We start from the raw sequence: 115,343 nt of genomic DNA, 5'->3' as shown, positions 1-115,343 counted from the left end.
GAAAATCCCGCGAAGGAGGCCATGTATCTGCAACTGATGCATGAGGAGCGCGTCTCAGGCGTGATCCTGGCCCCCACCCGCGCCGGGCTGGAGCATGTCGCGCGCGCCACCCCCGATTTCCCCATGGTGCTGATCGACCGCACCGCCCCCGACATGGCGCATGACAGCGTGGTGCTGGACAATGAAGCGATGGCGGCAAGGCTGGTCGAGCATCTCCATGAGCGCGGCTTCACCCGCATCACCGGCCTGTTCGGCGCGGACAGCACCACCGGCCCCCAGCGCCGCGCCGGTTTCGAGCAGGCCGCGCGCCGTCTCGGGCTGGAGGCCGAAGCCATCTCGGTACCCCATGGCGTGGGCGAGGCCGAGCAGACCGTCACCACCCTGCTCAACCGCGCGCAGCGGCCTCAGGCGCTGATGGTCAGCAATGGCGTGATGATGATGGCGGTGCTGCGCGCAGTTCGCGCCGCCGGGCTGGAGGTGCCGCGCGATCTGGCGCTGACAGGCTTCGACCGCGAGGACTGGATGGAGCTTGTCGGCAGCGGCCTGTCGGTGATCCAGCAGCCGGTCGAGGAGATCGGGCGCATGGCGATGACCATGCTGCTCGACCGGCTTGACCATCCCGAGATTTCCGCCCGCAAGGTGGTGCTGGCCGGGCGGCTGATCGCCGGCGGATCGAGCACATTCCCCCCTCAGAAGGACCTTCCCGCATGAAACCACCCATCGGCCGCGATACGCAGCTCTGCATGTCGCTCTCGGCCCGTCCCGGTAATGCCGGATCGCGGCTGCACAATGCGCTCTATGAGGCGCTGGGGCTCGATTTCGTCTACAAGTCCTTTTCAACCAAAGATCTGCCTGCGGCCATCGGCGGCATTCGGGCGCTCTCCATTCGCGGCTGCGCGATCTCCATGCCCTTCAAGGAGGATGTGATCCCGCTGATCGACGCGCTGGAGCCCTCCGCTGCCGTGATCGAGAGCGTGAACACCATCGTCAACGATGATGGCGTGCTGACCGGCTACAACACCGATTACATCGCGGTGCGCGACCTGCTGGAGCGCCGCGCCATCGATCCTTCGACGCCTTTCGTGCTGCGCGGCAGCGGCGGCATGGCCAAGGCGGTGGCCGCCGCGCTGCATGGGCTGGGCTTTGCGCAGGGCACCATCGTCGCGCGCAATCAGCCGCGCGGCGAGGCGCTGGCCAAGGCCTATGGCTATCGCTGGAGCGCCGATCTGCCCGAAAGCCCCGCCCCCTTGCTGATCAATGTCACGCCGCTGGGCATGGAAGGCGCCAACAGCGCCGATCTGGCCTTCCCGCAGGACTGGATCGAGGCCTGCCAGACCGCCTTCGATGTGGTCGCCCAGCCCGCCGACACGCCTTTCCTGAAAGCCGCGGAGGCTCTGGGCAAGACCATCATCTCGGGCGCGGAGGTGATCGTGCTTCAGGCGGTGGAGCAATTCGTACTCTACACCGGCACGCGCCCTTGGCCCCAACAAATTCGCGCCGCTGCGGCTCTGGCTCATGGCGAAGCGGTTGCCGCCAAGCTGGCATTGTGAAACATTAGGCCGTTATAACCGTAAGCCAACCCGCCCCTCTCCCCGACAAAAGGCTTCCGCATGTCCCTTTCCCCAGCGCCCCGACATCCGACACTGACACGCTTCCTGATCGAGCAGCAGCGCGAGCAGAACGTGCTCCCCGGCGAGCTGCGCCTGCTGATCGAAACCGTGGCGCGTGCCTGCAAGACCATCAGCCACGCCATTTCCAAGGGCGCGCTGGGCGAGGTGCTCGGCAGTCTGGGGCAGGAAAACGTGCAGGGCGAGGTGCAGAAGAAGCTGGACGTCATCGCCAACGAGCTGCTGCTCGACGCCAATGAGTGGGGTGGCCATCTGGCGGCGATGGCCTCGGAAGAGATGGAGACGATCCACCTCATCCCCAACCGCTATCCCAAGGGCGAATATCTGCTGATGTTCGATCCGATCGACGGGTCGAGCAACATCGATGTCGATCTCTCGGTGGGCACGATCTTCTCGGTGCTGAAGGCTCCGCAAGAGGTCGCCGGGCGGCAGGTGACCGAAGAGGACTTCCTGCAGCCGGGCACCACGCAGGTTGCAGCGGGCTATGCGATCTATGGCCCGCAGGCGCTGCTGGTGCTGACTCTGGGCACAGGCGTCTATGAGTTCACGCTCGATCGCGAAGTGGGCGCCTGGCGCATGACCGACGGGCCGATGCAGATGCCGCAGGGCAAGCGCGAATTTGCCATCAACGCCTCCAACCGCCGCCAGTGGTCGCCCCATGTGGCGCAATATATCGAGGATCGCGTGGCCGGATCGCAAGGGCCGCTGGGCGAGGATTACAACATGCGCTGGACCGGGTCGATGGTGGCCGATGTGCACCGCATCCTCAAGCGCGGCGGGGTGTTCCTCTATCCGGCGGATGCGCGGCAGGCGGGCAAGGCGCGGCTGCGGTTGATGTATGAGGCCAATCCGATGGCCATGCTGATCGAGCAGGCAGGCGGCGCGGCGACCGATGGCGTGACGCGCATTCTCGATCTGGTGCCCAACGGCCTGCATCAGCGCGTGGGCGTGGTGCTGGGTGACCGCGAGGAGGTCGCGCTGGCCACGGAGAAGCAGCCGGATCTTGCTCTGGGCTGACAATGTTGAGAGAAAGACGGGGCCTTCATCGCGGGATGAGGGCCCCTTTTTTTTGGGCAGCTTCAGGCGCCGCCGATCAGGGATGTGATCACGTCCATGCTGAAAAGCCCCGTGGCGACGAGAGCCGCTGTCGCCCAGAAGCGATTGCCGGCCAGACTGTCCGGGATCAGGTGGAACGCGCCGATATAAAGGAAAATGCCCGCCATCGCGGCGAGAAGAAGCGAGAGGATCGGAGCCGGAATGTTGAGGGCGCCTCCCAGCAGGGCGCCGATCACAGGCGCCAGGGCATTGACCAACAGCCAAAGGCTCGCGCTGCGACGGCTTGGGGAGAGGCTGGCGATGTTCACGCCATCCGCCAGATCATGGGCAAGGATCGCCAGAGCGACAAGCCAGCCCGTCCCCACCGTGAGTTGAAAGGCCAGTCCGATGCTGGCGCCGTCCATCAGGCTGTGAAGCACCAGAAAGCCCGGAATGATCGAGGCACGGTGGCCGGATGCGCGGGTCAGCTTCTGCGAATGACAGGCGGTAAACAGGCAAGCAAGGCAGACGATCATGGTTATCAGAAGTGGTAAAGGCACGTGCTCGCCACGCAAGGCGATGGCTTCGGGCAGCAGATCGAAAAGCGCCGCTCCCATCATCATGCCCGAGGCCAGCGCCTGAAACAGCGCCGCTTTCTGAGGCATGCGGAGCACCAAATGCCCTCCGGCAAAGCTGGCGCAGCCTGCGAGCGCGCCAAAGATCAGCGCCCAGTTCGTCATGATACTGTCCACCCCCTCAGCCTGCGGGGGATGCCCTGATTGTGCTGGCCGCGTGGCCTGAAACGTAAACTCGACACACGCGCCGCCCGTGATTAATGATACACTGTATCATATTGGGCGTTTTTACGCGGATTCAAGAGCTTGTTACAATTTTCTGATCCGGCGCTGGCCATGCGGCGCGCCCTGACTTTGGATTGCCCAGAGCCTTTGCCCACCTGATCGGTCGCTTCGCCGCGCGCAGGAGTGGCGCTCAACCGTTATCCAAACGCGGTTAACGGTTGGAGCATAACTTCTCGATAAGAAAATAATGATATATTGTCACATGTAAATCGGGTCGTTTCAGGAGGCATCAAGGTGCTTGGTTTTCGCGCGGTGCACAAGCGCCGCTCTGTTGGTGTGCGTGGACGTTCCAGCCCCAAGCGCTCATTCCTCCTCCCATGTTTCGTGCAGATTGCGATGATGATCGCGGCCATCTCCGGGTCCACCCCGGCAGCGGCAACCGGCGTGCTGCAATGCGTACCCTTCGCCCGCGCCATGTCGGGCATCAACATCCATGGCGACGCCGATAGCTGGTGGGGCCAGGCCGCCCACCAGTTCGATCGCGGGTTGAGGCCCAAGGTGGGCGCCGTGCTCGCCTTCAAGGCGACGGCCGTGATGCCGCGCGGCCATGTCGCGGTGGTGGAGTCCATCATCGATGAGCGGCATATCCTTCTCGACCACGCCAATTGGTCGCAGCCCGGAATGATCGAGCAGGGCGTGCTGGCTGTCGACACCTCCACCGCAGGCGACTGGAGCGAAGTGCGCGTCTGGTATGCCCCCGTCCATGGTTTGGGATCACGCGAGAGCCCGGCCTATGGCTTCATCTACACGCCAGCCCCCGCAGGCCAGAGCGGTGCAGGCATGACCGCCTTCGAACGCGCCTTCGCCACGCTGGATACGCCCCCGGAAACGCAATCAGAAACCCAGCTTGCCCAATCCGACTATGCGCCCGCCGAAACCATCGGCCGCTTCGGGGCCATGGACGAACGCCCCGTTCTCCAAAACATCCTTGCAAGTCAGCATTCGCCCGGCTGACGCGGGCCATGCCATGAGGACCCAGTGCGCCGTCATGACAACGCCTTGATAAGGGCTGAGAAAGGGTTAGCGCTCGGCATATCCGGAGAGGAAATCCTTCGGAAAAGCCGAAGCGCTGGACAGCTCTTTCGCTCCTGCAGCATGAAAAAAGCGTGAACGTCGGCGTGATTTTTTCCGCAAGCTTGCGGAGGCCTTGATATTCAACGCTTATACCATAACCGCCAATCCACGTCACGAAACTGTCACGCTCACATGTGACAGGATCGGCCCGATTATGGGCGCAATCAGGGTTCTTGTGGTCGAGGACGACCCCGCCATTGCCGGGCAGATTTGCCACGGCCTGACGGCGCGCGGCTATTATACCGATCTGGCCGCCACCGGCCGCGCCGCTTTCGACGCCTGCCGCGCGGGCACATTCGACGCTATCGTGCTGGACCGCATGCTGCCCGACACCCATGGCGTGGCGCTGCTCAGCGATCTGCGTGAGGCCGGACCGGTGCCTGCCGTGCTGATGCTCTCGGCATTGGGCTCGGTGGAGGACAGGGTCGAAGGTCTGGTCGCCGGGGCCGACGATTACCTCGCCAAGCCTTTCGACATGAGCGAACTGAGCGCCAGGCTGGATGCCATCTGCCGCCGTGGCGCGCGCTCGGCCGCCAAAAGCGAAACCGGCGAGGAGGGCGATATTGCCGTGGGCCGCCTGCGCCTCGACACCGCCAGCCACCGCGTCGGCTTTGGCGGCGAGGCGATCGAGCTGAACCGCAAGCAATTCTCGCTGATGGCCTATCTGATGCGCCATGCCGACAAGGTCGTCACCCGCAGCATGCTGATCGAGAACGTCTGGGCCTATACCTTCGATCCGGCGACCAACATCGTGGAGAGCAATCTCTCGCGTCTGCGCACACGGCTGCAGGTCTTGGGATGCGACCCCATCGAGACGCGGCGCGGCGAAGGCTATGTGCTGCGCGCCGATCTGTGCCGCTAGGCGCCGCCGCTTTTCCCGCCCCGCCGCCGCGCATCGGGCGTCTGGCGGTGCAGGTGGGGCTGGCTTTCGCCCTGGCGATGAGCGTGGCGGGCGGCATCGCCTTTCTCGCCGCGCGCTATCAGTTGATGAACGAGGCCGATGAGGCGCTGGCCCATGAAAGCCGCAAGCTGATCCTCAAGGGCTATCCCAACGACAGCGCCACGCTGGCACAGCGCGTCATCGCCCGGCGCGCCCAGAAGATCCTCGCGAGCCGGGGGCATATTGTCTACGGCCCCGATGGGCGGCTGTTGGCCGATGGGCTCGATATCCCGCCCCTGCCCGATGGCTATGCCGAGACCATCTATCGCGACCATTCGCACAAATGGCATCAGGGCCGCGCGCTCAGCCAGCGGTTGCCCGATGGCGGGCGGCTGGTGATCGTCGAGCACAGCGAGGTCGATGCGACCATGCGCGAGATGATGCTGATCGGTCTGATTGCGCTGGTCGTGGCGGGCGGATTGGGCGGCATTGGCGCGGCATGGCTGCTGACGCGGCAGATCGCCCGGCGACTGGATCTGAGCGTGAGCACCGCCGATGCCATCGCTCAGGGCGATCTGTCCCGCCGTGTCTCGCTTGAGGGGCTCGATGGCATCTTTGCCACGCAGGCGGCCAGCCTCAACCATATGCTCGATCGCATGGAGCAGATGATGCGCAGCCAGCGCCAGTTCGCCAGCCATCTGGCCCATGATCTGCGCACCCCGCTGACACGGCTGCGCGGGCTGCTTCAGGCCGATGCCTCGCACACCGATGCCGCCGGCCGCCAGCTTCTCGACAAGGCCGAGCGCGAATGCCGCTCGATCATTTCCATTTTCGATGCGCTGCTAAGGCTGTCGGAGATCGAGGCCGGGCGCCACCCCACCGCCATGGCTCCGCTGGCGCTCGATGAGGTGATCCTCGATGTGGCCGAAACCATGGAGCCCGTGATCGCCGACGCGGGCAGCCATCTGGCGCTCGCCCCCCTGCCCCCAGCCATGGTGATGGCTGATCCGGGGCTGGTGCAGCAATTGCTGGTCAATCTGCTCGACAACATCGCGCTGCATACCCCCGCCGGAACGCGGGCCAGCGTGGCTCTGGCGGTGGAGCATGAGCAGGCCACCATCACCATCGCCGACAATGGCCCCGGCATCGTCCCGCCCGACCGCGAGCGCGTCGTCCGCCCCTTCGAGCGCGGCCATGATACGCTCAGGCGCGACAACACCATGGGCAGCGGGCTGGGGCTGGCCATCGCTCAGGCCATCATGCGTTTTCACAATGGTGCGCTGGAATTGGCGGACAATCGCCCTGGGCTGATGGTGCGGCTGCGTTTTCCGGTCAGCGGCTGAACAGGCAGAAAAACAAGTGCGAGGGTGTTACACCCTCGCGCTCCCATGACGTCTCCCGGCGATAGGGTGGCGGCACAGAGACGGCGCGCCCTGTCTCTCCGCCTGTGGCGGAACATGGCCAACATTCTAAACTTGCAATGTTGGGTTCTTCTGGGGCCATCGTAACACAGCCGTCACACGCGCTTCCTACCCGCCGCTCAACGTTCCGCAGGCCATAAAGGCCCGGAAAGCCGAATGGGGTTTTCACCAAGATGCGTGCCAAATTGCTGGCGGCGGCTGCTTTTGCGGCCTGTGCCCTTGTATCCACCGTATCCGCGCCGCTCTCCGCCAAGACGGAGGCCGATCATCTCTCTTATCTCGATCCGGCGCTGTTTGCCCCCGCGCTCAACGTGCCCGCCCCGCCGCCGCGCGGATCGGCCGAGGAAGCGCGCGAACTCGACGCGCTGCACCGCCTGATCGCCGGCGCCACCCCGGAACGTCTCGCCCGCGCCAAGGCCGATGGGCACAATGAGACGCCGGCGTTGTTCAACGATGCCGTCGGCGTCGATCTGAAAACCCTGCCCGCCACCTGGGACCTGCTGACCACGGTGCAGAGCGAAGGCGAAGTGCTGACCGATGAAGGCAAGACCTTCTTCCACCGCACCCGCCCCTACCGCATCGATGCAACCCTCGCCGTCTGCGGCCAGAAGACCGACAGCGACAAGCCCGCCGACCGTGCCTATCCCTCGGGCCATTCGATGCTTGGCTATTCGGTCGGCTGGATGCTGGCCCGGCTGATGCCGAAAAAGGCCGAAGCCATTCTGGCCCGCGCCCATGATTACGCGCTGAGCCGCCAATATTGCGGCGCCCATTTCGCCAGCGACACCGAAGCCAGCCATGCCATCGGCACGCTGGCCGCCGCCCAACTGTTCAACGACCCGCGTCTGGCCAGCAAGATCGCTGCCGCGCGGGCCGAACTTGCCAAGCTCTGATCTCATCCATCCATCACGGGGATACCATCATGAACGCCTCCTATCGCCGCGCCCTGCTGCTGAGCGCCTGTGCCTTCACGCTGAGCCTGACCGGCACGTCCTATGCCGCGACCGCGCCCGCTGCTCCGGTGGCCAATGATCCGGCCGGTGACCCGGCCGACGGCCCGATCCGCAACACCGACGACATTCTCGTCACCGCCACCAGGGTGAACACCAGCACCCCGATCACCGCCTCGGTCCACACCTTCGAGCCGCAGGCGATCGTTTCGCGCTCGATCATCGAGAACTCGGTGGCGCCCACCGCGGATATCTCGCAGGTGGTGATGCTGACGCCCGGCGCCTCGATCACGCCCAGCAGCGGCAATGGCGTGGGCCTGGCCGACACCAAGATCGTGCTGCGCGGCTTCCAGGACGGCCAGTACAACATCACCTTCGACGGCGTGCCCTTCGGCGACTCCAACGACCCCACCCACCACTCGACCTCCTATTTCCCCAACGGCACCTATGAGCGCATCATCGTCGATCGCGGTCCGGGCGGGGCGACCGATCTGGGGCAGGCCAGCTATGGCGGTCAGGTCCATATCGTCAGCCGCGAGCTGAGCGACAAGTTCTTCATCGAGGACCAGTTTGTCTATGGCAGCTTCAACACCTTCATGGACCGCTTCACCATCAACTCGGGCAAGATCGACAAGCTGGGCGGTCTGAAGATCATCGGCATTGGCGAATACAAGCAGACCGACGGCGCGCTGACCAACCAGGGCGGCTGGTGGGTCAACGGCTTCGTGAAGGCCGAGCTGCCCATCGGCAACAATGCGAAGTTCTCGGTGCTCTCCAGCTTCAACAAGAGCCCCTTCCACTCGGCCGACGCCGCCGGTGGCGCCACGGCGGCGCAGATCGCCGCCTATGGCAAGACTTACGGCGCGATCAGCCCCGCTCAGGCAGCCGGCTCGGGCTATACCAATGCCCGTTCAGACTGGAACTGGGCGATCAAGACCACCGATTTCGAAATCGCGCGCCTGCAGTGGGATGTTTCGCCGAGCATCACCATCGACAACAAGGCCTACACCTATTTCTACAAGAACTTCACCCTTTCCACCGAGGACGCCAGCACGCCCTGCACCACGCTCTCCTCGCTGGATCAGTGCACCGGCACGGGCTATTCCAATGTGAAGGCCCTCGGCACCGGCAATGGCGGCGGCGGCGGCAAGACCATCGCGGGCGACATCCCCGGCTATACGAAGGTCAACCAGTACCGCAACACGGGCGATATCTTCACCGTGAGCTGGAAGAACGCGCTGGGCATCCTGAAGGGCGGCTTCTGGTACGAACATTCGCAGTCGCACCGCTATCGCTATGACTATGACTTCACGACCGCCAGCCGCGCGGGCGGGATCAGCGATTACACCTTCAACTTCGACATCATGAACAACGGCTCCAACTGGAATTACAAGGAGACCGACAAGGCCGCCAACACCATGCTGAACGGTCAGTATGTCCCGGCCTATATCAAATATGACGAGAACACGAGCTGGGACCAGATCCAGGGCTTTGCCGAATATGCCTTCAAGCTGTTCGACGACCGCCTGACCCTGACCCCCGGCGTGAAGGCGATGGACTTCACCCGCAAGATCAACACCCCCATCGCCGCGCAGAGCAGCCGTCAGGGCATCGCCACCCAGCAGAGTTACAAGCCGGTGCTGCCCTATGCGACGGCCAACTTCCTGATCAAGCCTGACTTCTCGGTCTATTTCCAGTACGCCAAGGGCTTTATCATCCCCTCGCTCTCGGCCAGCCTTGAGACTGCCGGCTCCAGCAACGCCGCCGTGCCTCTGAACCCGCAGCCGACCAAGACCACCAACTATCAGACCGGCTTCGTCTTCGCGCGCGACCGCCTGAACATCGATGCCGACGGCTATTACATCCAGGCCAGCAACTCGACGACGATGGACCCCACCACCAATCTGGTGACCATCAGCGCCAATCCGGCCACCTACAAGGGCCTTGAGGGTCAGGTCAGCTATGTGCTGGCCAAGGGGCTGACCGGCATCGTCAACGGCACGATCATGTCCTCGCTCGACGATGTGACGCATCTGTGGCTGACCAAGGCGCCCAACTACACCGCCATGGCCGGCATGATCTTCGGCAATGGCCCCTTCAAGCTGAGCTATCTGCACAAGTTCACCGGCCGCCAGTGGGCCGATGCCGCCAACACGTCGCGCATCGCTCCCTACAGCTTCGGTGTGCTGTCGGGCAGCTTCACCCATGGCAATCTGACCGCGGGCATCACCATCAACAACCTGCTCAACAACACGCCGGTCGTGGCGCAGTCGGGCAGCGGAGCCTCGACGCTCTATATCTTCCAGACGCGGCGCAGCTATCAGGCTTCGCTCAAGGTCCGTATCTGACGGTTCCTTCCACGCCTTGCCCATGAGGTGAACGCGAAGGGCCGGGAGCAATCCCGGCCCTTTTGCCTGCGGCTGTTGGCCTAGGCGTTGGCTTATGCGGCACATCCGGCTAGTCCCGGCCTATGGACACTCCAGCCATCCTTGAGCAGGCCCTGCAAAGGGCGGATATCGAAGCCCTTGCCGCGCGCGGCGGCCCTGCCCATCTGCGCGACTGCCAGCTTGCCGAGGTCGACCTCGCCGGGCTGGATCTGAGCGACTGGCAGTTCGAACGCTGCGATATGCGGCACACCAATTTCACCGGCGCAAGGCTGGAACGGACACGGTGGCAGTCCTGCCGGGGGGCCTTCGCAAGCTTTGTCGGGGCCGATCTGGCCGATGCGCGCTTTGCCTCTTCCGATTTCAACAATGCGGGTTTTCGCAAAGCCTCGCTGACGGGCGCGCGTTTCACCAGTTGCAAGCTGACCGGCGCCGATCTGACCGAGGCCGCAACGATGGACGCAAGCTTCGAGGAAACACTGTGCATCGGCGCGCGGCTGGCCGGGCAGTCTTTTCGCAGGCAGACGCTGGAGCGGGTGGACTTCAGCCAGGCCGATCTGCGCAAATGTGATTTCCGCGAGACGGTCTTTGCCCAATGCAGCCTGCGCGACGCGATGCTGACCGGCGCCCGTTTCGACAGGGCGGATCTGCGCGGCGCCGATCTTGGCGGGCTGCGGCTGGTGGATGCCCAATTGTTTCGCGGCGCGATGATCTCGCGCGAGCAGGCCGCGCTGCTTCTGGCCGAACTCGGGCTCCGGCTGGGCTGAGTGACCCGCAGTTATCGCCTCAATGCGCCGGCCCATGCCATCGCGGCGGCGCTGGGCGCCGATGCGGGCGGCGATGTGTGGCAGGGCGGCGATGTGGCTTTCGGCACCTACGCCCCGGTGGTGATCCGCGTGCCGGATCGCGGCAGGATGATGGTGCCGCGCCTGTGGGGTGTGCCGCCGCCTCCGGGCCGTGAGCATCCCCTTGCCAGTTTGCGCAATCTGGAAAGCCCCTTCTGGGTCGGCACCTTGCGGCATACCCAGTTCCGTTGCCTGATACCCGTCACCGCCTATCGCGGAGCGGCGGCGAGCCCTGACGCCAAGGGCTGGTACTCCGTGCCTTCCTCGCCGATCTTCGCGCTGGCGGGGATCTGGCGCGATTCCGAAATCCCCAGCTTTGCCATCGTCTCCACCGAGCCCAATGCGCTGGCCCAGGCGAACCGGGCGACCGTCATGCCGCTGATCCTGCACCCGCAAGACTATGGCCTGTGGCTGACCGGCGACTGGAAACAGGCCCAGAGGCTGGTTTCGCCCTTCCCTTCGCAATTGATGCGGATGGAATGATATCATGCATTGCTATTCGTGACTTCTCCATTGCCAATCGCGCTCTATACACAGGGCGAAGAACAAAGATGTTCGATGACAGGGGAGAGCGTCACGATGGGCAAGGCAAGCTTCGGATTCAAGGGCATCATGGCTCTGGCGATGGGGGCGACCGCCCTTGTGCCGATCATGGCGCAAAGTGCGGCCGCGCAGCAGCAGGTTGCAGTCGAAGGCCGCTCCAAGGCCATTCTTTCGGTCAACGGACTGAAGTTCCGCGATCTGGACGGCGATGGCAAGCTGACCCCCTATGAGGACTGGCGCCTCTCACCCCAGCAGCGCGCCGACGATCTGATCACCCGCATGACGCTGGAGGAAAAGGTCGGACAGATGCTGCATGGCACGCTGCCCGCATTGGGCGCGGCGATCGGCAATTCGACGCTTGGCTATGACATGGCCGCGCTGGCGCCCTTGCTGCGCGAAAGGCATATTTCCAGCTTCATCACCCGCCTCGCCGTTCCGCCCGCCCAGATGGCCGAGCAGGCCAATGCCGTGCAGGCGCTGGCCGAGCAGGACCGCCTGGGCATCCCCGTCACCATCAGCGCCGATCCGCGCAACCATTTCCAGCATGTGCTGGGCGCGGCGGAAAACGGCAAGGGCATGACGCAATGGCCCGAGCCGCTGGGCTTTGCCGCGCTGGGCGATGCCGCGCTGGTCAAGCATTTCGGCAGGATCGCGGGCGCGGAGTATCGCGCGCTGGGCATTCATCAGGCGCTCAGCCCGCAGGTCGATCTGGCCAGCGAGCCACGCTGGGGCCGCATCACCGGCACCTTCGGTTCCGATCCGGCGCTGACCAGCGTGCTGGGCGGGGCCTATGTCAGCGGCTTTCAGGGCAGCGACACGGGCCTTACCCGCGATGGCGTGATGACGGTTGTGAAGCATTGGGTGGGCTATGGCGCCCTGCCCGAAGGCTTTGACAGCCATAACTATTACGGTCGCACCGCGAAGCTGACCACCGCCCAGCTCGACCGCCATATCGAGGCCTTCAAGGGTGCGCTGGCGGCGAAATCGGGCGGGATCATGCCGACCTATCCGATCATCTCGGGGCCCGTGATCGATGGCAAGCCGGTCGAGCCAGTTGGGGCCGGTTACAGCAAGGTGCTGCTCACCGACCTGCTGCGTGGGAAGCTGGGCTATCAGGGCATCATCCTGTCGGACTGGGCGATCACGCTCGATTGCGACAGCCGCTGCAGCGCCCCCACCAAGGATGCGCCACAGCGCCCGCAGGATATCTCAACCGCCTGGGGCGTGATGGATCTGACGGTGCAGCAGCGTTATGTGCTGGGCGTTCAGGCGGGCATCGACCAGTTCGGCGGCACGCAGGACACCGCGCCCCTGCTGGCGGCGGTGAAGGAAGGGCAGATCAGCACGGCACGCCTCGACGCCTCGGTGCGGCGGGTGCTGATCGCCAAGTTCGAGCAGGGGCTTTTCGACGATCCCTATGTCGATCCCGCCAAGGCCGAGGGCGTGCTGGCCACGCCTGCCAACCATGCTCTGGCCGACCGGACCCAGCGTGAGGCGCAGGTGTTGCTCACCAACAATGGCCTGCTGCCGGCGGGAGCCAAGGGCAAGAAAGTCTGGCTGCTCGATGTCGACCCCAAGGCTGCGCAAGCTGCTGGTCTGACCGTGGTGGACAGCCCCGCCAAGGCCGATTTCGCCATCATCCGCGCCGAAACGCCTTCGGAAAAGCTGCATCCCGACCACTTCTTCGGCAGCCGCCAGAAGGAAGGTCGCCTCGATTTCCGTGACGGCGATCCGGCCTATGAGGCTCTGAAGCAGGCCAAGGCGGCGCATGTGCCCGCCGTGCTGGCGATCTTCCTCGACCGGCCCGCGGTGCTCACCAATGTGCAGGACAAGGCCGCCGCGATCCTCGGCAATTTCGGCGCGAGCGATGCGGCGGTGATCGATGTCGTGCTGGGCCGAGCCAAGGCGAAGGGCCATCTGCCCTTCGAACTGCCCTCCAGCATGGAAGAGGTCGCAAAGCAGGACCCGGCCGTGCCCGACGACACGGCCCATCCCTTGTTCAAGCGTGGCGCAGGGCTTTAAGCCTCGCCCAGCGTCAACATGGTTAAAGCGGCGGCAAGCAGGGTTGCCGCCGCAAAGCCCATGGTCCAGATCGGCTGACCGGGGAAGAAGGCCTCCATCACGCTGCGCATCACCGTGGCGACCAGCAATTGCGGCACCACGACAAAGACGTTGAACAGGCCCATCGACACGCCCAGCTTGCTCTGCGGCAGGCTGGAGGCGAGAATGGCATAGGGCATCGCCAGGATCGAGGCCCAGCAGATGCCGATCCCCACCTCGGCCAGTTGCAGCCCTTGGGGCGAGCGGATCACCAGATAGGCCGCAAAACCCGCCGCCCCGACCGTCAGGCTGAGCGCATGGGTGCGCACCTTGCCGATCCGCGCAGACAGCCATGGCAGCAGCACCAGCGCCGCCAGCGCGGCCACACCATTGTAGATCGAGAACAGGCGCCCGACCCAATTGGCCGCCTGCTGATAGGCGGGGCTCGCCGGATCGGTCGTGCCGAAGCCATATTGCGCGACGATGGGCGTGGAATAGATCCACATGATAAACAGCGCCGACCAACTGAAGAACTGGACCAGCGCCAGACGCTTCATCAAGGGCGGCATGCCCGCGAAATCGCCCACCACGCTGGAGAGCATATTGGGCCGACCGGCGCGCGCCATCAGGATCGCGGCGGCATAGGCCAGCCCATAGGCGGCGAGCAGGGCGGCCAGCAGATAAAGCTCCTTGGCCAAGGCGTAATGGGCCACCAGCAGCGACAATGCCGCGCCTGCTGCCAGCCACAGGCCCGCGCTGGCGGGGTTGCGACGGGCCAGCGCGGCATCGGGCGCGGCGACCTCTTGCGCCTCCCCGAAAGCCGCGAGCTGGGCTGGGGAATATTCCTGCGTGGTCAGCACCGTCCACAAGACGGAGGCCAGCAGCGCCGCTCCGCCTGCCCAGAAGCTGTAGCGCACTGTCGCCGGGATTTCTCCGGCGGGAGCGACATTGGACACGCCCGCCCAGTCGAGCAGGCTGGGAAACAGCGAGCCCACCACCGCGCCCACGCCGATAAAGGCCGTCTGCACCGCATAGCCCGATGTGTGCTGATCCTTGCCGAGCATATCGCCGACAAAGGCGCGAAAGGGCTCCATCGAGATGTTGAGGCTGGCATCGAGCAGCCACAGCAGCAAAGCAGCCCCGATCAGCACATGGCTGAGCGGCATCGCCGCCAGCGCCAGCGCCGCCAGAAGGGCGCCTGCCAGAAAGTAAGGCCGCCGCCGCCCCAGCCTGCCCAGCCAGGTGCGATCCGACAGATGGCCGATCACCGGTTGAACCAGCAGGCCGGTCAAAGGCGCGGCCACCCACAACGCGGCCAGATCATCGACATTGGAGCCCAGCGACTGGAAGACCCGGCTCATATTGGCGTTCTGCAGGGCAAAGCCGATCTGGATGCCGAAGAAGCCGAAGCTGATGTTCCACAGATCGCGCAGCCCCAGACGGGGCTTTGCTGCGCTGTGCTGCGCGGTATGATCCTCCGACACCCCAATCCCCTTATGCTTGTGCCTTTTCCGGTCGCATGCGGGTGGACGCGAAGCAATCACGTATACGAATACGTTGGCGCTTTATCCGCCGCTGCTGCGCCGCACGGTCAGCCGCGTTGGCAGTGAGGGCGCGGGCAGATCGCGCCCCTCGATCTGGGCGAGGAGCGTTTCGATCAGCAGGGCGCCTGCCCCTTTCAGATCCTGCACCATGGTGCTGAGCGGTGGGTTGGTCATGCTCGCGGCGGGAATGTCGTCGAAGCCGACCACCGCCACATCCTCGGGCACGCGGAGCCCGCTTTGCGCCAGAGCGCGCATGGCGCCGATGGCAATCAGGTCCGATCCGGCAAAGATTGCATCGAAATGAATACCACGCTCGATCAAGGACATGGCAGCGGCATGGCCGTCATCCTCGGTGGTATAGGCATCGCTTTGCAGCGCCGGATCATGAGGCAGGCCTGCCTCATGCTGCGCAGCGAGAAGCCCGCGATAACGGTCGGCGAATTCGGGATAATGCTCGTCGGCCTGGCCCAGAAAGGCGATGCGGCGGCGGCCTTGCGCGATCAGATGCTGGCCCGCCGCAAGCCCTGCCCCCACATTGTCACTTCCGACAGTCGCGCCGATGTTGTCGCCGCGCACCGAGCCCCAGCGCACAAACCGTGTGCCCTGCGCCACCAGCCCCGTCAGCCGCTGCTCGTAAAGCGCATAATCGCCATAACCCAGCAGGATCAGCCCGTCGGCGCGATGGCTGTCCTGATAGCGCGTGTGCCAGTCATCCTCCATTTTCTGGAAGGAAATCAGCAGGTCGAGCCCGCGATTGGCGCATTGCCGCGTGATGGCCCCCAGCATCGCCAGGAAGAAGGGGTTGATCATCGATTCGTCGGGGGTGGGGTCCTCGAAAAACAGCAAGGCGATGGTGTTGGCCCGCTGCGAACGCAGCGAGGAAGCGTTCTTGTCGACGGTGTAATTCAGCTCGCGCGCAATGGCTTCGATGCGGGCGCGGGTGGCGGCGCTGATCGCCCGGCTGCCGCGCAGCGCACGGCTGACGGTGGGCTGCGAAACGCCTGCCAAATAAGCGATATCGAAGCTGGTGGGCTTCCCCGATCCGCGCTGACTCATCGCCTCTTCCCCCATCCCCGACATGCAAGCTGGCCTGCGTCATCCTCCTGAAAGGAACGCGGCATTTGTGCCACAGCCGATTGCCGAGACTTCTATGCGTATACGTATACCATCTTCAAAGCTGACTAAAGCACGCTGTATCAAGCCCATCGACAGGGCGGATACGGGGGCATGCCAGACATGCGACCGCCCTGAACACCAGGACTAAAACCACAAGCAAGGCCAAGCCAAACGGGCAGGCCGGGTTCATGAGGGGATCTGCAATCATGTCGCATATGTCGTCGCGCAAGCTGGCTGCCGTTCTGGGGGCATCGATGCTCTCGCTGGCCGCCGCGAGTGTTTCCGCCCAGACGGCGCCCGCCGCTCAGGACAGCGCCCAGCAGGCCGATACCGATGCCAACACGCCGGGCGATGCTTCCAAGGTGATCGTCGTCACCGGCTATGCCCGCTCGCTGGCCACGGCGCTGCGTGCCAAGCGCGATTCGGTGGCGGTGATCGAATCCCTGTCGGCCGAGGACGTCGGCAAGCTGCCCGATGTCTCCATCGCCGACGCCATCAGCCGCCTGCCGGGCGTTGCCGTACAGACCCAGCAGGGGCGCGGCGAGATGATCTCGATCCGCGGTTTCTCGGGCGATTTCACCGGGGCGCTGCTCAACCATCGCGAAATCGCGACCATCGATGACAACCGCCGCTTCGATTACAGCCAGTTGCCCGGCGACATGTTCAACCGCGTCGACGTCATCAAGACCTCCAGCGCCAATGTGCTGGGCATGGGTCTGGCAGGCACGGTCGATCTGATGTCGATCGACCCGCTGAGCAACAAGCGCATCCTGTCGATCAACCTGCAGGGCGAGCTGAACGGCTATGCCAAGCAGAACCCCGATCAGACCAACAAGGGCTACAAGGCCACCTTCATCTATTCGGACAAGTTCGCCGACGATACGCTGGGCGTCACCATCGGCGCCTCGGCCATCGAATCGCCGGTGCAGAACAAGCAGTTCGCCAGCTGGGGCTACCCCACCAGCGCCTCGGGCAATTATCAGCTCGGCGGCGCCAAGTGGTTCGCCGACACCAATGTGCTCTATCGCCAGACCGGTTTTGGCCACATCGTCTACAAGCCGAGCGACAAGCTGGAAGTCAGCCTCGACGCGATGTATTCGAACTACAAGTATCGCGAATATCAGCGCGGCGTCGAAGTGCCTCTGGCCTGGGGCACCGGGACGGTCGAGAGCAATGTCTCCTCCAGCGGCGGTTTCGAGCAGAACTCGACCTGGTCGAACATCTATGCGGTGCAGCGCAACAACTACAACACGCGCGACGCCCATACGCTGGCCCTTGGCGGCAATCTGCGCTACCAGTTCAACGACAGGCTGCGCTTCACCATGGACGCCAGCTATTCGCAGGCCAAGCGCCACGACAATGCCTATGAGACCTACACCGGCACCGGCTACAACCGCTCGGGCCAGCCCGATACGGTCAATGTCACGCGTCTGGCCAATGGGTCCTATTCGCTGTCGTCCTCGCTCAACTATACCAACACCTCGCTCTTCAAGCTGACCGATCCCAATGGCTGGGGTTACTATCAGGGCACCGGCTCGGTGGTGCAGGCCGGTTACGTCAACGAGCCCGATTACGGCGACACGATCAAGGCCCTGCGCGGCACGCTGAGCGGCGATCTGGATGCCGGTCTGCTCAAGGGCTGGGAACTGGGCCTCAACTATCAGGACCGCGTGAAGACCAACCACTTCACCGGCTACTATCTGGTGCCCCCCACCGGCACGACCAGCGTGGCGGTGCCGCAGTCGGCGATCATCGGCTCGGTCAATCCCAACGGGCTGTCGATGTCGACGCTGGCCTATTCGGTGCCGGGCGTGCTCTCGGCCCTGTCGGGCACCTTCCGCAACGAGCAGCCCAGCGAGGCCACCAAGCAGTGGTATGTCAATGAGCGCGCGCTGACCGGCTATGCCATGCTCAACTTCGATGGCGATGTCGGCGGGCGCCGCTTCACCGGCAATCTGGGCGTGCAGGTGATCAACACCAAGCAGCGCTCCACCGGTTTCGCCGCCGCCAGCACGACGCAGATCGTCGCCACCGATCTGGGCGCCAACTACACCTATGTCCTGCCCAGCCTGAACATGCGCCTTGAAGCCGCGACCGACACCTATCTGCACGTCTCGATCTCGCGCACCATGTCGCGGGCGCGCATGCTGGACGAGAATTCCTCCTTCACCGTGGCCTTTGTCGATCCCGCCACCGGCGGCACGCCCTATTACATCAACGGCAAGCGCGTGGTGCTGTTCGGCACCGGCGGCAATCCGGATTTGCGTCCCTATTTCTCGAACAACTTCGACTTTTCGGCGGAGAAATACTTCGCTCAGGGTCAGGGCGTGATCGGGCTCAGCGCCTTCTGGAAGCAGATCAGCAATTTCGTCGATCCCAACAACAGCTATCAGTATGATCTCTCTGCCTTCAACGGCACGATCGATCCCACCAAGGTCACCGGGCTGAACTACACCACGCAGGGCTATGTCCTCTCGCCCGCCAACACCGGGCGCGGCTGGGCCGAGGGCGTGGAGCTTCAGGCCACCGTGCCGCTCAAGATCGTGACGGGCTTCCTCGACGGCTTTGGCGTGCGCGGCAGCGCGGCGCTCTCGCGCAGTTCGATCGCCTATGGCAATGGCACTCCGGTGACGCTGCCCGGCCTGTCGAAGTGGGTCATCAACAGCCAGGCCTATTACGAGAAGAACGGCTTCAACGCCCGCGTTTCCTATCAGTATCGCAGCGACTTCCTGGGCGAATATCTGGCCTTCGGCGCTCAGCCCACGCTGATTTCGACCAAGGCGCGCGCCACGGTCGATGCGCAGATCGGTTACGATTTCAAGGCCGGGCCGCTCAACGGACTGTCGATCTATGTGCAGGGCAAGAACCTGACCAATTCGGCCTTCGTCACCTATCAGAACAACGACAAGAACCAGGTGCTGAATTATGAGACCTATGGGCCGACCTGGCTCGCCGGTTTCACGATGAAGTTCTGATGCGATCCGGGCGGCAGGGCCCAGCGCCCTGCCGCCCCACAAAAGGAAGATGGTTATGAGGATCGCACGCTCTGCGCTTGGCGGAGTCATGGCGCTTTGCGCGCTGACCGGCGCCACCGGGCAGGCACAGGCCGACACGCTGGCCCAGATGCGCGCCCGCCTGCCCCAGCAGGAGGTGATCTATTTCGTCCTGCCCGACCGTTTCGCCAATGGCGACACCGCCAACGACAAGGGCGGATTGCAGGGCGACCGTCTGGTGACGGGCTTCGATCCTTCCTCCAAGGCCTTTTACCACGGCGGCGATCTGAAAGGCCTGATCGCCCATCTCGACTATATCCAGTCGCTGGGCGCCAGCGCGCTGTGGGTCGGGCCGATCATGAAGAACAAACCGGTGCAGGGGCCAAAGGGCCACGAAAGCGCCGGTTACCATGGTTACTGGATCACTGACTTCCTCCATGTCGACCCGCATTTCGGCAGCGATGAGGATTTCCGCAAGCTGGTCGATGCCGCCCATGCACGCGGGATGAAGGTCTATATGGACATCATCATCAACCACACCGCCGATGTGATCCAGTATCGTGAGGCCGTTGATGGCCCGGCGCCCTACCGCTCGCTGGGCGACTATCCCTTTTCGCGCAAGGGCGGGGTAAAGGGCGCCCCCATCAACGCCGGTTTCGCCGGAGACCACGATGCCAGCCCCGCCAATTGGGCGAAGCTGACCGATCCTTCCTTCGCCTACACGCCCTATATCCCAGCGGGCGAGGACAAGGTGAAGAACCCGGCATGGCTGAACGATCCAATTTATTACCATAACCGTGGTGACAGCACCTTCGAGGGCGAAAGCGCCAATTACGGCGACTTCTCAGGCCTCGATGATCTGGCCACGGAAAATCCGCGTGTGCTTTCCGGCTTTATCGACATTTACGGAAGCTGGATCGACCGCTTCGGCATCGACGGCTACCGCATCGACACCGCCAAGCATGTGAATCCCGAATTCTGGCAAGGCTTCGTCCCCGCCATGCTGGCGCGCGCCAAAGCGAAGGGCATCCCCAACTTCCATATCTTCGGCGAAGTGGCGACGGGCGATTACGATCCCGCCCTGCTGGCCAACTGGACCCGTCGCTCGGGCCTGCCCGCCGTGCTGGACTTCGCCTTTATGCGCGCCGCCAACGATGCGGCAGGCGGCAAGACCGGAACGGGCGAACTGGCCCGCATGGTCAGCGATGATGCGCTCTATCAGGGCGGAGAAGCCGCCGCGATGCGCCTGCCGACCTTCCTCGGCAACCACGATGCCGGACGCTTCGCCTTTTTCCTGCGTGACGCCAAACCACACATCAGCGCCGAGGAATGGCTGAAACGCGACCTGCTGGGCCATGCCCTGCTGCTGACCCTGCGCGGCGTCCCCACCATCTATTACGGCGACGAACAAGGCTTTGCCGGAGAAGGCGGCGACCAGTCCTCACGGCAGGACATGTTCGCCAGTCAGGTGGCCGAATACAACCATCAGCCATTGGTTGGCCCCGCTGCCGCCAACCGCTTCACGACCACCCATCCGCTCTATCGGGAAATCGCGACGCTGGCCCGCCTGCGCCGCGCCACCCCCGCGCTATGGGGCGGAGCCACGCGACTGCGCGCGTATAGCGACAAGCCGGGCCTCTTCGCGGTCTCGCGCTTCGATCCCAAGACCGGCGCGGAAGTGCTGCTGGCCTTCAACACCTCGGATCAGCCTTTGACCGCCTCCGTCGCGGTCGAGGCGAATGCAAGCAGCTTCACCACACTGGCAGGCGCCTGCCCCGCCACGGTCACCGCGCCCGGCACCGCCAGCATCAGCCTGCCCGCTTTCGGCTATGCCATCTGCGCGGCCTCCCCTGCCCCCTCCCCCAAGGACAAGCACCCATGACCCTTCCCGACACCGCCCCGCAATGGTGGCGTGGTGCCTCATTCTACCAGCTTTACCCGCGCAGTTTTCTGGACAGCAACGGGGATGGCGTGGGCGATCTGGCAGGGATCACGGCGCGGCTGGACTATGTGGCCTCTCTGGGCGTGGATGCGATCTGGATCAGCCCCTTCTTCACCAGCCCGATGGCGGACTACGGCTATGACGTCGCCGATTACCGCGATGTCGATCCCATCTTCGGCACGCTGGCGGATTTCGATGCTCTGGTCGAGAAGGCGCATGGTCTGGGCCTGAAGGTCACCATCGATATGGTCTTCGCCCACACCAGCGACAAGCACGACTGGTTCGCCCAAAGCCGCCAGACCCGCGACAATGACAAGGCCGACTGGTACGTCTGGAAAGACGCCAACCCCGATGGCACGCCGCCCAACAACTGGCAGTCCGTCTTCGGCGGCCCGGCCTGGACCTGGGATGCGCGCCGTCAGCAATATTACATGCATCAGTTCCTGAAAGAGCAGCCCCAGCTCAACGCCCACAATCCGGCGGTGCAGGCGGGTTTGCTCGATGCATTGCGCTTCTGGCTCGACCGGGGCGTGGATGGCTTCCGGCTCGACGCGCTCAACCACTCGATGTTCGATCCGGCCTTCACCGACAACCCTCCCGCGCCCGAGGATGGACGCCCGCGCACCCGCCCCTTCGACTTCCAGCAGAAGGTCAACAGCCAGAACCACCCCGATGTGGTGCTGTTCGTCGAGAAGATCGCGGCACTCTGCGCGGACTATGGCGCCACCTTCACCGTCGCCGAAGTCGGCGGCGACGAAGCTGTGCCGCTGATGAAAGCCTACACCGCAGGCGAAAAGCGCCTGTCCTCCGCCTACAGCTTCGATTTCCTCTATGCCCCGGCGCTGACGGCCGAACTGGTGGTCGATGCTCTGGCACAATGGGGCGAGGCGCCCCCGGCAGACAGCCTGCCCGAAGGCTGGCCAAGCTGGGCCTTCGAGAACCACGATGCCCCCCGCCATATCTCGCGCTGGGTCGGCGAGGAGCACCGCCCCGCCTTCGCCCGCCTGACCGCCGCTTTGCTGGCGAGCCTGCGGGGCAACATCTTCCTCTATCAGGGGCAGGAACTGGGGCTGGAGCAGGATGACATCCCCTTCCACCTCCTCAAGGACCCCGAGGCCATCGCCAACTGGCCCCTGACGCTCAGCCGAGACGGCGTGCGCACTCCCATGCCCTGGGATGGCGAGCATTTTCACGCCGGCTTCACGCAAGGTGAGCCGTGGTTGCCGCTCTCGCCCACCAACATCGCCAAATCGGTGGCGGGGCAGGAGGTCGATCCCGACAGCCAGTTGCACTGGACGCGGGCCATGCTGGCTCTGCGTGAGCAATATCCTGCACTGAAGCTGGGGGTTCTGGAGGATGCGCAGGCCGATGGCGCGCTGCTGACCTTCACCCGCAGTCATGAGGGGCAGAGCATCGCCTGCGCCTTCAATCTTTCGGGCGAGGCCATCGCATACAAGGCGCCCAAGGGCAGCACTGTGCTGGCGGTGAGCGGTGCGACCGATGCCGGCCTGCCGCCTTATGCTGCGCTGTGGGTTCAACCGGGATGAAGGAAGAGAGAATGCGAGGGCCATCGCCCTCGCGCTCCCTTGACTGTCGGCCTTGCGCCAAGGGTTCGGCCAAGGCGCTCAATTTGCCGCGCCGCAGGCATCATCCTGACAATTCCCTGCCTGCGGCGCTTACCCTTGCGCAGGTGGAGAGTTCCCGCACCACGATCGGGCATCACCACCCCATCGCCGGAAGACGTCATGGGAGCGCGAGGGGGTAACCCCCTCGCTTCCTTCCCTTTTCCCCAACTTTATCAAAATCAAAAATCGGAGAGCCCCCCTCATGCCTCGCCTGCTCCCAGCCTTCGCCGCCGCGCTCACTCTGGCCGCCACGGCTCACGCCCAGCCCGTGCCTGCAACCGCCAGCGCAGCCTCCCCGGACGGCAACATCGTCCTGACCGTCTCGACCGACAATGACCAGCGTGCAAAGTGGTCGCTGACCAACAAGGGCAAATTGCTGGTGGCGCCTTCGGGGCTGGGCTTTATCCTCACCGATGGCGTCAATATGACGCGCGGCTGGACGATCACCGGCAGCGAGATCCGCGACCAGGACGACACATGGGAGCAGCCCTGGGGCGAGCGCCGCTTTGTACGCGATCATTATCGCGAGCTGATCGTCCACTTCAAGCAGGACAAGGATCATCACGAAAGGCTGATGAATGTCCGCTTCCGGCTGTTCGACAATGGCATCGGCCTGCGCTATGAAATCCCCGAGCAGGCAGCCTTCAAGACGATGCATATCGCCGATGAACTGACCGAGTTCTCCATCGCCCCCAGGGGCACGGCCTGGTGGATCACCGGCGGCGAGTGGAACCGCTATGAGCAGGTCTATCAGAAGACCCCCATCGATGGCGTCGCCACGGCCCACACGCCGATCACCATGCGTCTGGACGATGGCACGCATCTGGCCATCCATGAGGCGGCGCTGGTCGATTATTCGGCCATGTGGCTCAAGCGCGAGGATGGGCAGACGTTCCGTTCCACCCTCTCGCCCTCCAGCCATGAGGCGCGGGTGACGCGCGATCTGCCCTTCAACACGCCATGGCGCACGATGCGCATTGCGCCCGATGCGGCAGGTCTGGTCGAAAACGATCTGGAGCTGAACCTCAACGAACCCAGCAAGGTTCCCGACATCAAGGCATGGTTCAAGCCGCAGAAGTACATCGGCATCTGGTGGGGCATGATCCGGGGCGACTGGACCTGGGCGACCGGCCCCAGGCATGGCGCCACCACCGCGCGCACCAAGCAATATATCGATTTCGCGGCGAAGAACGGCTTTTCGGGCGTGCTGGTGGAAGGCTGGGACAAGGGCTGGGATGGCAACTGGTTCGGCACCGGCTGGGATTTCAGCTACACCCAGTCCACGCCCGATTTCGATCTGAAGGCGATCACCGCCTATGCCGCGCAAAAGCATGTCCAGCTGATCGGCCATCATGAAACCGGTGGCAACATCGCCAATTACGAGGCCCAGCTTGACGACGCGATGAAGCTCTACAGCGGGCTGGGCGTTCATATGGTCAAGACCGGCTATGTCGCCGATGCGGGCGGCGTACAGGCGCCGGGCGATGGCCCCAACCTCGGCCCCGACAATGTCCGCATGGAGTATCATGACGGCCAGCGTCAGGTGGAGCATCACCTGAAGGTCGTGGAAACGGCGGCCAAGTACCATATCGCCATCGACGCGCATGAGCCGGTGAAGGACACCGGTCTGCGCCGCACCTGGCCCAATTGGGTGGCGCGTGAGGGCGCGCGCGGCATGGAATACAACGCATGGGGGCCCTTCGCCAACGGTCCTAGCCATGAGCCGACACTGGTCTACACCCGCATGCTCTCGGGCCCGATGGACTTTACCCCCGGCATTCTGAGCCTTGAGGGCCACGATCATGCGCCGCTGGCCTCCACTTTGGCCAAGCAGTTGGGGCTCTATCTGGCGCTCTATTCGCCGATCCAGATGGCGGCTGACTTTATCGAGAACCTCGAAGCCCATCCCAAGGAGCTGGCCTTTATCCGTCAGGTGCCCGCCGACTGGTCGGAAAGCCATCTGATCGCCGGTGAGGTCGGCGACTATGCCATCTTCGCGCGCAAGGATCGCAATTCCTCGGATTGGTATGTCGGCGGCGTCAACGATGCCACGGCGCGCACGCTGGACCTGTCGTTCGATTTCCTCGACGCCGGGAAAAGCTACACCGCCACCATCTACAAGGATGGCGAGGGCGCGACCTATCTGACCGACGCCCGCCACAAGATCGCCTACGAAACCCGCGTGGTGAAGAAGGGCGACAAGCTCTCGCTGTGGCTGGCGCCTGGTGGCGGCGCGGCAATCCGCCTCGCACCTGCGGGCGGCAAGTAACAGCCTGAAAATCGGCGCCGTTGCGGGAATTTAGTCCCCGCAGCGGCGCTGAACATACCTGCCCTGCGTTGCCATATCGCTACGATTTGGTGCGCTGCACCCGCTTAGATGCATTTCAAAGTTGAATCCCGGTTCACCTTTCAATATTGTCCCCCTCACGACGCTGGCGCACCAAGATCGCCGCGCGAGGAGAGGACCATGGCACTGACCGCACGCAGCAGCTTCCGCCCGATTTGCGCCTTCCTGCTCTCATCCGTTGCGCTGGGGGCTCTGCCCTCGGCGGCTTCGGCAGCCGATGCGCCCCCGACCGCCAAGCCCGACAATGACGAGATCATCGTCACCGCCCGCCGCCGCTCCGAAACGCTGTCATCGGTGCCGATCGCCATCTCGGCCTTTTCGGGCGACCAACTGGCCGCGCAAGGCGCCGGAGACATCACCGCTCTGGCCGACGAAGTGCCCAACGTCACGCTGGAGCCCTCGCGCGGCACCAACTCCACGCTTTCTGCCTTTATCCGCGGCGTGGGCCAGCAGGACCCGGTCTCGGGCTTCGAGCAGGGCGTGGGCATCTATCTCGACGATGTCTATCTCAACCGCCCTCAGGCCGCCGTGCTGGACATTTACGATGTCGAGCGGGTCGAGGTGCTGCGCGGGCCGCAGGGCACGCTCTATGGCCGCAACACCATCGGCGGCGCGATCAAATATGTCACCAAGAAGCTGGACGACAAGGCGCATGTCCAGTTGCGCGGCACCTATGGCAGCTACAATCAGGCCGATGGTGTGATTACCGCCAGCACGCCGCTCGACAGCAACGGGTTGGTGCGCGTGGGCGGCTCCTTTGCACGATTGACGCGTGATGGTTTCGGCAAAAACCTGACCACCGGGCAAGGCAATTACGACAAGGACATCATCGCCGGGCGCGGCACCATCGAACTGCATGGCAGCAAGATCTTTGCCCGCATCACCGGCGATTACACCCATGACATGTCGAACCCGCGCGGTGGCCATCGCGAAATTCCGGGGCAACTGACCGGGGCGCCGGTGCTGCCCAATGTGTTCGATACGCTCTCGGGCCTCAACAGCCCGAAGCAGGATGTGAAATCATGGGGCGGCTCGATCTTCCTGGAGGCCAAGCCGATTGACGGGCTGACCCTGCGCTCGATCACCGCCTATCGCAAGGATGACTCCGCCTCGCCGATCGATTTCGATGCCAGCGCCTCGCAGGATGTCGATGTGCCTGCCTACTACCGCAACCGGCAGTTGAGCCAGGAGCTTCAGGCGCTCTATTCCAGCGGACGCTTCAACGGTATGGTGGGTTTCTATTACCTCAATGCCACGGCGCTGACCCAGTTCGATGTGCGGCTCTACACCACCGTTTCGGGGCTGACGGCCTACACCGATGCCAAGATCGTCACCGACACGATGGCCGGTTTTGCCAATTTTACCTATGACGTCACCGACCATATCAGCCTTGAGGCAGGCGGGCGCTATACATGGGACAAGCGCGGCGCCACTATCCTGCGCCAGAACTATCTGGGCGGCGGGTCACCCACCTTCGGCGGGGCGGGCATTCCCTTCGGCACGCCCAGCACCAATTTCTTCGGCAATGCGACTTACACCAAGTTTACCCCGCGCGCCTCGATCAACTGGCGGCCGGATGACAACAACACGATCTATGTCAGCTATTCGCAGGGCTTCAAGGGCGGCGGTTTCGACCCGCGCGGCGTGGGTGTGAACGCGCCTCCGGGCGTGTCCCAGGGCCAGTTCCTCAGCTTCCGGCCCGAGAAGGTCGACAATTACGAAGTGGGCGTGAAGACCCGCCTGTTCGACCGCAAGCTGGCGCTGAACCTCGCCGCCTTCCGCATGGATTACAAGGATGTGCAGATCCCCGGATCGGTGGCCTGCACGGTCGCGGGCCTGCCCAACTTCTGCGGGGTGGTCTCCAATGCGGGCAAGGCGCGGATGCAGGGCGTGGAGGCCGAGGGGCACTTCAAGATGGGCCCGCTGACGCTGAACGGATCGCTGGGCTATATCGACGCCAAATATCTGCAGTACATCACGCTGATCAACGGTGCGCCGATGGATGTCGCGGCCTATCGCAAGGTGCAGAACACGCCCGCATGGAACGGCAATGCATCGGCCACGCTGGCGCTGCCGGTGCCCAAGGGATCGCTCGATCTGACCGGCGGCATGTCGTGGAAGAGCACCACCTATCAGTTCGAGATCCCCAACCCCTATCTCGATCAGCCGGCCTATGCGCTCTTCGATGCCAGCATCGTCTATCACGCGCCGGGCGGGCGCTGGACTCTGGGCGTCTATGGCAAGAATCTGGCCGACAAGCGCTACAAGACCTCGGGCTACACCTATGTTGCGGGAGATGCGGTGACCGGGGCGCTGACCCGCAACGCGCAGGGCAATCTGATCCCGACTTTAGGCAAGGAAGGCGTGCTGACCACCTATTGGGGCAATCCGCGTCAGGTCTTTGCAACCGCAACGCTGAACTTCTGAGGAGCGCGGGCGGGGTGGCATGTGCCGCCCCGCCCGATCCGTCAGCCCTTGGGCGAGAGTCCGTCGGCGATAAAGCGCCCGGCATCGGCCAGCGCCGCCGCCGGATCGTCATCGCTCCACACGCCATAGCGCAGGCCGAGGAAGACATTGATCCCCATCAGGGCCCAGGCCCGCACCTCGGCATCGCCCTGCGCGATTTCGCCCCGTTCCATCGCCCCTTTCAACCGGGCGGCAATGCGGTTGGCGGAGTTGGTGTAATGCTCGCGATAGGAGGTCGGATCGACGAATTCGGACTCGTCGATGATGCGATAGATCTCGCGGTGAGAGCGCACGAAATCGAGATAGGCCGCCTGCCCCGCCTGCTCTGCCGCAAGCTGGTCGGGCGCTCCGGCGATGCGCGGGGCGACGAAATCGCGGACCTGCCCGGACATGTCGCGGACCAGAGCGGTGAAGATTTCTTCCTTGCTGTCGAAATAGACGTAGAAGCTGCCCGCCGAAACCCCGGCCCGCGCCGTGATCTGGCTGATCGCGGCATCGTGAAACCCCTTCTCGCCAAATTCCTGAGCGGCGGCGTTCAGCAGCGCGCGCAAGGTGCGGCGGCCGCGCTCGGTCTTGGGCACCTTGTTGGCACCGGGGATGGGGCTGGCGCTGGCGGATTTATCGTCCGATGAGGTGGCTTGCGACATGCCTGACCCGTCTTTCTAATTTGAAACATGATTCATTCTTCACTATTATGCTGCAAAATAGGTGAACACAAGATGACCGCCATATCCACGGACGACACGATGGACAGCAACCCCGAGGCCTCAGCGCGCAAAGCCCGCCCCTTGCGCCCGGCCTTTGTGCTGGCGATGCTGCTGGCGGTTTACACCTTCAACTTCATCGACCGGCAGATCCTCGGCATTCTGGCGGGGCCCATCAAGGCCGAACTGAAGCTGACCGACACGCAATTGGGCGCGCTGGGCGGCTTTGCCTTTGCGCTGCTCTATTCCACCATGGGCCTGCCGCTGGCCTGGCTGGGCGACCGCAAGGGGCGCACGCCGGTCATCGCCGCATCGCTGGCGGTGTGGAGCGGCTTTACCGCTTTGTGCGGCATGGTATCGGGCTTTGGCGCCATGTTCCTGTGCCGCCTTGGCGTGGGTGTGGGCGAGGCGGGCGGCGTTGCCCCTTCCTATGCGTTGATCTCCGACTGCTTTCCGCCCCATCGGCGAGCGCGGGCGCTGGCGATCTATTCACTGGGCATTCCGCTGGGCTCGGCGGCGGGCATTCTGCTGGGCGGCTATGTGGCGGCGGCGGTCAATTGGCGCGCAGCCTTTCTGAGCGTGGGCTTGGCGGGGCTGGTCTTTACTCCCCTCTTCGCATGGCTGGTGCGCGATCCGCAACGCCCCACCGCCAGCCAGGCCCCTGCCCTGCGCGACGTGCTGGTCATCCTTGCCGCCAAGCGCAGCTTCTGGCTGCTCAGCTTCGGCGCGGCCTCCAGTTCGATGATGGGCTATGGCATGGCCTTCTGGCTGCCCTCGCTGATGCGGCGGTCTTTCGGGCTGGGGCTGGTGGAAACCTCGCAGTTCTTCGGCCTGCTGCTGCTGATCGGCGGCACGGCGGGCGTGCTGGCAGGCGGCGTGCTGGCTGACTGGCTGGGCGGGCGTAACAAGGCGGCCTTCGCCTGGCTGCCTGCCTTCGCCTATCTGATCGGTGTGCCGCTGTTCGTCGGCGGGCTCTATTCCGGCTCGGGAGGCGCTGCCTTCTGGTGGTTCCTGCTGCCTCAGGCGCTGGTCTATCTCTGGCTGGCGCCGGTGATCACCGCAGTGCAGCATCTGGTTCCGGCCCCGATGCGCGGCACCGCCTCGGCCAGCTTTCTGCTGATCAACAATCTGATCGGTGTGGGGCTCGGCTCGCTCAGCATCGGCAAGCTGTCCGATTTGCTGACGCCCACTTTCGGCAATGACGCCCTGCGCCATGCCATTCTGGCGGGGCTGGGCTTCTATCTGCTGGCCGCCGTGCTGATGCTGGCAGGCGGGCGGTATCTGGCGCGCGAGTGGATGGACTAAGCGCGAAGCAGCGCGCTGTCGAGATAGGGGCGCATGATCGTCCAGACGCTGCCCGCGCGCGCATTGCGCTCAAGTACCTCAAGGCTGACCTTGCGCTCGCGCACGGCCCGGCGCAGCGCCTCGACCGCCGTGGCGCGCGCCACCAGACGGGGGTGGCGGAACACATCGGCCAGCGTCTTGGCCAGACCATAGACCGGCACATTCACCCCGCCGATAGCGTGATGCTCCACCCCCTGCCGCAGATAGGGTTCGGCAAAGCGCAGGATCCGCAAGGGCGGACAGCTTGGTCCCGGCGCCCAGTCATGCGGGCCCAGTGCCATCCAGACGCGCGGATGCTCTTCATCGACCAGCCCATGAAACGCCAGTGCGGAGACCATCGTGACGATCCCCTTGGGCACCCGCATCGAGGCCACCGCCAGAGCATGATGCCGCGCCACATCGACCCGGCAGCGCTGATAGAGCCCGCGCGACACGCGCTCGATTTCGCCATCCTCCACCGCGCGCGCGATGGCGGCGGGGGTGATGCCGGCATCCTTCAATTCGCTGGCCCGCATGACATTGCGCGGCCCGAAAAGCGCCAGCAACCGATTGCGTTGAGAGTGTTCGATCGAGGGCATAATCCTATCCTCTGACAAATGTCATGTGTATCAGAGGGGACCTTGCCAACCCCGGCTCAGGCCCTAGGCGAATTGCCGGAGGCGGGCTCCTCAGGCCGCATGACTGGCACCGTTCGCCCTGTCGCGCCGCATTTTTTTGTCAACATACATAGCTCCGTCAGCCTGCTGGAGCGCTTGCTCCGGAGTCGTCTCATGCGGGTCGGCCAGAATGATGCCAAAGCTGGCGCCGGGGTAGTCGATGGTGCAGCAATCGAGCGCGAATTGCCCCTGAATCAGCGGCGCCAGACGGCGGCGCATGGCGCTGGTCAGTCGGCGCGCATCCTGATCGACCACCGGCCCCAGCCCGACCAGCACGAACTCATCGCCGCCAAGCCGCGCCAGCAAATCGCTGCTGCGCATGCCTCTGGTCAGACGCTGGCCGATGGCGACCAGAAACGCGTCGCCCGCCTCATGGCCATAAGTGTCGTTGATCTGCTTGAAACCGTCGAGGTCGATAAAGGCGATCAGCACCTTGCGCCCCTCGCGCTGGGCCAGACCGAACAGACGGCGCAGCTCCTGAAGGATAAAGCGGCGGTTGGGCAGGCCGGTCAGCGGATCGGTGAAGGAAAAGGCCTCCAACTGGCGATTGGCGTCCTGCAACCGCTCGAGCAGATGCTCGCGCTGGATATGCTGCCCGATCAGCGAGCCGAACAGCGAGAGAACCTGCCGCCCTTCCTCATTGATCGGCTTGCGCTCGGTGCTGGCGGCGCAGAGCGTGCCGAAGATCGATCCGTCCTCCAGACGGACCGGCGTCGTCACATAGGTGTTGATGCCAAGCGCCCTGGCCGCCTCTGAATCGCCCCAGCAGCCTGCCACATCATCGGTGAAGACCCGCCCCTCATCCAGCGCGCGCTTGCACAGCGTGTCTGCCCAGGGCACCGAAAGCCCTTCCGGGATCTGCATCGTGCTGGTGTTGCGGGCAAAGAGGATGCTCTGCACCCCCGCTTCCTCATCGATATGGGTGAGATAGGTGCTCTCCAGCCCGGTCACCCGTTCCAGCAGGGTGAGCAGGGGGCGAGTCAATTCCTCGGTGGTTTGCGCTTTGGTCAGCGTTTCGGAGATCTGGCCCAGCAATGCTTTTGGCATGGCATCTTCCCGGCATGGCGAAGGAAACATGATTGCGCCGGGCGATGCGACCACGCCCGGAACTCGATGCGGATTTTAGCGTAACTCTCTTGTTATTTCAAACAATTGCCTCAGTATTTTTCCTTGCCGGTCATTGCGTTTACCATCGCATCACGCGCAAAACTTGCCTTATCGGCAGGCTGTGGAGGCTCCATATCCACCATCCGCCGGCCCTCAGGACGTCAGGCCATAGCGCCCGGCCAGTTCCGCAATCCCCGGATTGATCGCCTTGGCAGCGGCGATCTCGGCCTCGCCCTTTTGGGCCTGCCCCTGGCGCAGATAGGCCAGCCCCAGCCCGTAATGCGCCCAGGCCGAGCGAGACAGCATGGAGAGCGCTTTCTCATAGCTCGCCTGCGCCTCGCCATTGTGGCCCTGCCTCAACTGCACCAGACCCAGCGTGCTGTAGAACACCCCCTGATCCTTGTTCGCGCGGATCGCCCGGTTGCAATCGCTCAGCGCGCCATCGAGCTGCTCATTGGCAAGGCCGCGCGCCCAGCAGCGGGCATTGAGAACATCGGGCAGATCCGCATCCTCGGCATGCAGGCGGATCCAGTCATCCAGCAGCGGCAGCGCCTCTGCGGGCCGCTCCATAGCGACGTAAAAGCTCGCCAGCACCCGCGTGCGCGCCGAGCCTGCGGGGGCCAGTTTGCGCGCGGCCTCGATATCCTGCTCGGCGGCGGCCTTGTCCTTGCGGGCGTAACGGATGCGGGCGCGCAGTAGCAGGGCATCGATGTTCTGGTCATCGAGCCGGATCGCCGCGCCCAGATCGTCCATCGCCTCATCGGGTTTGCGCGCGGCAAGGCGTGTGCGAGCGCGCGTCAGGCGATAGGCGGCCACATCGGGCGCCTCAGCGATCGCGGCATCCAGATCGGCATTGGCCTGCGCGATTTCCCCTCGCGATAGATGCCCCTGCCCGCGCAGCGCGTAATCGGCGGCGCTCAGCTTGGCGCCGTCATCTTTGGCGGGCGCCGCCGTGCCGGCCGGCGCCTTGCCAAAGGTGAACATGCGGCCACCGTTGTAGGTGAAATAGATCTTGTGCTGGCTGTTGGCGATATAAACGTGATGGGCCAGAAAGAAGTCGATGCCCAGCAGCATGTCGGGCGCATCGCTGCCCTCCCCGAAATCGCCGTCGATCACCAGCATCTTGTTGTGCTGGATGGTCTCGGTGCCGATGGCATAGGTGTCGACCGGCAGGATCCAGCTCTTGCGGCTCTGCCCGCCCACGCCGCGTGTGACCAGGCCACCTCCGGCGTCGGCCTTGCTCATATCGAGCCCGACGCGCTCCGCAGCCCTTCGCGAGATCTCCGTGGCCTGCGCCCCGGTATCGAGCAGGGCCCGCACCGGGCGGCCGTTGATCATCACATCCACGAAGCTGCGGCGATCACTCTCCTTCTCCGCATGATGCAGCTCGGCGGTCTGGAACTGGCCGTCCTTGGCCCAATAGGCCATGGCCAGACTGCCGCAGCCCGAGGGCCTGAACAGCTTGAACTGCCCATTGGCCAGATCGATATCGGCATCGAACACATCGATCAGATTGGCGCCGATCACCCCCATGCCCGTATCGGAGCCGCCAACCAGAAACGTCATGTCGTGCAGCGTCACCCCCAGCAGGCCCAGATCCTTGACCCTTGTCAGATCGACCGAGGTGCTGCCGCCGACCCCGCTCATGCGCATGCCGAAAGGGGCACCTTCCCGCTTGAGCCCCAGCGCCTCGACATTGGCGCGGGCCAGCGTGCCGTAAGTCGCCCCGGTATCGAGCATGAAGCGCGTTTCCTTGCCGTTCACACCGACCATGGTGGTGGCGCGCTGCCCCACGACCTCAACCTGCATCATACCGTAATTGACCACCTTGCAATCGGCCCAGGCAAGCGAAGGCAGGGCGCAACAGACAATCGACAGAGCACCGGCAGCAACACGGGGTGACATCTTCACGCTCAGACCTTTCGTGATGGTCCAGGCTTTGGAGAAAAGCCCGATCGCGCAAGATTTATATAGGAATTTTATACAATCAAGCCGATTTTGGCATCTTGCCAAAACCTCCGCTTTCCAGGCTGAAGCACCCCCGTTTTGGGCAAGGCAGGCTTTTCCCCGCGCCGATCTTGCATTTGCCCTTCAGCGAGGGTTTATGACAGCCATGATCAAGCCCCGCTCCCGCAGCCAGCGCAATGCTCCCACGATTGCCGATGTCGCCAGCCATGCCGGGGTCTCCCCGATGACGGTGTCGCGCGTGATCAATGAGGGCTCGATGGTGCGGGCCAGCACACGCGAGAAGGTGGAGGCCGCGATTGCCGCGCTCAATTACGCCCCCTCGGCCGCCGCGCGGCAATTGGCGGGCGGCGACGACACACGCATCGCGCTGGTCTATTCCAACCCTTCCTCGGCCTATCTGTCGGAATTTCTGATGGGCAGCCTCGATCGCGCGGGCAGCCTCAATGTCACCCTCACCGTCGAGCGTTTCGATGAGGATGCCGATCTGGCCGATCTGATGGCCCGCATGCAGCGCGGACGGCTGAACGGCGTGCTGCTGCCCCCGCCGCTTTGCGAGAACGAGCCGATGCTCGCCGCGCTGCGCAAGGAGGGGCTGGCTGTGGTCGCCGTGGCGGCGGGCGTGCCCCGCCCCGATGTCGCCTCGGTCGGCATCGACGACTTCCATGCCGCCGAGAGCATGACCAGCCACTTGATCGCGCTGGGCCATCGCCGCATCGGTTTCATCAAGGGCAACCCCGATCAGAGCGCCAGCGAAAGGCGCCATAAGGGCTATCTCTCCGCACTGGAGCAGGCGGGGATCTCGCCCGATCCTTCGCTCGTGGCGCAGGGCTATTTCACCTATCGCTCGGGGCTGGAGGCGGCAGGGACCATTCTGGACGCCCATGACGCCCCCACCGCGATCTTCGCCAGCAATGACGATATGGCCGCAGCCACGGTCGCCACCGCCCATGCGCGGCAGCTCGATGTCCCCCGTGACCTGACCGTCTGCGGTTTCGACGATACGCCGATGGCCACCACCATCTGGCCCGAACTGACCACCATCCGCCAGCCCATCAGCGAGATGGCGCGCGCCGCGATGGACCTGCTGGCCGGGACGATCCGGGGCAAAGCCGCTCAGGGCGGCGTCCGCCATGACCAGCTCGACTATACGCTGATCCAGCGCCAGTCGGATGCGAAGCCCCGGCGCCGCGCAAAGAAAACGGGCGGTCTGTAAGACCGCCCGCTCTCCATTCAGCCTTCCATATCTTCCAGCTCTCGCCCTCTGGTTTCATGCACCAGGGCGCGCACGAAGAAGAACGACAATCCGGCAAAGCAGGCATAGCCCACATAGGCGCCCGCCAGACCCGGCGACACCACCAGCGCGGGGAAGCTGACCGAGATCGCCGCATTGGCGATCCACTGCGCGAAGCCGGACACCGCCAGGCCCGAGCCACGGATCTGGTTGGGGAACATCTCGCCCAGCATCACCCACATGATCGGGCCCCAGCTCATGTTGAAGAACAGCGTGTAGAGATTGGCGGCAACCAGCGCGATCATCCCATGGTTGCCCGGCAGCGCCATCGCGCCATCGACACCCTGCGTCGCGGTCGAAAAGGCCCAGGCCACGGTGCCGAGCGTGACAGTCATGCCCGCCGAGCCGATCAGCAGCAGCGGCTTGCGCCCGATGCGGTCAACCAGCGCCAAGGTCGCCAGACAGCCACCGATCGAGACCACGCCCGAGATGATGTTGATCTGCAGCGCGTCGCCTTCCGAGAAGCCCACCGCCTGCCACAGGGTGGCGCCGTAATAGAACACCACATTGATGCCGACGAACTGCTGGAACACGGCAAGGCCGATGCCCGTCCACACGATCTTGCGAATACGGCCCGTCGAAGGGTCCTTCAGATCGGCCAGCGAGGGACGATGATGGTCAGCAGCAAGGCTCTGGCGGATTTCCACCAGCTTGCGCGCGGCGGCAGCGGCACCCAGCAGGCGGGCCAGCACGCTCTGCGCTTCACCTTCACGACCGACGGCCACCAGGAAGCGCGGGCTTTCCGGAATACCCAGCAGCGCGAGGAAATAGATCGCGGCGGGCAGCGCCTGCAGCCAGAACATCCAGCGCCATGCCGGTTGCCCAGCCCAGAGGATCGCCGTCGAACCGCCCGCATAATGGGCCAGCACATAGTTGACCACGAAAGCGCCCGTCAGGCCGCTGATGATCATCACCTGCTGCACGCTGGAGAGGCGGCCTCGCACGCTGGCAGGCACCACCTCGGAGATATAGACCGGCGAGATCACCGAGGCCGCGCCCACGCCCAGCCCGCCAATGATGCGCGCAAAGATGAAGATCGCCGACGATCCGGCCGCCCCCGCCAGCAGAGCACTGACCAGAAACAACACAGCGGCCGCCTTCATCACGCCGCGTCGCCCGATGCGATCAGCCAGACGCCCGGCGCTGAAGGCACCGATCGAGCTGCCGACCAGAATGGCGCCGACATTGATGCCAATGCCCACCTTGCCCAGGTCGAAAGCGGCCTCCAGCCCCTTTTGCGTGCCATTGATCACGCCGGAGTCATAGCCGAACATAAAGCCGCCAATGGTCGCCACCGCCACAATCGCGGCGATGAAGCCCATATTGGCTTTCTCTTGATCCTTATCCTGCATCCCCAACCCTCTCGTTTTATTCATTTACACGCGGGCGACATGGCCTTCCAACCCGGCCACGCCCGCATCGAAGGCAAAGAGCGCACCTGCCAGAGGCTGCGCCGCAAGCTGAGCTTCGCTCAGCCCCTTGGACGCCGTGGTCGCGTAAGCGGTGCGCAGATCGCTGCCCCCAAAGGCAACCTTGGTGATGTTGGCCACCGGCATGGGGATGGTGGCGATCAGCCGCCCGCTCGGATCGTAGCGCCGCACCGCCCAGCCCGCGAAAAGACCGACCCACAGGCAGCCCTCGGCATCGACGGTGGGGCCATCGGGATAGCCCGCGCCATCCTCGATGTCCGCGAAAAGGCGCGTGGCGGTCACCTTGCCATTCTCCACGCTGCTGGCCCAGATTTTGCGGCCCAGCGTGTCATGATGGTAAAGCGTGGCGCCATCGGGCGAGAAAGCCGGGCCATTGGTGATGCTGACGGGCGGCAGACCGGTGTCGGCACAGATGCCGCCATGCAGGCGCCAGATGCGCCCGGTGTCGTCCTGCTCAGCATCGTCCATCGAGCCGAACCAGATCGCGCCATCCGCCGCCACCGTCGCATCGTTGAGACGATTGCCGGGTCGGCCAGCCTCGGGCGCATGGATCAGCTCGCAGCGGCCCGAGGCCGGATCGAAGCGATGCACGCCGGACTGCAGCCCGGCGATCATCCCGCCTTCCGAAGATGGCAGCACCCAGCCCACCTGAGCGGGAACATCCCAGCTCTGCTTGGCACCGGTCGACGGATCGAAGCGATGGATCGCGGGCGCCTTGATGTCGACGAACCACAGCGCCGCCTCACGCGCGACCCAGACAGGTCCCTCGCCCAAGGTGGCGCCCAGTTCCCAGACGGGCTCGGGGCTCAGCGCCATCCGGCGTCGACCCAATAGTTGTGGCCGGTGATCAGACGCGCGTCGTCCGAAGCCAGGAACAGCGCCAGCGCCGCGACATCGGCGGGCAGCAGGCGCCCGTCCATGCATTGCGCGGCGACGATTTCGGCCTCGCCCTCGGGCGTGTACCATTGCTCCTGACGCGGGGTCTTCACATTGCCCGGAATGATGGCCGTGACGCGGATGTTCTCGCGGCCGAGTTCGCGCGCCAGACCCCGTGTCATACCTTCGATGGCGGCCTTGGCGGTCTCGTAGAGCACCAGATCGGCCAGGCCCAGATGCCAACTGATCGACCCCAGATTGATGATCGCACCGCCACCCGCGCGCTTCATCGCCGGTGCGGCAGCCTGCGCCACAAAGAACTGATGGCGCAGATTGACCGCCATGCGCTCGTCCCAATAGGCGGGCGTCACATCGGCCACGCTGTGACGATCGTCATTGGCGGCGTTGTTGATGACGATGTCGATGCCGCCCAACTCCGCCTCGACCTGCGCCATCATCGCCTGAACGGCTTCGACGTCACGCAGATCGCAGCGGTGGAAATGAGGCTGGAAGGCGGCATCCGCGCCAAGGCGCTTTGCCACCGTCTCGCCAGCTTCCTGAGCGATATCGCAGAAAGCGACATGCGCGCCCTGCGCCACGAAGGCTTCGACGAAACCCTCACCGATGCCGCTGGCGCCGCCGCTGATGAAGACGCGCTTGCCCTTCAGGCTGGGATAAAGAGCCCGGTTGCTCATGCTTCTGCCTTCACCTTGAGCAGGCCGCGCTGGGCCAGATTGGCGTAAAGTGCCGCGATGCCCTGGGTCCAGGGCGCGGCATCGCGCGAGGTGACCACCGTGTTGACCAGACGGCCCAGACGCGGCGTGGCAATCGAGACCACATCGCCCACCTTATGGGTGAACCCCCGGCCCGGATCATCACGATCCTGCACGGGCGCGAAGAGCGTGCCGAGGAACAGCACGAAGCCATCGGGATACTGATGCTCGCTCAGCGTCTGGCGCACCAGATCGAGCGGGTCGCGGCTGATCTGGTTCATCGAGGAATGGCCTTCGAGCTTGTAACCCTCGGGACCGTCGATCACCAGTTCGACCTCGGCATTGCGGACGTCGTCGATGGTGAAGCCATCGTCGAACAGGCGCACCAGCGGGCCGACCGAGCAGGAGGCGTTGTTGTCCTTCGCCTTACCCAGCAGCAGCGCGCTGCGCCCCTCGATGTCACGCAGATTGACGTCATTGCCCAGCGTGGCGCCGACAGCTTCGCCGGCGGCATTAACCAGCAGCACGACCTCGGGCTCGGGGTTGTTCCAGGTGGAGTCCGAACGCACACCGACATCGGCCAGAGCGCCGACCGTGGCCAGCACCGGCGCCTTGGTGAAGACCTCGGCGTAAGGCCCGATGGCGACTTCCAGATATTGCGACCACAGGCCATCGGCCAGCAGCAGTTCCTTGAGCGCCTCGGCCTCGGCCGAACCGGGGACCACGCTGCGGATCGAGCCGCCCACGCGGGCCTCGATACGGGCGCGGATTTCCTGAGCCTTGCCCGCGTCACCGCGCGCGCGCTCCTCGATCACCCGCTCCAGCGTGGAAGTGGCGAAGGTCACACCCGCCGCCTTGACGCATTGCAGGTCGATCGGGCTGAGCAGCGGCAGGTCCAGCGTATCGAGCGAACCCAGGATCACGCCACCGGCAGCCGAGAGCGGCAGATGCTCGACCAGTTGCGAGACGGTCGGGGCGACATGCGACATGTCATAAACTTCGCCGCCGACCACCAGAATGGGGCTCGGCCCCTGCGCGGTCTGGACACGGCCAAGGAAGGTTCCCTCCCGCCAGTCAGACGGCAACAGGTCACCGATGGAAATGGTCTTGGCCAACTTTTCTCTCCCGGACGCTTTGTGTGATGGCCATTCGTGGTGACCATAAAGTGATAGCGCTATCATTTCCGTCCGAACGCGCGATTGTCAAGCGATTCCGCTCAAGATTGTCCACATCCGCGATCACGACAAAGGCAGGGCGGTGGTATATTTGGTGGTCGACAACGCAAAGTGCGACGAGGCCGACCCCACCGCCGGATGCTCCAGCAGGGTACGCATCAGAAATTTCTCGTAATCGGCCACATCGGCCACGGCGATGCGCAGCATGTAATCCCACTCACCCGACATGGAGTAGCACTCGATCACTTCGGGGCGGCCTTTCAGAAAATCCTCGAAAGGCTTGCGCACCTCCTGAGCATGGTTGCGCACGCGGATGTTGCAGAAAACATTGACCGCCAGCCCGATCTGCTCGGGATCGACCAGACGCACAGTGGCGGTCAGGATGCCCGCCGCCTCCAGCGCCTTGATCCGCCGCCAGCAGGAGGCTGCCGAGGCCCCCACCCGCTCCCCCAGATCGGCATGGCTGAGCGAGGCGTCGCGCTGCAGGATCTCGACGATTCGTTTGTCGATCGCGTCCATTCGAAAACTCCATCTCGCGAAACGAGCCAGTTCGCGAATTTCATTTCACCATGCCGCGTTTCTGCCCCCATTTTGAAACGCAATCAATCCGGCTCTGTGAGACAGTCGCGTCATGGCCAACGACACCCTCGCCAGACCCGCCTGCGCCGCGGATGACTGGACGGTTCCGCAGGAGTGGGACCGCTATGGCGCGGATGAGCATGCCATGTGGGACCGCCTGTTCGAGCGTCAGGCCCGCCTGCTGCCTGGTCGCGTGGCTCCCGCCTTTATCGACGGGCTGGATGTGCTTCGCCTGTCCAAGCCGGGCATTCCCGATTTTGCCGAACTCAATGCGCGGCTGATGGATGCCACGGGCTGGCAGGTGGTGGCGGTGCCGGGGCTGGTGCCGGATGACGTGTTCTTCGACCATCTGGCCAACCGCCGCTTTGTCGCCGGGCGCTTTATCCGCAAGCCCGACCAGATCGACTATCTGGAAGAGCCCGACATCTTTCACGATGTCTTCGGCCATGTGCCCCTGCTCGCCAATCCGGTCTTTGCCGACTATATGGCGGCCTATGGGCGCGGCGGGCAGCGCGCCGCCGGGCTGGGCGCCATCGAGAGGCTGGCGCGGCTCTATTGGTACACGGTCGAGTTCGGCCTGATGCGCGGACCCGAAGGCCTGCAGATCTATGGCGCGGGGATCGTGTCCTCCTTCAGCGAGACGCTGTTCGCGCTGGACGATCCCTCGCCCAACCGCATCGGTTTCGACCTCAAGCGGCTGATGCGCACCAACTATCGCATCGACGACTTCCAGCAGAGCTATTTTGTGATCGACAGTTTCGAGGATCTGCTGCGCCAGACCATCGAGACCGACTTCGCCCCGCTTTACGCAGAGCTTCACGGCACGCCCGATCTGGCAGTCGATGCCATCGAGCCTGACGACCGGATCTATCATCGTGGCACGCAGCATTATGCGCGCTCCCGCCCATCCCAGACAGGGAATCCCCATCATGAGCCATGACAATCCCCTCGGCCTCGACGGCTTTGCCTTTTGCGAATTCACCTCGCCCGAACCCGAGGTGATGGAGCGCCAATTGCGGCAACTGGGCTTCACGCTGGCGGCGGAGCATGATGCGGGCCGGCTGCGGCTCTATCGGCAGGGGCGGATCGCCTTTGTGGTGAACACCCTGCCCGCAGGACAGGCCGCGGAGTTCCGCAAGCTGCACGGCCCCTCGGCCAATGGCATGGCCTTTCGTGTGGCCGACGCGGCCAAGGCGCATGGGCTGGCGCTGGAGCGCGGCGCCACCGACGCCGACACCTCGACCTCCGCCCTGCCCGGCGCCAAGGCGCTGGAAGGCATCGGCGGGTCATTGCTCTATCTGGTGGAGGGTGATCCCTTTGCCGACTGGGATCAGGTGCCCGGCTGGCAGGAAGCCACGCAGCACAACAGCGTCGGGCTCGATCTGCTGGACCATCTGACGCATAATGTGAAACGCGGTCAGATGCGCGTGTGGTCCGCCTTTTATGCGAAACTCTTCGGCTTCGAGGAGCAGAAGTATTTCGACATCGAGGGCAAGCTCACCGGCCTGTTCAGCCAGGCGATGACCGCGCCCTGCGGCAAGATCCGCATCCCGATCAACGAGAGCCAGGACGACAAGAGCCCAGATCGAGGAATTCATCCGCGAATACCACGGCGAGGGCATCCAGCACATCGCCCTGACCACCGACGACATCTACGACACCGTGCGCAAGCTGCGCGCCAACGGCGTGAACCTTCAGGACACGACCCGACACCTACTACGAGCTGGTCGACACCCGCGTCGCCGGGCATGGCGAGCCGCTCGAGCAACTGCGCGAACTGAACCTCCTGATCGACGGCGCCCCGGGCGACGACGGCATCCTGCTGCAGATCTTCACCGAGAACGTGATCGGCCCGATCTTCTTCGAGATCATCCAGCGCAAGGGCAACCAGGGCTTCGGCGAGGGCAATTTCAAGGCCCTGTTCGAATCCATCGAGCTCGACCAGATCCGCCGCGGCGTTATTACCGTCGACGTCTAAGGATGGATCGGACTGCTGGGTGGCGCGTTCTCCCCTCACGCGCCGCCCGGCAGACAGGAGAGTGAATGATGATCCAGCCCCTGAATGACAAGGAGCTGCAGGCCGCGCTGACCGCCCTGCCGCAATGGACCCATGATGCCGGGCGCAAGGCGCTCCACCGCCGCATCGTGACCAGCGATTTTGCCGAAGCCCTCGCCCTGATGGTCCGCATCGGTGTGCAGGCCGACAAACGCGACCATCATCCCGAATGGGCCAATGTCTACAACAAGCTCGATATCTGGCTGACGACCCATGATGCCAAGGGCATTTCGCAGCGCGATGTCGAACTGGCGCAGGTGATCGATACAATCGCCTGATTTCAGGCGGTGATCAGAACTCCTTCGCTCACCGCCACCGGCCAGCTTTCCAGGAAGCGCCCCACACAGGGCCCGCCGACACATTCCCCATCCTCGATGCGGAACAGCGCGCCATGCCACTGGCAGGCGATCATGCTGCCATCAGGCGTGAGGTAACCATCAAGCTCCTGCGTCAGCGGCAAGCCCGCATGCGGGCAGCGGTCGACATAGCCATACACCGCATCCCCCTGCCTGACGACAAAGCCATGAAACCGCCCGGCCTTCATCTGGATGACGATGTTGCGGGCCCTGCCCCGTGCCACCATGTCGATGGGCCCCAGTTTGATGCCTGCCGGGGTGGAGAAAAGCCGCTCATCCTGCATCGTGCGGTGATGGCATCTTCCCCTGCCCTCAACAACCCCCATCCTGGGCCGGAACGGAGGCTCCCCCGGTCAGCGCCAGTTCCGCAAGCGCCAGCGCCCCCAGCGGCCCGGCATCGCTGCCCAGAGCGGCCGGAACGATCATCGCGCCGATCTCCGCATCATCGAGCGAGGGCAGATAGCCACCCAGCTTCGCGGCGATCCGCGCCTTTGCCATCGCCAGCAGATGAGGCCGCCCCAGTCCCACACCGCCACCGATCACGATCCGCTCGCAGGCGAGTGTGAGCATCAGCGCCGCGATCCCCTCGGCCAGAGCATCGGCCACCGGCAGCCATGCTGGATGGTCCTGTGGCAGCACATCCGCCGTCATACCCGTGCGCGCGGCAATGGCCGGGCCAGAGGCAAGACCCTCAAGACAATCGCCATGAAAGAGGCAGACCCCGGCGAAATCGTCGCCGGGCAGGCGCGGCACACGCAGATGTCCGGCTTCGGGATGCATACGCCCCGTCACCGGCCGCCCACCGGCAATGATGCCCATGCCGACCCCCGTGCCCACGGTGATATAGACCAGATCCTCTAGCCCGCGCGCTGCCCCCCAACGCTGCTCGGCCAAGGCTGCGGCGGTGACATCGGTGTGAAGCGCCACCGGCCCCGGCATCGCTCCGGACAGCACGCCGAGAATATCCGCGCCCGACCAGCCCGCCTTGGGCGTGGGCAGCATATGGCCCCGCACCACATGCCGCGCGCCCAGAGCAATCGGCCCGAAGCTGGCGATACCCAGCGCCTCGGGCTGATATTGCCGATGCCAAACGCGCAGTTGATCCGCGACCGCGCCCAGCGTCTCGTCCGGGGTGGTGGTGGGGAAAGCGATCCGTTCAAGGATCTCCCGCTCGCGCCCGATCACCGCAATGGTCTTGGTACCGCCCAGTTCGACACCGGCACGAAGGCCGCCGCTCATGGTGTTACACCCTCCGGGTGCAGGGTGAAGCTGAAACGGCGCTCGCTTGGCGCGATGCGATAGGGTGCGAGCGGCTGGCCGTGATAGTCCCAGGTGGTGTCACCCCCCAGCCCCATCTGCGCCGCATCGACCAGCAGAGTGACATGGTCGCGGGGCACGATATCGCTGCTCTTGGCCTCACCGATGGGACGGCGGCGCAGGTCTTCGTATGGGAAAGCCAGCACATTCATCGTCAGCGGCGTGGGGCCGCCAACACGCAGGCCCGGACCGCCGCCGGAGAGTGCCATCCAGCGCACATCGGTCTTGGTGCCGGTGTCCTGCGGACGGATGAAATCGTGATACTGGTCGGCGATGGCGCCGCTCCAGATGCCGATCATCGCGCCACTCTTGCGGTCGGCATAGCTTTCGTGAGGGCCTCGGCCATACCATTGCACAGTCTGGAAACGGCTGGGCATGGCGAAGGACATGCCGATCCGCATCGGATCGGGCAGGCCGGATTTCAGTGGCATAAAATGGCTTTCCACCGCCACGCTGCCGTCGCCCATCATGGTGTAGCGCGTTTCGAATCGCGCCGCGCCCTCGCCGAGGCCATAGCGGATGGTGATGCTCTGCCCCTTTTGCTCGACGGCCTCCACCTTGCGGCTTTGGGACATGGCCTCCCATGGCGCGGCGGCCTGGGCAGTGCCGGTGCCCAGATCATTGTCGGTGGGCATCCGGAAAAAGTTGGGCGCGCCCCCGGACAGCACCGCTGCGCCCTTGACGCTATAGCTGGCGATCAGTCCGGTGCCGCGGTCGACAGAGAGTGTCGCCCCTGCTGCGGAGAGGGTGAGCGCCTTTGCGACAACAGGCCCCTTGGGTGGCAGGGGAAGTACCGGGACGATCTGACCATAGGCGAACTGATCCCATCCCACGACATGATCGGCAGGCTCATAGGCCGGGTGTGCAGCGGCATCGTAAGCTCGGATCGTGATCAGATACTCCGCGCCTGGCTTGCGGTCGACCTTGGGCAGGTTCAGCGCGAAACTCTCGGTGCCGCGAGCCGGGGTCTTCAGCGACGGGACCGCGCCATGGGCGATGCTCACGCCATCCTGCGTGACCTCCCAGTCGAAGCGATAGTCCGACAGATCGCGGAAATCGTTGCGGTTGGTGACGGTAAAGCGCCCCGCCGCCGCATCCGGCGCGCTGAACTGCACCGGCGCATAGACCTTGGCCACTTCGAACAGTTGCGGGTTGGGTGTGCGGTCCGATTGCAGCAGGCCGTCGCCGAACTCCACATCGCCGCCCGGATTGGGGCCATATTCGCCGCCATCGCCCCAATAGCGACGCCCGTCCCTGGTATAGCGATACATGGATTGCTCGACCCAATCCCAGATAAAGCCGCCCTGCAGACGATCGGGATGGGCATAGATCGCGTCCCAGTCATCCTTGAAGCCGCCGCCCGAATTGCCCTGCATATGGGCATATTCGCATTGGATCATCGGCTGCCTGAACTCGGTGTGCTTCGCGTAATCCAGCATCTGCGCGATGGAGTGATACATCGGCGCATAGATATCGGCATAGGCATTGGGGCGATGATCCTGCGTCGCCGTATGGCCGAGGAAGGAGATCAGGCGGGTCGGGTCCATGGCGCGAGCGGCGGCGGCGGCCTTCTCGAAGGTGGGGCCGATGCCGCTCTCATTGCCCAGCGACCAGAAGATGATCGAGGGGTGGTTCTTGTCTCGCGCGACCATATTGGTGACGCGCGAGACATGCGCGGCCTCCCATGCCGGATCGTAGCCCAGCAGATAGGCTGCCCGCTTGTCCGGATGCTTGTTGGCGGCGGAGAGGTAGCCGTGGCTCTCGATGTTGGCCTCATCCATCACATAGAGGCCAAGCTCGTCCGCCAGCACGTAGAGGCGCTCGTCATTGGGGTAATGCGAGGTGCGCAGGGCATTGATGTTGTTGAGCTTCATCAACTCCAGATCGCGGCGCATCGAGGCTTCGGAGATGACGTGGAAGGTTTCCGGATCATGCTCGTGACGGTTGACGCCGCGAATGGTGATCGGCTTGCCGTTGACGGTGACCAGCCCGTTGGCAATCGCCACGGTGCGGAAACCGATGCGCTGGGCGCTGGCCTGCACCACCTGTCCCCTGGCGTCGACCAGTTCCAGCAGCAGCGTGTAGAGGTTGGGCGTTTCAGCGCTCCAGCTGCGGATGGCGGGCAGGCTGGCGGTGATGGCCTGCTTGTCGCCTTGCACCGGGGTGGAGCGGGTGAACAGGGTGGTCTCGCCATCCTTGACGCTGGCGCGGATGCTCATGTTTTTCGCTGCGGCGGTGGTCTGGAGGGCGATGTCCAGCGTACCGTCGCGATAGTCGTTGGCAAGGCCAGCCTTGACGAAAAAATCGGCGATGCGCGCACGCGGCTGGGCGATCAGATAAACCGAACGCTCGATCCCCGAGACGCGCCAAAAATCCTGATCCTCAATATAGCTGCCGTCAGACCAGCGATAGACCTGGATCGAGACGCTGTTCGCACCGGGACGCAGGAAACGGGAGATGTCGAATTCGGAAGGAAGCTTGCTGTCCTCGCTGTAACCCACCTTCTGGCCATTGACCCAGACGTAATAGGCCGATCCCGCCGCGCCGATATGCAGCACCACATCGCTGCTCTTCCAGTCGCCGGGCACGGTGAAATCGCGACGGTAGGAGCCGACCGGATTGGTGGCATGCGGGATCAACGGGCGGTTGGCCGGGAACGGATAGGTGATGTTGTTGTAGCGCGGCTGGTCATAGCCTTCGGCTTGCCAGTCGGCGGGAACCTTGATCTCCTTCCAGCCCGAGACATCGAAGTCGCTCTTGAAAAAGCCCTGAGGCGTGGCATCGGCCGAGGGCGAAAAGACGAATTTCCACAGCCCATCGAGCGACTGGTAGCGTGCCGAGGCCGCCATCTTGCCGTCCAGCGCCTGCCGGGCGCTTTCATAGAGGAAGGCGGTGGCGCGGGCGGGCATCTTGCCAATGGCGAAGACCGCCGGGTTCTCCCAATCCGGGCGGCTGGCATCGACCTGCGGCTGGACCGGCAGCGGCACATCCGGCGATCCGGCCATGGCAGCGGTGCTGCACAGCAGGAAAGGCAGGACGGACAGGGCACGGCGCTTCATGGGAAAGTCCATTCCAGAATGCTGGGAGTGTTGTCGAAGGTCAGCCGCACAAAGCGGGCCTTGGCGATGGCGGGGATGGCGATGGGCGAACCGCTGGCGGTCATGGCGCCGCCGATGTTGCGCCAATGCTCCGCATCATCCGATGCCTGAACGGTGAAGCGCAACGGCTGGCTTGGGCGTGAAGGGCGCAATTGGCTGGCGCCGATGCCGCGGGATGCACCAAGGTCGGCCTGAAGCCATGAGGTCCCCCCCGGCGCCGGCTGCCAGCCGGTGGCGTAATTGTCATCCGCCGCCTTGCCTGCCGCATGAAGCGGGTCTTGGGCGGATGAGGCCGTGAGGCGCACAGTGCGCCCCGTGATGCGATGCGCGGCGGTGCCGGGCACATCGGCGCCTTCATGGGTAGGCGTCACTGGCAGCATGCGGTCGCCCGCGATGGTCAGCGCGTCCACCGCGACCTGACGAAGCACCTCGTCACCCTCGCGCGGGAAAGGCAGGGCCTGGCGGTGGTAGAGGATAAAGTCGCGCCCGCCCTCGCGGAAGATGGCGTGATGGCCGGGGCTGATAATCTGGCTCGCCGCATCGGTGGCCAGCAGCGGCTTGTCCTCCGGCTCGTGGAAGGGGCCAAAGGGGGTGTCGCCCACGGCATAGCGGACCTGATAGGTGTCCTTGGTGGTGTTGCCCCAGCTTGAGGTCAGAAAATAGCGCCCGTTCCGCTTGAGCATAAAGGGGCCTTCGAAATAATGCTCGGGCGTGATGTCGCGGACTTCGCCATCGAAACTCACCATATCGGGCTTCAGCTTCACCACGAAGCAGTGGCCGTTGACCCAGTTCAGGCCCGACCCCCAGTAGAGATAGGCCTGCCCGTCATCGTCGATAAAGGCCTCGGCATCGATCATATGGAAACCAGGGCGGAAATTACGCGGGATCAGCGGCTTGCCGCCATTGGCGTCACGCCATGGGCCGGCGGGATGATCTGCGGTGCCAACCCAGACCTCATTGCCGACCGAGACATACATCCAGAAATGCCCGTCACGCCCCCGCACCACCGATGGCGCCCAGACGCCGGAATTGCCCGAGGTGGGGCTGGTGGCCGCCGCTTTGGTGGGCCAATTGGGTGTGGTGAAGGTCCAGTCGCGGAAATTGTGCGAGCGCCACAGGCCAAGGGTGCCCTCCCCCCATGGGTCGATGGTGGCGTAGATAAACCACTCGCCCTTGTCGTGGACGATGGAGGGATCGGCGAAATAGCCGGGCAGCAGCGGATTGCGCGCATGGGCCGCAAAGGCGTCGGGGTTGGGCGCCGGCGCAGCGAGTGCCGCACTGGAAAGGCCCAGCAACAGGGCGGTCGCCAGCCGGATCACAGGCCAGTCCCCAAAGCTTCGAGCGAACGGCGCTTGGTTTCGGGGAAGAACAGCAGCACCACCACGAACTGCGCCGCCATGCAGGCCGCGAAGAAGATGAAAGGCAGGCCCTTCATATGCTGGGCCACCAGCGGGAAAGCCGTGGCGATCACCGCATCCATGAACCAGTGGGTGGATGAGCCGAGGCTCTGGCCGCGCGCACGCACATCGCTGGGGAAGATCTCGCTGATATAGACCCAGATCACCGCGCCCTGGCTGAAGGCGAAGAAGGCGATGAACATGATAAGCAGCGGCAGCAGCAGTTCCTGATGCGTGTTCGACATGAACACCGCCGCCACACCGGCCAGCGCGATGGTGACACCCACAGCGCCCACCAGCAGCAGCGTCTTGCGCCCGAAGCGGTCGATCACGGTCAGGGCCAGCGCGGTGAACAGCAGGTTGCAGGCGCCGATCACAATGGCCTGACGGTCTGCGGACACGCTGTCGAAACCGGCGGCGGCAAAGATGTTGTTGAGGTAATAGAGGATCGCATTGATCCCCGAGAACTGGTTGAAGGAGGCAATGCCAAAGGCCAGCAGGATCGGGCGGCGATGGCGGGCCCAGCTCAGGCGCGGGGCGGCGGTGGCCGCCTCTGCACGGGCGTAGCTGGCCACTTCGGCATCGGGGTCGGAACTGCCCAGCGATTGAAGCACGTCGCGCGCCTCACCGGTGCGCCCCTTGGCGGTCAGCCAGCGCGGGCTGTCGGGGATGGTGAACATCATGACCAGCAGCACCAGCGCCGGAATGCCTGTGACGGCAAATTTCACATGCCAGTCCAGCGCGCCCAGCGCCAGCGAGGTCACCACCGCATTGCTGAGATAAGCCACCAGAATGCCAAGCACGACATTGAGCTGGAAGGCCCCCACCAGCATGCCGCGCTTATCTGTCGGCGCGATCTCGGCGATATAGACCGGGGCCAACACCGAGGACGCGCCGACCGCCAGCCCCGCCAACACGCGGAAAAAGATCAGCGATCCCAAATTCCACGCAAAAAAGCAGCCCAGCGCCGAAGCCAGATAGAGCATGGCGATAAAGATGAGCGAGGTGCGGGCGCCATAACGGTCACCCGGCACACCCGCCAGCAGCGCTCCGGCCAGCGTGCCCCACAGCGCGCTGGACACGGTGATGCCCAGCCCCGCCGCATCGAGCGAAAAGGCGGCACGAATGCCCTCCGTCGTACCCGCGATCACGGCCGTATCGAAGCCGAACAGCAGGCCGGCGAGCGCGCCCACCGCCACGCCCCGGATTAGCAGTGCATTCATAGACCGACTCTCCCATTTATCATATTATCAGACTATCAATAGGTGAAGCGGACGCCAACGCGATAGGTGCGACCGATCGTGTCGAAATCATTCTGCACATTCACGAGGTAGGGGTTGACCATCTGATTGAACAGATTGGTAATCGAGAGATAGGTCTCCCACTTCACCGCGCCGGGGATGCGCGCGGTCAGGCGCGTATTGACCAGCAACTGACCATGGAAGGAGCGCTGCGGAAGGTCGGTCGCCGCCGTGGTCTTGTCATAGAAACCGCCGCCTGAGCGCCGAGACCGCCGCGCGCCGCGACACCGCTGCCGGGGCGCTGCCGCCCGCCGCCAGCGAGGCAACGCTGCCCGCGATCACAAAATCCCTTCGGTTCATGCCTCTAGCCCCTTGTTCTTATCTCACACGGGGGCGCGATCGCACGCGCCATGCCACGCGGCGATTCACCCCATTTAAAATCCGACAATCCACGGCGACCACCGGAATAATCCGATTAATTATTAAAAATGATTGCGATATTCAACCCGATATCGTCCAATGCGAAATTGGTATCGATCCATGCGGGATGCCCATCGATAGGGCGGATAATCGCTCAGGAAACAGGCTGCGTGCCACCCTCGGCCGGCAATAGCAGACTGCCGAAAGCCAGCAAGGCTCCGCCCACCGCCGCCGCATCCTCGGCCAGAGCCGCGATGCGCACGGGCGCCAAAGTGGGCATATCGGCGGCCCGCGCTTCCAGATTCGTCTGGGTTTGTCTGACCAGACGCCGCAGCAAGGGCATGGGCAGCCGCCCCCCGAACAGCACAGCCTCGGGGTTCAACAGGCAGTTCACAGCGATCAGCGGCTCGACCAACGCCTCGGCCGAGCGCGCGATCCAGCGGTCCAGCGTCCCGGCCAGAGCGGGATCGTCCAGCGCGCGGATCGCCTCTTCGCCATGCCCATCGGCCACCAGGGCGGCAGAAAGCCCCGCCAAGGATACAATCGAATGAAGCGAGGTGCGGCCGCCCTGCCCGTCATCGACCAGCATAAAGCCGATCTCGCCGCTGCGCCCCTGAGCACCCCTGTCGTAAAGGGCATTGGTCACCACGCCGCCGCCCAGCGCGAAGGTGAGCAGCAGATGGAAAAAGCGCGTCAGATCCTGCCCCAACCCGAATTGCATCTCACCCATGGCGGCGGCGGCGGCATCGTTCTCGATCAGCACCGGCACATCGACCAGGGGCGCCAGCAGATCCTCGACATCGACCGAGGACCAGTTGTCATGATCGGCCGGATAGCCCGGCAGCGCCAGAATGCCCAGATCGTCGGGAACCGCCAGCCCCATGCCGACGATCGCGGCACGCTCGATCTGCCCTTGCGTCAGCAGCGTTTCGAGATGCCGCGAAACAAAATCCCTCACCTGATCGGGGCCGGGATGGATGAAGGGCTCGCTGATGCGCGCGCGCACCGCTCCGGCGAAATCCACCGCCACCATCGTCAGATGATCGCGGTCGATGTTGAGACCCAGCGCAAAGGCGCCCTCGGCCCGCACCTCCAGTTGCAAGGCCGGTTGCCCGCGCCCGCCGCGCAATTGCCCCACGCTGGCCAGCAGCCCTTCATCGAGCAGGCGGTTGGTGATGTTGGTCACGGTGGCGGTGGTCAGCCCGGTGCGCGCCGCGATGCGCGAGCGGGTGATCGGCCCGTCGGCGCGGATCACCTGCAGCACGACGCGCAGATTGTGGCGCCCGGCATGTTCGATGTTGGTGCCGGCCAGACGTGTTGCTCGATCGATCACGGGACAAGGTGCTCCGTCACAGGTGTTTGACAGCAGTCATAATCAAAAGCACCGGCGTGCGACAGCCCTTCCTCTACGGAACAATACGCAAGCGCGCGACAAGGTGCTTTCATCTTTTTGACATTCCCCCACCCTATCAAACCCGATAGGATCACCGCGCAACATTCGGGGAATTGGTAAGCCCATGAGCATCTTAAACCCCTTCCGCAAGGCTCGTCCAGCCACCGGACCGGTCGAAATCACGCTCGATGGCCCGCTGGCGCAGAAGCATCGCGTCCATGTGGTGGGCGACGGGCCTGATGTCCTGGTCTTTTCGCATGGGCTGGGTACGGACCAGACCGTCTGGCATCCAGTGCTGGAAGGCCTGCCCGAGCGTTATCGCGCCGTGCTGCTCGACCTGCCGGGCGCGGGGCCGCTGCTGCCCGAGGATTTCGATCCCGCCGCCTATGACAGGCTCGACCGCTTTGCCGAGGATCTGCTGGCACTGTTCAAGGAGATGGGGATCACCCGCTGCCGCTATGTCGGCCATTCGGTCTCCGGCATGATCGGCGCGTTGGCCGCGATCCGGGCGCCCGAAATCTTCGAGCAGATGGTGTTCCTCAACGCCTCGCCGCATTACCTCAACGACAATGACTATGTCGGCGGGCTGGAGCCGGAGGATGTGCAGGGTCTGCTGGGCCAGATGGCCAGTCATTATCAGGGCTGGGTCGAGGGCTTCGCCCCGCTGGCCATTGCCGAAGCCATGCCCGAGGCGATCAAGGACTTCACCGCAGGCCTGCTGGCCATGCGCCCGGACATCACCGTGCAGGTCGCCCGCACCATTTTCCTGTCGGATGTGCGGCCCATGCTGTCCAAGCTGAAAGTGCCCACGGTGCTGATCCATTCGCATGGCGATATCGTGGTGCCCGATGCGGTTGCGCATTACCTCAACCGCGCGATCCGCGACAGCCGGCTGGTGTGGATCGCCGCGCGCGGGCATCTACCGCATCTTTCCGCGCCCGATGAAATCCGCCGCGTGCTGCATGTCCATCTGGGCAACTGACCAACCTTACTGTCACCAAAGTTACGCAAAGCCGCATTAGCTGGGCGGGGTCGAAAGGCCCTGTCCCATGTCATCCGCGTCCGTTCCATCGCCTGAGATCATCCGCTGGGTGGCCACGCATGTGGTGCCTCAGGAAGGGGCCGTGCGCGCCACGCTGCACCGTCTGGGTGTCAGCGCCAGCGATGCCGACGACATCATTCAGGACGCCTATTGCCGCTTTGCCGCGCTGACCTGCGTCGCGCATATCGACCGGCCAGGCGCCTATTTCATGCAGACGGTCAAGAACCTGTGGCGCGACCAGCTCCGCCGCGCCCAGATCATCCGCTTCGAGGATTTTACGGAAAATGCCGAGAGCTTCGTCGAACCCGAAGCGATGGGCATCGAAGCCGTCTGCGCCGCCCGCCAGCAATTGCGTCTGGTGGAGGCGATGCTGGCCAGACTGCCCGAGCGATGCCGCACCATCTTCACGCTGAAGCGCGTGGAGGGATGCTCGCAAAAGGAGATTGCCGCGCGCCTTGGCGTCAGCGAAAGCGTGGTGGAAAATGACGTGCAGAAGGCCCTGAGGTTGATTCAGGCCGAAATGCGCGCCACAGCAGGCGCGGCCGGGGATGACATCGCCCCGGCGCGGGAAAACGGACAGTTACTTGACGAAAGAGGCATCACACAGCGACGGACCATCGCCCTCAACGCTTGAGGCCGAAGCCGCGCGTTGGGCCGCGGCCCTTGATGCCAAAGCCGACGAAACACCCGAAGGTCTGGATGCATGGCTGGCGCAGAACCCGCGCCATGCCGGAGCGCTGCTGCGCGCCCAGGCCACGCTGGCGCTGTTCACGCCCCCGCTTCAACTTGTGCCTGAGGCCGAGCCCGAGACACCTCCCTCCAGACCTCAACGCGCCATTGGCTGGCTGACACGGCATCGCACCCGCGTGGCCGCTGGTGGCGCCCTGATCGCGGCGGGCATCGCGGGCCTGTTGTTCTATGCCCCCGGCACGGAACGCTACACCACCGACATCGGCGAGATGCGGCAGGTCACGCTGGCCGAAGGCTCCTCGCTCTCGCTCGACACGCAGACCAGCCTCAAGGTCGAGATGGAAAGCGATGCCCGCGTGGTGAAGCTGGCCGAAGGGCGGACCCTGCTGCGCGTGCGCCACGATGCCGCCCGCCCCTTCCGGGTGCAGGCAGGAGCGATCACCATCACCGACATCGGCACCGTCTTTCAGGTGATCCGCCGGGGCGATGCCGTCACCGTGCTGGTCAGCGAAGGGATGGTCGAAATCACCGCGCCGGGCGGCAAGCTGCGCCTGGGCGCGGGGCAAACCGCCAGCTTCGATGGTAAAGCGAACCTCGGGGGCATGCCCGAAGCACAGACCATCTCCTCCGCCTCCATCGAACGCGCCACCGCCTGGACCAATGGCCGCATCGAACTTGATGGCGAGCGTCTGGATGCCGCCATCGACGAGATGAACCGGCACAACCAGCTCAAGATCACCCTGACCGATCCGGCGCTGGGCGCGGAAAAGCTCTATGGCGCCTTCCGCCTCGACGATCCCTCCGGTTTCGCCCGCACGGCGGCCCTGAGTGTCGGCGCGCAGGCGCGGGATTCAGGCGAAACCATCCGCATCGCAAAATAATTTTGCGCCCGCGAAAAGGAAATCCCCAGAGCCATCGTCGAGCAGGCAGAGGCCCCGAACAGGGGTCGCTTTTGCGGGGATCATCATGCTTGCCACTCGTCGCCATCTGATCGCGACCACCGTTCTGGCCTCCATGGCCGCCACGTCCGTGGGCGCACAGGCCACCGGAGCCATCTCCAGCTTCCATGTGCCCGCACAGGATGTCACCAGCGCGGTGCGCATCTTCGCCAAGCAGGCGGGCGTGCAGATCGTCGTCTCGGGCAGCGTGGCGCAGGGGCGCCGCAGCCACGCCGTCTCGGGCAAGATGGGCACGGGCGAGGCGCTCAATCGCATGCTGGAGGGCACTGGCCTCGCCGCCAAGGCCACCGGTGACAGCACCTATGTGATCGTGGGCGGCGCGCCAGAGCCCACGCCCACCGCCTATGACGCGGCCGATGCGCATGACCCCATCGTCGTCACCGGCGCGATGGTCGCCCAGCGCGAGGCTGTTGCCGAAAAGCGCAATGCCGACAACACGGTGGAAACGCTGCACGCCAACGATGTCGGCAAGCTGCCCGACCAGAACGTTGCCGAAGCGATCAAGCGCCTGCCGGGCCTGACCGCCGCCAACGATCAGGGCGAGGGCCGCTATGTGGTGATCCGTGGCATCGATCCGGGTCTGGCCAATGTCACGCTCAACGGCATGACCCTGCCCGCGCCCGAGCCCGATGGCCGTCAGGTCAAGCTGGACGACATTCCCAGCGCGATGATCCAGTCTGTGTCAGTGTCGAAATCGCTGCTGGCCAGCCAGGACGCCAATGCCATCGCCGGCGAGGTCGCGATCCGCACCAAGACCGCTTTCGACAGCAAGAAGCTGTTTTTCCTCGATGCGCGCGCCTCGGTCGGGCATTATACGCTCAACAACAAGACGCCCTACGATCTGGACGCCACGGTGGGCGGGCGTTTCGGCGCGGACAAGCAGTTCGGTGCGGTGATCTCGGCCAGCTATTCGCGCCGCCCCATAGAGAGCGAGAACTATCAAGGGTCGAGCAACTGGTCCTCGACGGGCGCGCCCGATGGCAATGGCCTGCGTGACTACAATCTGTCGCGCACGCGCCTTGGCGTCGTTGGCAATTTCGACTGGCATCCCAATGAGAAGGTAAAGCTCTACCTGCGCACCTCCTACTCCGAATTTCAGGATCACGAGACGCGCGACCAGAACCGCCTCGCCGTGACCGCCTATGACGCCACCACCGGCGTCCCCACCAAGGGCACCGCCACCATTCTGGTGCGCCAGCGTCAGGAAAACGACCATACGCAAAGCGCCATTCTGGGCGGCGATTTCAGCGATGTGGCCGGCGGCACGCTGTCGGTGGCCGCTGGCTACACCCGCGCGGTCAAGCAGGACCCGCTGCGCAGCGAGTTCACCTTCACCACCGCCAAGGGCGGGGTCAATCTGGCCTATGACGGCTCGACCTATCCCTACACGTTGGCGCCCGCCACCGCCGGCTATTTCGGCAATGCCAGCAATTTCTATTTCAGCAAGTACAACATCGAAAACCGCTATGCCTATGAGCAACTGTGGCAGGGCAAGCTGGATTACACCCATCCGCTGGCCATCGGCGACGGCTCGGAATTCAGCTTCGGCGCCAAGATCACCGATCGCCACAAGGATGACGATCACAACAAGATGACCTACTCGGCCACCTCGACCAAGTGGTTCCTGAACAATGTGGGCTACACCGGGAACACCGGTTTTTACGGCAACCAGTTCAGCTTTGGCCAGCGCATCAACTATTTCGCCGCGCGCGACTATCTGACGAGCAATCTGTCCACGCTGGCAACCGGCTCGGCCACCACCTCGGGCAACATTTCGGACTCGCTGGCCAGCGACTACGACGTGCGTGAACGGATCACGGCGGGCTATGCCCAGCTCAAGCTGAAGTTCGGCGCCCTGACGCTGATCCCCGGTGTCCGCGTCGAGAACACCTATGACAGCACCAAGGCCAAGATCGTCAATGCCGCCTCGAAGATCACCGATGGTTTCAACACCTTCGGCAAGGTCAATTACACCGACGTCTTCCCCGGCCTGAACGCCAAATATGACGTGACCAGGGACCTGCTGCTGCGCGGCGCGGTGACCACCTCGATCGGTCGTCCCAACTATCCGCAGCTCGCGCCCTATGTCACGGTGACCGACACGTCGCAGACCGCCACGGCGGTTTCGATCGGCAACCCCAATCTCAAGCCCTATCGTTCGGTCAATCTGGATGCCTCGGTGGAGTTCTATCCCGCGCAGGGCAGCATCATCTCGGCCGGGATCTTCACGAAATCCATCGACAATCCGATCTACTCGACCACCACGCTGCAGAACAATGTCACGCTCGGCAATGTGCTCTACAGCGCCGCCAATGTGACCCAGCCCTTCAACGCCGACCATGAGAATGTCACCGGCGTGGAGTTCAACCTGCAGCACCAGTTCACCAAGCTGCCGGGCGTACTGTCGGGCTTTGGCGTTTCGGCCAACTTCAGCCATGTGTGGGGCAGCGCCAATGCGGCGGCAATCCGTGGCGGCAATGTTCCGCTGGCCTATCAGTCGAAGAATGTCGGCACGGCGCAGCTTTTCTATGAGAAGTATGGCTTTGGCGCGCGACTGGCCTTCTCCTACCGCTCGGCCTATCTCGACACGCTGGGCAGCTCGGCGGCGACCGACCAATACACCGACGCCAATGGCCAGCTCGACCTGCATGTCAGCTATCAGATCATCCCCGCCGTCACCGTCTTTGGCGATGCGGTGAACCTGACCGACGCCCCATGGCGCCGCTATATGGGCGCCAACCGCAACTGGCTGATCGAACGCGAGCATTACGGCACCCAATTGCGCGGCGGCGTGCAGGTGCATTTCTGATGCGCCGCGTTCTGGCAAGCGCCGCTCTGGCCCTGATGGCGGGGACGGCTCACGCGGCCCCTGCCCCGGAAGGCCTTACGGTCGACCGTGTGGTGATCGTGATGCGCCATGGTGTGCGCCCGCCCACCAAGGCGCAGCCCATGCCTGCGGGCGTCACGCCCGAGACATGGCCCTCATGGCCGGTCGAGCCGGGCTTTCTCACCCCGCATGGTGCGCTGGCGGTCGAGCGTCTGGGCGCCAGCGATAGCGCTGCCCTGCGTGCCCAAGGCGTGATCCCGGCAAAGGGGTGCCCCACCGTCCGCATCGTGGCCGACAGCGACCAGCGCACCATCGAGACCGCCAAGAGCTGGGCCAAGACCTTTGCGCCGGGCTGCGACCTGCCCAGCGACCACCAGCCGCAGGGCAGCAAGGACCCCCGCTTCGGGCCCATCGAGGCCGGTCTGGTCAAGCTGGACGCAGGCTTGGTCGATGCCGCCGTGGCGCAAGGCGTTGGTCCGGGCGGCATGGCGGCGGTCGAGGCGGCGCATCGCCCTTTGCTGACGCTGGCCGACCATATCCTGTGCAAGGACGGCGCTTCGGCCAGTTGCGGCATCGGCGGCGAGCCCAGCGCGATCGCTCCGGCGACCTCCGCCAAGCGTCCAAAGATGGCGGGCGCGCTGGACCGCGCCTCCACCGTGGCGCAAATCATGCTGCTGGAATATGGTGAGGGCAAGCCCATGCCGCAGGTCGGCTGGGGCCGGGTGACGCCAGCCCAGATCGCGCAGCTTTCCGCGCTGCACGCGCTGGAGTTCCGCCTGCTGGCGCGGCCTTATCCTGTGGCCTCGGCCAATCTGTCGGGCCTGCTGCCGATCATGCACGAGGGGCTGACCGGTGACACGCCTGTCACCATGATTTCGGGCCATGACACCAATATCGCCAATCTGGGCGGACTGCTCGATCTGCACTGGCAGGTGCCCGGTCTGGCGCAGGACGATCCGGCACCGGGCGGCGCCATCGTGCTGGAGCGGCTGAAGGCCAAGGACGGTAAGCTCTACGTCCGCGCCTCCTACCGCGCGCAGTCCTTGGAGCAGATCCGCGCCGCCACGCCGCTGAAGCCCGGCGCAGCCTATCGCGCCACCATGGCCATCCCCGGATGCGCCGCCGAGCAGGTCAACGGCCTGTGCCCGCTGGACAAGGCACTGACGCTGCTGGGTGCCAGCCACTGACCTCACACCGGCGCTGCCTTGGCACCCAAGGCAGCGCCATCCGGAATGCTCCCCGGAATACATTGCCAAAACCCTACCGCCAGACTAGCCACAGGCGCCAAGGAGGCGCATGTGACAGCCGGCAATATGGTCTATTCCGCTCCAGCTCTGGAAAAGGGGCTCGACATCATCGAGCTGCTTTCCACCGAGCCTGACGGCCTCACCGCCAATGAGATCGCACGGCGGCTCAAGCGGTCCATCAACGAAGTCTTCCGCATGATCATGGTGATGGAGCAGCGACGCTGGCTCAGCCAGTCGTCGGACAACCGCTATCGCGTCACCTATGAGGTGGTGAAATTCGCCATCCGCGCCACCCCGGCGCAGGGGTTGATCGATGCCGCGGCGCCGATCATGCATGATCTGGCGCGCTCGACCTATCAGTCCTCGCATCTGGTGGTACTCTCGCAGCAGCAGGGTTTCGTGCTTCACCGGCAGGAGAATGTCGGGCCGGTGGGCTTCGGCATGCGGCTGGGCGCGCCGATCGATCTGGTGGCGAGCTGCTCGGGCAATGTGCTGCTGGCCTTCAGCCCGGCCGATCTGGTGGATGAACTGCTCAAGGAGCTGCCCCGGCCCAAGGCGCTGACGGTCAAGGCGTTGAAGGCGCAACTGGCCAGCATCCGCGAGAAAGGCTTCGAAAGCCGCCCCAGCCTGCGGACCGAGGGCGTGCACGACATCAGCTACCCTGTTTTCGGCTTCGACGGCGCGCTGGCGGGGGTACTGACCATCCCCTATCTGCGCCTGATCGACGGATCGCAGCAGTTCGATTTCGACGGCACGGCGGCGGCCCTGGCACAGGCCGCAACGAGGATTTCCAGAGTTCTGGGCTGGGCGGGCTGATCAGCCCGCCCGCTCGCAGGGTCAGGCTTCGGGTTCCTGCGTGATCCGCTGCTGGGTCAGGGCGAAAAGCAGCACCACTGCAAAGCATAGCGCCGGAACCAGCATCGCCAGCCGCAGCGATCCCGAGACTTGCGACAGGAACCCCATCAGGGGCGGAAACACCGCCCCGCCCACAATCGCCATTACGATCAGCGGCGCCCCCATCGCGGCAGCAGCGCCCAGTCGCGCGATCCCCAACGCAAAGATCGTGGGGAACATGATCGACATGAAAAAGCTGGTCGCCGACAGCGCCACCACCGCCGCCACGCCCGATCCCGCCGCCGCACCAAGGCTGAGCAGCACGCCCGCCCCGGCATAGAGCAGCAGCAGCCGGCTCGCCTCCACCTTCTGCATCAGCGCCGCGCCCGAAAAGCGGCCGATCATGAAAAGGAACAGGCTGAAGGAGAGCAGATAGGCGGCATGGCGTTCGGAAACCTCTGGCTGCATCTCCTTCACGAAATCGACAAAGAAGCTCCAGACGCCGACCTGAGCGCCCACATAGAAAAACTGCGCCACCACCGCCGGCAGCAACCCCGGCTGGCGCAGCAGCCATCCGGCCTTCGGCGAGGCATCGTCCCCGCCCCGTCGCCTGGACAGGCTCGGCAGGCGGACCTGGGCCACGGCCAGCGCGATCACCATCACCACGCCTGCGAGCACCAGATAGGGCATACGCACCATCGCCGCCTCGAAAGCGCGATAAGCAGAGAGATCCTGCGCGCTCATCAGCGCGAGTTCGGCATGGCTGCGCTCAACGCCCGAAAAAATGAACATGCCGCCCAGCACGGGCGCGATCACCGCGCCAAGCCCATTGAAAGCCTGAGCGAAATTCAGCCGCTGCGAGGCGCGGCTGGGGTCTCCGAAGCTGGCGATATAGGGGTTGGCGCTGGTCTCCAGAAAGGCGGCGCCCGAAGCCAGCACGAACAGCGCCAGCAAAAACGGCCCATAGCGCCCCATATAAGAGGCCGGATAGAACAGCAGCGCCCCGCCCGCGTAAAGCAGCAGCCCGACGATGATCCCCACCCGATAGCCAAACCGGCGCGCCACCAGCCCGGCGGGCAAGGCCATACAGAAATAGCCGAGATAGAAGGCAAACTGGATAAACCCCGCCTGAGCGCGATCGAGCGCCAGCGCCTTCTGAAGCTGCCGAATCAGGATATCGTTGAAATTGTTGGCAATGGCCCAGAGCATAAACAGGCTGGTGATCACCACAAAGCCCAGCTCATAGCCCTGGGTGATAAACCGTCCATCCACGCTCGCGCTTTTGGGCCCGTCTCCGGGCGGGGCAGGCACCGTGATCGCGCTGTCCATATCCTCTCCTTCCCGTGGCTTGAGGCTGCCCGCTTTTGCGGATCAGCCCGTCTCAGAAACGACCGATGGCCTTCATGATCGACGGCTGGATCTCCAGCTCGAAACTATGCGTGTGTAATGGCTCGGTGGGAATGGTGCCGTCCGCCAGACAATCGATAACCTGCTGGAAATCTTCACGCAGCGCGTTGCGGCTGCCGATCAGCGCCTTTTTGCGCTTGTGAAATCCGGGTCGCTGAAGGTGATGTCGTCCTTGATGACGCTGACCAGCACAGCCTCGCCCGCACCCGGCATGCCCTATCACCCGCGGATAGGAGAGGAAGGGCTGATTGCCTTTGAAAATATGAAAATCCGTGCCGCACAGCCACACGCGGCGGATGCGGATCAGCGCCTCGTCAGGACCGGCTTGCGGGGCTGCTCGGTCCTGCAGGGTCAGCTTCATGGGCGCTTCGCAGATGATCGCTTTCATGCATCATGTCCGCCGGTTTCCGTGACTCGCCTTTTTACATGTGAAAGCAACTGCCGCAAATCAAAATCAGCACCAGTGGCTGAATGGCCCTTGCGATATCCGCTAAATATAAAAATTACTTTTACATCTGACAAAAATATGATGCATTACCGCTGGCAAAACAGGATGGAGAGAGCGATGCACGCCGGCAGCCCAAAGCAGGTCGAAACCATGCGAGCGCCCTTCTCCCCTTGCGCAAAGGCAGGGATGTGACCGAGACCAGCTTCCCCCTCACCCGTCGCCAGGCCATCGGCGGCGCTTCCGCGGCGCTGACCGCTCTGGGCATTGCGCCGGATCTCGTCTGGTCGGCAACGCCTGCGGCCGAGGCGAACCAGCTATGGTATCAGGCACCCGCCAAGGTCTGGACCGAGGCACTGCCGGTCGGCAATGGCCGTCTTGGCGCGATGATCTTCGGCGGGCTGGGGCAGGAACGCATCCAGCTCAACGAAAGCACGCTGTGGGGCGGCGGGCCCTATCAGCCGGTCAATCCGGCGGCGAAGGAAGCTCTGCCCCGCGTCCGCCAACTGATTTTCGATGGCCAATACGAAGAGGCCGAGAAGCTGGCCGAAAGCGATCTGCTGGGCACGCCGAAACGCCAGTGCGCCTATCAGGCGCTGGGCAATCTGCTGCTCGACATGCCCGGTTTCGACGATGCTCAGGCCACCGGCTATCGTCGTGAGCTGGATCTGGATGCCGCGATCAGCACCACGCGCTTTACCCGCAACGGCACGCAATATCGGCGCGAGGTTCTAGCCTCGCACCCCGATCAGGTGATCGCGATCCGCCTGACAGCCGAGGGACCGGGCCGCATCGATCTCGATTGCGGCATCACCTCGCCCCAGAAGCGCGCCTCAGTCCATGCGCAAGGCACCGATGGCCTTGTCCTGTCCGGCCATAATGACGACAGCAACGGCATCCCCGGCGCCTTGCGCTTCGAGGCCAGACTGAAGGCTATCACCAAAGGCGGGAAGATCGCCTCCGCCGATGGCAAACTCTCCATACGCGGAGCCAGCGAAGTCGTCCTGCTGGTCGCCATGGCCACCAGCTATCAGCGCTTCGACAAGGTGAATGGCGATCCCACCGCCATCACCAGCGCGCAGATCATCAAGGCCGCCGCGCGCGGTTTCGTGCCGATCGCCAGAGACGCCTCGGCGGATCATCAGGCGCTGTTCCGCCGCGTCGCCGTCGATTTCGGCACCAGCCCCACTGCCGCGCAGCCCACCGATGCGCGCATCCGCAGTTCGGAAACCTCCGATGATCCGGCGCTGGCGGCGCTCTATTTCCAGTATGGGCGCTATCTGCTGATCTCGTCCTCACGCGCGGGCGGGCAGGCGGCCACGCTGCAGGGCCTGTGGAACGACAGCACCAATCCGCCATGGGGATCGAAATACACGATCAACATCAACACCGAAATGAACTACTGGCCCGCCGAGCCGACCAACCTGCCCGAATGCGTCGAGCCACTGGTCGCGCTGGTGCGCGACATCGCCATCACCGGCGCGGTGACCGCGCGCAAGATGTATGGCGCGCGCGGCTGGGTCACCCATCACAACACCGATCTGTGGCGCGCGACAGCCCCCATCGACGGCGCCAAATTCGGCATGTGGCCGATGGGCGGAGCATGGCTGTGCACCCATCTGTGGGACCATTATGACTATGGCCGGGACAAAGCCTATCTCGCCTCGGTCTATCCGCTGCTGAAGGGCGCGTCGGAGTTCTTCCTCGATGTGCTGGTGAAGGCCCCGCGCTCGGGCTTTCTGGTGACCAACCCCTCCATGTCGCCCGAGAACAACCATGGGCATGGCTCGTCCCTCTGCGCGGGGCCGGCGATGGATATGGAAATCCTGCGCGACCTGTTCGACCAGACGGCACAGGCGGCCAGCATTCTCGGGCTGGACGGCGCCTTTGCCGGGCAGCTCCGCGAAACACGCGCCAAACTGGCCCCCAGCAAGATCGGCAAGGCCGGGCAGTTGCAGGAATGGCAAGAGGATTGGGACATGGATGCCGGTGACATCCACCATCGCCATGTCAGCCACCTTTACGCCCTGTTCCCCAGCCATCAGATCGACATCCACAAGACGCCGGAGCTTGCCGCCGCCGCCGCCAGATCGCTGGAGATCCGGGGCGATCGTGCCACGGGCTGGGCCACGGCATGGCGCATCAATCTCTGGGCGCGGCTGGGACAGGGCGATCATGCCCATAGCATCCTGCGCTTCCTGCTGGGGCCGGAACGTACCTACCCCAACATGTTCGACGCGCATCCGCCCTTCCAGATCGACGGCAATTTCGGCGGCGCCTCGGGCATGACCGAGATGCTGATGCAAAGCCTGGGCGATGAAATCCGCCTGCTGCCCGCCCTGCCCAAGGCCTGGCCGACCGGTTCGATCCGGGGGCTGCGCGCGCGGGGCTGCTGCCTAGTCGATGTGAACTGGCGCGATGGGCAACTCGACAGCGCCACCATCCGAACCACCCTGCCGGGCCGCCGCCGCATCGTCACCGGCGGCGCCAGCATCGACATCGACATCGCCCCCGGACGCCCTGCCCGCCTTCTCGGCCCGGCGCTGCGTCAGGCGTAAACAGAACAGGATCGTTATTGTGAGACTGAAAGGAAAAACCGCTCTCGTGACGGCCGCCGCCGCAGGCATCGGTCGCGCCGTGGCCGAGGCTTTCCATGCCGAGGGCGCCACCGTGCATGCCGTCGATCTGGATGGCGCCGGACTGGCCACGCTGGAGGGCGTCAACGCCCATGCCATCGATCTGCTGGACCTTGCGGCATTGGAACAGCTTGCCGCCGCGACCGGCCCGGTCGATATCCTGTTCAACGGCGCAGGAATGGTCGCCGTCGGCTCGGTGCTGGAATGCAGCGAAGAGGATTGGGAACGGTCCTTTGCGCTGAACGCCACCACCATGTTCCGGCTGATCAAGCTCTATCTGCCCGGCATGATCGCGGCAGGCGGCGGATCGATCGTCAATGTCGCCTCGGTGGCATCCTCGCTGATCGGCGTGCCGAACCGCTTCGCCTATGGCGCCAGCAAGGCCGCAATCATCGGGCTGACCAAAGCGGTCGCCGCCGATTTCGTGGCTCAGGGCATCCGCTGCAACGCCATCTGCCCCGGCACGGTGGAGAGCCCGTCCCTGCTCGCCCGTGTGCACGCCCATGCCGAGGCGGCCGGCATCAGCTTCGAGGAAAGCCACGCCCAGTTCAGCGCCCGCCAGCCGGTGGGACGACTGGGGCAAGTCTCGGAAATCGCCGCGCTGGCGGTGCATCTCGCTTCGGACGAGAGCCGCTTTACCACGGGCACAACAGCCGTCATCGACGGCGGATGGACGGTGATGTGATGACGAAGATTACCGGCCTGACGACGCTCGACATCCGTTTCCCCACCAGCGAAAGCCTCGACGGATCGGATGCGATGAACCCCGATCCCGATTATTCGGCGGCCTATGTCATCCTCGCCACCGATCAGCCGGGGCTGGAGGGGCATGGGCTGACCTTCACGATCGGGCGCGGCAATGAGATTTGCGTTGCCGCCATCGAGGCCTTGCGCCCCCTTGTGGCGGGCCTCGATCTGGCATGGATCGCGCAGGATCCGGGCCGCTTCTGGCGCCATATCACCGGGGACAGCCAGTTGCGCTGGATCGGGCCGGACAAGGGCGCGATCCATCTGGCGACCGGCGCGGTGGTCAATGCCGTGTGGGATCTCTGGGCCAAATCGGTGGGCAAGCCGGTGTGGCAACTGGTCGCCGGGATGAGCCCCGAGGAACTGGTGCGCGCCATCGACTTTCGCTACCTCACCGATGCTATCACGCCCGAGGAAGCACTGGACCTGCTGACCCGGCGCGCCGAAGGCAAGGCCGAGCGCATCGCCCATCTGCGTCGCGAGGGCTACCCCTGCTACACCACCAGCGCGGGCTGGCTGGGCTATTCGGACGACAAGCTGCGCCGTCTGGTTCAGGAAGCCGTCGATGAGGGCTTCACCCATGTAAAACTGAAGGTCGGCCGCGATCTGGAGGATGACATCCGCCGCCTGCGCATCGCACGCGAGGTGATGGGCCCCGACCGCAAGCTGATGATCGACGCCAATCAGGTGTGGGAGGTCGATCAGGCCATCGAGTGGGTCAATGCCCTCGCCTTCGCCGAGCCATGGTTTATCGAGGAACCGACCAGCCCCGACGATGTGCTTGGCCATGCCCGCATCCGCCGGAACATCGGCGCGGTGAAGGTGGCGACCGGCGAAATGTGCCAGAACCGCATCCTCTTCAAGCAGTTCATCATGGCTGGTGCCATCGATGTGGTGCAGATCGACGCCTGCCGCCTCGGCGGGGTGAACGAGATCCTTGCCGTGCTGCTGCTGGCCGCCAAATATGATCTGCCCGTCTGTCCCCATGCGGGCGGGGTGGGGCTGTGCGAATATGTCCAGCATCTCTCGATGATTGATTATCTGTGCTTTTCGGGAACGCAGGAGGGGCGCGTGGCCGAATATGTCGACCATCTGCATGAGCATTTCCTCCAACCCTGCGTCATCCGCGATGCCGCCTATGTGGCGCCCGAGGCGCCGGGCTTCTCCATCGAAATGCGCGCGGAGAGCTTGCGCGATTACCGGGTGCACGCATGAAGCTGGGGCTCGATGGCAAAGTCGTCATCGTCACCGGCGGCGGAGCAGGGATTGGCGGGGCAATCTCCACCGTGCTGGCAGAAGAGGGCGCGATCCCCGCGATCATCGGGCGCAGCCCGTTGCAGCCGGATTTTGAAGCAAGGCTGCGCGCCCTGCAACCCGAGCTGATCTTCATTCAGGCCGATCTCACCGACGATACCGCCTGCAAAAGCGCCATCGCCGCCATTGCCGCGCATGGTCATGGCATCCATGGTCTGGTTAACAATGCGGGAACCAACGATGGGGTGGGGCTGGACAAGGGCACGCAAGCTTTTACCGCCTCGGTGCAGGCCAATCTGGCGCATTATTATGGCATGGTGCACCACTGCCTGCCCCATCTGCGCGAGAGCCGGGGCGCCATCGTCAACATCTCATCCAAGACGGCGCTGACGGGCCAAGGCGGCACCAGCGGCTATGTCGCGGCCAAGGCGGCGCAACTGGGGCTGACCCGCGAATGGGCCGCCGCGCTGCTGCCCGATGGGATCAGGGTCAACGCCGTGCTGCCCGCCGAGGTGATGACGCCGCTCTACGAAAGCTGGCTCGACAGCTTCGACGATCCTCAGGCCAAGCTGGAAAGCATCACCAGCAAAATCCCGCTGGGCCAGCGCATGACCGAGGCGCGCGAAATCGCCGATATGGTGGTCTTTCTGCTGTCGGAGCGTTCCTCACACACCACAGGGCAGTGGATCGTGCCGGATGGCGGCTACACCCATCTCGACCGGGCGCTGACCTGACAAGACGGGCGCGGTGTTGCCGCGCCCGCCCCGCCCTTACTTCTCGGCAGGCACCGTCACCTTGTTGTTCAGCATGGTAATTTCCGGCGCATCGCCGGGCAGCGCCACGCGGACAGTCAGCCCCTTGCGGGCGATCACCGGGTTCAGGGTGAAGCGCAAGGTCTGCGTCTTGGGCAGCAGGTCAGTCGGCGCGGGCAAGGATCCCAGCGGCTGCGAGGCCAGCACCGCACCATCCGCGCCCAGCAGTGTCACCGTGCCGCCGCCGGTGGCGACAGCGCCAAGGCTGTGCACCGTCACCTCCACCTTGCCCCCGGCGACCTTCACATCATCCTGCCCGATGCCCAGATCGGGGCGCTGGTCGACCGGCGTGCCGGCTTTCACCAGCTTCAGTTCGATCGTGGTTTCGCCACCGGCCGCAAATTGCACCGGCACGCTGGCGCTGCGCTCCAGCCTGACGGTGACCGGCGTGCCCTGCCCGACCTGCATGCTCCATTCGCCGGGCGGGATATCCCAGGTGGACATGGTGGCTTGCTGGATATGGTCAGTGGTGTTCCACCCCTTGATGCGGATATGATCGGGCGTGGTGCTGCTGACGAGCAGAGCCACCTTGTCGCCGGCATCGGGCTCAGCAAAGCGCCAACTCACCAGATTGCCGGGCCAATATTGCCCGCGCACAAGAGCAACGCCGCCCAGACGCTCACGCTGCAGAATGTCGGAAGGCGTTTCCACACGATCGGACCACCAGTGGCCATCGGTCATCATGCCCATGCGCTGGGTCTTTTCGACGATGGCCTCTTCATGCAGCTTTTCCAGCGAGGCGGTGTCGCCCGTCTTCAGCCATGCCGCATAGCGCCCGAAGCCGCCAGTGCTGGACGGCGAAGCCTTCGCCAGCAGAGCCGCACCATCGGGCAATTGCGCAAAGCCATTGCCATCGAACTGGTTCAAGGCATTCAGCCCGCCCTTGGCAAGGATCGTATCGATGGGGCGCAGATAGCGCGTATCGCCCGTCAGCCGCCACGCCGCCCAGGCCGCCTGAGGCGGCAGCGAGGCCCCGCCGCCGTCGCCCACCCGCTCTTCATCGCTGCGCCAGTTGATGTCGTTGGGGAACTGCCAAAGCCCCTTGGCGTCCTGCTTGCCATGAGCCAGCAGGCCATCCATCAGCCCCGTCACCAGCCCCTTCGCCGCCGGATTGCCATTGTAGAGCCCGACCAGAATGGGCCCATGCACCACCGAGAAGGAATAGGGCTTCTGCCATTCCCAAGGCCCTTCGCGGTAGATCTTGCGCGCCCCGTACCAGTTGCTGGCGAAATGCATATGGCCCGTCGGGTTCTTCAGGATCACCGACTGGAGCGCCTTGGCCGTCTCCATCAGCCGCTCGACAGCTTTGGGCTCGCCCCAGTTGAGGTAAAGTCGCTCGCCGTTGGAGTTGAGCCCTTCCTCATAGGCGTGAAGCTCATCGGTGGTGATATAGCCAAGGCCATTCACGATCATGCCGTTCTTGTAGACGGCATCGGACAGAGCCCGCACCGAGGCATTAATCTTGTCGGGCTCGACACCCATCAGCGCCAGGCCCGGCCATTGCTGCACAAGATCGGTGTCATCCGAAATGCCGCCGCCGAAATCGCCATAGGGCACCTGCCGCTCGTCGATCCACCAGTTCACGAAATGGCGCACCAGCCCCAGATCCTGCAACTGCCGCGCGGCCCATCCCGGCACGCCTTGCGGAATGGCGGGCAGCGCGACCTTCGGCAGATTTTCCGGGCGATAATCGATGTCGGCCCAATAGGTGCGGCCCTCGACATTGTCGGGATCGACGCGCAGCAGATCGGTCACATCGCCATGCAGCCGGGCATAGAGCCCTGCGCGCATCGAGGCGGTGTGTTCCTCGACCAGATAAGCCCAGTTGTCCTTCACCTGCTGCAGGCGGTCGGCGACATGCTCCTTGATGGCCTCGTCGCGCGGCTTGAAGATCAGGCGGATTTTCGTGCCATCGAGCGAGGCGGCGTTGAAATCCGCCGCGCCCGAGGCGACGGTCAGATAAAGGCTGTCGTTCGAAAGGATGCGGTCGCGCAGATCGAGCCACAGCGTGTGCGCCTCGCCGGGCTTCACCGAGACCGAGACGTCGATCATATCGCGCTGCGGCCAGATCGGGTCCTTGATGCGGATGTTGAGCGGGATCAGCCCGGACTTTCCGGGCGTGACATGCAGCGCGGGCAGATCGATGGCCACGCCGTCCAGCCCGTCATGCATGTTCTGCCAGCCATAGTCCCAGGCGCGGGCCAGCGGCTGATCGGCTTTGGCCTCGCCGAAGCTGGCGGGGATTAGGATATGAACGATGGGGTCGGGGTGAGCGGGCAGCGCATTGGCCCCCCCGCCCCCGGCAGAACCGGCGCCCACCGCCGCCTTTACGCCGCCCGCAGGCATGGCCAGCACGGTGCTGCGTTCATTGGCCGGATAGCGCCCGGCGATAAAGTCGTTGAGCGAGGCCAGCGGCGCGATCCGGGGCGACAGGCGCGAATCCACCGCATAGCTCAGCTTGAAACTGCCCTCTGGCTCCTTGCCTGCGCCGACGTCATAGGCCCAGATCTCCTGGATCGGCTGCTCCTGCATCTCGTTGGTGAAGGAGAGCGTGCCGCCCTGCTTTTGCGCAAAGCTGGTCACGCTGCGCACCACGCCCTTGGGTCTTTGCGCCAGCAGGCTGGCCTTGCCATCCGCACCTGACCAGTCGAGGCGGCCATAGGCGGCGCCCCGGATTTCCACGCGGTTAACCTGCTCGCCGGGGGGCACGGTCAGGTCATAGCGTTTGCCGCCCTCGACATAGACGTTCCAGTCGGGCAGCTCGAAATAATCGTCGCGGCCCGGCAAGCGGGAGCGGTTGTAGACGCCCGGCCATGTGGTTTCGGCGATGCCGTCGACGCCTTTCCACATCCGCTCCTTCATATCCTTCGCGTCGGCAAATTCGACCTTGCGGATGCTTGTGGTTCCGGACTCCAGCGCGGGCGGATCGCCCTGATCCCAGCCATAGCGATGCAGCCATGCAATACGCTGGGCCGAGGCATCGGGTGCGGGCGCCGCGCGCACCTCGCCCTTGGCGGCCAGAGCGGCGATGTCGGGCGTATCGAGCATGCGATCATAGACCCGGATCTCGTCCAGATCGCTGCCGCGCGTGAAATTGTAGCGGCTCTGCACCTGATGCGGGGACAGCACGCGCCCGGCCATGCCGAAGCCGTCGAGTCCGCTGTCCAGATCGGCCTTCTGGTCCTTGCGGGCGACTTCATGGCCATCGACGAACAGGCGCACGCCCTGCGTCTCGTCCCAGGCGAAGGCGATATGCTCCCATGCGGTGGGCGACGGGGCCTGAGGGATGGTCCATGACACGCGAAGACGCGAGAGATTGGCGTCGGTGACAAAGGCGTCGAAGCCATGACCGTTCCAGTCGATGCGCAGGAAGGCCATGTCCCAACTGGTGTGATCGGCAAAGCCTGCGCGGAAGATCACGAAGGGCGCCTCGCCCACCGGCGTGCGTGAGCGCCAGAAGAAGGAGAGCGTACCACGCGCCGCCTGCATGTTGCCCGGCGCCTTCCAGGCGACATAGCCGTCATCGGCCCAGCGCGCCGCGCCGCCCATGGCGCCATCGGGCGTGATGGTGACGCCGCTGCGGAAATTGGGGATGGCGTCGCCGCCCGCGACATCGGCGCGGAAATCATGGTCAAGCGAGGCACGGAACAGCAGGCCGTCAGCATGTGGCTCGACCTTATCGGGCGATGCCATGGCAGGGGCGGTATAGCTCGCCAGCGCCAATGCCAGAAGCGATGCGGTGACCAGAGGCCTCATCCAAGTGTCCTTTCCCAACCCCGGCGAGCGGGTGATCATTTCATGTTTTTATGCCTCTCCATAGGACTGGAAACCGGTGTCATCAACCAGAGATGCGCTATGGAGGTTGGAAAAATCGGCCTTGCGCGCATGGCGGACAGCAGGCCGCGCCGGGGGCATCGAGATGACATTTGCCCAAAACGTGCAAAGGAGAACGATAAATCAGCATGATAATCGATATGATCGCGCATAAAGGGGCACAGCAAACTGATCGAAAATTGATAGAGATGTCGTTTTACCGCCTCGATGGCAGCAACCTCGCCCCGCCAATCTCTGCAAAGGTAACCGCTAGACATTCGTGTCGATTGCGAAGAAGAATGCTGACACACTCAGCACCAGGAGGGGACATGATGGAAGCGCACATGCCAATCAGCCCTCTTGTGTCCACGCGGCCGACACAATGAGCCTTCCCGATATCCCGTTCAGCCGACGCGCAATGTCCATGGGCCTGCTGGCTCTGGCTGGCAGACCCGCACTGGCGCTGGGCAGAGGCCCTTTCGATGCCGTGGTCGAACAGGCAGCCTCATCGCAGAGCGGACGCCGCTTTGCCGGACTGCAACAAGCCATCGACGCCGCCCCAACCGATGGCAAGCTGCCCTATCGCATCTTTCTGGGCCCCGGCACATGGCAAGCCGCCTTCCTGATCGACCGCCCCAGGGTGCAGTTGATCGGCGCCGGCGTTCAAGCCACACGCCTGATCTTCGCGGCGGGCGCGGGCCAGATCGCCCCGGACGGTAAACCCTATGGCACCTTTCGCACCGCGGCACTGAAGATCACCGCACCCGATGTGCATCTCTCCGGCCTCTCCATCGAGAACAGCTATGATGCCGTCACCGAAATGCACAAGCCCAACGGACTGAAAGCCGATCTGCCCGGCAGCCAGCAGGCCATCGCCCTGACGCTGGACGGCGACACCGATCGCGCCGTGATCCGTGACTGCCACCTCGCCAGCCATCAGGACACGCTCTATTGCGCGCGGCGGCGGGCGCTGTTCACCAGCTGCAGCATTCTGGGCAGCTATGACTTTATCTTCGGCGGCGCTGCGGCCCGCTTCGAAGGCTGCACCATCGTCTCGCGCCCCCGCGTCGAGCCGGTCGAGGGGTGTATTGCCGCCCCCAGCACCCTGCTCGATCAGGCGGCAGGCTTGGTCTTCGACGGTTGCGACCTGACCGCTCAGCCCGGCGTGCCCGATGGCAGCGTATTTCTCGGTCGCCCATGGCGCGCCTCGACGATGGTCGGGGGCAAGCGGATCGGCGATCCACGCTCGGTGGGGATGGCAGCCTATCTGCGCTGCCGGATTGGGCGCCATATCGCGCCCTCGGGCTGGACCCGCATGTGGTACACCGGCGCTGACGGCAATCCACGTACCTTCTTCGAACCCGAGGACGCCCGTTTTGCCGAGTTCCACAACATCGGGCCCGGCGCTCAGGGCACAAGACGCGGCAAGCAGTTGAGCGCGCAGCAGGCCGATGCCCTGTCGCGCGCTGCCATGTTCGGCGACTGGCATCCGGGCTGATCAGCCTTACCCCAGACCGGAGTTGCACGGATGAAGCACGTCCTTTCCGGTCTTGCCTCCACCGCCGCCCTGATGGGAGCGCCAGTTACCCAGGCCCACCAGGCCGCGCCCGAGCCGCCCAAGCCCGCCGTGCCGCGCGAAATGCCCAAACGCATCCAGCCGTCCAAGATCATCCTGGTCGGCGATTTCACCACCGCCGTCTTCGGCGGCTGGGGGCCGAGCTTCTGCGCCGATCATGTGACGGCCTTTGCCGTCTGCCTCAATGTCGCGCGCGGCGGGCGCAGTTCGCGCACCTATATACAGGAGCCTGGGACATCGCCCTGCGTGAGGCTCAGACAAAAGGCTATCAGCATGTCTGGGGGCTGATCCAGTTCGGCCACAACGACCAGCCGGGCAACAGCCGCTCCACCGAGCTGGCGCAGGAGTTCCCCGGCTACATCCGCCGCTATGTCGAGGATGCGCGTGAGGCAGGAGCCACCCCGGTGCTGGTCACGCCGCTGACGCGCCGCATGTTCAGGGACGGCAGGCTGGTCAATGATCTGGCGCCATGGGCCGATGCCATTCGCACTGTCGCCGCCGAGATGAAATGCGCCCTGATCGACCTCAATGTTGACAGCGCCACCGCCGTTCAGGCGATGGGGCAAACGGAAGCCGACACGCTGGCCGAACTGCCGCGTGGATCAACACCCACCGACCAGACGCCTGCGCGCGCCCAGACCGAGGTCAACGTGCTGCCCACCGCCCAGCCACGCCAGTCTTTCGACAGCACGCATCTGGGACGGAAAGGCGCCGACCTCTTCGCCGCGATGGTCGCGCGCGAACTGGCCGCCAACGTGCCAGAGATGCGCCCGCTGCTGGTTGTGAACTGACAGCAGACCCTCCCTTGGGTGGTCGCTATCGCACTCCCCGGTCGCCACCTCTTTTTGCCTGCCGCGCCCCTTGCGTCACGCGCATCGGGCAGCCTAGGATGAGCAAGCTTTCCCCCTCATCCCCATAAGGCATCATCATGGCTTCCCCTGTCTTTCTGCGTGAAACCGCCGCCCTGCTCGATGACGGACGCGTGATCGAGGCCATCACGCTGGGCCGCCCCGATGGCGTCCATGCCCGCATCCTGACCTATGGGGCCACGCTGCAGACCTACGCTATTGCAGATCGCGCGGGGCAGTATGAGGACATCCTGCTGGGTTTCGACGACCCCCTCGATTATCACCGCCATCGCAACTGGCTTGGGGTGACGGTGGGGCGCTATGCCAACCGTATCGCCGGGGCCAGTTTCACGCTCGATGGCGTGACCTACAGCCTCGACCGCAACAATGGCGAGAACACGCTGCATGGCGGCGATCACGGCTTCGACTGCAAGCTGTGGCAGGTGGAGGATGGTGGAGAGGGTCCCAACCCATGGGTCGCGCTGCGTCTTGAATCCCCCGATGGCGAGGGCGGCTTTCCCGGCCATGTCACCGCGCGGGTGCGCTATGAACTGGCACCCGATGGCGCGCTGACCATCGAAATGAGCGCCACCAGCGATCGCCCCACGGTGATCGCCATGACCCAGCATCCGCTCTTCAATCTGGCGGGCGGCAGCAGCGCGGACAGCGCCCTGACCACCGTGCTGACAATCCCGGCCTCGCGCTTCACCCCGGTCAACCCGGATCTGATCCCCAATGGCGAGTTGCGCCCAGTCGCGGACACGCCGTTCGATTTCCGCCAGCCGCGCGCGGTCCGCGATGCCGTGGCCCAGCCCGATGAGCAATTGCGCCTTGCCGGGGGCATCGACCACAATTTCGTCATCGATGCAGGTGAGACCGAGACCCCCAAGCCCGTCGCCCGGATCAGCCATGCCGGCAACGGGCGCCAGCTCGACATGCTCTCCACCGAGCCGGGGCTGCAGGTCTATGGCGGCAATGTGTTTGACGGCACGCTGCGCGGCAAGGGCGGCACGCCCTATCAGGCCGGAGCCGGTGTGGCGCTTGAACCCCAGAAATTCCCCGACACGCCCAATCAGCCGCATTTCGGTTCGGCACGGCTCGATCCGGGGCAGACCTATCGCCATCGCATGGTGCTGGTGCCCTCGCTGGCGTGATGGTCAGCCCTTGCCGTCATGAGCTGACCGGGTCGAGGGCGTTTCGGAAGGGGTGAACCCCATCCTGGCCAGATGATCCATCATCGACTGGGCATCGGCTGTCGCCTTCGCTTTCGATCCGGGATGGCGCAGCATCTCGAGCGCGGAGCGCGCCAGACCCTGGGCCTTGGCAGCCAGCCTGTGCCATTGAAGGAAGGTCACGATCACTCCTCTCGAAGGCCGGTGATCCGCCTTGCGGCGGCGCTCCGGCCTTTCGCCATGAATGTCTGTTTATAGAGAGGCAAACCTCCATCACCGCGATGGTTCCATCTCCGCGCCTCCTTCACCAAGCGGCAAAACCGGCTTCACCTGCGACAAATCGCGGAAGACAGGCATGATTTTAGGGGTATAGATGGTCGGCAGGCACAGAGAGGCTCAGGCCCGGACCAGACGCGCATCGGCTCGCCCCTTCCTCTCGCGCGCAAGGAGATGCCGATGAAAATTCGCCTCAAGGATTACCGCATTGCTCCGGGCGAAGAGGTCGACCTCAAGAAGCGCAAGACGCTGGTGAAACCTGCCTATCGCTCGAAGGACGATTATCGCGAGATCCTGGCCGATCATGTCGCGCGCCTGAGCGACCTGCAGCAGCGCCATTATGCCGCCAACAGCTATGGCGCGCTGGTGATCTTTCAGGCGATGGATGCCGCCGGCAAGGACGGGGCGATCCGCCATGTGATGTCGGGCGTCAATCCGCAGGGCTGCAAGGTTTCCAGCTTCAAGCATCCCAGCGCGATCGAGGCGCAGCATGACTTCCTGTGGCGCGCCACCCGCGAACTGCCCGAGCGCGGCCAGATCGGCATCTTCAACCGCTCCTATTACGAGGATGTTCTGGTGGTGCGCGTGCATCCCGAGATCCTGGAGGGACAGGGCGTGCCCGAGCACCGCTATCGCAACGATACGCTGTGGGAGGAACGCTATCGCTCGATCCGCGATTTCGAGAAGCATCTCCACGCCAATGGCACGCGCATCGTGAAGATCTTCCTCCATTTGTCGAAGGAGGAGCAGCGCAAACGCTTCCTCGCCCGCATCGACGAACCGGACAAGAACTGGAAGCTGAGCCCCTCGGACGTGGTGGAGCGCAAGTTCTGGAAGGATTATCGCAAGGCCTATGAAGGCGCGATCAGCGCGACCAGCAGCGCCGAGGCGCCCTGGTATGTCGTGCCCGCCGACGACAAGGAAAATGCGCGACTGATCGTCTCGCAGATCGTGCTCGATTTGCTTGAAGGGCTGAAACCCGCCTTCCCGACCGTGACCGCCGACCGGGAAGCGCAATTGCAGGCCATTCGCGCCGATCTGGTGGCGGAGGAGGAGTAACGCCGGGGCCCCTTTTTGGGCACTTCCGCAATGCCCACAGCAAATGCGGCAAATTTACAACACTTTGCGACGACCTATGCCGCACATGCGAACCGTCACAAAGTTGCCATAAAAATGTCATCCACGCCCCTTAATCGCGAGGCATCGACCTTGGTGGCCCATCCGCCCGGCTTTCACGCCGGTGGATCGCGGCTGCCATAAGGTGCTGATCGATATCAGACAGGGGACTTAATTCAGATGACCATCACCCGCTCCGCCGCCTTGAGCGCGGCCAGCATGCTTGTGCTCGCCTGGGCGCCCGTCGCTCACGCACAGACCGCCCCCGCTCCGGCCGAACAGGCCGACACGCCCGGCGACATCGTGGTGACCGCGCAGCACCGCAAGGAAAGCAACCTCACCGTTCCCATCACCCTCTCGGTGGTGAGCAACGAGCAGATGAGCGACTACGCCTCGGGCGGCGGTGACACGCTGATCAAGCTGTCGGGCCGCGTGCCCAGCCTCTATTCGGAATCGACCACGGGCCGCATCTTCCCGCGCTTCTACATCCGTGGCCTGGGCAACATCGACTTCTACCTCGGCGCCTCGCAGCCGGTGTCGCTGATCCAGGACGATGTGGTGGAAGAGCATGTCGTGCTCAAGTCCAACCCGATCTATGACGTGGGCGACATCGAAGTGCTGAAGGGTCCGCAGGGCTCGCTCTTCGGGCGCAACACCACGGCGGGCATCATCAAGATCGCCAACGCCGCCCCCACGCCCGAGTGGAAGGCCCATGCCACCGCTTCGTGGGGCACCTACAACAGCGTCAATCTGGAAGCCGGCGTCGGCGGCCCGCTGAACGCTGACAAGACGCTGATGTTCCGCGCCTCGGGCCTGTACCAGCACCGCGACAACTGGATCAGCAACAACTACACCGGCCCCAGCGACGATGGCACCACCCCCGGCAAGAACGTCATGGGCGGCTTCAACGAGCGCGACGGCCGCCTGCAGCTGCTGTGGCAGCCCGACAGCGACACCAGCGTGAAGCTGGAAGGCCACTATCGCCACTATGACGGCAGCGCGACGGTCTTCTATCGCCAGTCGGTGGTGCAGGGCAGCACCAAGCCCGCGCTCGGCCTGAACCTGCGCGCGGTGAATTACGCCGAGGGCAACAACAATCCCCAAGCCTATGACACCCATGGCGAGCAGCTGAAGATCGACCACAAGTTCGGCGGCGTGACGCTGACCTCGATCTCGGCACTCGAGCATGTGCAGGGCTACAGCCGTGGCGACACGGACGGCGGCGCGGCTGCCGCCTATGGTGCCAACGCTCCGGTCTGCACGCCCTCGGCGGCCAATCCCTATGCCGGTTGCGGCCAGTCGATGGGCCGCGTGGCCGGTCTGACCCAGCTGACGCAGGAAGTCCGCCTGTCGAGCGCCGACAATGGCAAGTTCAAGTGGCAAGTCGGCGGCATCTACTTCGACTCGCGTGACGACACGCAGTTCTATCAGCGCGCCTTCTTCCTGCAGAACAACGCGCTGGGCACCGCCCCCAACCCCAACAACTGGGTGCAGCTGCACAACATCAACACCAGCTGGGGCCTGTTCGGCCAGGGCACCTACAACATCACCCCGGCCTGGAGCGTGACCGGCGGCGTGCGCGTCACCAACGACACCAAGAGCACCGCTCTGGTGACCCCGCCGCGCACCGTGACGGGCGCCTCGACCTTCCCGGTCACGGCACCGACCTATGTCCGCATGTCGGACACGCAGCCGAGCTGGGATATCTCCACGCTCTATCGCCTGGACAACAACGTCAGCTTCTATGCCCGCGTGGCGCGCGGCTTCCGTGGCCCGACCATTCAGGGTCGTTCGGCAGTGTTCAGCTCGCCCTTCACCACGGCCAAGTCGGAAACCAACACCTCTTACGAGGCTGGTCTGAAGAGCGTGTTGTTCAACAACCACGGCCACTTCAACCTCACCGGTTTCTACTACAAGGTGAAGAACATCCAGCTCAACGGGCAGGACAGCAACGGCAGCGGCGTGCTCTTCAACGCCAATCAGGCGCAGGGCTATGGCGCCGAGGCCGAGTTCGACGTGCGCGTGCAGAACCTGACCCTGAACGCCGGCCTTTCGGTGCTGCACACCGAGGTGGACGATCCCAACGTCTACGCCCAGGTCGGCGCGGTGGGCGGCGTTCCGGCGGCCACCATCCTGAACCGCACGGTGACCACGGCGGGCGGCGTCTTCGCGCAGATCGACAACAACGCTCTGCCCGATGCGCCCAGCTACAACCTCAACTTCGGCGCGCGCTATGACCTGCCGATCGGCCCCGGCAAGGCCTTCGTCTCGACCGACTGGACGCTGCAGGGCAGGATCTCGCTCACGCCTTACAAGACGGTGGAATACACCACCAACGGCACCTACGAGGGCGCTCTGCGCGTGGGTTACGAGTGGAAGAACTACTCGGCCTCGCTCTTCGTGCGCAACCTGACCAACACGCGCAATCTGATCGGCGTGCTCGACACCAACTGGTATCGCGCTGGCGCCTACAACGATCCGCGTATCATTGGCGCGACGCTGACCGCCAAGATCCGCTAAGTATCAAACCAGACAGGCCGCCTTATGCGGTGCTGAGATCGAGGGGGCTTCTTCGGAAGCCCCCTTTTTCGTGCCCATTGCTGGTCCGCCCAAAATAATCCAGGCCCGCCAGATATGGTTTATTTTTAAAAACCATGATTTTTCAGTGACGACATTCCAATCCTTAACAACATCTGCCGATACCGGACTGAACTTATCCTGAAACCGCCTAGAGCCGCTCAAGGCAATCTTAACGGCGGATCGCCATCGTGGCGGCCAGACAAAGCCGCGATGTATGCCGATGCTTTCCAGCCTGTTTCAGCAGATTACGCATAGTCCTGACGCCATGCTCAAGGAGCAGTACAGCAATCTGCGCGCGCAGATTCCGCTGATGTACGGACTTATGCTGGTCAATGCCTGCTTTCTGGGTATCGCCACCTATGGCGAGGTGCCCTTTGTCACCGGCCTTGGCATTCCTGTCGTGCTGTGTCTGGTCATCCTGGTGCGCATGATCGTCTGGCTGACCCGGCGCCGCGAGGACATCCGCCCCGGCCAGATCCGCCGCTATCTCTATGGCACCACACTGGGGGGCGCGGGGTTGAGCGCAGCTTTCGGCGGCTGGGGCCTGCTGCTGCTGCATGAAGCTCCGGCGATGCGCAGCACGGCCATCTCGCTCTATGTCTTCGTCGGCGCGATCTGTGCCTGCTATTGCCTTCAGGCACTGCCCATAGCCGGCTGGCTGGTGCTGCTCTGCGGCGCCCTGCCTGTCACCATCCGCCTGCTGTTTTCGCATGACTGGTATTCCATCGGCATCGGCTGGACCTTCATTCTGGCCGCGGCAGTGCTGCTCAAGACCCTGTCGAACAGCTTTTCCGCCTTCAAGGAGCTGCTGCAGTCGCGCTCGGACATGGGGGCGCTGATCGCGGCGCTGGAACACAGTCAGGAGCATTACCGGCATTCGGTGGATCTCAACCCGCAGATTCCCTGGCTGGCCGACGCCAACGGCCATCTACTCGAGATCAGCCCGCGCTGGTGCGCCCTTACAGGCATGACGGTGAAGGAGGCGCTGGGACTGGGCTGGGCCACGGCGGTTCATCCCGACGATCTGCCCGGCGTGGAAAAGATCTGGGAACGTGCCCTGACCACGGGCGACGCGCGCTATGCCGATGTGCGTTATCGCCTGAAGCAGAAGGACGAGACCTATCGCTGGTATCGCGCCCGCGCCTTTCCCCGGCGCGACAATGCGGGCGCGATCCTCTCATGGTACGGCAGCCTTGAGGATATCGAGGAGCAAGTGCTGGCCGAAAGGGCCCTGCAGGACAGCGAGGAGCGTTATCGCCTTGCCTCGCTGGCCTCCAACGACATCATTCTCGACATTGCCCTCGACTATGACCGCATCGACTGGGGCGGCGCCACGGCAACCATCTTCGGCCATGAGGGCATTGTCGGGGGTACATCGCGCCGCTGGTGGATCCAGCGCATCCATCCCGAGGACCGGCCGATGGTGCTGGCGCGGCTCAAGCATCTGTCGGATGCCAGCATTTCCCTCTGGCGGCAGGAATTCCGCTTTCAGGCCGCCGACCGCACCTATCTCACGCTGATCGCGCGCGGCCATGTGGTGCGCGATGCCCATGGCGCCCCGCAACGCCTGATCGGCACGCTTCAGGATGTCACCGCCCGCAAGCGCGATGAGGACCAGTTGCGCTGGGCCGCCCATCACGATCCGCTGACGCAATTGCCCAACCGCGTGCTTTTCGCTGAAAGGCTGGAGGAAGCCCTGCGCGAAGCCCGGCTGAACCGCCGCCATGCCGGCTTGATCCTGCTCGATGTCGACCGCTTCAAATCGGTGAATGACAGTCTGGGCCATGATGCGGGCGATTGCCTGCTGCGTGAGGTTGCGGTGCGCCTGACCCGCTGCGCGCCCTTCTCTGCCACGGTGGCGCGGCTGGGCGGCGACGAATTCGCCATCATCCTGCCCGACCTGCCCAGCCCCGAGGCGCGCAACCGTATCGCGGAAAGGCTGTTCTCTCAGGTTGGCGGCCCCATGCTGTACGAAGGGCGGCAGATCGATGTCAGCCTGAGCATCGGTTCGGCCGTCGCCTTCAACGATGGCGAAACGCCCGAGGATCTGCACCGCAGCGCCGATCTGGCGCTCTATGCCGCCAAGGATGAGGGGCCGGGCCATATCCGCGCCTTCAGCGGCGATCTGCGCGAGGCCGCCGCCCGCCAGAGCCAGATGCTCACCGATGCCCGAGCGACCTTGCGCGACGATGGCATCGTGCCTTTCTACCAGCCCAAGGTGTTGCTCAGCTCGGGCATCTGCGTCGGTTTCGAGGCCTTGCTGCGCTGGCATGATCGGGGGCTGCGCTCGCCCGGCGGCATTCAGGCGGCATTCGACGATCCGGGCCTGTCGGTTCAGCTCACCGACCGCATGCTCGACCGCGTGATCGCCGATATGGTTTCATGGCGCCAGCGCGGCATCGCCTTCCACAGCGTGGCGGTCAATGGTTCGGCGGGGGATTTCATGCGCGGCGATTTTGCCGACCGCATCCTCAGCCGCCTGCATCAGGCCAATCTGCCGGCCTCCGCCATCGAACTGGAGGTGACCGAGAGCGTCTTTCTGGGCCAGTTGGTCGAGAATGTCAGCAAGGCGCTCAACACGCTGTCGCGCGAGGGGGTGACGATTTCACTCGACGATTTCGGCACAGGCTATGCCTCGCTGACCCATCTCAAGCAGTTCCCGGTGGACTCGCTCAAGATCGACCGCTCCTTCGTCTCGATGCTGGGCATGGTCGAGACCGAGGATGCCGCCATCGTCGGGGCGGTGATCGATCTGGCGCATAATCTGGGCATCCGCACCGTGGCCGAGGGCATCGAGACGCCCGAACAGCTCTCTCATCTGGCGGTGAAAGGCTGCGACATCGGCCAGGGCTTCCTGCTGGGCAGGCCGATGGCGGCCAAGCAGGTGGTCGAGGCGCTCAGCACATGGGACCCGGCACGGATCAGTGCCCTGTGCGGCACAGCGGACTGGATGGAGGCCGCGCGAAGCAGCCATCGCGACAGGTTCGCCTGAAGCGAAAGATAGCTGAAGCGGGACTGAACCATGTGACAAACCTGCTCTTTTGCTTCCTGCCCGAAGCGTCTGGCCGCCGGATGATGAGCGGTCTGGCGCAAGCCGGAAACGGCTTGGCTTTCTCGCCTGACGCTGGATCGCGCTATTCACATCCGGTCGCGATATCGGGGCGGCTGGGCGCCTTCGATTGCCGCCAAATACGTTGCAACGCAGCATGGATCGCCGTATAAAAATTCCATGCAAAAACACTCGCGCCGCAGCTTCGTATCAGGCATGGCCCTGTCAGGATTGACGGCCGGTGGTCTGGTGGACATTCCTCTGCTGGGGGCCTCCTCCGCGATGGCCCAGACAGGCAGCGGGCGAGGCCTTCTGCTCGGGGTCAATTTTGCCGGGGCGGAGTTCAACGCGATCGGCGGGCGATGGCACTGGCCCAAGCTCGACAATCTGCAATATTATCTGGGCAAAGGCTTCCGCATCTTCCGCATCCCCTTCCTGTGGGAGCGGCTGCAACCCCAATTGCATGGCGAGCTTGATAACGACGCCCTGTCGGGCCTCGAAACGATCCTCGGCATGCTGGAACAGGCCGGCGCCATCGCCCTGCTCGATGCCCATAATTACGGCAGGCGTCAGGGGCAGATCATCGGTGATCCGGGCTCCCCGGTGGACATCGGCGCCTTTGCAGATTTCTGGGGGCGGATGGGTGCCCGCTACCGCTCGCGGCGCCTCGTCTGGTACAATCTGATGAACGAGCCGCATAGTCAGGACCCGCAGACCAACCTCATGGCACAGAACGCGGCCTGCAGGGCGATCCGCGCCGCCGGAGCGACAACCAAGGTGCTGTTTTCAGGCATTGCCTGGACGGGTGGCCATTCGTGGATTTCCAGCGGCAATGGCCAGGTGATGCTGGGCGCGCGCGATCCAGCGAACAATTACGCTTTCGACGTGCACCAATATCTCGACAAGGGCTTCGGTGGGTCGAGCGAGATCGCCATCCCCGGTGTCGGCGCGCATATCCTGACCGCCGTCTATCAATGGGCCAGCGCCAATGGGAAGAAAATCTTCCTTGGCGAATTCGGCACCGGCCCCAGCCCGGCCTCTGTGGCCGAGCTGCATGCGATGATCGACTTCATGGCGGCCCATCAGGATGTGTTTATCGGCGGGACCATGTTTGCCGGTGGCGGCACCTGGGGCCGCAATCCCAAGTCCGCGGATCCGATCGACGGCGTCGACAAACCTCAGACGATGCTGCTGCGCCAGTATTTCAACCGCTGAACGCAGATCAGCCTGGCGGACAAAACCTCCCGGCAAAACCCTGAAACCGTTCATCCGTTTTTCAGAACGGCATATCGCCCCTTCACGCCATCGCCACGACCGTATAACCACGCAGCCGATTGAATTTTTCCGCAACAGCGAACAGACTGCATTAACCACCGCCTGCGGTGCCAGAAACAGATGGACGGACAGACACAGGATGGTGATGCTAAGAACTGCACCTCGCAATCGCGAAGCCATGCTGCTCAATCTGGGCGCGGTGTCGAACGTCCCGACGCGGGCTCAGACAAGGCGGGCCCGACTGTGCTTTGCAGCCGTGGCGCTGTCCATGTTGCTCAATTTCTTTCTGGCCTTTCTCAACACGCATGGCGTGGCGATGAACGAGGGCAAGGTCACCATCATCCAGATCGCGGTGACCGGGCTGAGCGGCTGCCTGCTGCTGACCCGCGTCGCTCAGGCGCGGGCGGTGCCGATCATCACGCTGGCCGTGCTGATCGTGACGCTGATCGTGATGAACCTGATCAAGACGCCCAACCCCAAGGCCTTTTACGATTGCCTGATCGTGCCGCTTTACATCGGCGTCGGCGCCTCGGCCTATGGGGTGCGCGACAGGTGGATGAGCTGGCTGTTCTGGTTCGTGGTCATCATCGTCGCGATGGAGGCCCTGCTGCCCACCATCTATACCGCCATCGTCAATGCCGGTGACTATTTCCGCGCCACGCGCGCCTGGGTGGCCAGCACGGCGGCGAACAAGGCCACGCAAGACGGGCTTTACGCCGGCGCCTATCGTGGCGGCGGCACCTCGGCCTTCTCGATGATCGATCACCGCGCGGGCGGGCCCTTTCTGGAACCGCTGTCGCTCGGCTATTTCTCCGTGCTGATGACGATCTATTTCTCCGGGATGCACAAGGGTGGCTTTTTTTACCGCGCCATCGCGGTGATCGCCTGTCTGGTGCTTTCGATGGCCTCGGATTCGCGCGCTGCCTCGGGCCTGCTGTTGCTGTGCGCGCCCTTGCTGTTCGCCCGGCTCAAGCTGCCCTCCATTCTTATGTGGGTCGCCAGCCCCATCCTGCTCTTTATCGCTTGGTTTTACTACACACATCACACGGGCGATGGCGGAGAGCTGTATTATCGCATCTCGTTGACCTTCGATGGTCTTGCCGGTTCCAATGTCTGGGAAATGCTGGTTGGCGATGTGAACACCGAGCATGCCAATGACAGCGGCTTCCTCTATCTGACCTATAATTTCGGGTTGGTGGGCGTCTTCCTTGCGGTGTTTTACTACAGCGGGCTTTTCACGCGCCAGAGGGGCTCGAACCCCTCGCTCTTCATCTGCTTTTCCCTGCTGGCCACGCTGACCCTGCTTTTCGGAGGGGCCTTGCTCTCGATCAAGAGCGCCAGCCTGATGGGCTTCCTGGTCGGCATGGCCGGTCGCGCCCCCGAGGAGGTGGTGGAGGATGAAGAGGAAGGAGAGGATCTTCCTCAACCCCTGCCCCTCGGCCGACGCCCCGCCAAGATGCTGGCATAAACTGAATTTCACCAGGAGCATGGGTTTCCCGATGACGACAGCTTCGATCAAGGCGAGTGCGGAAGACCATGGCGTGCCGCCCCGCGAGGTCGTGCGCGGTCTCGACACGCTTCGCTTCGTGACGGCGATGTGGGTGGCCTTTTCGCATGGCGCCCGCTTTCCCATCGATCAGGTGCTGCAGCCCACCGGCGTCATCAACAAGATGCTCTATGCGCTGGTCAACACCACCTTCAACGGCACGGCGGCGGTCAGCGTTTTCTTCGTCATCTCCGGCCTGCTGATCCATGGCGGAAATGTCGGCAAGAGCCGGGTCGACATGCTCTCCTTCTGGACGCGCCGCGCCGTGCGCATCGGGCTGCCGCTCGGCGTGGTGCTGATCCTGGCGCAAGTGCTGGGCGGCGATTATGGCGAGAGGCTCAGCCATGTGCTGTGGTCGGTCTATGCCGAGCTGATCTATTACGGGCTCTATCCCTTCGTGCTGCCGATCATCTTCCGCTTCGGCATGGGGCGGGTGCTGCTGGTCTCGCTGGCGATTTCGCTGGGGATGCTGCTGCTGTTGAAACCGGATGCGCTCTATCTCTGGGAATTCGGCCATCAGCTCAACTGGCTGTTCTGCGCGCCGCTGTGGCTGATGGGATGCTATCTGGCGGAAAACCGCCAGCGCATCACCGCCATGTCGCGGCGCCTGCCAATCTGGGGCCTGCGCCTGGGCGCTGTCGCCTATTGCTACATCTCGACCGTGATGCTGGCGCATATGGGCCGCTTCTCGATCGGCTACACCTGGACGATCTGGATCTTCGGCCTGTTCTGCATGGTATGGCTGGCGGCGGAAATCGCGCGCGGCACCGGCAAGCAGACAATCGGCTGGATGGAGCGTTTCGGCATCGCGGGCTACAGCATCTATCTGACGCATCCTTTTGCGGTCAATGCGGTCAAGCAGAACCTTACGGCACTGGGCCCGCTGGCGCATTGGCTGGCGGTTCTCGCGGCCATCGGCATCGTCACCACAGTGTTCTATCACGCTGTCGAATGGCCCGCTCACCAGCTTGCCCGCCGCCTCGGCCGTCGCAGACCCGCCGTCAAACCGGCGTAACGCCCTGCCAGAGCGGCAGACGGACAAGGTTACACGCATTCCGGACCGCCATTTGTGTTGCATCGCAGCACGAGCGCAGGCATGTATTTCTACAGATCGATTTACAATCCTGTGGATCGGGGTCTCGTCGCATGCCGACGGACGACATCATGACCATTCCAGCATCGCACGGACGGAACAGCGCCATGGCCGAAAGCAAGAAAACCGCGTCCAACCAGATTTATGGGTTGGACCTGCTGCGTTTCGTGGCCGCACTTTTCGTGGTGATGTTTCACCTGACCTACGGTTTCTGGGCCGATGGCAGGCAATCGGGCGAGATGTCGGAGCGGACCTTCCACGTCTATGCTCCGCTGGGCGAACATTTCGCCATCGGCTGGATCGGTGTGCAGATCTTCTTCGTCATCAGCGGCTTCGTGATCGCCTATACCGCCAATGGCCGCAGCCCGATGTATTTCATCCGCCGCCGTTTCCTGCGATTGCTGCCAGGCATCTGGGCCTGCTCGCTGCTGTCGGTGCCTTTCCTGCTCGCCCTGGGCATGCCGGTGAAGGAGATCGCCTTCCGCATGGTCAATTCGGTGCTGATCCTGCCCTTTGTCGCCCATGTGGCAAACTCCTATTGGACGCTGCCGATCGAGATGTGCTTCTACACGGCCATCTTCGCGATCATCCTCACCAACAATTTCAAGCATCTGGAAAATTTCGCCGCGCTCCTTATCGGCTGGAGCGGCTTTTTCTGGATCGGCCATTTCACCGTGCCCCAGCACAACATGCTGCTCTCGGCGCTGTTCGGCATGAACAAGCTGACCCAGCTTGTGCTGCTGCAATATGCCGCCTTCTTCGCGCTGGGGATCCTGATCTGGCTGAACTTCAAATTCGGCCTCACGGCGCGCCGGGCCGCGCTGGTCGCGGTGGCGGTCGTCATCGATGTGGTCGCCATTCTGGGCGAGACCCAGAAATCCAGCCAGTGGTTCGCCGATCAGCAGAGCTTTGGCGTGGCGGTCTCGATCTGGGCCGTGTCGCTGCTGTTCTTCGTCTTCTCGATCTATCGCAACGACCTGTTCGACAGGATGAGCCCCCGGCTGAAGATCGCCATCCGCTGGATCGGCCTGTCGACCTATCCGCTCTACCTCATCCACCAGCCCTTTTCGGAGCCGGTGCTGGGCGCTCTGCTCAAGCAGGGCTTCAACCCCTGGGCCGTGCTCGCCTTTGGCCTTGGCGCCAACATCGCGCTGGCACTTGGCATCGCCATCTATCTCGAGCCGCTGCTGCGCGATCGCTTCGAGGTGATCGCCGATCGCCTCTTCACCTATCTGCCGGTGGAGAAATGGGGTCTCAACCGCTATCGCGACCCGCTGGATATCTGACGCGACCTGCGGCGGCACCGCTGATATCGAATGCCGATGAGCATCGACGAACGCCTCGCGACCTATGGAACGCTCGCGCCCGGTCGGGTGAACCATCATCATCTGGCCGATCTAAAGGGGCGCTGGATCCCTGGCAGCGTGACAGGCCATCTGGTTCAGCGAGGCTGGGGCGCGACCCTTGGCTATCCGGCCCTCATTCCGGCACCGGACGGTACAGAGGTCGAGGTTCACCTTTTCCTCTCGCCCGACCTGCCCCACCACTGGAGCCGCCTCGACGCCTTCGAGGGCGCCGAATACCGCCGCGCCAGAATTGATGTGCTCACGCCGGAAGGCGTGATGGAGGCCTGGATCTATCTCGACGCGCAGCCCTGACCGGGCTCAGAGTCTGTTTGGAAATCCGGCGGAAGCCGGATTTGCGGCACCAGCCCTCTCCCCCACCCGACCACCCAACGGCAGTATTGTATGAGTGGTCGGGTGGGGGAGAGGGCTGATCCCGCGCTGAACATGCGCTTTCGCGCATGTTCCAAACGGGCTCTCAGGCCAACCGCAGCAGCTTGCGGGCCTTGTCCTTCAGCTTACCGGGCACGGGCACAACATCGATGGCCACATCCAGATCCCGACGGCAGAGCACCAGACACAGCCCCCCGAACAGCGGCAGAGCCACCATCAAGGCTCCGCCGGCCTGCAGGATATTGGCAGGCCGCAACCCCAGCGATAGCGCCCAGACATAGCCCCCCAGCCCGATCGCCAACGCCAGCACCTGAGGCAGCAGCACCCGCACCGTCAGCAGCGGCTTGAGCGAGGGGATTTCCCGCCGCATGAAGATCAGCATGCTGCCCAGCGCCAGATAGGTACAGACCGTATAGCCAATGGCCGCACCATTCACCCCCGCCAGCTTGCTGCCCACGGCCAGACAGGCGCTGCTGGTCACCAGCCGCACGAAATTGGCCCACAGCACCATCCCGGCCCGACCGCGCGCGATCAGCAGCGGCTGCGAGGGCGAGATCGCCATGGTCGGGAAGACCGGTGCCAGGAAGATCAGCACCCAGCCCAGCCCCGGCCAGCTCTTGCCCAGAAACACCGCACGGAAGGCCTCGGCGCCGAAGATGGTGCACACCTCCACGCCCGCGAAGATCAGGCTACAGGACACCACGATCTTCACGTACATGCGCAGCGCGCGCTCGGGTTCCTCATTGGCCTTGGCGAAGATCGGCAACAGCACATTGGCCAGCGGCGTGAAGGTCACGCTGGTGATGAGATCGATCACCGTGCGCGCCAGACGAAAGGCACCGGCCCCGGCCGGGCCCACGAAATAGCCGACAATCAGATCGGACAGACGGGTATTGCCCTGCGTCAGGAAGGATGAGCCATAGAGCATCCCCGACTGCCGCACCACGCGCCGCACCTCGTTGCCGGTAAAGGGCTCGATCACGCGCACCGGACCGGCCAGCAGCGCCACCGCCGACATCACCGCCGGAGTCAGAATGGCCTGAATGACCAGGCTCCACGCGCCATAGCCCATCCATGCCAACACCACGCAAGCCAGCCCCGCGACCGAGATGCCGATGGTGCGGCGAATGGCCAGCATGCGAAATTCGAAATGGCGCGTCATGACGCCCTGAGACACCGCGCCAAGCCCCGCCAGCAAAGGCACGCTGGCCGTCGCCATCATCAGCGGCGCCACCGCCGGCGCATGCACCAGCAGGCTGATCGGCCCGGAGGTCACCAGCACGAACACCCCCAGCGCCACCCCCGCCGCGATGTTGAACCAGAAGGCCGCCGCGATGAAGGCCGGGCTCGCCTCGCGGTCCTGCACGATGACCTGACTGGCCCCCTGCATCACCGCGGTGAACACGGCGGCGGGCGCCACCGCCATCGCCGCCAGACCGAAAGCGGTCGGGTCGAGCAGGCGCGCCACGACGAAGAAGACCAGCGTCTGGAAGAAACGCTCCCCCAAGGTCTGAACGATGTTCCAGAAAACCCCTGCTGTTGCCAGCTGCCGATTCGCCATTGCCCCGTTCACCTTGCTCAGAAACGTTCCGCTTTGCAGCATCGGGTGATGCGCATCGCCGACAGATATGCCGCTTCTCACATGACCGGGCGCACCCGTCATTGTGCAAAGCAGCATAAACGCTTTCTTGGCCCGGCTCCCGCGCCGTGACAAGAAGCAATATAGGTTGAAAGACTTATCTCAAGCCGAGGGGAGCGACACCAGCGCCAGCCAGCCGGCAATCTCGCCGATCAGTTGCATTGCACCCAGAACATCGCCGGTCTGCCCGCCGATCTGGCGACAGGCCACCCAGCCCATCAGCGCCACGGCGAGCACCATCCCCAAACCCGCAGCCAGCCCGGCCAAAACGCCCAGCCAGCCCAGCAGCACAGCCCCGCCCAGCCCCAGCCCGACAGCCAGCCGCCACACACCCACGCCCGAAGCCGACCGCCCCAACCCATCCGAACGCGCCGCAGGCATCAGTGCCAGCGCCGCGACCAGCAGCGCCCTGCTGGCCACCGCCAACGCCACGATCCGCCACGGCGTGCCCGCCTGAGCCAGCAGCAGCCAGCGCAGCCCCAGCGCCATCACCAGAGCGATGGCACCATAACTGCCCAGACGGCTGTCCTTCATGATCTCCAATTTGCGTTCGCGCGTATGCCCGCCGCCAAAGCCGTCGGCGACATCGCCCAGCCCGTCCTCATGCAGTCCACCGGTCGCCAGCAGGCCCGCGACCATGGCGACGCCCGCCGCCACCGCGGCAGACCAGCCGAGCGCCTGCCCTACCGCCATCACTCCCGCCACCACGCCGCCCACCGCCAGCCCGGCCAGCGGGAAAGCCCAGGCGGCTTGAGCCAGCGTCGGCACCGGCTCGCCAAGGCGCCCCGCAGGCAGCCGCGTCAGCAGCATCAGCGCCACCTGCACTTCGGACCAGCGGCGGCGCAGCACCGTCATGCCTCGCTGACACCCGCTTCGCCGAAGGTGGCCATGCCATTGTGGCACTCCAGCGCCGCCCGGACGATGCCCAGCGCCAGCGCGGCGCCCGATCCCTCGCCAAGGCGCATGTCGAACTCCAGCACGGCTCGCTTGTTCAGCGCCGCGAGCAGGCGACGATGCCCCGGCTCGGCGCTGGCATGGCCGACAAGGCAGTGGTCGAGCAGTTCGGGCGCCACGCCATGCAGCACCGCTGCCGCCGCCGTGCAGATAAAGCCGTCGAGGATCACCGGAATACGCGCCGCCCGCGCCGCCAGCACCGCGCCGCAGATCGCAGCCTGCTCGCGCCCGCCCAGCGCGGCCATAAGAACCATGCCACGCGCCGCGCTGTGCAGTTCCAGCCCTTGCGCAATCACCTGAGCCTTGCGCGACATGCCCGCGCTGTTAGCCCCCGTGCCGGGGCCGACCCAATCCTCGGGCGCGCCGCCGAACAGGGCGCAGGCCAGCGCGGCGGCGATGGTGGAATTGCCGATCCCCATCTCGCCCAGCACCAGCACATCGGCCTCGGGATCGACAGCCTCGGCGCCGCGCCGCAGCGCATCGAGGGTCTCGGCCTCGCTCATCGCGGGGCCTTGCGTGACATCGCCGGTGGGGCGGTCCAGATCGAGCGCGATCACCGACAGATCGGCACCCGACGCCCGGCAGAGTTGGTTGATCGCCGCCCCGCCATGCTCGAAATTGGCGACCATCTGCGCGGTCACTTCACTGGGATAGGGGCTGACGCCATGTACACAAACCCCGTGATTGCCCGCAAAAACCAGCGCCTGAGCGCGCTTTATCGCCGGGCGCGGCGTGGCGCGCCATCCGGCCATGAAGATCGCGATCTCCTCCAGACGGCCCAGGGATCCCGGCGGCTTGGTCAGGCTGTTCTGCCGGGCGCGCGCCGCATCGGCGGCGGCCTCGTCGAAACAAGGGGCGTTCAGGGCAAAATCGGCAACTTCGACAAGACTGGCAAACATCATTTCACTTTCATGGGCAGTCCGCAGACCGCCAGAACAACCTCATCGGCCATGGCCGCGACGCGCTGGTTGAGCAAGCCCGCCATATCGCGAAAAGCCCGCGCCAGAGCGTTGTCGGGCACGATGCCCCCGCCGACCTCATTGGTGACCAGCACCACGGGCGAAACGCGGGCGGCCAAAGCCTCCAGCAGGCCCTGCGCCTGCCAGTCGCGTTCGGCCAGCATGATGTTGGTGAGCCACAAGGTCAGGCAATCGACAAGGCAGGGCGTATTGTCGCTCTCGCGCAAGGCATCCGCCAGATCGAAAGGTGCATGAAGATTGCTCCATTCGGGCCCGCGCCGGGCTTGATGGGCGGCGATGCGCTGTTCCATCTCGGTATCGAAGGCCTGCGCCGTGGCGATATAGGTCGCGCGCCCGGTAAAGCCCAGAGCATGGCCTTCCGCGATGGCGCTCTTGCCCGAGCGGGCGCCGCCGGTGACCAGAATTATCCGCGCCATAAGGCTCAGCCTTTCATCAATCGCTTGCCGAATCGCCTGCACAGAAACCAGAAGCACCGCCAACTCAAGAGGAGATGTGGCTTTTGGCCTCGGCGCCCACCCAAGAACTGCTGCTGATCCGCCATGCCCCCGCCCTCAACGAGGGCCGTCTGGCCGGGCGACGCGATGTGCCCGCAGACATTGCGGATGAGGCAGCCTTGGCGGCCCTGCGCAGGCATCTGGGCACGGTGGACCGCGTGATCGCCAGCCCCGCGCTGCGCTGCCGCCAGACCACGCAGGCCCTGTGGCCGGAAACCGAGCCCCGGCTCGACCCGCGCCTGTGGGAGCAGGATTTTGGTCTGTGGGAGGGTCTGCCCTTCACCGACATTCCCGATCAGGGCGCCCTGCCGCCTGAACAACTGGCCCTGCTTGCCCCGCCCGATGGCGAGAGCTTTGCCGATCTGTGCGCCCGCACCGCTCCGGCAATAGAGCAGATCGCCGCTTTGCCGGGGCGCAGCGCCATTGTTGCCCATGCCGGAACGATCCGCGCGGCTCTGGCCATGGCGCTGGGAACCATCGGCCCGGCTCTGGCGTTCAGCATCGATCCCCTGTCGATCACCCGGCTGATCCCTTGCGGCGCGCAATGGGCCATCGCCGGCGTCAATCAGAAAGCCTGCCCATGATGGCCCTGCATGCCGCGCAGATGCTGATCGGACTGGCGCTGGAAGCGATGCTGGGCTGGCCGATGTTCCTCTACACCCGCATCGGCCATCCGGTGAGCTGGCTGGGCCGCCTGATCGCGCTGGGCGACCGGCACTGGAACGACGAAAACGAGGACGACGACACCCGCCAGTCCAGAGGCACGATGCTGGCGCTGGGCATCATCCTGCTGACCGGCGGTGTGGCGCTGGCGCTTTCCCTGCTGCTGGTGCGGGACTGGACGGGCGCGGTGGTCGGCGGCATTCTGGCGTGGCCTTTGCTTGCGGCGCGATCGCTGCATGACCATGTCGCCGCCGTGGCCGAACCGCTCGCCGAAAACGATGTGCCGCGCGCGCGCAAGGCGGTCTCGATGATCGTGGGCCGCTCGCCCGAAAAGCTCGACAAGCCCGCCATCACCCGCGCCGCTGCCGAAAGTCTGGCCGAGAACACCTCGGACGGGGTGATCGCGCCGCTGTTCTGGGGTGTGCTGCTCGGCCTGCCGGGGATCGCGGCCTATAAGGCGATCAACACGCTGGATTCGATGATCGCCTATCGCACGCCGCGCCATATGTTTTTCGGCCGCACCGCCGCGAAGATCGACGATGTCGCCAATTGGATCCCGGCGCGGCTGACGGGGCTGCTCTATGTGCTGGCCTGCAACCGGCCGATCACCGCCTTGCGGGTGATGCTCTCCGACGCGCGGCATCATCGCTCGCCCAACGCCGGTTGGCCCGAGGCCGCCTTTGCCGGAGCTTTGGGCATCCGCCTGTCCGGCCCGCGCCTCTATGCCGAGGGGCCGAGCCAGGACCCATGGCTCAATGGCGATGCGCCCGATCCCAGGCCTGCCAATCTGCTGGCGGGCCTCAAACTCTATCGCCGGGTGGTGATGCTGGCGGCATTGTGCGCGGCGACGCCCTGTGTGATCGCAATGTGGACATTCCAAACCTATGCCCTGTGACACTATCCGGCGCGATCATGGCGGCGATCTCGACAGGGCCTGCAAGGCACGCGGCGGCGATGACTGGATCGACCTGTCGACCGGCATCAACCGCGTGCCCTATCCGGTGCTCCCCCTGTCCCCCGAGGCATGGACCGCCCTGCCCACCGCCAGCGCGCGCAATGCCCTGCTGACAGCCGCCGCTCAGGCCTATCGCACGCAGGCACCGATGGTGGCGTTGGCCGGGGCGCAGGCCGCGATCCAGATGCTGCCGCTGGTGCTGGCGGGGCGCAAGGTGCGCGTGCTCTCGCCCACCTACAATGAGCATGCCGCCTGCTTCACCGCCGCTGGTTGCAACGTGGAAGAGGTCACCACGCCCGAAGCCTTGGCCGGCGCCGAGATCGCGGTGGTGGTCAATCCGAACAATCCCGACGGCAGGATCATCCCGCCCGCCGATCTGATCGCGCTGAAGGGCCGGGTCGGCACGCTGGTGGTGGATGAGAGCTTTGCCGATCCGCTGCCCGAGATGTCGGTGGCGCCGCTGGCGGGCGATCAGGGGCTGGTGGTTCTGCGCTCTTTCGGCAAGTTCTATGGTCTTGCCGGGGTGCGGCTGGGCTTTGCCATCAGCGATATGTCCACCATCGAGCGCCTGACCGCTATGGCAGGCCCGTGGCCCGTGGCAGGCCCCGCGCTGGAGATCGGCGCCTCCGCGCTGCGCGACACCGCATGGGCGCAGGCGACGACGCGGCGTCTGGCTCAGGAAGTCGAGCGGATCGATGCGCTGGCGCTGGCCCATGGCTGGGCGCTGGCGGGTGGGACGCATCTCTTCCGCCTTTACGACACGCCGGATGCGCAGGCCGCTCAGAACCATCTGGCCGACCATCGCATCTGGAGCCGCATCTTTCCATGGTCGCCACGCTTGATAAGGTTGGGTCTGCCGGGCATGGAGGCAGAGTGGCTGCGCCTTGCCGCCGCACTGGGATGACAAGATAAATGGATTTCACGCAGGACGAGGCCTCCACGCTGGAGCGCATCATGCGTTGGCGCCGCGATGTGCGTCATTTCCTCGATACGCCGCTGGATGAGGCTCGGATCGAGCGCTTGCAGGCGGCGATGGATCTGGCTCCCTCGGTGGGCAATGCGCGGCCATGGCGGGTGATCCGCGTGGAAGCCCCCGCGCTGCGCCAGGCGGTCCATGACAATTTCATCGCCTGCAACGCTCTGGCCGCGCAAAGCTATGAGGGTGAGCGGCTGGACGAGTACAACCGGCTCAAGCTGGCCGGGCTGGACAAGGCGCCGCTGCAACTGGCTGTCTTCACCGTGAGCGATCCGGCCGAGGGGCACGGCCTGGGGCGGCACAGCATCCCTGCCACGCTTCAGGCCTCGACAGCCATGGCGATCCATACGCTGTGGCTGGCGGCGCGGGCGGACAATCTGGGGCTGGGGATGGTGTCGATCCTCGATCCCGACACCATCGAGCGCCTGCTGGAGGTCCCCGAAGGCTGGGCCTTCTCGGCATGGCTTTGCATCGGCCACCCAGAATTTACCGACGATACGCCCCTGCTGCATCGTGCGGGCTGGCAGGAAAACCACCAGCATGAATGGACGCGGCGCTGACGCCTATTGCGCCAGCGCCAACAGCCCGGCCACATCGGCATGGGCCTCGATATGGTCGGCAAGAGCATCGAGCGTCGCCTCCACCTGGGCGCCATAGGCCAACCCTGACGGCCGCGCGCCAAGGCTAGCGATAAAGGCCGAGCGAAAGCCATCCTGCGTAAACAGGCCGTGCAGATAGCTGCCCATGATGCGCCCATCCGCCGAGATCGCCCCCTCGGGCCGCCCCGTGATATGGGCGAAGGGCCGCGCGCAATCGGGGCCATTGGTGACCCCGAGATGGATTTCATAGCCCTCCACCCGAAGCCCGCTGGCGGCGTGGATTGCCTGAACCTGCGTCAGTTTTTTGTCGCCCTGCATGGTGGTCGCCACTTCCAGCAGGCCGAGGCCCGGCATCTCGCCCGCCGGGCCTTCCAGTCCTTCGGGATCGCTTACCACGCTGCCCAGCATCTGATAACCGCCGCAGATCCCCAGCACATACCCGCCGCGCCGCACATGCGCCGCCAGATCGACATCCCAGCCCTGAGCGCGCAAAAACGCCAGATCGCCGCGCGTGCTCTTGCTGCCGGGCAGGATGACCAGCTTTGTGTCGCCGGGGATCGCCTGCCCCGCGCGGACCATCACCAGATCGATATCGGGCTCCTGCGCCAGCGGGTCCAGATCATCGAAATTGGCGATGCGGGAGAGGGCCAGAGCGGCCACCTTCACCCGCCCGCCCGATGACACGGCTCCAAGATCGAGCGCGTCCTCGGCGGGCAGCAGATGGGCCTGCGCGAACCACGGCAGCACGCCGAAACCGCGCCAGCCGCTGCGCTGCTCGATCAGGCGATAGCCATCGTCGAACAGCGAGGGATCACCGCGAAACTTGTTGATGAGAAAGCCGCGCACCATCGCCGCATCCTCTGGCGAGAGCACTGCCTTTGTACCGATGATCTGGGCGATCACCCCGCCCCGGTCGATATCGCCTGCCAGCACCACCGGCACCTGCGCGGCGCAGGCAAAGCCCATATTGGCGATGTCTCCGGCACGCAGATTGACCTCCGCCGGGCTGCCCGCGCCCTCCACGATCACCAGATCATGGGCAGCTTTCAGGCGATGGAAGCTCTCCAGAACCGGGGCCATCAACTGCGGTTTCAGCGCGGCATACTCCCGCGCCTTTACCGTGGCGATGCGCCGCCCCTGCAACACCACCTGACTGCCGACTTCGCTCTCTGGCTTCAGCAGCACCGGGTTCATATCGGTATGCGGCGATAATCCACACGCGATCGCCTGCAGGGCCTGAGCCCGCCCGATCTCTCCGCCATCGGCGGTGACAGCGGCATTGTTCGACATATTCTGCGGCTTGAAAGGCGCGACACTCAGCCCCCGCCGACGTGCCGCCCGGCACAGCCCCGCCACCAGCAGGGACTTGCCGACATTCGAGCCGGTCCCCTGGATCATCAAGGCTGGCATGGAGGTTTAGAACTCCACCCCGGCCTGCGCCTTGATGCCGCCGCGGAAGGGGTGCTTCACCAAAGTCATCTCGGTGACCAGATCGGCCTGCTCGATCAGTTCGGGCGCGGCATTGCGGCCGGTGAGCACCACATGGGTCATCTCGGGCTTTTCCTCGCGCAGGAAGGTCAGCACCTCCTCCAGCGGGAGATATTCGTAACGCAGGGCGATGTTGATTTCGTCAAGCAGCACCATGCGGATGTTGGGATCGCGGATCAGTTCCTTGGCCTTGTCCCAGCCCTTGCGCGCAGCGGCGATATCGCGGGCTTTGTCCTGCGTTTCCCAGGTAAAACCCTCCCCCATGGCGTGGAACTGGCAGAGATCGGGGAAATTTTGCTCGATCAGACGGCGCTCGCCGGTGTCCCAGGCGCCCTTGATAAACTGCACCACCGCGCTGGGCATGCCATGCGCGATGCAGCGCAGGATCATCCCGAAGCCGGAGGACGACTTGCCCTTGCCCGTGCCGGTATGAACGATCACCAGCCCCTTTTCGCCCTGCTTGCTGGCCATGATCTTGTCGCGAGAGGCCTTTTTCTTGGCCATCTTGGCGTTGTGGCGGTCAAAGTCAGCTTCGGGGGCGGGGGCATCGGCGGTCATGGTACACTCCTGATCGCGGCATTCCTTGACAGCCCCGTCGCAATCCCGCAATCCCCACCGCGTTGGTTCCTTGCGGCGGAGCAATCCACCAAAAGGCGAAGAGGGAATGTGACAGGGCTTTCGTCAAGCCCGAAGCACAGCCGCCCCCGCGACCGTCAACGGATGAGGCAGCTTCGATGCCACTGGCCGCAAGGCACGGGAAGGCGAAGCTGACGCAAGGCGTAACTGCCCCCGATCCGCCAGCCGGGAGACCTGCCAGCACGAGGAAACGGACAGCCGGGGTGCGCTGTGGCCGGTCGATCAGGCGCCGAACGCGGGTTCGGTGCCCGATGGCCTGTGCAGGCGCGCCTCATTGGGGAATTGAAGCGTCGTGGGTCACAACACCGTCCTTTTTGTCTGCACCACCTGCCGCGCGGGCCAGACGCCCGAGGAAGGCGAAACCGTGCCCGGCACCCTGCTGGCGCAGGCGCTGAGCGCCGCCAATGCGGATGGCGACGTGGAAGTGCGCCCCACCGAATGCCTCTCGGCCTGCACCAATGGCTGTTCCATCGCGCTGACAAGGCCCGGCAGTTGGACCTATGTCTACGGCCGCCTGTCCGACGCCGATGTGCCCGACATTCTGGCCGGCGCCAGCGCCTATGCGCAAAGCCCTGACGGCATCGTGCCGTGGCGCCAGCGCCCCACCATCTTCCGCAAGCAATCCATCGCCCGCATTCCCCCGCTGGAGCTTTAAGCCATGTCTCTGGAAAAAATCCCCGTCACCATCGTCACCGGCTTTCTGGGCTCGGGCAAGACCACGCTGATCCGCCATCTGCTGCAGAATCCGGGCGGGCGCCGCCTGGCGGTGCTGGTCAATGAGTTCGGCACGGTGGGCGTCGATGGCGAAATCCTGAAGGCCTGCGCCGACGAGAATTGCCCCGAAAGCGCGATCCTCGAACTGGCCAATGGCTGCATCTGCTGCACCGTGGCCGATGATTTCATCCCCACGGTCGAAAAACTGCTGGCCCTGCCCCAGCGCCCCGATCACATTCTGATCGAGACCTCGGGTCTTGCCCTGCCCAAGCCTCTGCTCAAAGCCTTCGACTGGCCCGCGATCCGCAGCCGCATCACCGTCGATGGGGTGATCGCGCTGGCCGATGCCGAGGCCGTGGCCGCTGGCCGTTTCGCCCCCGATGTGGCGGCGGTCGATGCCCAGCGCGCGGCGGATGACAGCCTCGACCATGAAACCCCGCTCTCGGAAGTCTTTGAGGATCAGCTCGCCTGCGCCGACATCGTTCTGCTGACCAAGGCCGATCTGGTGGACGCCCCAACGCTGGATCAGGCTCGCGCCGTGATCGCCGCCGAGGCGCCGCGCCCACTGCCCATGCTGCCTGTCACCGATGGCGTGATCGATCCCGCCGTCATCCTCGGCCTCAATGCCGCCGCCGAGGACGATCTGGCCGCCCGCCCCAGCCACCACGATGGCGAGGACGAGCATGAGCACGAGGATTTCGACAGCACCATCATCACCCTGCCCGAAGTCGGCGATCCCGAAGCGCTGGTCGCCGCCGTGCAGCGTCTGGCGCGCGAGCAGTCCATCCTGCGCGTAAAGGGCTTCGTGGCGGTGCAGGGCAAGCCGATGCGCCTGCTGCTTCAGGCGGTGGGCGAGCGTGTGCGTCATCAGTACGACCAGCCCTGGGGCCAGCGCCCGCGCGTGACGCAACTGGTGGTCATCGCCGAGCACGATCACCTCGACACCGCCGCCGTCCGCGCGGTGCTGGACACAGTTCTGGCCCCGGCGTAACCCTTCCGCGATGCATGTCATCTTCCGCGAGAGCCGTGGGCTGGAGGAAACCGAGGTCGCGACCGACCTCGGCCAGAGCCCCGCGCCGCTGATCGTCCTGTCCTTTTCGGACAGCGATCTGGGGGCTTTCGCGGCCGGATGGCATGCGGGGCGCGATCATTTGCCTGAACTGCGTCTGGCCAATCTGGCAGCGCTGAAACATCCGCTCTCCGTCGATACCTATATCGAGCGCACTGTCTCGGGCGCCAAGGCGGTGCTGGTGCGGTTGATCGGCGGCGCGGGCTACTGGCCCTATGGCCTCGCGCAACTGAGCGATCTGGCACGGCGCGAGGGGCTTGCCCTTGCCGTGCTGCCTGCTGACGGGCGCCCCGACCCCGCGCTGGAGGCGGCCTCCACCCTGCCCCCAACAGTGCTGCGCCAGCTTGCCGATCTGTGCGACACAGGCGGCGCCATGGCGGCTCAGGCAGCGCTGGCCGAACTGGCACGCGCCGCCGGCCTGCCCGCACCAACGCCGGAAGGCGCCACCACCATTCCAGACTGCGGCTGGTATCAGCCCGGTTTTGGCGTGGTCGATGCGCCCATCGCGGGCGAGGCCCCGCTGGTGGTCGTCAGCTTCTATCGTGCCTATCTCACCAGCGGCGACACAGGGCCCATCGATGCCCTGATCACGGCGCTGACCAAACGCGGCTTTCGCGCGGCGGGGTTGTTCGCGCCCTCGTTGAAGGCTCCGGGCGCTCCGGCATGGATCAGGACCACGTTCAGCCACCACACACCCGCCGCCATCGTCAATGCCACCGCCTTTTCCGGGCGTGACGACAACGGTGCCTCGCCACTCGACGGGCCTGGATGCCCGGTGTTTCAAGTGGCGCTCTCCACCGCCGATGAAACGGCTTGGGCTGGTGCCGAACGTGGCTTGTCTCCAGCCGATCTGGCCATGCATGTCGTCCTGCCCGAGGTTGACGGACGGCTGCTGGCGGGCGTCGCCAGCTTCAAGACGGCGGAGGTGGTCGATCCCGATCTGCAATGCGCCCGCACGCTGCACCGCCCCCATCCCGAACGGATCGAGGCCATCGCTGACAAGGTGGGCGCATGGCATGCTCTGGCCGTCACCCCGGCGCGGGATCGGCGGGTGGCGCTGATCCTCTCCACCTATCCGGGCCGGGCCGACCAGATGGCGCATGCCGTGGGTCTGGATGCCTTGGCCAGCGCCGAAGCGATGCTGGCAACGCTGGCCGCGGCCGGATACCACACCACAGCCGAACCACTCGCCGCCGCATTGCAAGGCCATACCATCGCCTGGCCGCTCTCGGCCTATCGGGAGGCGCTGTCCGCCCTGCCCGACAGCCTGCGCGCGGATCTGGAGCAGGCATGGGACCAGCCCGAAAACGACCCCGCCTTTGCCGAGGGCGCTTTCCACTTCGCCGCCGTGGCGCGCGGCCATGCCTTCATCGCCCTGCAACCCGAACGCGGCGATGCGGCCCGGCGCGATGACGACTATCACGATGTCTCGCGCATCCCGCGCCATGGCTATGTCGCATTTTATCTGTGGCTGCGCGCTCAGGGCGTGCATGCGCTGGTCCATATTGGCGCGCATGGCACGCTTGAGTGGCTGCCCGGCAAGGCCGTCGCCCTGTCGGAGCGCTGCTGGCCCGAAGCGCTGATCGGCCCGCTGCCGGTGATCTATCCCTTTATCGTGAACGATCCGGGCGAGGCTGCCCAAGCCAAACGCCGCATCGGCGCGCTGACGCTGGGCCATATCCCCCCAGCGATGGTGGCCAGCGCAGTGCCCGAAGGCCTGCTGCGCCTCGAACGCCTGCTCGACGAATATTCGACCGCCGAAGGGCTTGATCCCGCCCGCCGCGACCGGCTGATCACTCAGATCCGCGATGAAGCGCAGGCCAGCGGCGTCACCCAAGACCTCGGTCTGCCGCAGGACGCCAGCGCCGCAGAGGCCATGGTGCGGATCGACCGCTTCGTCTGCGACATCAAGGAAAGCCAGTTCGGCGACGGGCTCCATATCTATGGCACCGCCCCCGGCGAAACCGAAGGCCTGCTCACCGCGCTGGATGGGCGGCGCGTGCCCCCCGGTCCCTCCGGCTCACCGGCGAGGGGGCGGAGCGATGTGCTGCCGACCGGGCGCAACCTGTTCAGCGTCGATCCGCGCGCCGTACCCAGCCGCATGGCTCATGCCCAGGGCGTGAAGCTGGCCGAGGAACTACTGCGCCGCCATATTCAGGACCATGGCGACTGGCCGACCGGTCTGGTGGTGGATCTGTGGGGATCGGCCACAATGCGCACGGCGGGCGAGGAATTTGCCATGGCGCTGCATCTGGCGGGCCTCGCCCCGCGCTGGGATGCCGACAGCGAGCGGGTCTGCGGCTTCGAGATCCTGCCGCCCGTCCTGCTGAACCGCCCGCGCATCGATGTGACCTTGCGCGTCTCGGGCCTGTTTCGCGATGTCTTTCCGGGTCTGGCCCAATTGTTTGAGGCCGCCGCTGCTGCTCTGGCCGAGCGCGACCATGAGGAGCCCGGCGAGAACCCGTACCTCACCCGCACCCCGCGCGTCTTCGGACCCAGGCCGGGCCTCTATGGCCTCTCCATGGAAGACCCGGCAGAGCATCTGGGCGAGGAAGCCCGTCACGCCGCGGGGGAAGCATGGCTGGCCGCCTCGGCATGGGCGCTCGATGCGCAAGGCGCCATCGCCCATAACCGCCCCGCGCTGGAGGCCCGTCTGGCCGGGGCAGATGCCTTTGCCCATGTGCAGGATCTACCCGAAACCGACCTGCTGCTGGCGCGTGACTATGCCGCGCATGAGGGAGGCTTTGCCGCCGCGATGAAGGCTTTGGGCCGTCCGGCGCCAGCGCTCTATCATCTGGACGCGACACGCCCCGAAACCCCGCGCGCGCGCACTTTGGCCGAGGAAATCGCCCGCGTGGTGCGCGCGCGTGCCAGCAATCCGCGCTGGGCGCAGGGCATGATGCGCCACGGCTTTCGCGGCGCCGCCGAGATCACCGCCACCATCGACAATCTGGCCGCCTTCGCGCAATTGACCGGGCAGGTGCCCGCGCATCTCTTCGACCTGTGTTTCGATGCCACGCTGGGTCAGAGCGACATCGTTGCCTTTATGGATGACGCCAATCCCGCCGCACTGGAACAGTTGAGAGTCCGCTTTGCCGCTCTGGCAGAGGCAGGGCTGTGGACCACGCGGCGCAACTCCATCGCCGCTCAACTGGCGGATCGGCCATGAACGCGCCGTATGATCGTCTGGTCAAGGGCTGGTGCCCCGGAGCCTTGCGCCCCATGCTCTCGGGCGATGGGCTGGTGGTGAGGGTGCGCGCATATGGCGGCCGCCTGACGCAGGATCAGGCGCGCGGATTGGCGGATCTGGCCTCGCGCTATGGCAATGGCCTGATCGATCTGTCCGCCCGCGCCAACCTCCAACTGCGCGGCATCCGTGACCATGCCGCTGTGCTGACGAAACTGGCGACGCTGGAGCTGATCGATGGGGATGAGGCCATTGAGGGACGGCGCAACATTCTCGTCACGCCCTTCTGGCAGCAGGGCGATGGCACGCAGGATCTGGCCGCCGAGCTGATGCAGGCTCTGGCCACCAGCGATCTGGCACTCCCCGGAAAATTCGGCTTTGCGCTGGATAGCGGCGAAACCGCAGTGCTGCGCCAAGCCTCCGCCGATATCAGGATCGAGAAGGCAGGCGATCGCTACCTGCTGCAGGCCGATGGCGCCACGCTGGCCGCCGCCACCACCCGGCACAGCGCCGTAACCGAGGCGCTCCATCTGGCCCGCTGGTTTCTGGAAACAGGCGGCGCGCGGGATGGACGCGGGCGCATGCGTGACCTTCTGGCGCGGGGCGCGTCCCTGCCGCCCCATTTCACCCTGACCGCTCCATACGTGACGGATGAAGCCCCTCACCCCGGCCTCACCCCGGCAGGCGCGTTGGTCGCCTTGCCCTTCGGCCAGACCGACAGCCGGACGCTCTCGGCCCTCGCCGATCTGGCGCCCTTGCGGCTTACTCCATGGCGGATGCTGCTGCTGGAAGGGTTGAACACCATGCCTGACCTGCCCGGCCTCATCACCACTCCCGCCGACCCGCTGCTGCGCGTTACCGCCTGCAACGGAGCACCGGGCTGCGCTCAGGCGCTGGCGCCAGTGCGCGATCTGGCTCGCCAACTTGCGCCGTCTGTGCCAGAGGGCGCCATGCTGCATGTCTCGGGCTGCGCCAAGGGTTGCGCTCATCCCTCCGCCGCCGATATCACGCTGGTGGCGCGGGGGCGGGATTTCGCGCTGGGATATGGATGCACCGCCAAAGATACACCTGACACCCCGTTCACGCCCGCGCAACTGCTGGCCGATCCAACCTTGCTGATGACCCGGAGCTGATGCCCTACACCTATGAAATGGATGGCGCCGCCATCTACCGGCAATCCTTCGCCACGATCCGCGCCGAGGCCGATCTGGCCCGCTTCACCCCGGCTCAGGAGCCGGTGGTCGTGCGCATGATCCATGCCGCCGGTCTGGTCGGGCTGGAGGCGCATGTCGCCTTCACCCAAGGCATGGCCGAGGCAGCGCGCGCCGCTCTGGAGGCAGGCGCGCCGATCCTGTGCGATGCGCGCATGGTCTCGGAGGGGATCACCCGCACCCGGCTGCCTGCCGACAATCCGGTGATCTGCACCCTGCATGACCCGCAGGTGCCCGACATGGCCCGCACCATGGGCAACACCCGCTCCGCCGCCGCGCTGGAGCTGTGGCGCCCGCATCTGGCCGGCGCCGTGGTGGCGATCGGCAATGCGCCCACGGCCCTGTTCCATCTGCTGAACATGCTGGAAGACCCGGCAACGCCCCGTCCCGCCGCAATCATCGGCTGCCCGGTGGGCTTTGTCGGCGCGATGGAATCGAAGGAAGCGCTGATGGAGGCCGCCCCCTGCCCCGCCATGGTGGTGCGCGGACGGCTGGGCGGCTCGGCGATCACGGTCGCGGCGGTCAATGCTCTGGCCAGCAGGGCGGAATGATGGGCCGGATCATCTGCGTGGGGCTGGGCCCCGGCGATCCCGATCTGATGAGCGTCAAGGCCGACCGGCTGGTGCGCGGCGCGGCGCATGTCGCCTATTTCCGCAAGGCCGGTCGCAGCGGGCAGGCAAGGCGCATCGTGGCCGATATGCTGCGCGCCGATGTGGTGGAACATGCGATGGAATATCCCGTCACCACCGAAATCGCTTTCGACAGCGCCGATTACAACAGCCTGCTTGCCGGTTTTTACGATGACTGGACAAAGCGTCTGGCCGATCTGGCGCAGCAGAATGAGGTGATCGTGCTGTGCGAGGGAGATCCATTTTTCTACGGATCTTTCATGCATTTGCACACCCGCCTTCAGGGCCTGTGCGAGGTCGAGGTCGTCCCCGGCATCACCGGCATGACCGGCTGCTGGCATGCCACCGGCGTGCCGATCACCTGGGGCGACGATGTGCTGAGCGTGCTGATGGGCACGCTGCCCGAAGCGGATCTGATCGCCCATATGCGCAAGGCCCATGCGCTGGCCATCATGAAGACCGGGCGTAATCTGCCCAAGGTGCGCCGCGCTCTGGCGGCGGCGGGACGGCTGGATGAGGCATGGCTGGTTGAGCGCGGCACCATGCCGGGCCAGCGCGTGGCCCGCCTGGCAGAGACCGAAATCGACGATTGCCCTTACTTCGCCATCGTGCTGGTGCATGGGCAGGGGCGCCGCCCCATGGCTGCATCATGACCGGCTCGTTAACTGTCGTGGGCCTTGGCCCCGGCCATGAGGCGATGGTTACACCCGAGGTAACCGAAGCTCTCGCCCGCGCTACCGATATTCTGGGCTACACCCCCTATGTGACGCGGATTGCCCCGCGTGAGGGCCTCACCCTCCACCCCAGCGACAATCGCGAGGAGTTGGTCCGCGCCGCCCATGCTTTGGAACTGGCGGCAGAGGGGCGGCATGCGGTGATCGTCTCCTCAGGCGATCCCGGCGTCTTCGCCATGGCCTCGGCGCTGTTCGAGGCGCTGGAGGCCGCGCCACAGCATCTCGATCTGCCCATCGCCATCCTGCCCGGCATCACCGCGATGCTGGCGGCGGCGGCGGCGGCCGGGGCTCCGCTGGGGCACGATTTCTGCGCGATCAATCTGTCAGACAATCTGAAGCCCTTCGCGCTGATCGAGCATCGCCTGCGCATGGCGGCGCGCGGCGATTTCGCCATGGGCTTCTACAATCCGCGCAGCGCCAGCCGCCCGCATCAATTCGCCCGCGTGCTGGAGATCCTGCGCGAGGAATGCGAGCCCACGCGTCTCATCCTCTTCGCCCGCGCTGTTTCGACGCCGCAGCAGGCGATCCGCACCGTCACGCTGGAGCAGGCCACGCCCGAGATGGCCGACATGCGCACCGTGGTCATCGTGGGCAACAGCGCCACACGGCAGGTGGGGCGCTGGGTCTACACGCCGCGCTCCGCCGGAGCCCCTGCATGAAGCCAGCACATCACCGCCTCCACACTGCGGCAGACCGGGCGAGCGGGCACAAAGGGCCGCTCGATCAGGATCACCGGCAGGCGCAACCGGCGCGCGGCTTCCAGCTTGGCGGCGGCACCGCTGCCCCCGGCGTTCTTGGCGACGACATGGGTGATGCCATGGGCCTGCATCAACGCCAGATCGCCCGCCACGGTGAAGGGGCCGCGATCCACCACCACGCTGGCGCCCGACAGGGGCTGAGGCGCGGGATCGACAAAGCGCAGCAGATAGTGATGAGGCAGCCCCGCAAAGGCCTCCAGATTCTGCCGACCGATGGCCAGAAACACCCGCGCCGGATCGGATGGGAGGGCGGCAACGGCAGCCTCCAGATCGGGCACGATACGCCAGTCGTCACCGTCTTGCGGCGCCCAGGCTTCGCGTTCCAGCGCCATCAGCGCCGTGCTCGTTTGAGCGCAGGCGGCCACAGCATTGGCACTGATCTGCGCAGCGAAGGGATGGGTCGCATCCACCAGATGGGTGATCGCCTGCTCCCGCAGATAATCCGCCAGCCCCTCCACGCCGCCGAAACCACCGATCCTCACCGGCAGGGGCTGAGCGATGGGGCTCGCCGTGCGCCCGGCGTAGGAGAAGACCGCCTCCACCCCTGCCCCGGCCAAAGCCCGCGCCATTGCGCTGGCCTCGCTGGTGCCGCCCAACAGCAGGACGCGTGGCATGGTTGAGGCTGTGACGGAAAAGGCTTGGCTGTCGATCATCGGTATCGGCGAGGATAGGGCAGAGGCCCTCCCCCCCGCAAGCCGTCTGGCGCTTGCCGAGGCCACACATATTTTCGGCGCGCCGCGTCATCTGGCTCTGGCCGGGCTGGAGGGTGATCCGCGCGCGCATATCTGGCCGGTGCCCTTCAGCGTCGATCCGGTGCTGGCGCTGAAGGGGCGGCACGTCGCCATGCTGGTCTCGGGCGATCCTTTCTGGTTTGGCGGTGGGGCGAGCATCACGCGGCATCTGCCGACGGCTGAGTGGCGCGCCTTTCCCGCTCCCTCAACCTTCGGTTGGGCTGCGGCCCGGCTTGGCTGGAGCCTTGAGGACACCGCCTGCCTCGGCCTGCATGCCGCCCCTTTCGAGAGGCTGGTGCCGGTGATGAGCCACGGCGCGCGCGCGATCTGCCTGTTGCGCGATGGGGCTTCGGTAGGCTCCTTGGCGGCATGGTTGAGCGAGCGCGGGTTTGGCGCCAGCCTGTGCCATATTCTGGAAGCTCTGGGTGGAGAGCGGGAGCGCATCCGATCCGCGCCCGCTCGGGATATTGCTTTCGACGATGTGGAAGCACCTGTGGCCATAGCCATTGCCTTTAACGGCCCTGCGGGTCTGCCGCGCGCCAGCGGGCTGGCTGACGATCTCTTCGCGCATGATGGCCAGATCAGTAAAAGGCCGATGCGCGCTCTGGCGCTGTCGGCGCTGGCGCCGCGTGCGGGGGAGATGCTGTGGGATCTGGGGGCGGGCTCGGGCTCGATCAGCGTGGAATGGTGTCTGGCCGGCGGGCGGGCCGTGGCGGTGGAGCGCAAGCCCGACCGCGCCGCCAACATCCGTCAAAATGGGCAAAGCTTCGGCCTCGGCCATCGCCTGACGGTGATCGAGCATGACCATGCCGATCTGCCTGATCTGCCGATGCCAGCCGCCGTCTTTGTCGGAGGTGGCGCGGATGAGGGGCTGCTGACCCGCCTCTGGGCCATGCTGGCGCCGGGAGTTCGGCTGGTGATGCATGGCGTCACGCTGGAAACCGAGGCCTTGCTTCTCCATGCCCATGCCCGCCATGGCGGCGATCTGCTGAGGATAGAGCTGGCGCAGGCCGCGCCTCTGGGGTCGATGCGCGGCTGGCAGCCCGCCCGACCCGTCGTGCAATGGAGCGTGGTGCGATGAGCGCTCCGCTCTGTGTCGCCGGGCTGGGCTGCCGCGCCGATGTTTCCCCCGAGGCACTGCATGAGGCGTTGCGGCTGGTTGCCGAGCAGCATCCCATCGATGCGCTGGCCGCGCTGCAGGAACGGGCCGCATTGCCGGCCCTGCAAACCCTGTCGCGCGACAAGGGTCTGCCTCTGATAGCCCTGCCGCGCGAAGCCCTTTCAGGCATCGCCACGCCAACCCGATCGCCGCGCATCCTTGCCCGTTTCGCCACCGGCTCGGTGGCCGAGGCTCTCGCTCTGGTCGCCATCGGCGCTGACGCCCGGATCGCGGCATCCCGCCAGATCTCCACCGATGGATCGGCCAGCGCCGCCATCGCTATCCGGATCCCATCATGACCGTCCATTTTATCGGCGCCGGCCCCGGCGCGCCCGACCTGCTGACCCTGCGCGCCGCAAGGCTCATCTCCGAATGCCCGGTCTGCCTCTATGCCGGATCGCTGGTGCCGGAGGGCGTGCTGGCGCATTGCCCGCCCGGCGCGCGGATCATCAACACCGCGCCGCTCTCGCTCGACCAGATCATGGAGGAAATCGCCGCTGCCCATGCGCAGGGCCATGATGTGGCGCGGCTGCATTCCGGCGACCTCTCGGTCTGGTCGGCCATGGGCGAGCAGATGCGCCGGCTGCGCGTCATGGGTGTGCCCTATGATGTGACGCCCGGTGTGCCCGCCTTCTCCGCCGCTGCCGCCGCCATCGAGGCGGAACTGACCCTGCCCGGCGTCGCGCAATCCGTGGTGCTGACCCGCACGCAGGGCCGCGCCACGCAAATGCCCCAGGGCGAGACCCTGGCCGCTTTCGGGGCGACTGGCGCGACATTGGCGCTCCATCTCTCGATCCATCTGCTGGACAAGGTGGTGGCCGAACTCACCCCGCATTACGGTGCCGACTGCCCCGTCGCGGTGGTCTGGCGCGCCAGTTGGCCCGATCAGCGGATCGTGCGGGCCACGCTCGCGACGCTGGAAAGCGCGGTGGACGGCAGCATGGAGCGCACCGCGCTGATCCTCGTTGGCCGTGCCATCGGGCATGAGGATTTCGCCGAAAGCCAGCTTTACGCCAAGGACTACGACCGGCGCTATCGCCCGATGGGCACCTCGCCCCGCTTTCCGGACGAGCGCTGATGGCGCTGGCCGGAAGACCGCTGATGGCGCCGGGCCTGATCGTCTCCGCCCCGGCTTCGGGCGCGGGCAAGACCATGGTGACGCTGGGGTTGCTCGCCGCGTTTCGCGCGCGGGGACTGGTTGTGCAGCCCTTCAAGAACGGGCCGGATTACATCGACCCGGCGTTTCATGCCGCCGCCGCCGGGCGGCCTTCCTTCAACCTCGACAGTTGGGCGATGAGCGAGAAGCGCATGGCAGGCCTCGCCGCTGTGGCGCAGGGCGCCGATCTGGTGCTGGCCGAGGGGTCGATGGGGCTGTTCGATGGCGTGGCCGTCGCCGGAGAGACCGGGAATGGCGCCAGCGCGGAGATCGCGGCGCGTGCCGGATGGCCGGTGGTGCTGGTGCTCGATGTGTCGGGGCAGGCGCAATCGGCGGCGGCGGTGGCTCTGGGCTTTGCGCGGATGGCGCAGGATGTTCGTCTGGCGGGCGTTATCCTCAACAAGGTGGCCAGCCCCCGGCATGAGGCGCTGATCCGCAATGGCATGGCGCAGGTGGGGATCGAGGTGCTGGGCGCCCTGCCCCGCCGCACCGACCTCACCCTGCCCGAGCGCCATCTGGGGCTGGTGCAGGCCGAAGAGCATGAAGGGCTGGAGGCCACGCTGGCGGCGCTGGGCGGTTTTGTCGGCGAGCATGTCGATCTTGACCGACTGCGCGCTCTGGCCTCGGGCGGTTTTGCCTCGGGTGAAGTCCTCGGCGTGCCCCCGCCTGGGCAGCGGGTGGCGCTGGCGTGGGACAGCGCCTTTTCCTTCGTCTATCCGCATCTGCTGGCGGGATGGCGGACGGCGGGGGCGCAGATTTTGCCCTTCTCGCCTCTGGCCGATGAAGCGCCCGATGACAGTGCCGATGTCTGCTGGCTGCCCGGTGGCTATCCCGAACTCCATGCCGGCAAGCTGGCAGCGGCGGAGCGGTTTCGCTCTGGACTGCAAGCCTTTGCGCTAACCCGCCCGGTGCATGGCGAGTGCGGCGGCTATATGGCGATAGGGCAAGTGCTGGTCGATGCTCAGGGGGTGGAGCATCGCATGGCCGGGCTGCTGGGGCTGGAAACCTCCTTTGCCAAAAGGCGGATGCATCTGGGCTATCGCCTCGCCACGCTGGAGGCGCCGATCCCCGGTTACGCGGCGGGCGCAAGGCTGCGTGGGCATGAGTTCCATTACGCCACCATCCTCGCCCAGCCCGATGACCCGCTGGCCCATGTGGTGGATGCCAATGGCGCGGCAGTGCCCGAAACCGGGTCGCGCCGGGGCCATGCCACGGGCAGCTTCTTCCATATGATTGCGCAGGCCAGCGCATGATCGAGCTGGTTCTGATCGGCATCGGCACGGGCGGGCCGGATCAACTGACGCTGGCGGCGGTGAAGGCCATCAACCGCGCCGACCTGATCCTGATCCCCCGCAAAGGCGCCGACAAGGCCGATCTGGCCGATCTGCGCCGGGCCATCTGCGAGGATGTTCTGACCAACTCGGCCACGCGTATCGCGGAGTTCGATCTGCCGGTGCGCGATCCGGCACAGCCGGATTATCTGCGGCGCGTGGATGACTGGCATGATGCCATAGCCAAGGTCTGGCAGCGGACCATTGCCGATCACCTCACGGATGGCCGCGTGGCGCTGCTCGTCTGGGGCGATCCGGCGCTTTACGACAGTTCCCTGCGCATTGCCCGGCGCCTGCCCGATGTGAGCGTGCAAGTCGTGCCGGGGCTGATGTCGATCAATGTGCTGACCGCCGCGCATGGCATCACGCTCAATGAGGTGGGGGCGCCTTTTCTGGTCACCACCGGGCGGCGGCTGCGCGAGGAGGACTGGCCTGCGGGCGTCGAGACTGTGGTGGTGATGCTGGATGGGGAATGTTCGTTCCGGCATCTGCCGCCCGAGGGTATCGCGATCTGGTGGGGCGCCTATGTGGGCATGAGCAACCAGATGCTGTTGTCCGGTCCTCTGGCGCAGGTGAGCGAGACCATCGTGGCGGCACGGGCAGAGGCCCGCGCGCGCCACGGCTGGATCATGGATATCTATCTGCTGCGGCGATCACGCTGACCGCACCTCGACCTCGTCGAGCCGCTTGAAGCGGTAGATCGCGAAGGAGAGCGCCCAGCTCAGCGCGAACAGGCCGACGATCCCGAAGCCCAGCAGGTTGAAGCTGCCCGCCAGATCATCGAACACATCCCACAAGCCGCCGGTCAGACGCAGATGGCTGGCGATCAGTGCCAAAGTCTCGATCCCGCCGATCAGGATCGCCACCAGCGCCGCCACCAGCGTGATCGTCATATTGTAGTAGAGCTTGCGGATCGGCTTGACGAAGGCCCATTCATAGGCGCCCAGCATCATGATGCCGTCGGTGGTGTCGATCAGCGCCATGCCCGCCGCAAACAGCGCCGGGAACAGCAGCACCACACTGAAGGACATGCCCTGCGCGGCCTGAGAGGCCGAGAGGCCCAGCAGCCCTACCTCGGTCGCGGTGTCAAAGCCCAGCCCGAACAGAAAGCCCAGCGGCGCCATATGCCAACTGCGGGTGATCAGGCGGAAGAGCGGGCGCAACAGCCGCGCCATCAACCCGCGCCCGGCCAGCAGCATGTCGAGATCCTCCTCGACATAGACGCCGCCCGCCAGCACCCGGCGATAGGAACGATAGACCGCGCGCAGGATCATCAAATTCATCCCCGCGATGGTGAAAAGGAAAAAGGCCGAGACGCAGGTCGAAATCAACCCGCCTGTTGCCTTGAAGCCCTCGATTCCCGTGGCCGCGCCCGCCATCAGCGCGATCAACAGCGTGGCCACCAGCACCACCGCCGAATGGCCGATGGCGAAGAAGAAACCCGTGCCGACCGGGCGCTGGCCATCCTGCATCAGCTTGCGCGTCACATTGTCGATGGCGGCGATATGGTCGGCATCGACTGCATGGCGCAGCCCCAGCGTATAGGCCAGCAGCGCGGTCCCCAGCATGCCGGGCGCCTGGTGCAGCACCACCCAGCCCCAGATCCACACCCCCAGATTGGCCACCAGCAAAAAGGCATAGAGTGCCCCGATGCGCCGCCGCAGCGGCGTCATCCCGCCGCTGGTGGCGGAAGCCTGCCCAGCACCTTGAAGTAAACGTTCCATCTTGCAACACGTCCGTCGGCGCCCGCGAAACGACAGGCCGCGCCACCGCCGAAGCGGTCGGCATGCCAGAGGCGCGCGCCTGCGACGCCCGAAAGCATGCCCGTTAGGGCCCGGCCATACTGATGTCGCCCAGACGGTGGACCGTGCCATGGCCATCCCCTGGGCCGTGGCAAGAGCGACCCCATACCGGCAGGTCTCCTGGCTCGCGGGTCGTCACGCGATGCGCAGCCTTCCCGAGCCTCGCATGATTTTGCGTCCGGCCCAGTGGCCGTGCCGACCCTCCTTGGGGTGACACAGGCGTATCGCGCTCGCCGCTCACAGTTGCAGGGACAGCCCGGTTTCGGATCCTCGATCCTTACCGTGTTCCCTTTCAAGCCCTTGCGGGCACCGGTGCGGGATGCAAAACCGGCAGGACCGGCTTGCTCGGGCCTGATAGGGCAGATGGAGGGCTTGGCCAAGGCGCTTTCGCGGCCAGCGGGCCAAATCTTCTTTCCCGGCCCAAGGTTGGCTGCCTATACAGGGCCTGCCTGCGGATCTGGTTCGGGAGCAGCATCATGGAGTTCAGCCTTACCCCCATCGGCCATGTGCGCGGCGGACGCGCCGATCCGCTTGACGATCACTGGGGCGAGAGCCGGGCCGCCATCGACCTGGACGCGGACCGCTTCGGGCCGGAGGCGCTGGCGGGGCTGGCGGATTTCAGCCATGCCGAGGTGATCTTCCTCTTCGACCGCGTGCCGCCCGAGCGCATCGAAACCGGCGCCCGACATCCGCGTGGCCGCGCCGACTGGCCACTGGTGGGCATTTTCGCCCAGCGCGGCAAGAACCGGCCCAACCGGCTCGGCGTGACGGTGTGCCGGATCCTCGGCGTCTCGGGCACGAGGCTGGAGGTCGAGGGGCTGGACGCGATCGATGGGACACCAGTCCTCGACATCAAGCCGGTGATGCGCGAATTTCTGCCGCGGGGCGATCTGCGCCAGCCCGAATGGTCTGGTGCGCTGATGGCCGATTATTGGTAAAGGTTTGAAAGAGCGGGGTGTCGCGCAAGCGAAACCTGCCGCTGGCAGGGAGATCCAGCGCTAAAGCGGAGCAGCTTCCTTCATGGCCCTTCCCAAAACCGCAGGTCTTCCCGATTTCGTTCTGCTCGGAGGGGTGCCCGAGGCAGCGCGCTATCGCCTGAGCGCAAGACTGATCGGCGAGCGGATCGACACGCGTTACGTCGCCGACGCGCAGGCGACCGGCGAATGGGCCGGAAAAGCGGTGTTCGGACCGGGGCTGACCATCGTGTTTCGCGATGGCGTGGTGGTGTCGATCAGCGATGAGGAGGTGGCGCAGGATTTGCCCGACGCGCTGCTGCTGCCTCATACCTTCGATCCCGAGGCCTTGCCCGAAACGGAAAGCACCGTGCTGATCGTCAAGCCCGGCTCCAACGACAAGATCGCGGCGGACGGACAGGTGCAACTGATCGACGCCAGCCCCGAGCGCTTCCTGCTGGTGGCCGTGGTCCTGGCGCGCAGCGTGATGCTCTCGCGCGACGAAATCCTGGTGTCCGAAGCCTTCGACCGGATCAGCCCCTTGGTGGCCGATCTGCACAGCAACGGGCAGGCCCATCTCTCGATCAAGCGGGCGATGCAGCTGGTGGGCAATGCGCTGGCGGCGCGGCATCGCATCATGGGCAGCGCTCAGGCCAATGACCGGCCCGATCTGCTCTGGGACCACCCCGATCTCGACCGTCTCTACACCCGTCTTGAGGACGAATATGAGCTGGACGAGCGCCATGAGGTGCTGGAGCGCAAATTCGTCGCGCTGGGCGATGTGGCCGAGGTGCTGCTCGACATCGTGCGCGACAAAAGGGCTTACCGCGTGGAGCTGGCGATCATCGCGCTGATCGGTTTCGAGATCGTGATCTCGCTGGTGGATATGGCGATGAAATACGCGGGGCGTTAGGAAGGCGTTTCAAGAAGCCGGGGCCTGCTGCCCCGGCGCGCCATGGGCGAGCAGCAATTGCTCCAGTGCCTCATAGGCCACGGGCTTGACCAGATGATGGTCGAAACCGGCCTGTGCCGCCAGTTCCTTGTCGCGGTCCTGCCCCCAGCCGGTCTGCGCCACGATCAGCGTCTGGCGGAAGTCATCGTCCTGACGGAAAGCGCGGCAGACCTCATAGCCATCCATCACCGGCAGGCCGATATCGAGCAGAATGGCGTCGGGCCGATAGTCGCGCGCCGCCTCAAGCGCCTCGCGGCCATCGTTGACCACCTGAAAGTCGTGGCCCATTTCCTCCAGCATCCAGCCCATGCTCATGGCGATCATGGCATTGTCATCGACCACCAGAACCTTGAGCGGGCGGTTGGCGGCGGCCTGCGGCGCATCCTCGGCCATGGCTTCACCTGCCACCGCCTGAGCAAGCGGCACACGCAGGGTAAAGGTGCTGCCCTGCCCGATGCCGCCGCTATGCGCCTCGATGGTGCCGCCATGCATCTCGACCAACTGCCGCGCCAGCGCGAGGCCAATGCCAAGCCCGCCCTTGGCATGGACCGAATGATCCTCGATCTGGGTAAAAAGCTGGAAAATCCGCGACTGCATCGCCGGGGGAATGCCCAGCCCATTGTCGCTGACCGCGATCACCGCCTCGCCGTTCTCGACGCGCAGCGACAGACCGATCTGCCCCCCTTCGGGCGTGTATTTGGCGGCATTGTTGAGCAGATTGCCCAACACCTGCGCCATGCGCGTCAGATCGGCATCGAGCCAGATCGCGGCATCGGGCACATCCACCGTCAGCCTGTGACCATGGCTTTCGATCAGCGGGCGGCTGGCCTCCAGCGCGAGGCGGACGATCTCGGCGGCCTGAAGGCGTTCGCGGCGCAGTTCGATCTTGCCCTGGCTGATGCGTGAAACATCAAGCAGATCGTCGATCAGCCGCACCATCTGCGTGAGCTGGCGGTCCATCATCGCGCGAATGTCCTCGGCGCTGTCGCCATCGGGCTTGCGGCGCAGCACATCGATCCCGTGGCGCAGCGGCGCCAGCGGGTTGCGCAATTCATGCGCCAGCGTGGCGAGAAATTCATCCTTGCGGCGGTCGGCCTCTTCCAGAGCGGCGCTACGGGCTTTCAGTTCGTCGCGCTGCGCGGCGATCTGCTGGCGCTGGCGATGGAGTTCGAAGAAAACATCAGCCTTGCTGCGGATGATATCGGGCTCGATGGGCTTGTGGATGAAGTCGACCGCGCCCGCCTCATAGCCGCGAAAGCGCCGCTGGCTGTCGGCATTGCCCGCCGTCACGAAGATGATCGGCACATGGCGGGTGCGGTCATTGCCGCGCATCAGCTCGGCCAGATCGAAGCCCGACAGGCCCGGCATCTGCACATCGACCAGCGCCAGCGCGACATCATGCTTGAGCAGCAGTTCGAGCGCCTCGTCACCCGAGCGCGCCTTGAGCAGCACCAGCCCATCGCGCCGCAGCAGGGCTTCGAGCGAGAGGAGGTTCTCCTCCAGATCGTCCACCAGAAGAAAGCTGACGGGGGTCATGCGGGGTGGTTCCTTCCCGGATCACCCCGGCCCAGCTCCAGTAGGAAGGCCGAAATGTCCTCGATTGTCATAATCTTGGCCTGCCTGCATGCCTCGATGGCAGCTTCGGGCATGGCGGTGGCATAGGCACCTTGCGGATTTTGCACAATGGCCGTTCCGCCAGCATCGGCGATGGCGCGCAGTCCGGTTGCGCCATCCTGATTGGCGCCCGTCAGCACGATGCCCACCAGCGCCTCGCCATAGGCGTCCGCCGCGGTTTCGAACAGCACATCGATGGCCGGGCGCGAGAAATAGAGCGGCTCATCGCTGGAAAGCGACAGGCTGTGGTCCTGCTCGACCAGCAGATGGTAATCAGGCGGGGCGAAATAGACGGTGCCGGGGGCGATCTGCTCCTTGTCCTGCGCCTCGCGCACGGGGATCGCGCATTTGGACTGGAAGAGTTGCGGGATCACGCAGTCACGGTCAGGGCGGATATGCACCACGATCAGGATCGGCAGCGGGTAATCGGCAGGCAGCACCGGCAACAGCCCCGAAAGCGCCGCCAGCGCCCCCGCCGACGTGCCGATCACCACGGCCCGAGGCGTCGTTTCGCTCATCCTTCGGTCTTCTGGTAGATCTTGTCGCCGGTTGCCAGTTCGCTGAAGCTGGGAGCATGGGCGGAAAAGCGCAGGCTCTCCTTCGAGCCCAGCCCGAGGAAGCCCTTGCGGGTCAGGGAGTCATTGAAAAGCCCCACCGCGCGATCCTGCAAGGGCCGGTCGAAATAGATCAGCACATTGCGGCAGGAGATCAGATGCATCTCGGCAAAGACCGCATCGGTGACAAGGCTGTGATCGGAGAACACCACGCGATTGCGCAGGCTCTTGTCGAAGGCGCCTTTGCCATAGGCGGCGGTATAATAGTCCGAAAGCGAAGATTTCCCCCCCGACTTGCGGTGGTTCTCGGTGAAAAGCTGGAAGCGTTCGAGATCGTAGATCCCCGCTTCGGCCTTGGCCAGCGCGTCCTGATTGATGTCGGTGGCATAGAACAGCGTGCGCTGCTCCAGCCCCTCCTCGCGGAAGAGGATGACAAAGGAATAGAGTTCCTCGCCCGTGCTGCAGCCCGCGATCCAGATGCGCAAGCTGGGATAGGTGCGCAGATGCGGGATCACCTTCTCGCGGATCGCCTTGAAATAGGATGGATCGCGGAAGACCTCGCTGACCTGCACCGTCAGATAGGACAGCAGGCGCGGCAGCATCTCGGGATCGTGCAGCACATCGTGCTGAAGCGCCGAGATGCTGCGATAGCCCAATTGCTCGCGCGCCTGCCTCAACCGCCGCTTGATCGAGGCCTGCGCGTAATTGCGGAAATCATAATGATAGCGCCGGTACAGCCCTTCGAGCAGCAGGTGGATTTCGATATCCTCCACCCGCTCACTGATGAGACCATCGCTCATCGCGGCATCCACACGCGCACGAGCGAGAGCAGCTTTTCGACATCGAGCGGCTTGGCCATATAGTCATTGGCCCCGGCGCGGATGCAGCGCTCCTGATCGTCGGGCATGGCCTTGGCCGTCAACGTGATGACCGGCAGCGCCTTCCACGCCGGATTGCGGCGGATGGCGCGGGTGGCGGCCAGACCGTCCATCACCGGCATCATCACATCCATCAGCACCAGATCGATGGCGATCTCGTTCTGCGCCGAGGCCTTTTCCAGCACCTCCAGCGCCTCGCGCCCGTTGCGCGCGATCTCGATGATCGCGCCGCGCGGTTCGAGGATGTTGGTCAGCGCATAGACATTGCGGATGTCATCCTCGACAATCAGGATGCGGCGGCCTTCGAGAATGGCGTCGCGGTTGCGCGCCTTGCGGATCATCGTCTGCTGCTCGTCCGACAGATCCGAGACGACCTGATGCAGGAACAGGCTGACCTCGTCGAGCAGGCGCTCGGGCGATTTGGCCCCCTTGATGATGATCGATTTGGAATAGCGCCGCAGCTTCTGCTCATCGTCGGCAGAGAGGTCGCGCCCGGTGTAGACGATCACCGGCGGGAAGGAATAGGCCTCCTCGCGGCTCAGCGTTTCCAGAAGCTGATAACCCGAGGCATCGGGCAGCGACAGATCGAGCACCATGCAGTCGAAGGTCTGGTCCTTGAGCAGTTCCAGACATTGCGCCGCCGTGCCCGCCGCCACCGTCTCGACATCCTGCGAGGCGAGCAGGCGTTCGACGGCATCGCGCTGCACATCGTCATCCTCGACCACCAGCACGC

At 64.8% G+C, this 115,343-nt stretch carries 95 protein-coding genes, 1 pseudogene and 2 riboswitches (2 of these 98 only partly in view); of the genes and pseudogenes, 61 read left to right on the top strand and 35 right to left on the bottom strand.

What is annotated here, in order from left to right:
- The 3 genes in view from ABDW49_RS09985 to ABDW49_RS09975 are tightly spaced (at most 60 nt apart) and all read left to right on the top strand, a layout consistent with a single transcriptional unit that may run on beyond the window.
- On the top strand, positions 1-711 hold the 3' portion of the coding sequence (locus tag ABDW49_RS09985; protein WP_343611592.1) for a LacI family DNA-binding transcriptional regulator. It extends 297 nt beyond the left edge of the window; only the last 711 of its 1,008 coding nucleotides appear in the window; its start codon lies beyond the left edge, outside the window; its stop codon occupies positions 709-711.
- Positions 708-1,550: a shikimate 5-dehydrogenase gene (locus tag ABDW49_RS09980; protein WP_343611590.1), complete on the top strand. Its 843-nt coding sequence runs from the start codon at positions 708-710 to the stop codon at positions 1,548-1,550. Before ABDW49_RS09985 ends, ABDW49_RS09980 begins: the two co-directional genes overlap by 4 nt.
- Before the next feature lie 60 nt (positions 1,551-1,610).
- Positions 1,611-2,645, top strand: a complete 1,035-nt coding sequence (locus tag ABDW49_RS09975) for a class 1 fructose-bisphosphatase (RefSeq protein ID WP_343611588.1) — start codon at positions 1,611-1,613, stop codon at positions 2,643-2,645.
- 62 nt (positions 2,646-2,707) lie between these two features.
- On the opposite strand, the gene ABDW49_RS09970 is transcribed toward ABDW49_RS09975, so the two are convergent.
- The gene (locus ABDW49_RS09970) at positions 2,708-3,403 is read right to left on the bottom strand and encodes a ZIP family metal transporter (protein WP_343611586.1); all 696 of its coding nucleotides are present in this window, start codon (positions 3,401-3,403) and stop codon (positions 2,708-2,710) included.
- Between the two features lie 456 nt (positions 3,404-3,859).
- Between ABDW49_RS09970 and ABDW49_RS09965 the strand changes: the two genes are divergently transcribed.
- From ABDW49_RS09965 to ABDW49_RS09930, 8 genes are all read left to right on the top strand, one after another.
- Positions 3,860-4,477 (top strand): CHAP domain-containing protein, encoded by a 618-nt coding sequence (locus tag ABDW49_RS09965; RefSeq protein ID WP_343611584.1) that lies wholly within the window; start codon positions 3,860-3,862, stop codon positions 4,475-4,477.
- A 274-nt stretch (positions 4,478-4,751) separates the two neighbouring features.
- Complete coding sequence (locus ABDW49_RS09960) at positions 4,752-5,459, top strand: response regulator transcription factor (protein ID WP_343611582.1); 708 nt, start codon at positions 4,752-4,754, stop codon at positions 5,457-5,459.
- On the top strand, positions 5,450-6,820 hold the full coding sequence (locus ABDW49_RS09955; protein ID WP_343611581.1) for a HAMP domain-containing sensor histidine kinase: 1,371 nt from the start codon (positions 5,450-5,452) through the stop codon (positions 6,818-6,820). Before ABDW49_RS09960 ends, ABDW49_RS09955 begins: the two co-directional genes overlap by 10 nt.
- Before the next feature lie 251 nt (positions 6,821-7,071).
- The gene (locus ABDW49_RS09950) at positions 7,072-7,791 is read left to right on the top strand and encodes a phosphatase PAP2 family protein (RefSeq protein WP_343611579.1); all 720 of its coding nucleotides are present in this window, start codon (positions 7,072-7,074) and stop codon (positions 7,789-7,791) included.
- 29 nt (positions 7,792-7,820) lie between these two features.
- Positions 7,821-10,196, top strand: coding sequence for a TonB-dependent receptor (locus ABDW49_RS09945; RefSeq protein ID WP_343611577.1), 2,376 nt, complete (start codon positions 7,821-7,823; stop codon positions 10,194-10,196).
- A gap of 122 nt (positions 10,197-10,318) precedes the next feature.
- Positions 10,319-10,999 carry a pentapeptide repeat-containing protein gene (locus tag ABDW49_RS09940; protein ID WP_343611575.1) on the top strand — a complete coding sequence of 227 codons (681 nt, stop codon included), beginning with the start codon at positions 10,319-10,321 and terminating at the stop codon, positions 10,997-10,999.
- Positions 11,000-11,560: an SOS response-associated peptidase family protein gene (locus ABDW49_RS09935; RefSeq protein ID WP_343611574.1), complete on the top strand. Its 561-nt coding sequence runs from the start codon at positions 11,000-11,002 to the stop codon at positions 11,558-11,560.
- A 75-nt stretch (positions 11,561-11,635) separates the two neighbouring features.
- Entirely contained in the window at positions 11,636-13,642 is a 2,007-nt protein-coding gene (locus tag ABDW49_RS09930) for a glycoside hydrolase family 3 N-terminal domain-containing protein (protein ID WP_343611573.1), read from the top strand.
- On the opposite strand, the gene ABDW49_RS09925 is transcribed toward ABDW49_RS09930, so the two are convergent.
- Positions 13,639-15,144, bottom strand: a complete 1,506-nt coding sequence (locus ABDW49_RS09925) for an MFS transporter (RefSeq protein ID WP_343611572.1) — start codon at positions 15,142-15,144, stop codon at positions 13,639-13,641. The two genes, ABDW49_RS09930 and ABDW49_RS09925, sit on opposite strands and share 4 nt — an antisense overlap.
- Before the next feature lie 81 nt (positions 15,145-15,225).
- Complete coding sequence (locus tag ABDW49_RS09920; RefSeq protein WP_343611571.1) at positions 15,226-16,260, bottom strand: substrate-binding domain-containing protein; 1,035 nt, start codon at positions 16,258-16,260, stop codon at positions 15,226-15,228.
- Positions 16,261-16,526: 266 nt separating this feature from the next.
- Between ABDW49_RS09920 and ABDW49_RS09915 the strand changes: the two genes are divergently transcribed.
- The 5 genes from ABDW49_RS09915 (at position 16,527) to ABDW49_RS09895 (ending at position 27,654) form a co-directional block, all read left to right on the top strand.
- Positions 16,527-19,295 (top strand): TonB-dependent receptor, encoded by a 2,769-nt coding sequence (locus ABDW49_RS09915; protein WP_343611569.1) that lies wholly within the window; start codon positions 16,527-16,529, stop codon positions 19,293-19,295.
- A 55-nt stretch (positions 19,296-19,350) separates the two neighbouring features.
- Positions 19,351-21,195 (top strand): alpha-amylase family glycosyl hydrolase, encoded by a 1,845-nt coding sequence (locus tag ABDW49_RS09910; protein WP_343611567.1) that lies wholly within the window; start codon positions 19,351-19,353, stop codon positions 21,193-21,195.
- Positions 21,192-22,802, top strand: a complete 1,611-nt coding sequence (locus ABDW49_RS09905; RefSeq protein ID WP_343611565.1) for an alpha-amylase family glycosyl hydrolase — start codon at positions 21,192-21,194, stop codon at positions 22,800-22,802. Before ABDW49_RS09910 ends, ABDW49_RS09905 begins: the two co-directional genes overlap by 4 nt.
- A 280-nt stretch (positions 22,803-23,082) precedes the next feature.
- On the top strand, positions 23,083-25,149 hold the full coding sequence (locus ABDW49_RS09900) for a glycoside hydrolase family 97 protein (protein ID WP_343611563.1): 2,067 nt from the start codon (positions 23,083-23,085) through the stop codon (positions 25,147-25,149).
- A 198-nt stretch (positions 25,150-25,347) separates the two neighbouring features.
- Positions 25,348-27,654: a TonB-dependent receptor gene (locus ABDW49_RS09895; RefSeq protein WP_343611562.1), complete on the top strand. Its 2,307-nt coding sequence runs from the start codon at positions 25,348-25,350 to the stop codon at positions 27,652-27,654.
- A gap of 41 nt (positions 27,655-27,695) precedes the next feature.
- Here ABDW49_RS09895 and ABDW49_RS09890 read toward each other — a convergent pair whose 3' ends face one another.
- Entirely contained in the window at positions 27,696-28,340 is a 645-nt protein-coding gene (locus tag ABDW49_RS09890; protein WP_343611560.1) for a TetR/AcrR family transcriptional regulator, read from the bottom strand.
- 99 nt (positions 28,341-28,439) lie between these two features.
- Between ABDW49_RS09890 and ABDW49_RS09885 the strand changes: the two genes are divergently transcribed.
- Entirely contained in the window at positions 28,440-29,702 is a 1,263-nt protein-coding gene (locus tag ABDW49_RS09885; protein ID WP_343614226.1) for an MFS transporter, read from the top strand.
- On the opposite strand, the gene ABDW49_RS09880 is transcribed toward ABDW49_RS09885, so the two are convergent.
- The 3 genes from ABDW49_RS09880 to ABDW49_RS09870 form a co-directional block, all read right to left on the bottom strand.
- Positions 29,699-30,319, bottom strand: a complete 621-nt coding sequence (locus ABDW49_RS09880) for an AbiEi antitoxin N-terminal domain-containing protein (protein WP_343611558.1) — start codon at positions 30,317-30,319, stop codon at positions 29,699-29,701. The two genes, ABDW49_RS09885 and ABDW49_RS09880, sit on opposite strands and share 4 nt — an antisense overlap.
- Before the next feature lie 90 nt (positions 30,320-30,409).
- The gene (locus ABDW49_RS09875) at positions 30,410-31,444 is read right to left on the bottom strand and encodes a diguanylate cyclase (RefSeq protein ID WP_343611556.1); all 1,035 of its coding nucleotides are present in this window, start codon (positions 31,442-31,444) and stop codon (positions 30,410-30,412) included.
- 213 nt (positions 31,445-31,657) lie between these two features.
- Positions 31,658-33,409 carry an aspartyl protease family protein gene (locus ABDW49_RS09870; RefSeq protein WP_343614224.1) on the bottom strand — a complete coding sequence of 584 codons (1,752 nt, stop codon included), beginning with the start codon at positions 33,407-33,409 and terminating at the stop codon, positions 31,658-31,660.
- A 208-nt stretch (positions 33,410-33,617) separates the two neighbouring features.
- Between ABDW49_RS09870 and ABDW49_RS09865 the strand changes: the two genes are divergently transcribed.
- On the top strand, positions 33,618-34,685 hold the full coding sequence (locus tag ABDW49_RS09865; RefSeq protein WP_343614222.1) for a LacI family DNA-binding transcriptional regulator: 1,068 nt from the start codon (positions 33,618-33,620) through the stop codon (positions 34,683-34,685).
- A gap of 17 nt (positions 34,686-34,702) precedes the next feature.
- Here the strand turns inward: ABDW49_RS09865 and ABDW49_RS09860 are convergent, their stop codons facing one another.
- From ABDW49_RS09860 to ABDW49_RS09840, 5 genes are all read right to left on the bottom strand, one after another.
- Positions 34,703-36,115 (bottom strand): sugar porter family MFS transporter, encoded by a 1,413-nt coding sequence (locus tag ABDW49_RS09860; protein WP_343611554.1) that lies wholly within the window; start codon positions 36,113-36,115, stop codon positions 34,703-34,705.
- A 24-nt stretch (positions 36,116-36,139) separates the two neighbouring features.
- Positions 36,140-37,009, bottom strand: a complete 870-nt coding sequence (locus ABDW49_RS09855; RefSeq protein WP_343611553.1) for an SMP-30/gluconolactonase/LRE family protein — start codon at positions 37,007-37,009, stop codon at positions 36,140-36,142.
- Entirely contained in the window at positions 37,000-37,764 is a 765-nt protein-coding gene (locus ABDW49_RS09850; protein ID WP_343611551.1) for an SDR family oxidoreductase, read from the bottom strand. Before ABDW49_RS09850 ends, ABDW49_RS09855 begins: the two co-directional genes overlap by 10 nt.
- A complete protein-coding gene (locus tag ABDW49_RS09845) occupies positions 37,761-38,897 on the bottom strand; it encodes a fumarylacetoacetate hydrolase family protein (protein ID WP_343611549.1) in 1,137 nt (378 codons plus the stop codon). The genes ABDW49_RS09850 and ABDW49_RS09845 overlap by 4 nt, the downstream gene beginning before the upstream one ends.
- 123 nt (positions 38,898-39,020) lie before the next feature.
- Positions 39,021-39,476, bottom strand: coding sequence for an Lrp/AsnC family transcriptional regulator (locus tag ABDW49_RS09840; RefSeq protein WP_343611548.1), 456 nt, complete (start codon positions 39,474-39,476; stop codon positions 39,021-39,023).
- Positions 39,477-39,588: 112 nt separating this feature from the next.
- Between ABDW49_RS09840 and phhA the strand changes: the two genes are divergently transcribed.
- The 3 genes and pseudogenes from phhA to ABDW49_RS09825 all read left to right on the top strand — a co-directional run bounded on the left by phhA (position 39,589) and on the right by ABDW49_RS09825 (position 41,870).
- On the top strand, positions 39,589-40,476 hold the full coding sequence (phhA, locus tag ABDW49_RS09835) for a phenylalanine 4-monooxygenase (RefSeq protein ID WP_343611547.1): 888 nt from the start codon (positions 39,589-39,591) through the stop codon (positions 40,474-40,476).
- A pseudogene (gene hppD / locus ABDW49_RS09830) lies at positions 40,466-41,514 on the top strand (4-hydroxyphenylpyruvate dioxygenase). Before phhA ends, hppD begins: the two are co-directional and overlap by 11 nt.
- Before the next feature lie 65 nt (positions 41,515-41,579).
- Positions 41,580-41,870 carry a 4a-hydroxytetrahydrobiopterin dehydratase gene (locus ABDW49_RS09825; RefSeq protein WP_343611546.1) on the top strand — a complete coding sequence of 97 codons (291 nt, stop codon included), beginning with the start codon at positions 41,580-41,582 and terminating at the stop codon, positions 41,868-41,870.
- A gap of 2 nt (positions 41,871-41,872) precedes the next feature.
- Here the strand turns inward: ABDW49_RS09825 and ABDW49_RS09820 are convergent, their stop codons facing one another.
- The 7 genes from ABDW49_RS09820 to ABDW49_RS09790 all read right to left on the bottom strand — a co-directional run bounded on the left by ABDW49_RS09820 (position 41,873) and on the right by ABDW49_RS09790 (position 50,754).
- Positions 41,873-42,232 carry a Rieske (2Fe-2S) protein gene (locus ABDW49_RS09820; RefSeq protein ID WP_343611544.1) on the bottom strand — a complete coding sequence of 120 codons (360 nt, stop codon included), beginning with the start codon at positions 42,230-42,232 and terminating at the stop codon, positions 41,873-41,875.
- A 28-nt stretch (positions 42,233-42,260) separates the two neighbouring features.
- Positions 42,261-43,187, bottom strand: coding sequence for an ROK family protein (locus tag ABDW49_RS09815; RefSeq protein WP_343611543.1), 927 nt, complete (start codon positions 43,185-43,187; stop codon positions 42,261-42,263).
- On the bottom strand, positions 43,184-46,324 hold the full coding sequence (locus ABDW49_RS09810) for a glycoside hydrolase family 2 TIM barrel-domain containing protein (protein WP_343611542.1): 3,141 nt from the start codon (positions 46,322-46,324) through the stop codon (positions 43,184-43,186). The genes ABDW49_RS09815 and ABDW49_RS09810 overlap by 4 nt, the downstream gene beginning before the upstream one ends.
- Positions 46,321-47,682, bottom strand: coding sequence for a family 43 glycosylhydrolase (locus ABDW49_RS09805; protein ID WP_343611540.1), 1,362 nt, complete (start codon positions 47,680-47,682; stop codon positions 46,321-46,323). The genes ABDW49_RS09810 and ABDW49_RS09805 overlap by 4 nt, the downstream gene beginning before the upstream one ends.
- Entirely contained in the window at positions 47,679-48,983 is a 1,305-nt protein-coding gene (locus ABDW49_RS09800; protein WP_343611539.1) for a sugar porter family MFS transporter, read from the bottom strand. Before ABDW49_RS09800 ends, ABDW49_RS09805 begins: the two co-directional genes overlap by 4 nt.
- Before the next feature lie 35 nt (positions 48,984-49,018).
- On the bottom strand, positions 49,019-49,192 hold the full coding sequence (locus tag ABDW49_RS09795) for a hypothetical protein (protein WP_343611538.1): 174 nt from the start codon (positions 49,190-49,192) through the stop codon (positions 49,019-49,021).
- A 383-nt stretch (positions 49,193-49,575) separates the two neighbouring features.
- Positions 49,576-50,754: an ROK family transcriptional regulator gene (locus tag ABDW49_RS09790; RefSeq protein ID WP_343611537.1), complete on the bottom strand. Its 1,179-nt coding sequence runs from the start codon at positions 50,752-50,754 to the stop codon at positions 49,576-49,578.
- A gap of 184 nt (positions 50,755-50,938) precedes the next feature.
- On the opposite strand from ABDW49_RS09790, the gene ABDW49_RS09785 reads away from it, so the two are divergent.
- The 6 genes from ABDW49_RS09785 to ABDW49_RS09760 all read left to right on the top strand — a co-directional run bounded on the left by ABDW49_RS09785 (position 50,939) and on the right by ABDW49_RS09760 (position 58,395).
- Positions 50,939-51,796, top strand: coding sequence for an alpha/beta fold hydrolase (locus ABDW49_RS09785; RefSeq protein WP_343611536.1), 858 nt, complete (start codon positions 50,939-50,941; stop codon positions 51,794-51,796).
- 67 nt (positions 51,797-51,863) lie between these two features.
- The gene (locus tag ABDW49_RS09780; protein WP_343611535.1) at positions 51,864-52,490 is read left to right on the top strand and encodes a sigma-70 family RNA polymerase sigma factor; all 627 of its coding nucleotides are present in this window, start codon (positions 51,864-51,866) and stop codon (positions 52,488-52,490) included.
- Complete coding sequence (locus tag ABDW49_RS09775) at positions 52,441-53,427, top strand: FecR domain-containing protein (RefSeq protein WP_343611534.1); 987 nt, start codon at positions 52,441-52,443, stop codon at positions 53,425-53,427. The genes ABDW49_RS09780 and ABDW49_RS09775 overlap by 50 nt, the downstream gene beginning before the upstream one ends.
- Positions 53,428-53,512: 85 nt before the next feature.
- Positions 53,513-56,314, top strand: coding sequence for a TonB-dependent receptor (locus ABDW49_RS09770; protein WP_343611533.1), 2,802 nt, complete (start codon positions 53,513-53,515; stop codon positions 56,312-56,314).
- The gene (locus ABDW49_RS09765) at positions 56,314-57,519 is read left to right on the top strand and encodes a histidine-type phosphatase (RefSeq protein ID WP_343611532.1); all 1,206 of its coding nucleotides are present in this window, start codon (positions 56,314-56,316) and stop codon (positions 57,517-57,519) included. Before ABDW49_RS09770 ends, ABDW49_RS09765 begins: the two co-directional genes overlap by 1 nt.
- Positions 57,520-57,630: 111 nt before the next feature.
- Entirely contained in the window at positions 57,631-58,395 is a 765-nt protein-coding gene (locus ABDW49_RS09760; RefSeq protein WP_343611531.1) for an IclR family transcriptional regulator, read from the top strand.
- 21 nt (positions 58,396-58,416) lie between these two features.
- On the opposite strand, the gene fucP is transcribed toward ABDW49_RS09760, so the two are convergent.
- Positions 58,417-59,742, bottom strand: a complete 1,326-nt coding sequence (gene fucP, locus ABDW49_RS09755) for an L-fucose:H+ symporter permease (protein WP_343611530.1) — start codon at positions 59,740-59,742, stop codon at positions 58,417-58,419.
- Positions 59,743-59,794: 52 nt separating this feature from the next.
- Positions 59,795-60,208 (bottom strand): alcohol dehydrogenase catalytic domain-containing protein, encoded by a 414-nt coding sequence (locus ABDW49_RS09750; protein WP_343611529.1) that lies wholly within the window; start codon positions 60,206-60,208, stop codon positions 59,795-59,797.
- Positions 60,209-60,456: 248 nt separating this feature from the next.
- On the opposite strand from ABDW49_RS09750, the gene ABDW49_RS09745 reads away from it, so the two are divergent.
- From ABDW49_RS09745 to ABDW49_RS09730, 4 genes are read left to right on the top strand one after another with little or no spacing between them, the layout of a single operon-like run.
- Positions 60,457-62,823, top strand: a complete 2,367-nt coding sequence (locus tag ABDW49_RS09745; protein WP_343611528.1) for a glycoside hydrolase family 95 protein — start codon at positions 60,457-60,459, stop codon at positions 62,821-62,823.
- Positions 62,824-62,869: 46 nt separating this feature from the next.
- The gene (locus tag ABDW49_RS09740) at positions 62,870-63,586 is read left to right on the top strand and encodes an SDR family oxidoreductase (protein WP_343611527.1); all 717 of its coding nucleotides are present in this window, start codon (positions 62,870-62,872) and stop codon (positions 63,584-63,586) included.
- The gene (locus ABDW49_RS09735; RefSeq protein ID WP_343611526.1) at positions 63,586-64,863 is read left to right on the top strand and encodes an L-fuconate dehydratase; all 1,278 of its coding nucleotides are present in this window, start codon (positions 63,586-63,588) and stop codon (positions 64,861-64,863) included. Before ABDW49_RS09740 ends, ABDW49_RS09735 begins: the two co-directional genes overlap by 1 nt.
- Positions 64,860-65,636, top strand: a complete 777-nt coding sequence (locus ABDW49_RS09730; protein ID WP_343611525.1) for an SDR family oxidoreductase — start codon at positions 64,860-64,862, stop codon at positions 65,634-65,636. The genes ABDW49_RS09735 and ABDW49_RS09730 overlap by 4 nt, the downstream gene beginning before the upstream one ends.
- 36 nt (positions 65,637-65,672) lie before the next feature.
- Here ABDW49_RS09730 and ABDW49_RS09725 read toward each other — a convergent pair whose 3' ends face one another.
- Positions 65,673-69,470 (bottom strand): LamG-like jellyroll fold domain-containing protein, encoded by a 3,798-nt coding sequence (locus ABDW49_RS09725; protein WP_343611523.1) that lies wholly within the window; start codon positions 69,468-69,470, stop codon positions 65,673-65,675.
- 475 nt (positions 69,471-69,945) lie between these two features.
- Here ABDW49_RS09725 and ABDW49_RS09720 point away from each other — a divergent pair, with 475 nt between their 5' ends.
- The 4 genes from ABDW49_RS09720 to ABDW49_RS09705 all read left to right on the top strand — a co-directional run bounded on the left by ABDW49_RS09720 (position 69,946) and on the right by ABDW49_RS09705 (position 73,105).
- Positions 69,946-71,025, top strand: coding sequence for a pectinesterase family protein (locus ABDW49_RS09720; protein ID WP_343611521.1), 1,080 nt, complete (start codon positions 69,946-69,948; stop codon positions 71,023-71,025).
- A gap of 30 nt (positions 71,026-71,055) precedes the next feature.
- Positions 71,056-71,391: a hypothetical protein gene (locus ABDW49_RS09715; protein WP_343611519.1), complete on the top strand. Its 336-nt coding sequence runs from the start codon at positions 71,056-71,058 to the stop codon at positions 71,389-71,391.
- Positions 71,392-71,507: 116 nt separating this feature from the next.
- Positions 71,508-71,894: a hypothetical protein gene (locus tag ABDW49_RS09710; RefSeq protein WP_343611518.1), complete on the top strand. Its 387-nt coding sequence runs from the start codon at positions 71,508-71,510 to the stop codon at positions 71,892-71,894.
- Positions 71,895-72,031: 137 nt separating this feature from the next.
- Positions 72,032-73,105, top strand: a complete 1,074-nt coding sequence (locus ABDW49_RS09705; RefSeq protein WP_343611517.1) for an aldose epimerase family protein — start codon at positions 72,032-72,034, stop codon at positions 73,103-73,105.
- Between the two features lie 3 nt (positions 73,106-73,108).
- Here the strand turns inward: ABDW49_RS09705 and ABDW49_RS09700 are convergent, their stop codons facing one another.
- Complete coding sequence (locus tag ABDW49_RS09700; RefSeq protein WP_343611515.1) at positions 73,109-73,306, bottom strand: hypothetical protein; 198 nt, start codon at positions 73,304-73,306, stop codon at positions 73,109-73,111.
- A 273-nt stretch (positions 73,307-73,579) separates the two neighbouring features.
- On the opposite strand from ABDW49_RS09700, the gene ABDW49_RS09695 reads away from it, so the two are divergent.
- The 8 genes from ABDW49_RS09695 (at position 73,580) to ABDW49_RS09660 (ending at position 85,716) form a co-directional block, all read left to right on the top strand.
- Positions 73,580-74,458 (top strand): ADP-polyphosphate phosphotransferase, encoded by an 879-nt coding sequence (locus ABDW49_RS09695; protein WP_343611514.1) that lies wholly within the window; start codon positions 73,580-73,582, stop codon positions 74,456-74,458.
- A 237-nt stretch (positions 74,459-74,695) separates the two neighbouring features.
- Positions 74,696-77,035 carry a TonB-dependent receptor gene (locus ABDW49_RS09690; RefSeq protein WP_343611512.1) on the top strand — a complete coding sequence of 780 codons (2,340 nt, stop codon included), beginning with the start codon at positions 74,696-74,698 and terminating at the stop codon, positions 77,033-77,035.
- A gap of 274 nt (positions 77,036-77,309) precedes the next feature.
- Positions 77,310-80,087, top strand: coding sequence for an EAL domain-containing protein (locus ABDW49_RS09685; protein ID WP_343611510.1), 2,778 nt, complete (start codon positions 77,310-77,312; stop codon positions 80,085-80,087).
- A 237-nt stretch (positions 80,088-80,324) separates the two neighbouring features.
- Complete coding sequence (locus ABDW49_RS09680) at positions 80,325-81,359, top strand: glycoside hydrolase family 5 protein (protein WP_343611509.1); 1,035 nt, start codon at positions 80,325-80,327, stop codon at positions 81,357-81,359.
- Between the two features lie 205 nt (positions 81,360-81,564).
- Positions 81,565-82,887 (top strand): hypothetical protein, encoded by a 1,323-nt coding sequence (locus ABDW49_RS09675; RefSeq protein WP_343611508.1) that lies wholly within the window; start codon positions 81,565-81,567, stop codon positions 82,885-82,887.
- Positions 82,888-82,918: 31 nt separating this feature from the next.
- Complete coding sequence (locus ABDW49_RS09670) at positions 82,919-83,980, top strand: acyltransferase (RefSeq protein ID WP_343611506.1); 1,062 nt, start codon at positions 82,919-82,921, stop codon at positions 83,978-83,980.
- A 149-nt stretch (positions 83,981-84,129) separates the two neighbouring features.
- The gene (locus ABDW49_RS09665) at positions 84,130-85,344 is read left to right on the top strand and encodes an acyltransferase (RefSeq protein ID WP_343611505.1); all 1,215 of its coding nucleotides are present in this window, start codon (positions 84,130-84,132) and stop codon (positions 85,342-85,344) included.
- Positions 85,345-85,380: 36 nt separating this feature from the next.
- The gene (locus tag ABDW49_RS09660) at positions 85,381-85,716 is read left to right on the top strand and encodes a gamma-glutamylcyclotransferase family protein (protein WP_343611504.1); all 336 of its coding nucleotides are present in this window, start codon (positions 85,381-85,383) and stop codon (positions 85,714-85,716) included.
- Between the two features lie 163 nt (positions 85,717-85,879).
- Here the strand turns inward: ABDW49_RS09660 and ABDW49_RS09655 are convergent, their stop codons facing one another.
- From ABDW49_RS09655 to cobU, 4 genes are all read right to left on the bottom strand, one after another.
- Complete coding sequence (locus tag ABDW49_RS09655; RefSeq protein ID WP_343611503.1) at positions 85,880-87,355, bottom strand: oligosaccharide flippase family protein; 1,476 nt, start codon at positions 87,353-87,355, stop codon at positions 85,880-85,882.
- Positions 87,356-87,535: 180 nt separating this feature from the next.
- Positions 87,536-88,288, bottom strand: coding sequence for an adenosylcobinamide-GDP ribazoletransferase (locus ABDW49_RS09650; RefSeq protein ID WP_343611502.1), 753 nt, complete (start codon positions 88,286-88,288; stop codon positions 87,536-87,538).
- The gene (gene cobT, locus ABDW49_RS09645; RefSeq protein WP_343611500.1) at positions 88,285-89,289 is read right to left on the bottom strand and encodes a nicotinate-nucleotide--dimethylbenzimidazole phosphoribosyltransferase; all 1,005 of its coding nucleotides are present in this window, start codon (positions 89,287-89,289) and stop codon (positions 88,285-88,287) included. The genes ABDW49_RS09650 and cobT overlap by 4 nt, the downstream gene beginning before the upstream one ends.
- The gene (cobU, locus tag ABDW49_RS09640; protein WP_343611498.1) at positions 89,286-89,783 is read right to left on the bottom strand and encodes a bifunctional adenosylcobinamide kinase/adenosylcobinamide-phosphate guanylyltransferase; all 498 of its coding nucleotides are present in this window, start codon (positions 89,781-89,783) and stop codon (positions 89,286-89,288) included. Before cobU ends, cobT begins: the two co-directional genes overlap by 4 nt.
- Positions 89,784-89,857: 74 nt before the next feature.
- Between cobU and ABDW49_RS09635 the strand changes: the two genes are divergently transcribed.
- The 4 genes from ABDW49_RS09635 to bluB are packed head-to-tail and all read left to right on the top strand — an operon-like array spanning position 89,858 to position 93,015.
- A complete protein-coding gene (locus ABDW49_RS09635; protein WP_343611497.1) occupies positions 89,858-90,445 on the top strand; it encodes a histidine phosphatase family protein in 588 nt (195 codons plus the stop codon).
- Entirely contained in the window at positions 90,442-91,419 is a 978-nt protein-coding gene (gene cbiB / locus ABDW49_RS09630) for an adenosylcobinamide-phosphate synthase CbiB (RefSeq protein ID WP_343611496.1), read from the top strand. The genes ABDW49_RS09635 and cbiB overlap by 4 nt, the downstream gene beginning before the upstream one ends.
- The gene (cobD, locus tag ABDW49_RS09625) at positions 91,409-92,383 is read left to right on the top strand and encodes a threonine-phosphate decarboxylase CobD (RefSeq protein WP_343611495.1); all 975 of its coding nucleotides are present in this window, start codon (positions 91,409-91,411) and stop codon (positions 92,381-92,383) included. Before cbiB ends, cobD begins: the two co-directional genes overlap by 11 nt.
- An 8-nt stretch (positions 92,384-92,391) precedes the next feature.
- Complete coding sequence (bluB, locus tag ABDW49_RS09620; protein ID WP_343611494.1) at positions 92,392-93,015, top strand: 5,6-dimethylbenzimidazole synthase; 624 nt, start codon at positions 92,392-92,394, stop codon at positions 93,013-93,015.
- Positions 93,016-93,018: 3 nt separating this feature from the next.
- Here the strand turns inward: bluB and ABDW49_RS09615 are convergent, their stop codons facing one another.
- Together ABDW49_RS09615 and cobO are read right to left on the bottom strand one after the other, a co-directional pair.
- Positions 93,019-94,464: a cobyric acid synthase gene (locus ABDW49_RS09615; RefSeq protein ID WP_343611493.1), complete on the bottom strand. Its 1,446-nt coding sequence runs from the start codon at positions 94,462-94,464 to the stop codon at positions 93,019-93,021.
- Between the two features lie 6 nt (positions 94,465-94,470).
- Positions 94,471-95,100, bottom strand: a complete 630-nt coding sequence (gene cobO, locus ABDW49_RS09610) for a cob(I)yrinic acid a,c-diamide adenosyltransferase (RefSeq protein ID WP_343611491.1) — start codon at positions 95,098-95,100, stop codon at positions 94,471-94,473.
- Between the two features lie 46 nt (positions 95,101-95,146).
- A riboswitch (cobalamin riboswitch) is annotated at positions 95,147-95,375 on the top strand.
- 95 nt (positions 95,376-95,470) lie between these two features.
- Here cobO and ABDW49_RS09605 point away from each other — a divergent pair.
- The 7 genes from ABDW49_RS09605 to cobJ are packed head-to-tail and all read left to right on the top strand — an operon-like array spanning position 95,471 to position 103,381.
- Positions 95,471-95,833, top strand: coding sequence for a DUF1636 domain-containing protein (locus tag ABDW49_RS09605; RefSeq protein WP_343611490.1), 363 nt, complete (start codon positions 95,471-95,473; stop codon positions 95,831-95,833).
- Between the two features lie 3 nt (positions 95,834-95,836).
- Positions 95,837-96,883: a cobalamin biosynthesis protein CobW gene (cobW, locus tag ABDW49_RS09600; protein ID WP_343611489.1), complete on the top strand. Its 1,047-nt coding sequence runs from the start codon at positions 95,837-95,839 to the stop codon at positions 96,881-96,883.
- A gap of 10 nt (positions 96,884-96,893) precedes the next feature.
- Entirely contained in the window at positions 96,894-100,130 is a 3,237-nt protein-coding gene (cobN, locus tag ABDW49_RS09595; RefSeq protein WP_343611487.1) for a cobaltochelatase subunit CobN, read from the top strand.
- Positions 100,127-101,281: a precorrin-3B synthase gene (gene cobG, locus ABDW49_RS09590; RefSeq protein WP_343611486.1), complete on the top strand. Its 1,155-nt coding sequence runs from the start codon at positions 100,127-100,129 to the stop codon at positions 101,279-101,281. The genes cobN and cobG overlap by 4 nt, the downstream gene beginning before the upstream one ends.
- Complete coding sequence (locus ABDW49_RS09585; RefSeq protein WP_343611484.1) at positions 101,281-101,910, top strand: precorrin-8X methylmutase; 630 nt, start codon at positions 101,281-101,283, stop codon at positions 101,908-101,910. The genes cobG and ABDW49_RS09585 overlap by 1 nt, the downstream gene beginning before the upstream one ends.
- Positions 101,907-102,641, top strand: coding sequence for a precorrin-2 C(20)-methyltransferase (locus tag ABDW49_RS09580; RefSeq protein ID WP_343611483.1), 735 nt, complete (start codon positions 101,907-101,909; stop codon positions 102,639-102,641). The genes ABDW49_RS09585 and ABDW49_RS09580 overlap by 4 nt, the downstream gene beginning before the upstream one ends.
- Positions 102,638-103,381 carry a precorrin-3B C(17)-methyltransferase gene (gene cobJ, locus ABDW49_RS09575; protein ID WP_343611481.1) on the top strand — a complete coding sequence of 248 codons (744 nt, stop codon included), beginning with the start codon at positions 102,638-102,640 and terminating at the stop codon, positions 103,379-103,381. Before ABDW49_RS09580 ends, cobJ begins: the two co-directional genes overlap by 4 nt.
- On the opposite strand, the gene ABDW49_RS09570 is transcribed toward cobJ, so the two are convergent.
- Complete coding sequence (locus tag ABDW49_RS09570; RefSeq protein ID WP_343611480.1) at positions 103,348-104,094, bottom strand: cobalt-precorrin-6A reductase; 747 nt, start codon at positions 104,092-104,094, stop codon at positions 103,348-103,350. The genes cobJ and ABDW49_RS09570 overlap by 34 nt on opposite strands.
- On the opposite strand from ABDW49_RS09570, the gene cbiE reads away from it, so the two are divergent.
- The 5 genes from cbiE to cobF are packed head-to-tail and all read left to right on the top strand — an operon-like array spanning position 104,093 to position 108,519.
- Entirely contained in the window at positions 104,093-105,292 is a 1,200-nt protein-coding gene (gene cbiE / locus ABDW49_RS09565) for a precorrin-6y C5,15-methyltransferase (decarboxylating) subunit CbiE (protein ID WP_343611478.1), read from the top strand. The genes ABDW49_RS09570 and cbiE overlap by 2 nt on opposite strands.
- Positions 105,289-105,669, top strand: coding sequence for a cobalamin biosynthesis protein (locus tag ABDW49_RS09560; RefSeq protein ID WP_343611476.1), 381 nt, complete (start codon positions 105,289-105,291; stop codon positions 105,667-105,669). Before cbiE ends, ABDW49_RS09560 begins: the two co-directional genes overlap by 4 nt.
- A complete protein-coding gene (cobM, locus tag ABDW49_RS09555) occupies positions 105,666-106,448 on the top strand; it encodes a precorrin-4 C(11)-methyltransferase (protein WP_343611475.1) in 783 nt (260 codons plus the stop codon). The genes ABDW49_RS09560 and cobM overlap by 4 nt, the downstream gene beginning before the upstream one ends.
- On the top strand, positions 106,448-107,779 hold the full coding sequence (locus ABDW49_RS09550) for a cobyrinate a,c-diamide synthase (RefSeq protein WP_343611474.1): 1,332 nt from the start codon (positions 106,448-106,450) through the stop codon (positions 107,777-107,779). Before cobM ends, ABDW49_RS09550 begins: the two co-directional genes overlap by 1 nt.
- A complete protein-coding gene (cobF, locus tag ABDW49_RS09545; RefSeq protein WP_343611473.1) occupies positions 107,776-108,519 on the top strand; it encodes a precorrin-6A synthase (deacetylating) in 744 nt (247 codons plus the stop codon). The genes ABDW49_RS09550 and cobF overlap by 4 nt, the downstream gene beginning before the upstream one ends.
- Here the strand turns inward: cobF and ABDW49_RS09540 are convergent.
- Positions 108,511-109,530: a HoxN/HupN/NixA family nickel/cobalt transporter gene (locus tag ABDW49_RS09540; protein ID WP_343614221.1), complete on the bottom strand. Its 1,020-nt coding sequence runs from the start codon at positions 109,528-109,530 to the stop codon at positions 108,511-108,513. The two genes, cobF and ABDW49_RS09540, sit on opposite strands and share 9 nt — an antisense overlap.
- Positions 109,531-109,751: 221 nt before the next feature.
- A riboswitch (cobalamin riboswitch) is annotated at positions 109,752-109,988 on the bottom strand.
- Positions 109,989-110,135: 147 nt separating this feature from the next.
- Between ABDW49_RS09540 and ABDW49_RS09535 the strand changes: the two genes are divergently transcribed.
- A complete protein-coding gene (locus ABDW49_RS09535; protein ID WP_343611471.1) occupies positions 110,136-110,597 on the top strand; it encodes an SAM-dependent methyltransferase in 462 nt (153 codons plus the stop codon).
- 82 nt (positions 110,598-110,679) lie between these two features.
- Positions 110,680-111,525, top strand: coding sequence for an RMD1 family protein (locus ABDW49_RS09530; RefSeq protein WP_343611469.1), 846 nt, complete (start codon positions 110,680-110,682; stop codon positions 111,523-111,525).
- A 9-nt stretch (positions 111,526-111,534) separates the two neighbouring features.
- Here the strand turns inward: ABDW49_RS09530 and ABDW49_RS09525 are convergent, their stop codons facing one another.
- The 4 genes in view from ABDW49_RS09525 to ABDW49_RS09510 are tightly spaced (each overlapping or abutting the next) and all read right to left on the bottom strand, a layout consistent with a single transcriptional unit that may run on beyond the window.
- Positions 111,535-113,100, bottom strand: a complete 1,566-nt coding sequence (locus ABDW49_RS09525; RefSeq protein ID WP_343611468.1) for a response regulator — start codon at positions 113,098-113,100, stop codon at positions 111,535-111,537.
- Positions 113,097-113,696, bottom strand: a complete 600-nt coding sequence (locus ABDW49_RS09520) for a chemotaxis protein CheB (protein WP_343611466.1) — start codon at positions 113,694-113,696, stop codon at positions 113,097-113,099. The genes ABDW49_RS09525 and ABDW49_RS09520 overlap by 4 nt, the downstream gene beginning before the upstream one ends.
- Positions 113,693-114,532 carry a protein-glutamate O-methyltransferase CheR gene (locus ABDW49_RS09515; RefSeq protein ID WP_343611464.1) on the bottom strand — a complete coding sequence of 280 codons (840 nt, stop codon included), beginning with the start codon at positions 114,530-114,532 and terminating at the stop codon, positions 113,693-113,695. The genes ABDW49_RS09520 and ABDW49_RS09515 overlap by 4 nt, the downstream gene beginning before the upstream one ends.
- Positions 114,529-115,343, bottom strand: the 3' end of a protein-coding gene (locus tag ABDW49_RS09510) for a response regulator (RefSeq protein ID WP_343611462.1). It continues 2,638 nt past the right edge of the window; 815 of the gene's 3,453 nt are visible here — the last part of the coding sequence; its start codon lies beyond the right edge, outside the window; its stop codon occupies positions 114,529-114,531. The genes ABDW49_RS09515 and ABDW49_RS09510 overlap by 4 nt, the downstream gene beginning before the upstream one ends.

Origin of the sequence: Novosphingobium sp. (assembly GCF_039595395.1) — a bacterium.
In the GTDB taxonomy this organism is placed as follows: domain Bacteria; phylum Pseudomonadota; class Alphaproteobacteria; order Sphingomonadales; family Sphingomonadaceae; genus Novosphingobium.
This window is presented reverse-complemented; position numbering and strand designations above follow the sequence as displayed.

Coding starts and splice junctions, on each gene's coding strand:
- ABDW49_RS09980 (WP_343611590.1), top strand. CDS start 708: ATGAAACCACCCATCGGCCGCGATACGCAGCTCTGCATGTCGCTCTCG.
- ABDW49_RS09975 (WP_343611588.1), top strand. CDS start 1,611: ATGTCCCTTTCCCCAGCGCCCCGACATCCGACACTGACACGCTTCCTG.
- ABDW49_RS09970 (WP_343611586.1), bottom strand. CDS start 3,403: ATGACGAACTGGGCGCTGATCTTTGGCGCGCTCGCAGGCTGCGCCAGC.
- ABDW49_RS09965 (WP_343611584.1), top strand. CDS start 3,860: ATGATGATCGCGGCCATCTCCGGGTCCACCCCGGCAGCGGCAACCGGC.
- ABDW49_RS09960 (WP_343611582.1), top strand. CDS start 4,752: ATGGGCGCAATCAGGGTTCTTGTGGTCGAGGACGACCCCGCCATTGCC.
- ABDW49_RS09950 (WP_343611579.1), top strand. CDS start 7,072: ATGCGTGCCAAATTGCTGGCGGCGGCTGCTTTTGCGGCCTGTGCCCTT.
- ABDW49_RS09945 (WP_343611577.1), top strand. CDS start 7,821: ATGAACGCCTCCTATCGCCGCGCCCTGCTGCTGAGCGCCTGTGCCTTC.
- ABDW49_RS09940 (WP_343611575.1), top strand. CDS start 10,319: ATGGACACTCCAGCCATCCTTGAGCAGGCCCTGCAAAGGGCGGATATC.
- ABDW49_RS09930 (WP_343611573.1), top strand. CDS start 11,636: ATGACAGGGGAGAGCGTCACGATGGGCAAGGCAAGCTTCGGATTCAAG.
- ABDW49_RS09920 (WP_343611571.1), bottom strand. CDS start 16,260: ATGAGTCAGCGCGGATCGGGGAAGCCCACCAGCTTCGATATCGCTTAT.
- ABDW49_RS09915 (WP_343611569.1), top strand. CDS start 16,527: ATGTCGCATATGTCGTCGCGCAAGCTGGCTGCCGTTCTGGGGGCATCG.
- ABDW49_RS09910 (WP_343611567.1), top strand. CDS start 19,351: ATGAGGATCGCACGCTCTGCGCTTGGCGGAGTCATGGCGCTTTGCGCG.
- ABDW49_RS09905 (WP_343611565.1), top strand. CDS start 21,192: ATGACCCTTCCCGACACCGCCCCGCAATGGTGGCGTGGTGCCTCATTC.
- ABDW49_RS09900 (WP_343611563.1), top strand. CDS start 23,083: ATGCCTCGCCTGCTCCCAGCCTTCGCCGCCGCGCTCACTCTGGCCGCC.
- ABDW49_RS09895 (WP_343611562.1), top strand. CDS start 25,348: ATGGCACTGACCGCACGCAGCAGCTTCCGCCCGATTTGCGCCTTCCTG.
- ABDW49_RS09890 (WP_343611560.1), bottom strand. CDS start 28,340: ATGTCGCAAGCCACCTCATCGGACGATAAATCCGCCAGCGCCAGCCCC.
- ABDW49_RS09885 (WP_343614226.1), top strand. CDS start 28,440: ATGGACAGCAACCCCGAGGCCTCAGCGCGCAAAGCCCGCCCCTTGCGC.
- ABDW49_RS09880 (WP_343611558.1), bottom strand. CDS start 30,319: ATGCCCTCGATCGAACACTCTCAACGCAATCGGTTGCTGGCGCTTTTC.
- ABDW49_RS09875 (WP_343611556.1), bottom strand. CDS start 31,444: ATGCCAAAAGCATTGCTGGGCCAGATCTCCGAAACGCTGACCAAAGCG.
- ABDW49_RS09870 (WP_343614224.1), bottom strand. CDS start 33,409: ATGTCACCCCGTGTTGCTGCCGGTGCTCTGTCGATTGTCTGTTGCGCC.
- ABDW49_RS09865 (WP_343614222.1), top strand. CDS start 33,618: ATGATCAAGCCCCGCTCCCGCAGCCAGCGCAATGCTCCCACGATTGCC.
- ABDW49_RS09860 (WP_343611554.1), bottom strand. CDS start 36,115: ATGCAGGATAAGGATCAAGAGAAAGCCAATATGGGCTTCATCGCCGCG.
- ABDW49_RS09855 (WP_343611553.1), bottom strand. CDS start 37,009: ATGGCGCTGAGCCCCGAGCCCGTCTGGGAACTGGGCGCCACCTTGGGC.
- ABDW49_RS09850 (WP_343611551.1), bottom strand. CDS start 37,764: ATGAGCAACCGGGCTCTTTATCCCAGCCTGAAGGGCAAGCGCGTCTTC.
- ABDW49_RS09840 (WP_343611548.1), bottom strand. CDS start 39,476: ATGGACGCGATCGACAAACGAATCGTCGAGATCCTGCAGCGCGACGCC.
- phhA (WP_343611547.1), top strand. CDS start 39,589: ATGGCCAACGACACCCTCGCCAGACCCGCCTGCGCCGCGGATGACTGG.
- ABDW49_RS09825 (WP_343611546.1), top strand. CDS start 41,580: ATGATGATCCAGCCCCTGAATGACAAGGAGCTGCAGGCCGCGCTGACC.
- ABDW49_RS09820 (WP_343611544.1), bottom strand. CDS start 42,232: ATGCAGGATGAGCGGCTTTTCTCCACCCCGGCAGGCATCAAACTGGGG.
- ABDW49_RS09815 (WP_343611543.1), bottom strand. CDS start 43,187: ATGAGCGGCGGCCTTCGTGCCGGTGTCGAACTGGGCGGTACCAAGACC.
- ABDW49_RS09810 (WP_343611542.1), bottom strand. CDS start 46,324: ATGAAGCGCCGTGCCCTGTCCGTCCTGCCTTTCCTGCTGTGCAGCACC.
- ABDW49_RS09800 (WP_343611539.1), bottom strand. CDS start 48,983: ATGAATGCACTGCTAATCCGGGGCGTGGCGGTGGGCGCGCTCGCCGGC.
- ABDW49_RS09785 (WP_343611536.1), top strand. CDS start 50,939: ATGAGCATCTTAAACCCCTTCCGCAAGGCTCGTCCAGCCACCGGACCG.
- ABDW49_RS09780 (WP_343611535.1), top strand. CDS start 51,864: ATGTCATCCGCGTCCGTTCCATCGCCTGAGATCATCCGCTGGGTGGCC.
- ABDW49_RS09770 (WP_343611533.1), top strand. CDS start 53,513: ATGCTTGCCACTCGTCGCCATCTGATCGCGACCACCGTTCTGGCCTCC.
- ABDW49_RS09765 (WP_343611532.1), top strand. CDS start 56,314: ATGCGCCGCGTTCTGGCAAGCGCCGCTCTGGCCCTGATGGCGGGGACG.
- fucP (WP_343611530.1), bottom strand. CDS start 59,742: ATGGACAGCGCGATCACGGTGCCTGCCCCGCCCGGAGACGGGCCCAAA.
- ABDW49_RS09750 (WP_343611529.1), bottom strand. CDS start 60,208: ATGAAAGCGATCATCTGCGAAGCGCCCATGAAGCTGACCCTGCAGGAC.
- ABDW49_RS09735 (WP_343611526.1), top strand. CDS start 63,586: ATGACGAAGATTACCGGCCTGACGACGCTCGACATCCGTTTCCCCACC.
- ABDW49_RS09730 (WP_343611525.1), top strand. CDS start 64,860: ATGAAGCTGGGGCTCGATGGCAAAGTCGTCATCGTCACCGGCGGCGGA.
- ABDW49_RS09725 (WP_343611523.1), bottom strand. CDS start 69,470: ATGAGGCCTCTGGTCACCGCATCGCTTCTGGCATTGGCGCTGGCGAGC.
- ABDW49_RS09720 (WP_343611521.1), top strand. CDS start 69,946: ATGTCCATGGGCCTGCTGGCTCTGGCTGGCAGACCCGCACTGGCGCTG.
- ABDW49_RS09715 (WP_343611519.1), top strand. CDS start 71,056: ATGAAGCACGTCCTTTCCGGTCTTGCCTCCACCGCCGCCCTGATGGGA.
- ABDW49_RS09705 (WP_343611517.1), top strand. CDS start 72,032: ATGGCTTCCCCTGTCTTTCTGCGTGAAACCGCCGCCCTGCTCGATGAC.
- ABDW49_RS09695 (WP_343611514.1), top strand. CDS start 73,580: ATGAAAATTCGCCTCAAGGATTACCGCATTGCTCCGGGCGAAGAGGTC.
- ABDW49_RS09690 (WP_343611512.1), top strand. CDS start 74,696: ATGACCATCACCCGCTCCGCCGCCTTGAGCGCGGCCAGCATGCTTGTG.
- ABDW49_RS09685 (WP_343611510.1), top strand. CDS start 77,310: ATGCCGATGCTTTCCAGCCTGTTTCAGCAGATTACGCATAGTCCTGAC.
- ABDW49_RS09680 (WP_343611509.1), top strand. CDS start 80,325: ATGCAAAAACACTCGCGCCGCAGCTTCGTATCAGGCATGGCCCTGTCA.
- ABDW49_RS09675 (WP_343611508.1), top strand. CDS start 81,565: ATGCTAAGAACTGCACCTCGCAATCGCGAAGCCATGCTGCTCAATCTG.
- ABDW49_RS09670 (WP_343611506.1), top strand. CDS start 82,919: ATGACGACAGCTTCGATCAAGGCGAGTGCGGAAGACCATGGCGTGCCG.
- ABDW49_RS09665 (WP_343611505.1), top strand. CDS start 84,130: ATGACCATTCCAGCATCGCACGGACGGAACAGCGCCATGGCCGAAAGC.
- ABDW49_RS09660 (WP_343611504.1), top strand. CDS start 85,381: ATGAGCATCGACGAACGCCTCGCGACCTATGGAACGCTCGCGCCCGGT.
- ABDW49_RS09655 (WP_343611503.1), bottom strand. CDS start 87,355: ATGGCGAATCGGCAGCTGGCAACAGCAGGGGTTTTCTGGAACATCGTT.
- ABDW49_RS09650 (WP_343611502.1), bottom strand. CDS start 88,288: ATGACGGTGCTGCGCCGCCGCTGGTCCGAAGTGCAGGTGGCGCTGATG.
- cobT (WP_343611500.1), bottom strand. CDS start 89,289: ATGATGTTTGCCAGTCTTGTCGAAGTTGCCGATTTTGCCCTGAACGCC.
- cobU (WP_343611498.1), bottom strand. CDS start 89,783: ATGGCGCGGATAATTCTGGTCACCGGCGGCGCCCGCTCGGGCAAGAGC.
- ABDW49_RS09635 (WP_343611497.1), top strand. CDS start 89,858: ATGTGGCTTTTGGCCTCGGCGCCCACCCAAGAACTGCTGCTGATCCGC.
- cbiB (WP_343611496.1), top strand. CDS start 90,442: ATGATGGCCCTGCATGCCGCGCAGATGCTGATCGGACTGGCGCTGGAA.
- cobD (WP_343611495.1), top strand. CDS start 91,409: ATGCCCTGTGACACTATCCGGCGCGATCATGGCGGCGATCTCGACAGG.
- bluB (WP_343611494.1), top strand. CDS start 92,392: ATGGATTTCACGCAGGACGAGGCCTCCACGCTGGAGCGCATCATGCGT.
- ABDW49_RS09615 (WP_343611493.1), bottom strand. CDS start 94,464: ATGCCAGCCTTGATGATCCAGGGGACCGGCTCGAATGTCGGCAAGTCC.
- cobO (WP_343611491.1), bottom strand. CDS start 95,100: ATGACCGCCGATGCCCCCGCCCCCGAAGCTGACTTTGACCGCCACAAC.
- cobW (WP_343611489.1), top strand. CDS start 95,837: ATGTCTCTGGAAAAAATCCCCGTCACCATCGTCACCGGCTTTCTGGGC.
- cobN (WP_343611487.1), top strand. CDS start 96,894: ATGCATGTCATCTTCCGCGAGAGCCGTGGGCTGGAGGAAACCGAGGTC.
- cobG (WP_343611486.1), top strand. CDS start 100,127: ATGAACGCGCCGTATGATCGTCTGGTCAAGGGCTGGTGCCCCGGAGCC.
- ABDW49_RS09585 (WP_343611484.1), top strand. CDS start 101,281: ATGCCCTACACCTATGAAATGGATGGCGCCGCCATCTACCGGCAATCC.
- ABDW49_RS09580 (WP_343611483.1), top strand. CDS start 101,907: ATGATGGGCCGGATCATCTGCGTGGGGCTGGGCCCCGGCGATCCCGAT.
- cobJ (WP_343611481.1), top strand. CDS start 102,638: ATGACCGGCTCGTTAACTGTCGTGGGCCTTGGCCCCGGCCATGAGGCG.
- cbiE (WP_343611478.1), top strand. CDS start 104,093: ATGGTTGAGGCTGTGACGGAAAAGGCTTGGCTGTCGATCATCGGTATC.
- ABDW49_RS09570 (WP_343611480.1), bottom strand. CDS start 104,094: ATGCCACGCGTCCTGCTGTTGGGCGGCACCAGCGAGGCCAGCGCAATG.
- ABDW49_RS09560 (WP_343611476.1), top strand. CDS start 105,289: ATGAGCGCTCCGCTCTGTGTCGCCGGGCTGGGCTGCCGCGCCGATGTT.
- cobM (WP_343611475.1), top strand. CDS start 105,666: ATGACCGTCCATTTTATCGGCGCCGGCCCCGGCGCGCCCGACCTGCTG.
- ABDW49_RS09550 (WP_343611474.1), top strand. CDS start 106,448: ATGGCGCTGGCCGGAAGACCGCTGATGGCGCCGGGCCTGATCGTCTCC.
- cobF (WP_343611473.1), top strand. CDS start 107,776: ATGATCGAGCTGGTTCTGATCGGCATCGGCACGGGCGGGCCGGATCAA.
- ABDW49_RS09540 (WP_343614221.1), bottom strand. CDS start 109,530: ATGACGCCGCTGCGGCGGCGCATCGGGGCACTCTATGCCTTTTTGCTG.
- ABDW49_RS09535 (WP_343611471.1), top strand. CDS start 110,136: ATGGAGTTCAGCCTTACCCCCATCGGCCATGTGCGCGGCGGACGCGCC.
- ABDW49_RS09530 (WP_343611469.1), top strand. CDS start 110,680: ATGGCCCTTCCCAAAACCGCAGGTCTTCCCGATTTCGTTCTGCTCGGA.
- ABDW49_RS09525 (WP_343611468.1), bottom strand. CDS start 113,100: ATGACCCCCGTCAGCTTTCTTCTGGTGGACGATCTGGAGGAGAACCTC.
- ABDW49_RS09520 (WP_343611466.1), bottom strand. CDS start 113,696: ATGAGCGAAACGACGCCTCGGGCCGTGGTGATCGGCACGTCGGCGGGG.
- ABDW49_RS09515 (WP_343611464.1), bottom strand. CDS start 114,532: ATGAGCGATGGTCTCATCAGTGAGCGGGTGGAGGATATCGAAATCCAC.